This window comes from Loktanella sp. S4079, from assembly GCF_000967725.1.
GTDB lineage: Bacteria > Pseudomonadota > Alphaproteobacteria > Rhodobacterales > Rhodobacteraceae > Yoonia.
In genome coordinates this window covers 908,463-1,021,248 of sequence record NZ_JXYE01000002.1, presented here as the reverse complement: position 1 = coordinate 1,021,248, position 112,786 = coordinate 908,463, and the positions used below count along the sequence as shown (strand labels likewise).

The 112,786-nt window shown below is 54.2% G+C and carries 119 protein-coding genes and 1 tRNA gene (2 of these 120 only partly in view); 82 read left to right on the top strand and 38 right to left on the bottom strand.

The window, feature by feature from the left end; genetic code table 11:
- The 5 genes from nuoN to TW80_RS06230 all read left to right on the top strand — a co-directional run.
- A protein-coding gene (nuoN, locus tag TW80_RS06250; protein WP_045997057.1) for an NADH-quinone oxidoreductase subunit NuoN crosses the window boundary here: on the top strand, positions 1-127 show its final stretch. 1,310 nt of this gene lie to the left of the window's left edge; only the last 127 of its 1,437 coding nucleotides appear in the window; its start codon lies beyond the left edge, outside the window; it ends in the stop codon at positions 125-127.
- Positions 117-875 carry a biotin--[acetyl-CoA-carboxylase] ligase gene (locus tag TW80_RS06245; protein WP_084625722.1) on the top strand — a complete coding sequence of 253 codons (759 nt, stop codon included), beginning with the start codon at positions 117-119 and terminating at the stop codon, positions 873-875. The genes nuoN and TW80_RS06245 overlap by 11 nt, the downstream gene beginning before the upstream one ends.
- Positions 876-889: 14 nt before the next feature.
- Positions 890-1,663 (top strand): type III pantothenate kinase, encoded by a 774-nt coding sequence (locus TW80_RS06240; protein WP_045996414.1) that lies wholly within the window; start codon positions 890-892, stop codon positions 1,661-1,663.
- Positions 1,660-3,324: a ribonuclease J gene (locus TW80_RS06235; protein ID WP_045996413.1), complete on the top strand. Its 1,665-nt coding sequence runs from the start codon at positions 1,660-1,662 to the stop codon at positions 3,322-3,324. The genes TW80_RS06240 and TW80_RS06235 overlap by 4 nt, the downstream gene beginning before the upstream one ends.
- 105 nt (positions 3,325-3,429) lie before the next feature.
- Positions 3,430-4,443 (top strand): hypothetical protein, encoded by a 1,014-nt coding sequence (locus TW80_RS06230; RefSeq protein ID WP_045996412.1) that lies wholly within the window; start codon positions 3,430-3,432, stop codon positions 4,441-4,443.
- On the opposite strand, the gene TW80_RS06225 is transcribed toward TW80_RS06230, so the two are convergent.
- Both TW80_RS06225 and TW80_RS06220 read right to left on the bottom strand, forming a co-directional pair.
- Positions 4,440-5,840, bottom strand: coding sequence for a DEAD/DEAH box helicase (locus TW80_RS06225; protein ID WP_045997055.1), 1,401 nt, complete (start codon positions 5,838-5,840; stop codon positions 4,440-4,442). The two genes, TW80_RS06230 and TW80_RS06225, sit on opposite strands and share 4 nt — an antisense overlap.
- A 444-nt stretch (positions 5,841-6,284) precedes the next feature.
- Positions 6,285-7,880 carry a peptide chain release factor 3 gene (locus TW80_RS06220; protein ID WP_045996411.1) on the bottom strand — a complete coding sequence of 532 codons (1,596 nt, stop codon included), beginning with the start codon at positions 7,878-7,880 and terminating at the stop codon, positions 6,285-6,287.
- 12 nt (positions 7,881-7,892) lie between these two features.
- Here TW80_RS06220 and TW80_RS06215 point away from each other — a divergent pair, with 12 nt between their 5' ends.
- A complete protein-coding gene (locus TW80_RS06215) occupies positions 7,893-8,579 on the top strand; it encodes a hypothetical protein (protein WP_045996410.1) in 687 nt (228 codons plus the stop codon).
- A gap of 2 nt (positions 8,580-8,581) precedes the next feature.
- Here the strand turns inward: TW80_RS06215 and TW80_RS06210 are convergent, their stop codons facing one another.
- Positions 8,582-9,544 carry a Hint domain-containing protein gene (locus TW80_RS06210; protein WP_045996409.1) on the bottom strand — a complete coding sequence of 321 codons (963 nt, stop codon included), beginning with the start codon at positions 9,542-9,544 and terminating at the stop codon, positions 8,582-8,584.
- A 92-nt stretch (positions 9,545-9,636) separates the two neighbouring features.
- Between TW80_RS06210 and TW80_RS06205 the strand changes: the two genes are divergently transcribed.
- From TW80_RS06205 to TW80_RS06195, 3 genes are all read left to right on the top strand, one after another.
- Positions 9,637-10,416 (top strand): SDR family oxidoreductase, encoded by a 780-nt coding sequence (locus tag TW80_RS06205; RefSeq protein ID WP_045996408.1) that lies wholly within the window; start codon positions 9,637-9,639, stop codon positions 10,414-10,416.
- 17 nt (positions 10,417-10,433) lie between these two features.
- Positions 10,434-11,534, top strand: coding sequence for a hypothetical protein (locus TW80_RS06200; protein ID WP_342585889.1), 1,101 nt, complete (start codon positions 10,434-10,436; stop codon positions 11,532-11,534).
- A gap of 71 nt (positions 11,535-11,605) precedes the next feature.
- Positions 11,606-12,691, top strand: coding sequence for an ABC transporter ATP-binding protein (locus TW80_RS06195; protein WP_045996406.1), 1,086 nt, complete (start codon positions 11,606-11,608; stop codon positions 12,689-12,691).
- Here TW80_RS06195 and TW80_RS06190 read toward each other — a convergent pair.
- Genes TW80_RS06190 through ccmI form a run of 3 tightly spaced genes read right to left on the bottom strand, consistent with a single transcriptional unit; the run spans position 12,688 to position 14,602 of the window.
- Positions 12,688-12,936 carry a DUF1289 domain-containing protein gene (locus tag TW80_RS06190; RefSeq protein ID WP_045996405.1) on the bottom strand — a complete coding sequence of 83 codons (249 nt, stop codon included), beginning with the start codon at positions 12,934-12,936 and terminating at the stop codon, positions 12,688-12,690. The genes TW80_RS06195 and TW80_RS06190 overlap by 4 nt on opposite strands.
- Positions 12,933-13,409 (bottom strand): Holliday junction resolvase RuvX, encoded by a 477-nt coding sequence (gene ruvX, locus TW80_RS06185; protein WP_045996404.1) that lies wholly within the window; start codon positions 13,407-13,409, stop codon positions 12,933-12,935. Before ruvX ends, TW80_RS06190 begins: the two co-directional genes overlap by 4 nt.
- Positions 13,406-14,602: a c-type cytochrome biogenesis protein CcmI gene (gene ccmI, locus TW80_RS06180; RefSeq protein ID WP_045996403.1), complete on the bottom strand. Its 1,197-nt coding sequence runs from the start codon at positions 14,600-14,602 to the stop codon at positions 13,406-13,408. The genes ruvX and ccmI overlap by 4 nt, the downstream gene beginning before the upstream one ends.
- 203 nt (positions 14,603-14,805) lie before the next feature.
- Between ccmI and TW80_RS06175 the strand changes: the two genes are divergently transcribed.
- The 9 genes from TW80_RS06175 (at position 14,806) to rarD (ending at position 24,335) form a co-directional block, all read left to right on the top strand.
- Positions 14,806-16,050, top strand: a complete 1,245-nt coding sequence (locus TW80_RS06175; protein ID WP_045996402.1) for a sarcosine oxidase subunit beta family protein — start codon at positions 14,806-14,808, stop codon at positions 16,048-16,050.
- Positions 16,051-16,252: 202 nt separating this feature from the next.
- Positions 16,253-16,465 (top strand): hypothetical protein, encoded by a 213-nt coding sequence (locus TW80_RS06170; RefSeq protein WP_045996401.1) that lies wholly within the window; start codon positions 16,253-16,255, stop codon positions 16,463-16,465.
- 96 nt (positions 16,466-16,561) lie between these two features.
- A complete protein-coding gene (locus tag TW80_RS06165; protein WP_045997054.1) occupies positions 16,562-16,891 on the top strand; it encodes a sarcosine oxidase subunit delta in 330 nt (109 codons plus the stop codon).
- Complete coding sequence (locus tag TW80_RS06160) at positions 16,888-19,902, top strand: sarcosine oxidase subunit alpha family protein (protein WP_045996400.1); 3,015 nt, start codon at positions 16,888-16,890, stop codon at positions 19,900-19,902. The genes TW80_RS06165 and TW80_RS06160 overlap by 4 nt, the downstream gene beginning before the upstream one ends.
- Positions 19,895-20,458 carry a sarcosine oxidase subunit gamma gene (locus TW80_RS06155; RefSeq protein ID WP_045996399.1) on the top strand — a complete coding sequence of 188 codons (564 nt, stop codon included), beginning with the start codon at positions 19,895-19,897 and terminating at the stop codon, positions 20,456-20,458. The genes TW80_RS06160 and TW80_RS06155 overlap by 8 nt, the downstream gene beginning before the upstream one ends.
- Positions 20,459-20,610: 152 nt before the next feature.
- Complete coding sequence (locus TW80_RS06150) at positions 20,611-21,210, top strand: superoxide dismutase (RefSeq protein WP_045996398.1); 600 nt, start codon at positions 20,611-20,613, stop codon at positions 21,208-21,210.
- Positions 21,211-21,381: 171 nt separating this feature from the next.
- Complete coding sequence (locus tag TW80_RS06145) at positions 21,382-22,335, top strand: hypothetical protein (protein ID WP_045996397.1); 954 nt, start codon at positions 21,382-21,384, stop codon at positions 22,333-22,335.
- 111 nt (positions 22,336-22,446) lie between these two features.
- On the top strand, positions 22,447-23,424 hold the full coding sequence (locus TW80_RS06140; protein WP_045996396.1) for a threonine ammonia-lyase: 978 nt from the start codon (positions 22,447-22,449) through the stop codon (positions 23,422-23,424).
- Positions 23,421-24,335 carry an EamA family transporter RarD gene (rarD, locus tag TW80_RS06135; protein WP_045996395.1) on the top strand — a complete coding sequence of 305 codons (915 nt, stop codon included), beginning with the start codon at positions 23,421-23,423 and terminating at the stop codon, positions 24,333-24,335. The genes TW80_RS06140 and rarD overlap by 4 nt, the downstream gene beginning before the upstream one ends.
- 2 nt (positions 24,336-24,337) lie before the next feature.
- On the opposite strand, the gene TW80_RS06130 is transcribed toward rarD, so the two are convergent.
- Positions 24,338-25,054 (bottom strand): imm11 family protein, encoded by a 717-nt coding sequence (locus TW80_RS06130; protein ID WP_045996394.1) that lies wholly within the window; start codon positions 25,052-25,054, stop codon positions 24,338-24,340.
- Positions 25,055-25,070: 16 nt separating this feature from the next.
- On the bottom strand, positions 25,071-25,625 hold the full coding sequence (locus TW80_RS06125) for an LOG family protein (protein ID WP_084625721.1): 555 nt from the start codon (positions 25,623-25,625) through the stop codon (positions 25,071-25,073).
- A gap of 109 nt (positions 25,626-25,734) precedes the next feature.
- Between TW80_RS06125 and TW80_RS06120 the strand changes: the two genes are divergently transcribed.
- The 7 genes from TW80_RS06120 to TW80_RS06090 all read left to right on the top strand — a co-directional run bounded on the left by TW80_RS06120 (position 25,735) and on the right by TW80_RS06090 (position 34,989).
- Positions 25,735-26,895, top strand: coding sequence for a LysM peptidoglycan-binding domain-containing protein (locus tag TW80_RS06120; RefSeq protein WP_045996393.1), 1,161 nt, complete (start codon positions 25,735-25,737; stop codon positions 26,893-26,895).
- A 65-nt stretch (positions 26,896-26,960) separates the two neighbouring features.
- On the top strand, positions 26,961-28,787 hold the full coding sequence (locus TW80_RS06115) for an ABCB family ABC transporter ATP-binding protein/permease (RefSeq protein ID WP_045996392.1): 1,827 nt from the start codon (positions 26,961-26,963) through the stop codon (positions 28,785-28,787).
- A 121-nt stretch (positions 28,788-28,908) separates the two neighbouring features.
- Positions 28,909-30,108, top strand: a complete 1,200-nt coding sequence (locus TW80_RS06110; RefSeq protein WP_045996391.1) for a multidrug effflux MFS transporter — start codon at positions 28,909-28,911, stop codon at positions 30,106-30,108.
- Positions 30,109-30,231: 123 nt separating this feature from the next.
- On the top strand, positions 30,232-30,888 hold the full coding sequence (locus TW80_RS06105; RefSeq protein ID WP_045996390.1) for a tetratricopeptide repeat protein: 657 nt from the start codon (positions 30,232-30,234) through the stop codon (positions 30,886-30,888).
- Positions 30,889-30,908: 20 nt separating this feature from the next.
- Entirely contained in the window at positions 30,909-32,204 is a 1,296-nt protein-coding gene (locus tag TW80_RS06100) for a PQQ-like beta-propeller repeat protein (protein ID WP_045997052.1), read from the top strand.
- A 50-nt stretch (positions 32,205-32,254) separates the two neighbouring features.
- Entirely contained in the window at positions 32,255-33,712 is a 1,458-nt protein-coding gene (der, locus tag TW80_RS06095; RefSeq protein WP_045996389.1) for a ribosome biogenesis GTPase Der, read from the top strand.
- Positions 33,713-33,792: 80 nt separating this feature from the next.
- Positions 33,793-34,989: a DUF2235 domain-containing protein gene (locus tag TW80_RS06090; RefSeq protein ID WP_052700899.1), complete on the top strand. Its 1,197-nt coding sequence runs from the start codon at positions 33,793-33,795 to the stop codon at positions 34,987-34,989.
- Here the strand turns inward: TW80_RS06090 and serS are convergent.
- Complete coding sequence (gene serS / locus TW80_RS06085) at positions 34,986-36,278, bottom strand: serine--tRNA ligase (RefSeq protein ID WP_045996388.1); 1,293 nt, start codon at positions 36,276-36,278, stop codon at positions 34,986-34,988. The genes TW80_RS06090 and serS overlap by 4 nt on opposite strands.
- 210 nt (positions 36,279-36,488) lie before the next feature.
- On the opposite strand from serS, the gene TW80_RS06080 reads away from it, so the two are divergent.
- The 12 genes from TW80_RS06080 to TW80_RS06025 all read left to right on the top strand — a co-directional run bounded on the left by TW80_RS06080 (position 36,489) and on the right by TW80_RS06025 (position 44,586).
- Entirely contained in the window at positions 36,489-36,827 is a 339-nt protein-coding gene (locus TW80_RS06080; protein WP_045996387.1) for a hypothetical protein, read from the top strand.
- Between the two features lie 10 nt (positions 36,828-36,837).
- Positions 36,838-37,593, top strand: coding sequence for a Hint domain-containing protein (locus TW80_RS06075; protein ID WP_052700898.1), 756 nt, complete (start codon positions 36,838-36,840; stop codon positions 37,591-37,593).
- A 127-nt stretch (positions 37,594-37,720) separates the two neighbouring features.
- On the top strand, positions 37,721-37,999 hold the full coding sequence (gene yajC, locus TW80_RS06070; protein ID WP_045996386.1) for a preprotein translocase subunit YajC: 279 nt from the start codon (positions 37,721-37,723) through the stop codon (positions 37,997-37,999).
- Positions 38,000-38,017: 18 nt separating this feature from the next.
- Positions 38,018-39,679, top strand: a complete 1,662-nt coding sequence (gene secD, locus TW80_RS06065; protein ID WP_045996385.1) for a protein translocase subunit SecD — start codon at positions 38,018-38,020, stop codon at positions 39,677-39,679.
- Position 39,680: 1 nt separating this feature from the next.
- Entirely contained in the window at positions 39,681-40,649 is a 969-nt protein-coding gene (gene secF, locus TW80_RS06060; RefSeq protein ID WP_045996384.1) for a protein translocase subunit SecF, read from the top strand.
- 9 nt (positions 40,650-40,658) lie between these two features.
- The gene (locus tag TW80_RS06055; protein ID WP_045996383.1) at positions 40,659-41,012 is read left to right on the top strand and encodes an Mth938-like domain-containing protein; all 354 of its coding nucleotides are present in this window, start codon (positions 40,659-40,661) and stop codon (positions 41,010-41,012) included.
- Positions 41,012-41,626 (top strand): heme ABC exporter ATP-binding protein CcmA, encoded by a 615-nt coding sequence (gene ccmA / locus TW80_RS06050; protein WP_045996382.1) that lies wholly within the window; start codon positions 41,012-41,014, stop codon positions 41,624-41,626. Before TW80_RS06055 ends, ccmA begins: the two co-directional genes overlap by 1 nt.
- Positions 41,623-42,279 (top strand): heme exporter protein CcmB, encoded by a 657-nt coding sequence (gene ccmB, locus TW80_RS06045; protein ID WP_045996381.1) that lies wholly within the window; start codon positions 41,623-41,625, stop codon positions 42,277-42,279. Before ccmA ends, ccmB begins: the two co-directional genes overlap by 4 nt.
- Positions 42,280-42,310: 31 nt before the next feature.
- Complete coding sequence (locus tag TW80_RS06040) at positions 42,311-43,039, top strand: heme ABC transporter permease (RefSeq protein WP_045996380.1); 729 nt, start codon at positions 42,311-42,313, stop codon at positions 43,037-43,039.
- Positions 43,032-43,175, top strand: coding sequence for a heme exporter protein CcmD (gene ccmD / locus TW80_RS06035; protein WP_045996379.1), 144 nt, complete (start codon positions 43,032-43,034; stop codon positions 43,173-43,175). The genes TW80_RS06040 and ccmD overlap by 8 nt, the downstream gene beginning before the upstream one ends.
- A complete protein-coding gene (locus TW80_RS06030) occupies positions 43,168-43,704 on the top strand; it encodes a DsbE family thiol:disulfide interchange protein (protein ID WP_084625720.1) in 537 nt (178 codons plus the stop codon). Before ccmD ends, TW80_RS06030 begins: the two co-directional genes overlap by 8 nt.
- A 171-nt stretch (positions 43,705-43,875) precedes the next feature.
- Positions 43,876-44,586: an imm11 family protein gene (locus TW80_RS06025; RefSeq protein WP_045996378.1), complete on the top strand. Its 711-nt coding sequence runs from the start codon at positions 43,876-43,878 to the stop codon at positions 44,584-44,586.
- Positions 44,587-44,742: 156 nt separating this feature from the next.
- Here the strand turns inward: TW80_RS06025 and acnA are convergent, their stop codons facing one another.
- Positions 44,743-47,433: an aconitate hydratase AcnA gene (gene acnA / locus TW80_RS06020; protein WP_045996377.1), complete on the bottom strand. Its 2,691-nt coding sequence runs from the start codon at positions 47,431-47,433 to the stop codon at positions 44,743-44,745.
- Positions 47,434-47,640: 207 nt separating this feature from the next.
- On the opposite strand from acnA, the gene TW80_RS06015 reads away from it, so the two are divergent.
- Positions 47,641-48,333 (top strand): DUF1223 domain-containing protein, encoded by a 693-nt coding sequence (locus TW80_RS06015; protein ID WP_045996376.1) that lies wholly within the window; start codon positions 47,641-47,643, stop codon positions 48,331-48,333.
- Here the strand turns inward: TW80_RS06015 and TW80_RS06010 are convergent.
- From TW80_RS06010 to TW80_RS06000, 3 genes are all read right to left on the bottom strand, one after another.
- The gene (locus TW80_RS06010) at positions 48,321-49,217 is read right to left on the bottom strand and encodes a lysophospholipid acyltransferase family protein (RefSeq protein ID WP_342585888.1); all 897 of its coding nucleotides are present in this window, start codon (positions 49,215-49,217) and stop codon (positions 48,321-48,323) included. The genes TW80_RS06015 and TW80_RS06010 overlap by 13 nt on opposite strands.
- A gap of 93 nt (positions 49,218-49,310) precedes the next feature.
- On the bottom strand, positions 49,311-50,354 hold the full coding sequence (locus TW80_RS06005) for a FliG C-terminal domain-containing protein (RefSeq protein WP_045996374.1): 1,044 nt from the start codon (positions 50,352-50,354) through the stop codon (positions 49,311-49,313).
- A gap of 48 nt (positions 50,355-50,402) precedes the next feature.
- Positions 50,403-50,891: an autoinducer binding domain-containing protein gene (locus TW80_RS06000; protein WP_045996373.1), complete on the bottom strand. Its 489-nt coding sequence runs from the start codon at positions 50,889-50,891 to the stop codon at positions 50,403-50,405.
- Positions 50,892-51,029: 138 nt separating this feature from the next.
- Between TW80_RS06000 and TW80_RS05995 the strand changes: the two genes are divergently transcribed.
- The gene (locus TW80_RS05995; protein ID WP_045996372.1) at positions 51,030-51,638 is read left to right on the top strand and encodes a helix-turn-helix transcriptional regulator; all 609 of its coding nucleotides are present in this window, start codon (positions 51,030-51,032) and stop codon (positions 51,636-51,638) included.
- Positions 51,639-51,762: 124 nt separating this feature from the next.
- Positions 51,763-52,431, top strand: a complete 669-nt coding sequence (locus TW80_RS05990) for an acyl-homoserine-lactone synthase (protein WP_045996371.1) — start codon at positions 51,763-51,765, stop codon at positions 52,429-52,431.
- A 46-nt stretch (positions 52,432-52,477) separates the two neighbouring features.
- Here the strand turns inward: TW80_RS05990 and purB are convergent, their stop codons facing one another.
- The gene (gene purB, locus TW80_RS05985) at positions 52,478-53,779 is read right to left on the bottom strand and encodes an adenylosuccinate lyase (RefSeq protein WP_045996370.1); all 1,302 of its coding nucleotides are present in this window, start codon (positions 53,777-53,779) and stop codon (positions 52,478-52,480) included.
- A gap of 78 nt (positions 53,780-53,857) precedes the next feature.
- Here purB and TW80_RS05980 point away from each other — a divergent pair, with 78 nt between their 5' ends.
- Positions 53,858-54,280 (top strand): DUF6314 family protein, encoded by a 423-nt coding sequence (locus TW80_RS05980; RefSeq protein ID WP_045996369.1) that lies wholly within the window; start codon positions 53,858-53,860, stop codon positions 54,278-54,280.
- 86 nt (positions 54,281-54,366) lie between these two features.
- Positions 54,367-55,233, top strand: a complete 867-nt coding sequence (locus TW80_RS05975) for an endonuclease/exonuclease/phosphatase family protein (protein ID WP_045996368.1) — start codon at positions 54,367-54,369, stop codon at positions 55,231-55,233.
- Positions 55,234-55,295: 62 nt separating this feature from the next.
- On the opposite strand, the gene glnA is transcribed toward TW80_RS05975, so the two are convergent.
- Positions 55,296-56,702 (bottom strand): type I glutamate--ammonia ligase, encoded by a 1,407-nt coding sequence (gene glnA, locus TW80_RS05970; RefSeq protein ID WP_045996367.1) that lies wholly within the window; start codon positions 56,700-56,702, stop codon positions 55,296-55,298.
- A 66-nt stretch (positions 56,703-56,768) separates the two neighbouring features.
- Entirely contained in the window at positions 56,769-57,107 is a 339-nt protein-coding gene (locus TW80_RS05965; protein WP_045996366.1) for a P-II family nitrogen regulator, read from the bottom strand.
- A 173-nt stretch (positions 57,108-57,280) separates the two neighbouring features.
- Here TW80_RS05965 and TW80_RS05960 point away from each other — a divergent pair, with 173 nt between their 5' ends.
- From TW80_RS05960 to TW80_RS05945, 4 genes are all read left to right on the top strand, one after another.
- Entirely contained in the window at positions 57,281-59,014 is a 1,734-nt protein-coding gene (locus TW80_RS05960) for a bifunctional ADP-dependent NAD(P)H-hydrate dehydratase/NAD(P)H-hydrate epimerase (protein ID WP_045996365.1), read from the top strand.
- Positions 59,015-59,136: 122 nt separating this feature from the next.
- Positions 59,137-59,221, top strand: a tRNA-Leu gene (locus TW80_RS05955).
- Positions 59,222-59,242: 21 nt separating this feature from the next.
- Complete coding sequence (gene tig / locus TW80_RS05950; protein WP_045996364.1) at positions 59,243-60,574, top strand: trigger factor; 1,332 nt, start codon at positions 59,243-59,245, stop codon at positions 60,572-60,574.
- A 149-nt stretch (positions 60,575-60,723) separates the two neighbouring features.
- The gene (locus tag TW80_RS05945; protein WP_045996363.1) at positions 60,724-61,200 is read left to right on the top strand and encodes a hypothetical protein; all 477 of its coding nucleotides are present in this window, start codon (positions 60,724-60,726) and stop codon (positions 61,198-61,200) included.
- A gap of 44 nt (positions 61,201-61,244) precedes the next feature.
- On the opposite strand, the gene TW80_RS05940 is transcribed toward TW80_RS05945, so the two are convergent.
- The 5 genes from TW80_RS05940 to rpsF form a co-directional block, all read right to left on the bottom strand.
- On the bottom strand, positions 61,245-63,203 hold the full coding sequence (locus TW80_RS05940; protein WP_045996362.1) for a bifunctional 2',3'-cyclic-nucleotide 2'-phosphodiesterase/3'-nucleotidase: 1,959 nt from the start codon (positions 63,201-63,203) through the stop codon (positions 61,245-61,247).
- A 162-nt stretch (positions 63,204-63,365) separates the two neighbouring features.
- Positions 63,366-63,914 carry a hypothetical protein gene (locus tag TW80_RS05935; protein ID WP_157033217.1) on the bottom strand — a complete coding sequence of 183 codons (549 nt, stop codon included), beginning with the start codon at positions 63,912-63,914 and terminating at the stop codon, positions 63,366-63,368.
- Between the two features lie 104 nt (positions 63,915-64,018).
- On the bottom strand, positions 64,019-64,630 hold the full coding sequence (rplI, locus tag TW80_RS05930; protein ID WP_045996360.1) for a 50S ribosomal protein L9: 612 nt from the start codon (positions 64,628-64,630) through the stop codon (positions 64,019-64,021).
- A 13-nt stretch (positions 64,631-64,643) separates the two neighbouring features.
- Positions 64,644-64,871 carry a 30S ribosomal protein S18 gene (gene rpsR, locus TW80_RS05925; protein WP_045996359.1) on the bottom strand — a complete coding sequence of 76 codons (228 nt, stop codon included), beginning with the start codon at positions 64,869-64,871 and terminating at the stop codon, positions 64,644-64,646.
- A gap of 26 nt (positions 64,872-64,897) precedes the next feature.
- Positions 64,898-65,251 (bottom strand): 30S ribosomal protein S6, encoded by a 354-nt coding sequence (gene rpsF / locus TW80_RS05920; RefSeq protein WP_045996358.1) that lies wholly within the window; start codon positions 65,249-65,251, stop codon positions 64,898-64,900.
- Between the two features lie 264 nt (positions 65,252-65,515).
- On the opposite strand from rpsF, the gene TW80_RS05915 reads away from it, so the two are divergent.
- Positions 65,516-66,097, top strand: a complete 582-nt coding sequence (locus tag TW80_RS05915; protein WP_239450494.1) for a hypothetical protein — start codon at positions 65,516-65,518, stop codon at positions 66,095-66,097.
- Positions 66,098-66,211: 114 nt separating this feature from the next.
- Complete coding sequence (locus TW80_RS05910; RefSeq protein WP_045996356.1) at positions 66,212-66,790, top strand: YceI family protein; 579 nt, start codon at positions 66,212-66,214, stop codon at positions 66,788-66,790.
- Between the two features lie 57 nt (positions 66,791-66,847).
- On the opposite strand, the gene TW80_RS05905 is transcribed toward TW80_RS05910, so the two are convergent.
- Positions 66,848-68,023, bottom strand: coding sequence for a cytochrome b/b6 domain-containing protein (locus TW80_RS05905; RefSeq protein WP_045996355.1), 1,176 nt, complete (start codon positions 68,021-68,023; stop codon positions 66,848-66,850).
- A gap of 179 nt (positions 68,024-68,202) precedes the next feature.
- On the opposite strand from TW80_RS05905, the gene fabD reads away from it, so the two are divergent.
- The 23 genes from fabD to cysE all read left to right on the top strand — a co-directional run bounded on the left by fabD (position 68,203) and on the right by cysE (position 88,098).
- Positions 68,203-69,141 carry an ACP S-malonyltransferase gene (fabD, locus tag TW80_RS05900; RefSeq protein ID WP_045996354.1) on the top strand — a complete coding sequence of 313 codons (939 nt, stop codon included), beginning with the start codon at positions 68,203-68,205 and terminating at the stop codon, positions 69,139-69,141.
- Positions 69,142-69,154: 13 nt separating this feature from the next.
- Positions 69,155-69,892 carry a 3-oxoacyl-[acyl-carrier-protein] reductase gene (gene fabG, locus TW80_RS05895; protein ID WP_045996353.1) on the top strand — a complete coding sequence of 246 codons (738 nt, stop codon included), beginning with the start codon at positions 69,155-69,157 and terminating at the stop codon, positions 69,890-69,892.
- Between the two features lie 193 nt (positions 69,893-70,085).
- Positions 70,086-70,319 carry an acyl carrier protein gene (locus TW80_RS05890; protein WP_045996352.1) on the top strand — a complete coding sequence of 78 codons (234 nt, stop codon included), beginning with the start codon at positions 70,086-70,088 and terminating at the stop codon, positions 70,317-70,319.
- A gap of 221 nt (positions 70,320-70,540) precedes the next feature.
- The gene (gene fabF, locus TW80_RS05885) at positions 70,541-71,803 is read left to right on the top strand and encodes a beta-ketoacyl-ACP synthase II (protein WP_045996351.1); all 1,263 of its coding nucleotides are present in this window, start codon (positions 70,541-70,543) and stop codon (positions 71,801-71,803) included.
- Entirely contained in the window at positions 71,803-72,960 is a 1,158-nt protein-coding gene (mltG, locus tag TW80_RS05880) for an endolytic transglycosylase MltG (protein WP_045996350.1), read from the top strand. Before fabF ends, mltG begins: the two co-directional genes overlap by 1 nt.
- Before the next feature lie 157 nt (positions 72,961-73,117).
- Positions 73,118-73,444 (top strand): hypothetical protein, encoded by a 327-nt coding sequence (locus TW80_RS05875; protein WP_045996349.1) that lies wholly within the window; start codon positions 73,118-73,120, stop codon positions 73,442-73,444.
- Positions 73,377-74,735 (top strand): DNA-packaging protein, encoded by a 1,359-nt coding sequence (locus TW80_RS05870; protein WP_239450513.1) that lies wholly within the window; start codon positions 73,377-73,379, stop codon positions 74,733-74,735. Before TW80_RS05875 ends, TW80_RS05870 begins: the two co-directional genes overlap by 68 nt.
- A gap of 117 nt (positions 74,736-74,852) precedes the next feature.
- Positions 74,853-76,034, top strand: coding sequence for a phage portal protein (locus TW80_RS05865; protein ID WP_045996347.1), 1,182 nt, complete (start codon positions 74,853-74,855; stop codon positions 76,032-76,034).
- 198 nt (positions 76,035-76,232) lie between these two features.
- Entirely contained in the window at positions 76,233-76,763 is a 531-nt protein-coding gene (locus TW80_RS05855) for an HK97 family phage prohead protease (protein ID WP_045996346.1), read from the top strand.
- Positions 76,764-76,792: 29 nt separating this feature from the next.
- Positions 76,793-77,974, top strand: a complete 1,182-nt coding sequence (locus TW80_RS05850; RefSeq protein ID WP_045996345.1) for a phage major capsid protein — start codon at positions 76,793-76,795, stop codon at positions 77,972-77,974.
- 154 nt (positions 77,975-78,128) lie between these two features.
- Positions 78,129-78,728, top strand: coding sequence for a head-tail connector protein (locus tag TW80_RS05845; RefSeq protein ID WP_045996344.1), 600 nt, complete (start codon positions 78,129-78,131; stop codon positions 78,726-78,728).
- Complete coding sequence (locus TW80_RS05840; protein WP_045996343.1) at positions 78,725-79,063, top strand: phage head closure protein; 339 nt, start codon at positions 78,725-78,727, stop codon at positions 79,061-79,063. The genes TW80_RS05845 and TW80_RS05840 overlap by 4 nt, the downstream gene beginning before the upstream one ends.
- Positions 79,060-79,473, top strand: a complete 414-nt coding sequence (locus TW80_RS05835) for a DUF3168 domain-containing protein (protein ID WP_045996342.1) — start codon at positions 79,060-79,062, stop codon at positions 79,471-79,473. The genes TW80_RS05840 and TW80_RS05835 overlap by 4 nt, the downstream gene beginning before the upstream one ends.
- Positions 79,474-79,495: 22 nt before the next feature.
- Positions 79,496-79,912 carry a phage major tail protein, TP901-1 family gene (locus TW80_RS05830; protein WP_045996341.1) on the top strand — a complete coding sequence of 139 codons (417 nt, stop codon included), beginning with the start codon at positions 79,496-79,498 and terminating at the stop codon, positions 79,910-79,912.
- Positions 79,912-80,226 (top strand): gene transfer agent family protein, encoded by a 315-nt coding sequence (locus TW80_RS05825; RefSeq protein WP_045996340.1) that lies wholly within the window; start codon positions 79,912-79,914, stop codon positions 80,224-80,226. The genes TW80_RS05830 and TW80_RS05825 overlap by 1 nt, the downstream gene beginning before the upstream one ends.
- Positions 80,223-80,426: a rcc01693 family protein gene (locus tag TW80_RS05820; RefSeq protein ID WP_045996339.1), complete on the top strand. Its 204-nt coding sequence runs from the start codon at positions 80,223-80,225 to the stop codon at positions 80,424-80,426. The genes TW80_RS05825 and TW80_RS05820 overlap by 4 nt, the downstream gene beginning before the upstream one ends.
- Positions 80,419-81,078, top strand: a complete 660-nt coding sequence (locus TW80_RS05815) for a phage tail tape measure protein (protein WP_045996338.1) — start codon at positions 80,419-80,421, stop codon at positions 81,076-81,078. Before TW80_RS05820 ends, TW80_RS05815 begins: the two co-directional genes overlap by 8 nt.
- Before the next feature lie 9 nt (positions 81,079-81,087).
- Positions 81,088-81,720: a DUF2460 domain-containing protein gene (locus tag TW80_RS05810; protein ID WP_045996337.1), complete on the top strand. Its 633-nt coding sequence runs from the start codon at positions 81,088-81,090 to the stop codon at positions 81,718-81,720.
- Positions 81,717-82,601 carry a DUF2163 domain-containing protein gene (locus tag TW80_RS05805; RefSeq protein WP_045996336.1) on the top strand — a complete coding sequence of 295 codons (885 nt, stop codon included), beginning with the start codon at positions 81,717-81,719 and terminating at the stop codon, positions 82,599-82,601. The genes TW80_RS05810 and TW80_RS05805 overlap by 4 nt, the downstream gene beginning before the upstream one ends.
- Positions 82,598-83,029 (top strand): NlpC/P60 family protein, encoded by a 432-nt coding sequence (locus TW80_RS05800; protein WP_045996335.1) that lies wholly within the window; start codon positions 82,598-82,600, stop codon positions 83,027-83,029. Before TW80_RS05805 ends, TW80_RS05800 begins: the two co-directional genes overlap by 4 nt.
- Before the next feature lie 6 nt (positions 83,030-83,035).
- Complete coding sequence (locus tag TW80_RS05795; protein WP_045996334.1) at positions 83,036-86,923, top strand: baseplate multidomain protein megatron; 3,888 nt, start codon at positions 83,036-83,038, stop codon at positions 86,921-86,923.
- Between the two features lie 2 nt (positions 86,924-86,925).
- Entirely contained in the window at positions 86,926-87,210 is a 285-nt protein-coding gene (locus TW80_RS05790) for a DUF7742 family protein (protein ID WP_052700896.1), read from the top strand.
- A gap of 81 nt (positions 87,211-87,291) precedes the next feature.
- Positions 87,292-88,098 carry a serine O-acetyltransferase gene (gene cysE, locus TW80_RS05785; RefSeq protein ID WP_045996333.1) on the top strand — a complete coding sequence of 269 codons (807 nt, stop codon included), beginning with the start codon at positions 87,292-87,294 and terminating at the stop codon, positions 88,096-88,098.
- A gap of 51 nt (positions 88,099-88,149) precedes the next feature.
- On the opposite strand, the gene TW80_RS05780 is transcribed toward cysE, so the two are convergent.
- Complete coding sequence (locus TW80_RS05780; protein ID WP_045997046.1) at positions 88,150-88,581, bottom strand: organic hydroperoxide resistance protein; 432 nt, start codon at positions 88,579-88,581, stop codon at positions 88,150-88,152.
- A gap of 108 nt (positions 88,582-88,689) precedes the next feature.
- Here TW80_RS05780 and TW80_RS05775 point away from each other — a divergent pair, with 108 nt between their 5' ends.
- From TW80_RS05775 to TW80_RS05765, 3 genes are all read left to right on the top strand, one after another.
- Positions 88,690-89,127, top strand: coding sequence for a MarR family winged helix-turn-helix transcriptional regulator (locus TW80_RS05775; protein WP_045996332.1), 438 nt, complete (start codon positions 88,690-88,692; stop codon positions 89,125-89,127).
- Between the two features lie 68 nt (positions 89,128-89,195).
- Positions 89,196-89,639: an RrF2 family transcriptional regulator gene (locus TW80_RS05770; protein WP_045996331.1), complete on the top strand. Its 444-nt coding sequence runs from the start codon at positions 89,196-89,198 to the stop codon at positions 89,637-89,639.
- A 4-nt stretch (positions 89,640-89,643) separates the two neighbouring features.
- Positions 89,644-90,528 (top strand): NAD(P)/FAD-dependent oxidoreductase, encoded by an 885-nt coding sequence (locus tag TW80_RS05765; RefSeq protein ID WP_045996330.1) that lies wholly within the window; start codon positions 89,644-89,646, stop codon positions 90,526-90,528.
- Between the two features lie 59 nt (positions 90,529-90,587).
- On the opposite strand, the gene TW80_RS05760 is transcribed toward TW80_RS05765, so the two are convergent.
- From TW80_RS05760 to TW80_RS05730, 7 genes are all read right to left on the bottom strand, one after another.
- A complete protein-coding gene (locus tag TW80_RS05760) occupies positions 90,588-91,868 on the bottom strand; it encodes a pyruvate dehydrogenase complex dihydrolipoamide acetyltransferase (RefSeq protein WP_045996329.1) in 1,281 nt (426 codons plus the stop codon).
- Between the two features lie 12 nt (positions 91,869-91,880).
- Positions 91,881-93,245, bottom strand: a complete 1,365-nt coding sequence (locus TW80_RS05755; protein ID WP_045996328.1) for a pyruvate dehydrogenase complex E1 component subunit beta — start codon at positions 93,243-93,245, stop codon at positions 91,881-91,883.
- Between the two features lie 3 nt (positions 93,246-93,248).
- Entirely contained in the window at positions 93,249-94,250 is a 1,002-nt protein-coding gene (gene pdhA, locus TW80_RS05750) for a pyruvate dehydrogenase (acetyl-transferring) E1 component subunit alpha (protein WP_045996327.1), read from the bottom strand.
- A 188-nt stretch (positions 94,251-94,438) separates the two neighbouring features.
- The gene (locus tag TW80_RS05745) at positions 94,439-94,852 is read right to left on the bottom strand and encodes a RidA family protein (RefSeq protein ID WP_045996326.1); all 414 of its coding nucleotides are present in this window, start codon (positions 94,850-94,852) and stop codon (positions 94,439-94,441) included.
- A gap of 98 nt (positions 94,853-94,950) precedes the next feature.
- Positions 94,951-95,250 (bottom strand): FtsB family cell division protein, encoded by a 300-nt coding sequence (locus TW80_RS05740; protein WP_084625718.1) that lies wholly within the window; start codon positions 95,248-95,250, stop codon positions 94,951-94,953.
- A 118-nt stretch (positions 95,251-95,368) separates the two neighbouring features.
- On the bottom strand, positions 95,369-96,298 hold the full coding sequence (locus tag TW80_RS05735) for a class I fructose-bisphosphate aldolase (protein WP_045996324.1): 930 nt from the start codon (positions 96,296-96,298) through the stop codon (positions 95,369-95,371).
- 121 nt (positions 96,299-96,419) lie between these two features.
- Entirely contained in the window at positions 96,420-97,304 is an 885-nt protein-coding gene (locus tag TW80_RS05730; RefSeq protein WP_045996323.1) for a LysR family transcriptional regulator, read from the bottom strand.
- A 111-nt stretch (positions 97,305-97,415) separates the two neighbouring features.
- Here TW80_RS05730 and TW80_RS05725 point away from each other — a divergent pair, with 111 nt between their 5' ends.
- Positions 97,416-98,156: a glucose 1-dehydrogenase gene (locus tag TW80_RS05725; RefSeq protein ID WP_045996322.1), complete on the top strand. Its 741-nt coding sequence runs from the start codon at positions 97,416-97,418 to the stop codon at positions 98,154-98,156.
- Positions 98,157-98,199: 43 nt separating this feature from the next.
- Here the strand turns inward: TW80_RS05725 and TW80_RS05720 are convergent, their stop codons facing one another.
- On the bottom strand, positions 98,200-99,375 hold the full coding sequence (locus TW80_RS05720) for a phosphoglycerate kinase (RefSeq protein WP_045997045.1): 1,176 nt from the start codon (positions 99,373-99,375) through the stop codon (positions 98,200-98,202).
- Between the two features lie 129 nt (positions 99,376-99,504).
- On the opposite strand from TW80_RS05720, the gene TW80_RS05715 reads away from it, so the two are divergent.
- The 4 genes from TW80_RS05715 to TW80_RS05700 all read left to right on the top strand — a co-directional run bounded on the left by TW80_RS05715 (position 99,505) and on the right by TW80_RS05700 (position 102,543).
- Complete coding sequence (locus tag TW80_RS05715) at positions 99,505-100,011, top strand: peptidylprolyl isomerase (protein WP_045997044.1); 507 nt, start codon at positions 99,505-99,507, stop codon at positions 100,009-100,011.
- Entirely contained in the window at positions 100,004-100,549 is a 546-nt protein-coding gene (locus tag TW80_RS05710) for a peptidylprolyl isomerase (protein WP_045996321.1), read from the top strand. Before TW80_RS05715 ends, TW80_RS05710 begins: the two co-directional genes overlap by 8 nt.
- 83 nt (positions 100,550-100,632) lie before the next feature.
- Complete coding sequence (locus TW80_RS05705; RefSeq protein WP_045996320.1) at positions 100,633-101,601, top strand: DUF3179 domain-containing protein; 969 nt, start codon at positions 100,633-100,635, stop codon at positions 101,599-101,601.
- Between the two features lie 39 nt (positions 101,602-101,640).
- Positions 101,641-102,543, top strand: a complete 903-nt coding sequence (locus tag TW80_RS05700; protein WP_045996319.1) for a DMT family transporter — start codon at positions 101,641-101,643, stop codon at positions 102,541-102,543.
- Here the strand turns inward: TW80_RS05700 and TW80_RS05695 are convergent.
- Both TW80_RS05695 and TW80_RS05690 read right to left on the bottom strand, forming a co-directional pair.
- A complete protein-coding gene (locus tag TW80_RS05695; protein WP_045996318.1) occupies positions 102,518-103,915 on the bottom strand; it encodes a protein adenylyltransferase SelO in 1,398 nt (465 codons plus the stop codon). The two genes, TW80_RS05700 and TW80_RS05695, sit on opposite strands and share 26 nt — an antisense overlap.
- Positions 103,912-104,853 carry a nucleoside hydrolase gene (locus TW80_RS05690; protein WP_045997043.1) on the bottom strand — a complete coding sequence of 314 codons (942 nt, stop codon included), beginning with the start codon at positions 104,851-104,853 and terminating at the stop codon, positions 103,912-103,914. Before TW80_RS05690 ends, TW80_RS05695 begins: the two co-directional genes overlap by 4 nt.
- A gap of 341 nt (positions 104,854-105,194) precedes the next feature.
- Between TW80_RS05690 and TW80_RS05685 the strand changes: the two genes are divergently transcribed.
- Positions 105,195-105,437, top strand: a complete 243-nt coding sequence (locus TW80_RS05685; protein WP_052700895.1) for a hypothetical protein — start codon at positions 105,195-105,197, stop codon at positions 105,435-105,437.
- Positions 105,438-105,480: 43 nt separating this feature from the next.
- Here TW80_RS05685 and ilvN read toward each other — a convergent pair whose 3' ends face one another.
- Positions 105,481-106,044: an acetolactate synthase small subunit gene (ilvN, locus tag TW80_RS05680; protein WP_045996317.1), complete on the bottom strand. Its 564-nt coding sequence runs from the start codon at positions 106,042-106,044 to the stop codon at positions 105,481-105,483.
- 95 nt (positions 106,045-106,139) lie between these two features.
- Positions 106,140-107,891: an acetolactate synthase 3 large subunit gene (locus TW80_RS05675; protein ID WP_045996316.1), complete on the bottom strand. Its 1,752-nt coding sequence runs from the start codon at positions 107,889-107,891 to the stop codon at positions 106,140-106,142.
- Between the two features lie 302 nt (positions 107,892-108,193).
- Between TW80_RS05675 and TW80_RS05670 the strand changes: the two genes are divergently transcribed.
- Complete coding sequence (locus TW80_RS05670; RefSeq protein ID WP_052700894.1) at positions 108,194-108,964, top strand: GGDEF domain-containing protein; 771 nt, start codon at positions 108,194-108,196, stop codon at positions 108,962-108,964.
- 18 nt (positions 108,965-108,982) lie between these two features.
- Here the strand turns inward: TW80_RS05670 and yghU are convergent, their stop codons facing one another.
- A complete protein-coding gene (gene yghU / locus TW80_RS05665) occupies positions 108,983-109,837 on the bottom strand; it encodes a glutathione-dependent disulfide-bond oxidoreductase (protein WP_045996315.1) in 855 nt (284 codons plus the stop codon).
- Between the two features lie 213 nt (positions 109,838-110,050).
- On the opposite strand from yghU, the gene TW80_RS05660 reads away from it, so the two are divergent.
- Positions 110,051-111,172, top strand: coding sequence for a LysM peptidoglycan-binding domain-containing protein (locus TW80_RS05660; protein WP_045996314.1), 1,122 nt, complete (start codon positions 110,051-110,053; stop codon positions 111,170-111,172).
- A gap of 45 nt (positions 111,173-111,217) precedes the next feature.
- On the opposite strand, the gene TW80_RS05655 is transcribed toward TW80_RS05660, so the two are convergent.
- Both TW80_RS05655 and TW80_RS05650 read right to left on the bottom strand, forming a co-directional pair.
- Positions 111,218-111,850: a response regulator transcription factor gene (locus TW80_RS05655; protein ID WP_045996313.1), complete on the bottom strand. Its 633-nt coding sequence runs from the start codon at positions 111,848-111,850 to the stop codon at positions 111,218-111,220.
- A protein-coding gene (locus tag TW80_RS05650; RefSeq protein ID WP_045997040.1) for a cache domain-containing protein crosses the window boundary here: on the bottom strand, positions 111,847-112,786 show its 3' portion. It continues 488 nt past the right edge of the window; only the last 940 of its 1,428 coding nucleotides appear in the window; the start codon falls outside the window, past its right edge; it ends in the stop codon at positions 111,847-111,849. Before TW80_RS05650 ends, TW80_RS05655 begins: the two co-directional genes overlap by 4 nt.

Here is a 112,786-nt window from a genome sequence, read left to right as displayed (position 1 = left end):
CGGCAAAACCAACCCGGTGCTTTGGACATTCCTGATGGGATCAGCCTTGGTCATGCTGATTGGTGTGGTCAATATGTTCGGAATCGAACCGATTGCTGCAACTGCGGCGGCTGCGCTTGTCCACTGAGGGCGCGCATGCCCATTGGCCTGAAGGCTATGATCGTGTCGTCCACGAAACCGTGGATAGCACCATGCTTGAGGCGGCACGTATCGCCCCAAGCCTGACCTTTCCAACATGGATCATGGCGCATCAGCAAACGGCTGCGCGTGGGCGGCGTGGGCGGCCGTGGATCGTGCCAAAGGGTAACCTGAACGCGACGCTTGTGTTCAAACCGCATTGTTCACCTGCTGATGCGGCACGGCGGTCGTTCTTGGCTGCGAATGCTTTGTTTGATGCGCTGGCGATTTATGTGCAGCCTGAAAAGCTCTCGCTGAAATGGCCCAATGATGTCTTGCTGTCTGGCGGTAAGGTTGCGGGTATTCTGCTTGAGAGCAGTGGGCAGGGCGGCGCTGTTGACTGGTTGTCGATAGGGATCGGGGTCAACCTGGCCGATGTTCCCTCCGGCGTGACAGAGGCGGCCTTTGCCCCAACCAGCTTGCGTGCGGCAGGCGGTTGGGACGTAGAGCCAGAGGATTTCTTGGCCGTGTTAGCGAATGCCTATGCCGAGCAAGAGGAGCTTTTGCAAACCCAAGGCTTCGCCCATATCCGCGATATCTGGTTATCGCGGGCTGCGCGGCTGGGTGAGGTGATCACGGCACGTACGGGACGCGAGGAGATCACCGGACTGTTCCAAACCGTTGATCTGGACGGCAGTTTGGTCTTGCAAACATCCCAAGGACCGCGTGTCATCCCCGCGGCTGATGTCTATTTCTAAAGAGGGAACGCTTCATGCTTTTGGCAATTGACTGTGGTAACACCAATACCGTTTTCTCAATTTGGGATGGGGAAAGCTTTATTGCAACTTGGCGTACCAGCACCGAATGGCAGCGCACAGCGGACCAATACTATGTTTGGCTGTCGACCCTGATGAAGTTTCAAGGCATCGATGTCGCCATTAATGAGGTCATCATCAGTTCAACTGTACCGCGCGTGGTGTTTAACCTGCGGGTTCTTGCAGACCGCTATTTTGGCTGTCGCCCTTTGGTCGTTGGCAAACCCGATTGTGCCCTGCCACAGCCGCCGCGTGTCGATCAGGGCACCCAAGTGGGTCCTGACCGGGTGGTCAATGCGGCAGGGGCCTATGATCGGCATGGTGGTAATCTCATCGTTGTGGATTTTGGCACAGCGACGACCTTTGATGTTGTGGATGTGGATGGGGCCTATGTGGGTGGGGTGATTGCTCCGGGCGTCAATCTAAGCCTCGAGGCGCTGCATAATGCAGCAGCTGCCCTGCCACATGTCGATATTTCGAAACCGCAGCGCGTTGTCGGGACAAATACTGTGGCATGCATGCAATCCGGGGTGTTTTGGGGTTACATCGGCTTGGTTCGTGAGATATGCGCGCGGATCAAAGCAGAACGTGGCGTTCCAATGTCGGTGATTTCGACCGGGGGCCTTGCGCCCTTGTTTCAACAGGCCGAAAACCTGTTCGACGCCTTCGAAGACGACCTGACGATGCACGGCCTGACCGTCATCCATAAACACAATAAGGAAAACACATGACCGACCGCCTGATCTATCTGCCTCTTGGTGGCGCCGGTGAAATCGGCATGAACGCCTATGTTTATGGCTATGGCGCTCCGGGCAAAGAAAGGCTGATTGTCGTCGATCTGGGCGTGACCTTTCCAGACATGGATGGGACACCGGGTGTTGATTTGATCCTGCCCGATATTGCGTGGCTCAAAGAGCGCAAAGCGCAGATCGATGGGATATTCATTACCCATGCACACGAGGACCACATCGGCGCGATTGGTCACTACTGGGAACAGCTTGGTGCGCCAGTGTTCGCCCGTCCATTCACAGCGAATATCGCGCGGCGCAAATTGGCGGAGCACGGGCTACCTGAAAGCGTCGTGAAGGTCGTTGATATTTATCCCCATGTGATCGACTGCGGTCCGTTTCAGGTGTCTTATCTTCCCATTAGCCACTCAATTCCCGAAAGCGCCGGACTGATGATCGATACGCCTCAGGGGCGGGTCTTGCACACTGGTGACTTTAAGATTGATGAAACACCTGTGGTTGGCGACCCTTGGAATGCCGCTCTCTGGGAAGAGGTGTCAAAGGATGGGGTCAAGGCGTTGGTTTGCGACAGCACCAATATCTTTTCCCATGCGCCCGGCCGTTCCGAGGCGACGATTGGCGACGCTATCGCAGAAATGATGTCCGAAGCGTCAGGCATGGTGGTTGCGACGACCTTTGCCTCGAACATCGCGCGTTTGAAAACGCTCGCCATCGCAGCAGAAAAGAGCGGGCGATCCGTTGTCTTGTTGGGCCGTGCTATGCGTCGTATGGTCGAAGCCGCGACAGAAGTGGGCATTTTGACTGGCTTTCCGAGCGTTGTATCGCCTGAGGATGCGTTGAACATGCCACGTGAGAACGTGATGCTGCTGGTCACTGGTTCCCAAGGGGAACGCCGCGCAGCATCTGCCCAATTGGCGCAGGGGTCCTATTTGGGGCTCAAGCTTAAGGAAGGGGATACATTCCTGTTCTCGTCCAAAACCATCCCCGGAAACGAGCGGGGCGTCATTCGCATCATGAACCAACTCTCTGAACTTGGGGTAGATGTGGTTGATGATGCAGGCGGCAAGTATCACGTGTCAGGGCATGCCAACCGCCCCGATTTGGAAATCATGCATCAGATTGTAAAGCCTGAGATGCTGATCCCAATGCACGGCGAACACCGTCACCTGCGCGAACATGTCAAAGTCGGCAATAACGCGGGCCTAACCGGGATCGTGGCAGTGAATGGGATGATGATTGATCTGACCAGTACCGCGCCTAAGGTCGCCGATTACATTGAAACTGGGCGAACCTATCTGGACGGGAGCGTGCAAATCGGCGCGTTGGACGGGGTGGTGCGCAATCGTATCCGCATGGCCCTGAACGGCCATCTAATTGTGACGCTTATCATCGATGAAAATGATGAGCCTCTGGGCGATCCTTGGGTGGAAATCAACGGGCTACCTGAAACAGGGCGCTCTAATGCTGCACTGGTTGAAGTCGTCGAAGAAGACCTAACACAATTCGTCAATCGCGCCGAGGCAAAGACACTACGCGATGATGACAAATTGGAAAAAGAACTCCGCACGATCGCCCGCCGCTCCGCCCAAGGTGAGATCGGCAAGAAGCCAGAAGTCACAGTGATCGTCAGCCGATTAGGTTAATGAAATCAAATCGAAATGAATGTTCGAAAGGATCAAACTGTCAAAGTTTGGTCCTTTTTCATTGGTAGCTGTGATCGGAACATTAACGAGAAGTGAATTGTAACGATGCAACCAGTCCGCCCAAACCGGATCGATGTAGCCCTCTTGTATCAAAACTATGCCCCGTTCGCGTATCAGCGACTTGTTGAGCGGTTGAAAGCGGTGCTTGGGAATAAGGCGAATGTTCTTTTAGGGATGCATCAGGATGGGAGTTTTGGAGTAATTGACGTCGGTGGAGTTGTCGTCAAAGTATCACAAAACAATGCGCCCTTATCCCAAGATGGTTTCCAGAGCGGGCTTTCGTCTCCCTTTACGGCATTAGCTCAGCCAGATGCTAAGAAGCTGGTCGCAGGGCACAAGAAAAATATCTTTGTGACGGTGGGCGATGACAATATCTTAGCGCCGAACATTGATCGTGAAGGAATGCCTTCTGAGTTGCAAGAGATCACTGCCGACGTATTGGGGCATCATAAGGTGCCAACCATATCGGAATTCGTGGTTTGGCTTGCTGTGGCTGCCATAGTCGTAAATGAGCTAACTCGCATGGAGCGCCCTGACCTAATCCATTGGTGCCAATCTGATCAGTTCTTTTTGCCTGACCAAATCGACTTAAGTGACAAACAGAAAGCCATGAGCCTGCAAGTACATCCGAATTTGTTCACAAACGGAGTCGATGAGGAGGGGCGCCAATGGATTGGTTTTCATGCCTACGGCTCCGAGCACATTGTAGGCCATCACGTTTTAGTAAAGGAGACGCCGTTCGCGTTGCCCAAGGTCATTAGAATCGTAAATGACTTTATTCACTCACTTTCATCAGGCGAAGAATTACCTCTCGACGGTCAGGTCGTTCTCGGTAGTAGCGGTGCCTCTCTTCGGGTAACCACCAAAGAACCAGATGAATTGCATCCGCGCATATACCTGTCCGTGGAAATTTTAGATTTAGGAAACGAAGCTAGCAACAAAAAAGGCTCAGAAACAGACAGAACTGGGATGTCAAAGCGCAAGCCATTCTACAAGACGAACACCGGTATCGTTGTGTTGTTGGTCGCAATTTACTTTCTTGCTGGGTTTCTTAATTAGCCCTTCACTCGCTCTGCAAAGCTTAAAGCAATGAATGCTGGCGTGTCGTCACCCATTCCGATGACTTCCGGATCATTGCGGCGATTGCGGTTGCGTGTGTTACGCGGTTTATCGGATTTGGGTTTCTCTTCCGATTTGCTCTCAGGCGCGTCTTGCGGCTTGTCTTCCGGCTTTTTACGCGAACGGCTGCGACTACGTTTTGGTTTGTCGTCTTCGTCTGTTTTTGGCGTCGGCTGATCGACCCGCGCCTTTTCAGGGATTTCAACGCGTGGAATGTCTTCTTTGACCAGTGCCTCAACATCGGCAAGGTTCTTTTCATCGCGCGGAATGCAGATCATGATCGCGGTGCCGGTGCGGCCGGCGCGACCTGTCCGGCCAATGCGGTGGACATAGTCCTCGGCGTTGCTGGGGACATCAAAGTTAAAGACGTGGCTGACCGATGGGATATCCAACCCCCGCGCCGCGACATCAGATGCCACGAGGAATTTCAGATCTCCATCGCGGTATTTGTCGAGGGTCCGCATCCGGTGCGCTTGATCCAGATCACCATGGATAGGTGCCGCGTTGTAGCCGTATTTGTTCAATGATTTCGATACGATGTCGACGTCAGACTTGCGATTGCAAAAGATAATCGCGTTAGAGCAGCTGTCGCCTTCTTGATCAATCAAAGCACGCAAGAGAGCCCGTTTTTGCGAGGGTTCTTTGCGCTTTTCGGAGCCTGCGAACATCACCACACCTTGTTTGATGTTGGTGTTGGTCGTGGCCGCACGGGCAATTTCGACCTTGGCAGGGTTTGATAGGAATGTATTTGTGATCCGCTCAATCTCGGGTGCCATTGTGGCCGAGAAGAACAGCGTCTGACGCGTAAAGGGCGTGCGTTTAAAGATTTCTTCGATATCGGGAATGAACCCCATATCAAGCATGCGGTCTGCTTCATCGACGACCATGACCTTAACGTCCGTCAAGATGAGTTTTCCGCGCTCGAGGTGATCCAAGAGCCGCCCCGGCGTTGCAATCAGAACATCGACACCTTTGTCGATCAGTTTGTCTTGGTCCTTGAATGACGTCCCGCCGATCAACAATGCTTTGGTCAGCTTGGTGTACTTTGCGTAGTCATCAAAGTTCTCTGCAACCTGAGCCGCCAATTCGCGGGTTGGCGCCAGCACCAGTGACCGCGGCATCCGCGCCCGTGCACGACCGCGCCCCAAAAGGGTGATCATTGGCAGGGTAAAGCTGGCAGTCTTACCTGTGCCTGTCTGCGCAATTCCCAACACATCGCGCCCTTCAAGAGCGGGAGGAATAGCACCTGCTTGGATCGGGGTGGGCGTTTCATAGCCGGTTTCGGCAACTGCTTTGAGAACCTTGGCATCAAGGTTCAAATCGCTAAACTTGGTCATTCGCATCCTTATTGCGGAATCGGTCCGCATGTTTTTAGGACGCTTTCTAACCTGTGCGCCCAACCGCAATTGATCGTCATGATCACCGAGGCGATAGCGAAAATAGCTCTTAGCGTCAAGCAATCCACCTATATGGTAGGGTTTATGGGCGCTGTTGCCGCCGCTGCGTCCAAATAATTTTGCAAAACCTGCTGACATTGCTCATGAAGTGTCCGCAAGCAGGGGGATTTCGTGTGCAAACGTCGGATCTAGATGTTGGATCCATCCGTGACATCATTCGCACCGATGATCACCCAATCAAATTCAGTTGCCCAATGGTGGGCGATCCGCTCAATCAAGAATGGACCTTCGTTGTATTGGTAAGAAACGTGTGTGGTTCTGGTTCACACCTAAGAATAGTGACCAAGACCGTGTGTGTTTAAGCCTGCGGGTATCAGTACAAGCTTAGACCATCATTTCCTTCGTTGCCGTTAGCTCGACGTCTGGGTAGTCGCGACCGACCCGATCGATGTCCCACTGCAAACGTGTGAGAAAGACTGTATCACCGTCGTTGTCCGTCGCGATGTGCTGTTTGTTTGCCGCGGCAAATTTCTCAACGGCATCCTTGTTGCCTTTGACCCATCGGGCAGAGGTAAACTGCGATCCTTCGAACCGAACGGGCAACCCGTATTCGAGTTCAATCCGGCTCGCGAGAACCTCAAACTGAAGCGCCCCAACAACCCCAACGATAAAACCGGAACCAAATGTCGGCTTGAACACTTTGGCGGCGCCTTCTTCGGCAAATTGCATCAATGCCTTTTCGAGGTGCTTGGCCTTCATCGGGTCGCCTGCGCGGCACGATTGCAGCAATTCAGGCGCAAAGGACGGAATACCCGAGACGCGGATTTGTTCACCTTCGGTCAGCGTATCGCCGATCCGTAATTGGCCGTGGTTAGGGATACCGATGATATCGCCAGCCCATGCCTCTTCGGCGAGTTCACGGTCGGACGCCAAAAACAGCACTGGGTTGCTGATCGCCATCGGCTTTTTGGTTCGCACGTGGGTCAGCTTCATGCCACGTTTAAAGTGCCCCGACGCCATGCGCACAAACGCAACGCGGTCGCGGTGCTTTGGGTCCATATTCGCCTGCACCTTAAAGACAAAGCCAGTGACCTTGGTTTCTTCGGGGGCAATGCTGCGGGGCTCGGCTGTTTGGACTTGGGGTTCGGGGCCATAATTGGCGAGCCCGTTCATCAGTTCCTTAACCCCGAATGAGTTCATCGCGGATCCGAACCAGATCGGTGTCATTGATCCATTCAGCACGCTTTCTGGATCAAGCGTCGGCAACAATTCGGTGGCCATCTCGATTTCCTCGAGGAATTTCTCAAGCAAATGCGCGGGGACATGTTCCGCCAATTTCGGGTCATCCAGACCGTTGATTGAAATGCTCTCGGCGACCTTGTTACGGTCGGCGCGATCCATCAATTCAAGCCGATCCCGCAAGATATCATAGCAGCCGATAAATTCGCGTCCCACGCCGATCGGCCAAGAGGCCGGCGTGACGTCAATCGCTAGGTTTTCTTGAATTTCGTCAATAATCTCAAATGTATCGCGGCTTTCGCGGTCCATTTTGTTACAAAATGTCAAGATCGGCAGGTCGCGCAGGCGGCAGACTTCGAATAGTTTTTGGGTTTGACTTTCAACGCCCTTCGCGCCGTCAATCACCATGACAGCCGCATCAACCGCAGTCAGCGTGCGATAGGTGTCCTCTGAAAAGTCAGAGTGACCGGGCGTATCGACCAGATTAAAGCGATACTTGTCATAGTCGAACGACATCGCCGAGGCTGAAACCGAGATACCCCGGTCCTTTTCCATCTGCATAAAGTCAGACCGTGTCCGGCGCGCTTCGCCCTTTGCGCGGACCTGTCCCGCCATCTGAATGGCGCCACCATACAAAAGGAATTTTTCGGTCAGTGTCGTCTTACCTGCATCCGGGTGCGAAATAATCGCAAAGGTGCGGCGACGTGCAATTTCAGCGGGCAGTTCAGGGCGATTTGTCATGCTCGATCCTTTATGCGTTTGCTGAACAAAGGGCAATCCATTGCGCGCTTAACGGTTGGTTTGGATTTTGCCGTTAATCCTCAGGATATGCTGAGAACTGTTTTGATTGTGCTCGTGACACTGATCTTCGCTGCCTGCGGTGGCGGCGGAGGTGGTGGTGATGAAACTGAACCGGAACCACAGCCTGCCGACCCTAGGATTGCAAGGCTGGCCGCATATGGCACACTGCAATCGCATATTCTGGGCGATGACGGGGAAGCGGGGATGGATGTCTCACCCGCCAGCGCGGTGCCCGACAGCGGCACGATGAATTTTAGCGGGTTCGCAACATTGCGTGCTGAAACCTCTGGTGCGCATTTGGTGCTCTATGGCGATGCTGTTCTATCGGTCGATTTCGCGACAGGCACAGCGGACGGTTCCATGGATCAGTTTTTCGGCACATCCCCAGAGGGGGCCATCGTCGACTATGATGGGGTGCTGTCGATGACCGGGCGTTCCGATGAGGGCAGCTTGACGCTCGACTACGATGGGGCGCTTAGCCATTCGTCGCATGCCTTGGAGTTGGAGGGGACAATGACAGGGGATTTTGTCGGTGACCCTGTGGGCGGGATTGTCGCTGCTGACTATGATGCTGGGCTTAATTATGACGGACAAACCACGGGCGGTACATTGATCGTGATCGCTGAAGCCGCTGACTGATCCTATCCAGATGTGGCACGGCGCAGCAGCTTTGCTGCGTTATCACTCTGGATCAGATCGCCCTGAATTTCATAGCTCTGATGTTGGCGCGGTTTGTGGTTTTTCGTTTTGCCTAAACCATCGAAGACGGATCGGCTGCGTGGATCGACAAGGTGCGATTCAGCCGCGATACCTTCGGCAAAGATGAGGTAATGTTCGTCAAAGATCAGTTGGAAATAATCGATAAAACCGCCTTTTCGGCGAAGGACGGTTGTGTTGTCGATTAAATGCCGCGCCTTGATCAAGACTTCTGCGCGACCTGCACCGATAAAATCTTGGCGTTGGTAAACCAGTAGGCGGTGATCGGGGCGAACGATAAGGTCGTTTTCATTGTGCAGCGTGCCTTTGGTAATCACGACCGGGGCAAAACGGCCTGTGGCGCGCAAAGTGCATTGACCAATCATTTTGATGGGTTGTTTGCCGCTGTCACGGGTTAGCACCAGATCACCCGCTTCGAGATCTTCAATCGGGCGCATTCGGCCATCGCCCATGGTGATATGGGTGCCGCGCGCGAATGAACCGACTGCGGCTTGGGCAAATTGCGTCGTGGCGGTATGCCGTTCAACGCCAATGAGGCGGTAATCTTTGGCAGGGGCAAAATCGCCCAACGGCAGTAGGTATATCCCAACGATAAGATCGCCTTCGACCTCGACTAAGATTAGCGCGTCTTGTGTGGTGCCGTCTGGGGCAGTCAGCGAAATGCTGCAATCAAGATGGACCAGATGATCAGGCGAATCCGCGCGAAACAACCGATTGCCATCATCCTTAAGCGCAATTTCTGAGGTCTGCGCGTTGCTGGCCAACTGGTAGAGGTCATCCATTGCCAGTTCATCCGCAAAAGAGAGCGGCTCACCGACACGTACCCCATCGGTGGCAACAAAATCTTCTGCTTTGTAGACTTCGACGCTTAGTAAGTGCTCATTCATAAAATCATTGCTACACCCGTCCTTAGTGGAAGGGAATAGACCCCAGTCTGGCGCAATGATAAGAGCAAACAAGTCATTAGCGGAGGATACCCATGGATCTAGGCATCAAGGGAAAGCGCGCATTGGTTTGCGCATCGTCAAAAGGTTTGGGGCGTGGTTGCGCAGAGGCATTGGCCGAGGCGGGCGTTGATCTCGTGCTGAATGCGCGCGGCGCAGAGGCTCTCGAGGCAACAGCAGCCGAGATTCGCAGCAAATACGGTGTTTCTGTCACCACAGTCGCCGCAGATGTCGCAACTGCCGAAGGGCGCGCTGCATTGCTCAAGGCGGCGGGCGAGGTCGATATTTTGGTCAACAACGCTGGCGGTCCGCCTCCGGGCGTTTGGTCAGATTGGGATCGGGATGATTTTATCGCCGCACTTGATGCGAATATGCTGGCGCCGATCGCACTGATGAAGGCGCTCATGCCAGGCATGATTGACCGAGGTTGGGGTCGCGTCGTCAACATCACTTCGGGTTCTGTCAAAGCACCGATTCCGCAGTTGGGATTGTCGAATTCGGCACGCGCGGGCCTAACGGGCTATGTGGCTGGCACATCGCGCCAAGTGGCACAGCACGGCGTGAACATTAACAACCTGTTGCCCGGTATTCACGATACTGATCGCGCAGCGAGCCTTGATGCGGGCGTATCAAAAGCGCAGGGCATTGATATCGCCTCTGCCAAAGCCCAGCGCGAGGCAACCATCCCGGCGCGGCGCTATGGCACGGCGGCTGAATTTGGCGCGGCTTGTGCGTTCCTATGTTCGCAGCACGCTGGCTTTATCGTCGGTCAGAACCTTGTCGTTGATGGGGGCGCAATTAACGCGACAATCTAATGGCGCAAGGGTTCAGCTTGAAAGATCATCTTTTTAATGCCGAAACAGTTACCGTGCTGGGGCGGCATTTTGACGATGCGGGTGTATTTGACGCCCAGCCTTTTGTTGATGATGTGATGGCTGGGCTTGCCCCGCTCGAACTCAAGGCGCGGATCAATTGGATCGCCGAGGTTCTGGCGGGCTATTTGCCTCATGAATTTGACGCGGCAGCGCAAGCGATAAGCTCAGCGCTACCGCCACCGCTTGACCCAACGAAATCTGACGATGATTTTGGGCATTTCATCTATGCCCCGCTGGGTGTCTATGTCGAAACCCACGGGCTTCATGCACATGTCGATCAAAGCCTTTCGCTGCTTGAGCAGTTAACACAGCGGTTTTCGATGGAGTTCTCAATTCGCGCGTTTTTAAACAGCTTTGAGGATCAGACGCTTGAACGGATGCAGGATTGGGTGCTGCATGAGAACTATCATGTGCGGCGTCTCGTTTCCGAAGGTACACGACCGAAACTGCCGTGGGGCACCAAAGTGGGGCTCACCCCTGATCAAACCCTGCCTTTACTCGATCAATTGCACGCAGATCCGACCCGATTTGTCACGCGCTCCGTCGCGAACCATTTGAATGATATCACGAAATCCGATGGCACAGCTGTTATCGGCAGATTGGAAGCATGGCAAAGCCAGAGGGCACAAGTCCCCAAAGAACTGGATTGGATGCGCAAGCACGCATTGCGGGGATTGATCAAGGCGGGCGATCCCAATGCAATGCTGCATCTTGGATATCGGCCCGATGTGGCAATCCATCTGACACATTTCGCGATCACGCCTAACGAGGTCGAAATTGGCGGGGATGCAGAAATTTCTATGGAAATTAAATGCGATCATGATGCCCCGGTAATCGTGGATTACCGCATTGATTTTGCAAAACCTTCCGGGGGCACATCGACAAAAGTTTTTAAGTGCAAACAATTAGAACTAAAGGCGGGAAAGCCGGTCACAATCACCAAACGGCACAAGTTCAAAGGTGACGCAACGACCTTTACCCTGCATCCGGGTGTTCATTGCTTGCATTGTCAGATCAATGGCCGTGTAATTCACAGTGTCGAATTTCATTTGCGCTAAGCTTGCTCTGCATGGCTTTGCTTGCTAGGTGCTGGAAAACCAATCGTTTCAGTCAGGGATAAAACCCACGCATGTCAGCCCCCCGTCTTGAGATCAAAAACATCGTCAAAAAGTTTGACGGCCGTCAAGTCGTGGATGATGTGAGCCTGACAGTGATGCCGGGGCAGGTGACCTGCCTATTGGGTCCGTCGGGTTGTGGAAAGTCGACGACACTGCGCATTATTGCTGGCGTCGAAATGCAAGACAGCGGCACCATTCATGTCGATGGGCAGCTCATTTGCGACACCGTACATCGGGTGCCCCCAGAGGGGCGGTCAATTGGTCTGATGTTCCAAGACTTTGCCTTGTTTCCGCACCTGAGCGTCGGGGAAAATGTCGCCTTTGGTTTGCCCAAAGGGCGCGATGCCCGAACACGTGTGGAGGAACTGCTGAAAAAGGTCGGTATGCTACGCTTTATTGACGAGTATCCGCACCAGTTATCCGGAGGAGAGCAACAGCGCGTTGCCCTCGCGCGTGCCCTGGCTCCTCGACCACGGATTATGCTGATGGATGAACCTTTTTCTGGGCTGGATGATCGGCTTCGTGATGACATTCGCGACGAAACGCTTGAGGTGCTCAAAGACGAAGGAACGGCGGTATTGCTTGTCACGCATGAGCCTGGTGAGGCGATGCGCATGGCGGATGAGATTGCGCTGTTGCGCGACGGTAAGATTGTTCAGCAGGGCGCACCCTACAATATCTACAATGCGCCTGTTGATCGGAAGGCAGCAGCATTTTTCAGCGATATCAACGTGATATCAGGCACTGTTGAAGGCGCGCTAACACAAACCCCTTTTGGTGATTTTCTTGCGCCGGGTGTGCCAGATGGAACTGATGTGGATATTGTGATCCGCCCACAGCATCTAAAAATCGACTTTGACCGCGGCGGCGTCGGGCCGCATCCAACCGCAGAAGATGGAACACCTGCAAAGGCAACAGTGATCCGGGCGCGTTTTGTTGGAGCCTCTAGTTTGATCGAATTCAAGATGGAGCACGACGGGTCCGTCTTAAAAGCCACGGTCCCATCGGTATTTCTGCCCAAATCCGGCACCGCGCTGTGGCTTATGTTCCGGCGTGACCGATGCTTTGTCTTTCCGCGTCAGCAGCTGGGTGACTAGTCACGCTGCAACCGGGCAGCGCGTCCGCCGCGGCGTTTGCTGATTTGGCTTTGACGACCGGGGAGTTGCGCGATGATGTCGCGACGTGCCTCAGCAGACAGCGATGACCATGCTCCGATTTCGTCGATCGTGCGCAGGCAACCCGTGCACAGCCTGCTTTGCGGATGAATGACACAGATTTTGACACAGGGGCTTTCGATTTCGTTCCGCGCCCAGATGTCGTCTGTGTTGTCAGAATTGCTCACGTTGCGGTCCTAAGATGGCCAAGCCGGTCTAGCAGCCCCTGCAAGATATAGCCCGCCGCCACATGGTCAATCACCTCGCTTCGGCGTTTGCGCGATGTATCTGCCTCCAGCAGGGCGCGCTCGGCGGCGACGGTAGACAGGCGCTCGTCCCAGAACGTGATAGGCAGCGGGGTCAATTTTTCTAGGTTGCGTGCAAAGGCGCGGGTCGCCTGACAGCGCGGTCCTTCGGTGCCGTCCATATTCATGGGTAGCCCCAGCACAATTCCTTTGACGTCACGCGCTGTTGTGATCTCAAGTAGCTTCGCAGCATCCACGCCAAATTTCTTGCGTTTGATGGTTTCAAGCGGCGTGGCAACACCGCGCATAACATCGGAAATTGCAACGCCAATCGTGGCTGTACCCAGATCAAGCCCGGCGAGCGCACCGAAATTCGGGATCGCAGCGACGAATTCTTCGGGGGTTTCAAGTATCATTGGTCAAATCCTAACGCGTTCGCGGTATCGTCCAGCAGTTCAACGGCACTTGCGTTTGCCCCAAACAGATCCCGCGCCTCGGCCAAAATACCGCGGGCAGATTGGGTGTCGCCTAGCACGGCATAGGCCCGGATCAAACGGACCCAATCGGTGACGGGGCCGCCTTCGCTTGCGAGCCGGTCCGATAGGCGGGTAACCATCCCTTGGATCATCTCCTGTCGCTCATCTTCCGTCAGCTCTTGGGCGTTTTCGATATCCGCAAGGGACGGGCCGCGAATTTCAGACAGCACATAATCGATGCCAGCGCGATATGCCGCGTCTTCGATTTGTCCACGGGCCGAGGCAACATGGAAATTCTGAGGATCACCATTCTCGGCGATGTCACGCCAAAGCCGATAGGCCAAATCCGGGCGATCCGTTTGGTTGTACAGGGCACCTAAATAATAGCGGCCCGCCACATTGTTCTCGTCTTGGCCCAAAATTCGACGGATTACCTCTTCGGCTTGGGGTGAAATAAATCCATTGGCAGCAGCGACTTGCAGATCAACGAGCCGTTCTTGGTCGGCGAGGGTTGCGGATTGTCCTAAGATTTCGATGAGCTGTTCTTGGGCGCGTGCGGCGGCTGCATATTGGCGCAGTTCAGCCTCGTGAAACGCGAGGCGCGACCATGCTTCTGGGTCATCGGGGCGTGTCGGGGCAATGATGCGGAGCTGCGCAATCGCATCTAAATATTCTTGTGGTGCCTCAACTGGGGCGGGCGCAGGCGCTGCTGCCTCGAGTTCGGATTGTGAGGGGCGGTTTTCGCGCATCGCATCGCTCGCGCTAAGCCGAGCATTCAGTGGCAGGTCGCCGTAGCCAGGGGCGCCGATACTCCAATATAGCCCAAATGCAGCAATGCCCATAATCGCCACAATGCCGTAGGCGAAAGCTGGTTTAATCCCGTTTGAGGTCCGGCTTTCAGAAACGCTTTTGTTCGCGGCGATCAGGCGACGCGCGATTTCTGCGCGTGCGCGTTCCGCCTCTTGTTCAGGCAGAACACCCCGTTCGAGGTCGCGCGCGATCTCGTCTAGCTGTGCCTTGTAGACCGCAATATCCGGATTGTCGCCGCTATCTTGATGCGAACGCATCATGGGGGCGGCCAGAATTCCCGCAACGCCAAGCGTCAAAACAGCGCATATCAGCCAAAAGAGCATAAGGTCCCACCTATCAGAGTGCAGATGACATACCTGCCAGAACCTCGACTGGAAAGGGGGATGCGACGACGTGGCATTGCGGTCAAAATGCCCTATGTCGTAAATTGTCGGCCAGACGCCGCAGACAGTATCCACTTGGCACGGCGAAGCGTCCAGATAGGATGCAGCAGACCTGCCAAGAACTATAGGGAATCGATGATCGCATGAAACGTTATTCCGCCTTTGCCATCGCCCGCGAAGCTATGCGCCAGCACACCGGTTGGGACCGGGCCTGGGCCAAGCGCGAACCCAAAATGAAATACGATGTGATTATCGTCGGTGCAGGTGGGCACGGTCTGGCGACGGCCTATTACCTTGGTAAGAATTTTGGGATCACCAATGTCGCGATCTTGGAAAAAGGTTGGTTAGGCGGCGGGAACACCGGGCGTAACACAACGATTATTCGTTCCAATTATCTGCAAGATCCTTCGGCCGCGATCTATGAAAAGGCGCGTAGTCTCTACGAAACGATGTCGCAGGACTTGAACTACAACGTCATGTTCAGCCCACGTGGTGTGATTATGCTTGCCCAAACGCAGCATGAGATACGTGGATATCAGCGCACTGCACAGGCGAATGCCTTGCAGGGGGTGAAAACAGAATGGATCGGTCCACAGCGCGTCAAAGAGCTGTGCCCCATTATGAATATCGACGGTCCGCGCTATCCCGTTCTGGGTGGGCTGTACCAAGAACGCGGCGGCACGGCGCGGCATGACGCCGTTGCATGGGGCTACGCGCGTGCCTGTTCCGATATGGGTATGGATGTGATCCAAAAATGCGAGGTCACAGGTGTCCGCCAAGAAAACGGCAAAGTTGTCGGCGTTGACACCAGTAAGGGGCCGATTGATTGCGATAAGCTCGGGATGGTCGTGGCGGGTCACGCAAGCGTGCTGGCGCAAAAGGCAGGTTTCCGGTTGCCGATTGAATCGGTTGCACTTCAGGCCTTGGTTTCTGAGCCGATTAAACCTTGTATGGATGTGGTTGTCATGGCCAACACCGTGCATGGCTACATGTCACAATCTGATAAGGGCGAGATGGTCATCGGTGGCGGCACCGACGGATTTAATAACTATACGCAGCGCGGGTCGTTCCACCACATTGAGGAAACCGTGCGTGCCCTGGTTGAGACATTCCCGATGATTTCGCGGCTCAAGATGCTCCGCCAATGGGGCGGTATTGTCGATGTGACGGGGGACCGTTCGCCGATTCTGTCCAAGACACCTGTTGAGGGCGTCTTTGTGAACTGCGGTTGGGGGACTGGCGGGTTCAAAGCGATCCCCGGTTCTGGTTGGGCGATGGCAGAGCTGATGGCCAAGGGCCAGTCTCCATTGACCGATGAATTCAGCATGTACCGTTTCCGTGAGGGGAAATTCATCGACGAAAGCGTCGCCGCAGGGGTGGCGCACTGATGAAACACAAGGGTGATATCTGTTCTGTTGGACAGCATCATAGCGAAATCGTGACCGCCGGGCCGAGCGCGGTGGCGGCTTTCGGCCTACCTGAGGTTGCGGATTCGGCTGTGAATAGCCAAATCCCTGCGGGGAATTTCGCTTATCTTCCATTGGCTTGTGGGATCAGCAAAGTAGACGCATCACAGCAAGGAGATGCGACATGCTTGATTTCACGAAAAAGCCTCAACGGAACCGAAGCGGGGTCTCCTTCTTCTTCGGGGTTGGTGTTGCATTTGCTGCGATCCTTGCCGTCATATTTGCGATGGGACAAGCCTCTGCGCAGGCCGCTCCCCACGGTCCTGCACCATTGGTGCCTATCTCAGTGTCTACGCTTGACGGCGCGCCTGTCTCTTCTGAGGCAGGCACTTTCTAACTACTCCTCTCATACTTCTTCCCAAGTCGTGAAAGGCGGGCACATGCGTGTGTTCGCCTTTTGCGCGTTGTCACAGACGAACCCAAAGGTGACCCCATGCTGATCTTGCATTGCCCATATTGCGGCGTTGACGCCGATGAAACAGACTTGCACGCAGGCGGCCAAGCGCACCTAAAGCGCGAAGGGCCGGGGTCATCGGACGAAGATTTTGAAGATTACCTGTTTTTGCGCGCAAACCCAAAAGGTGTGCACTTTGAACGTTGGCGCCACGTCTATGGCTGCGGGAAATGGTTCCACGCTGCGCGGTGTACCGCCACGCTTCAGGTGTTCGGCACATATCCAGCCCAGACGCTGGAACCACCACAAGATATCAAAGACAAAATCGCGGACGCGCGTCCCGGTTGGTCGTGGGGAGATAAAGAATGAGCACCCGTCTCGCCGGTAAGGGCCGTTTAATCAACAAAAGCAGAGCCGTATCATTTCGCTTTAATGGCAAGAACCTGAGCGGCTTTGAGGGCGATACGCTTGCCTCTGCGCTTTTGGCAAATGACCAGATGCTTATGGGGCGGTCTTTCAAATATCACCGTCCGCGTGGGGTTGTAGGGGCTGGCGCAGAAGAACCCAATGCGCTTGTCAACCTTGGCGAAGGGGGGCAGTTTGAGCCGAACCAACGTGCCACAACGACCGAGATTTTCGACGGGCTAACTGCGACTTCGCAAAATCACTGGCCCAGCCTTGAGTTCGATGTGGGCGCGATCAACACCGCGTTCTCGCGCTTTTTGCCTGCTGGCTTTTACTACAAGATGTTCATGTATCCTCGTGCGTTTTGGAAACATGTTTACGAGCCATTTATCCGCCAGTCCGCTGGATTGGGCAAAGCACCGAAAGATCGCGACACCAGTACCTACGAACACTACCACGCCCATGTCGATGTGCTGGTCGTTGGCGGCGGCATTGCGGGTCTTGCTGCCGCGCAGGCAGCAGGTGAACGCGGTGCCCGCGTTTTGCTGATCGAGCAAGGCAATTCTTGGGGTGGACGTGCGATGGTCGATACGCCCACAATTGATGGCATAGCTGCCGAAGAATGGGTGAATAACACCATTCAAGCACTTGAAAATATGCAGAATGTCGACCTTCGACTGCGCTGCATGGGGGCGGGTGTCTATGACCATGGCTATGTCTTGGCCTATGAACGGCTTACTGATCACGCGCCAAAGGATGAAGGCCCGCGTCATCGCCTGTGGCGCGTCCGTGCCAAACAAGTTGTCACCGCGACAGGCGCGATTGAACGCCCGCTTTCCTTTGCTGGTAACGATATTCCCGGTGTCGTTCTAAGCGCGGCGGTCCGTGATTATGCGGTAAACTACGGGGTATCGTTGGGGGATCGCACAGTTGTTGTGACCAACAATGACGATGCCTACCGCACAGCGATTACGTTAAAGCAGGCGGGACTTGATATTCCTGCAATCATTGATGCACGCCCGACAGCCCAAGGCCCATTGATTGATGCCGCGCGCGCGCTTGATATTCGCATTGAATTTGGCAAGGGCATTGCCAAGGTCAAGGGCGGCAAGCGCGTGAAATCGGTCGGGATCTGCGCCCAAGCAGGAGAGGGTGCCGTTCTCGAAGAGATCGAATGCGATTGCGTTGCGATGTCTGGCGGTTGGTCCCCAGTTGTGCATCTGTGGTCACACTGTGGTGGCAAGCTGGTTTGGGATGCTGAGCAGGTCATGTTCCGACCCGATCACGAAAACCCGCCGCTTGGCGCCGATGGCGCGGCATTTGTCGCGACGGCGGGTGTGGCGAATGGCCATTTGTTCACGGCAGAGGTCGTGGCCGATGGTTGGGCCGCTGGCCGTTCCGCTGCCAAAGCTGCTGGTCATGTCAAACGTGGCGGTCAGGCACCGATTGGCGAAGATGCCGAAGAGGGACCGATTTCTTCGGTCTGGTTGATGCCGCAGGGGGCGAAACATGCGCTGCGCTCCAAAGCGTGGTTGGATTTCCAGAATGACGTCAAAGTTTCGGATGTACAGCTCGCTGCGCGCGAAGGTTTTGAAAGCGTCGAACACGCCAAACGTTACACCACTTTGGGTATGGCGACTGATCAAGGAAAGTTAAGCAATATCAACGGTCTTGCGATCTTGTCTCAGTCTTTGAATGATGAAATTCCGAACGTTGGAACGACAACATTCCGCCCGCCTTATACGCCGATTTCGATGGGCGCGATTACCGGTGTCGCACGCGATGCATTATTCCAGCCAATTCGCAAAACGCCCGTCTCGGATTGGGCCAACGCGAACGGGGCCGATAATGAACCTGTCGGACAATGGCGTAGGCCCTACGCCTATGTCCGTGGCGGTGAAACGGTCCATGATGCTGTAAACCGCGAGGTCAGAAACGCCCGCGAGAATGTCGGCCTGCTTGACGCATCCACTTTGGGTAAACTGGTCGTCAAAGGTCCAGATGCGGGCAAATTCTTGGACCTGATGTATACAAACATGATGTCCACGCTACCCGTCGGGAAATGTCGCTATGGGCTGATGTGCTCGGAAAATGGGTTCTTAATGGATGACGGTGTGGTCGTGCGGATGGACGACAACACGTGGCTCTGCCACACGACGACTGGCGGCGCAGAACGCATACACGCCCATATGGAAGACTGGCTTCAGTGCGAATGGTGGGACATGCAGGTCTATGTGGCCAATGTGACCGAGCAATATGCGCAGATCGCTGTTGTGGGTCCCAAGGCACGCAAACTACTGCGCAAGCTGGGTGGCGATATGGACCTGTCAGCAGAGGCGCTACCATTCATGCAATGGAAGGCCGGCAAGATCGGCGCATTTGACGCACGGGTTTTCCGGATCAGTTTCTCGGGCGAATTATCTTACGAGGTTGCAGTGCCTGCCGGTCAAGGTGCGGCGTTCTGGGACGCATTGCTAGAGGCTGGTGAGGAATATGGCGTGATGCCCTATGGCACTGAGGCGTTGCACATAATGCGGGCCGAAAAGGGCTTTATCATGATTGGGGATGAAACTGATGGGACGGTGATCCCACAGGATTTGAACCTGCAATGGGCGCTATCCAAAAAGAAAGAAGACTACATTGGCAAGCGCGCGCATACGCGCAGCCATATGGCGGACCCAAATCGGTGGAAACTGGTTGGCCTTGAAACGCTCGATGGGTCGGTCTTGCCCGACGGGGCCTATGCGATTGCCGATGGCACGAATGACAATGGTCAGGGCAATACCCAAGGGCGCGTGACCTCGACCTATTATTCACCCACGCTTGATAAAGGCATTGCAATGGGATTGGTCCATAAGGGCCCTGATCGCATGGGCGAGGTAATCGAATTCAACAAGGTCGATGGCACAACAATCGCCGCAAAAATCGTTGATCCGGTGTTCTACGACAAAGAAGGGGAAAAGCAGGATGTCTAATGCAGTGAGCGCATTGAACGGCAAAGTGGCCCCGGGCGAAGTCACTATTCGCGAAGACGGTCTGCGCGGGATGATCACCCTGCGCGCGGATCTTGCTGATAGTAAGGTCAAATCGGTATGCACAGGTTTGTCTGGTGTTGATTTTCCGATGCCGGGGCATGCGAATTGCGTTGGCGACAAGGGGCTTTGCTGGATGTCCCCTGACGAAATGCTCATCCTTGTGCCCTATGCCGAGGTGGAAGCAGCGCTTGAGCTGATCAATAAGAACCTCAAGAAAAAGCACTTCCTGGCCGAGAATGTCTCGGACGCGCGGGCGCTCATTTTGGTCGAAGGTAGCTATGCACGTGACGTGATCGCGAAGCTCGCACCGGTTGATTTGCATCCTGATGTATTTGGTCCCGGAGATTTTCGCCGTAGCCATCTAGGGCAGGTCGCCGCAGCGTTTTGGATGCGTGACGCAGATACATTTGAGGTTATCTGCTTTCGCTCTGTGGCGGAGTACACCTTTGGATTGCTTGAGGCATCGGCCCAAGCAGGCCCCGTCGGTCATTTTTAACCCATTTGAGGGCAGGGCGACGCATGCCCATTGGTTGTGCAAATATGAACAGCAGCATGTGAACCATCGGTTCATTCACTGCTAGGTCTTGACCTTGCGCTGCCATGTGAGATGTATCGTGCATCCTGTCCTCAACACAGAAAGTTAAGACAATGGCTTTTACACTCCCTGATCTTCCATATGCACATGACGCACTTGCTGCAAAAGGCATGTCCGCCGAAACGCTGGAATACCACCACGATCTGCACCACAACGCTTATGTGACGAACGGCAACGCCGCCATCGCCGGGACAGAGTGGGAAGGCAAGACGCTTGAGGAAATCATCGTCGGTACCTACGATAAAACTGCGGTTGCGCAAAACGGCATCTTTAACAACATCTCTCAGCTATGGAATCACAACCAGTTCTGGGAAATGATGGGTCCAAACGACACAGGCATCCCGGGCGAACTGGAAAAAGCACTGGTTGAAAGCTTTGGTTCTGTCGAAGAATTCAAAACACAATTCAGCGCAGCGGGCGCAGGTCAGTTCGGTTCTGGCTGGGCTTGGCTTGTCAAAGACACTGACGGCGCTCTGAAAGTGACTAAGACAGAAAACGGTGTGAACCCGCTCTGCTTTGGTCAAACTGCACTGCTTGGTTGCGACGTATGGGAGCACTCCTACTACATCGACTTCCGTAACAAACGCCCTGCATATTTGACCAACTTCCTTGATAACCTGGTCAACTGGGAAAACGTCGCTGGCCGCCTGTAATCTGGCCCCAGCCTAAGACAAAGCCCATCGCGTTTTGCGCGGTGGGTTTTTTTTATTTGTTGTGAAAAGGAAGGGGGAAGTTGAGATTAATTTTCCCGGTTTGGTTGTGCTTCAATGCGGTCGAGTGGTTCCTATATTTTATAACAGTTATAACAAAAATAAGAGGTTAATTTGATCGTCATTCAATCATTGGGTCTGTCTTTTCGTATTTTTATTCGCTTACTTTTTATTTTGCCGCTATTGGCTGTCTTATACATAACACTTCAATTTTTGCTGTTTGGGGTGACCATCGCTTTGCTTGGTCCGTCTTTGTTCGTTTCCCTTTTGGCGATGCTATGTTCTACTGTCATCGGTGTACTTGTTTCGTGGTTTATCACCATGCATCCGTTTTTTGTTGGGGTGAAAATCGGTCTGCGCTGTTTGGACGTTCCTGTCAAAAAGGAACGCGCCATTAAAACTGTTATTGGATATGGATTTGTAGATTGGCTGGCCATCTCGGGTGTTGCCTTTATCGTCATAACTGGCACCCTGGCTTTGGCGGGTGATCTGGCGCATCTTGGGTTACCACAGGACAAAGATCGTGTTCTTGACCCGACGGCTGCTTTTGCTGATCTTATCTATCGACGGGACATTGCAATACCGACAATTTTGATCGGCTTGAGTGTTTTGCTAATTCGTTCTGCGTTACTTCCTGCGATTGCTTCTTTTTTGACAGCAGATCAGGTGGGCAAAGTGCGCCTGTCTAATTTTGATGGGTTCGGGGCAAAGCTGCCGACCATGATTGCCCTATCTGTGCTGAGTTGCGTGATCCCGCTAGGGGTGATGCCCATCGTTGGCGAGGCGCAAGAGTATCTGGGATTCATAAATGTGTTTACCGAAACTTTTGAGGCGACACATAATCTGGTTCTTGGTCGCGATATTGAGGCATCGGTTAATACGTTCATCTATATTGCCATAGCAGTGTTGATATCGGTTTGGGCGTTCAGCCTGCAATGCGCAGGAGCTGCTGTCATTCAAAAGGCACGTATCGCCGAAAGTGGAAACAACTTGATGCAGGGGCAAGGTGCAGATGTTGACGTAGGTGAATTGATGCGGTCGCGTATGCCTGGACGTGGCGGATCATAATCTGGCGGGTCGGTTTGACAAACTAGTGAAAAGACATGTGTTTTGGACTGCAAGTCTGGACAATACTGGCACTGCGTGAAACACCTCACTGGTCTACATTCAAGGCTAGAAATGTCCGTTCCAAATTTATCCGCAATAAACGCGGCCGCCGAGCAATTGCACGGGGCCGCTATCGAAACTCCCGTTCTGCCGCTGACATCTCAGCGTTGGGACGGCATATTGCCAGACTGCGCTAGTGCGACGGTCAAGCTTGAATTGTTCCAACAATCTGGGTCCTTTAAGGCGCGTGGTGCCTATCTGGGGATACAGCAGTTAAACGCGGACCAGCGCGCTGCGGGTGTTGTCGCCGCAAGCGGTGGCAATCATGCCTTGGCTGTATCATGGGCGGCGCAGGCTGCCGGGGTCGATGCACTGATTTGTATGCCACGCGCGGTCGATCCCGCACGTATCGCTGGTTGCGAGGCTCTTGGCGCAAAGGTCGCCCTGTTCGACGATATGGCCGCTGCGTTTGCCGCAATGAATTCAGAGGCCGAAGCAGGACGTACCCTTATGCACCCGTTTGAGGGCGCGCATATGACGTTGGGCGCTGCGACTTGTGGCGCTGAATATCTCCGTCAGGCGCCTTATCTGGATACATTTATCGTGCCGGTCGGGGGTGGTGGTCTCATCAGCGGGATGGCCTGCGCGATCAAACAGCTAAAGCCAGAGGCGACCGTAATTGGTGTCGAACCAACAGGTGCGGACAGCATGTATCGCAGCTTTGCGGCGGATAGGCCCGTGACGCTTGATGGGGTGAATACCATCGCCGATAGCCTTAGCGCGCCCTATGCATTGCCTTATTCGTTTGGCATCGCCAAGCAATACGTTGAAAAAATCGTTCACGTTGACGATGACCAAATGCGCAAAGCGATGGAGCACTATTTGCGGAAACTCCGCATCATGGCAGAGCCTGCTTGCGCGTCCTCTTTGGCGGCAATGATTGGTCCTTTACGCCAAGAACTTGCTGGGAAACACGTGGGTATCATCGCCTGTGGGTCGAACATCAGCCTAGCGCGGTTTAACCAACTGATGCCCGAGCTAGCCGCGTGACCGACCCTGCCAAAGGGATCGTCGCGATCATCGCGACCTGTGTCGTTTGGGGGCTATCCCCAATCTATTACAAGGCGCTGGCGCATGTGCCGCCGCTCGAGGTGTTATCGCATCGCGCGCTTTGGTCATTTGTGATGTTTGCGGCGATCCTGTTGGTGCAGCGCCGTTTGGCTGCCATGTGGCAGGTGGTCAAGTCTCAGCCGATGCTCATGATTGCAGCGTCAGTGATGATTTCGGCGAATTGGTTCATCTTTATTCTCTCGACCCAGATTGACCGCTCGACCGAAGCAAGCATCGGCTATTACATCTACCCGCTACTGGCGATCCTGCTTGGGCGAGTCGTATTCGGTGAAAAACTAAGCCGAATCAAATGGATCGCGATTCTGCTGGTTTTGGCTGCTGTTGTGGTGTTGACCGTCGGCTTGCAGATCGTGCCGCTGGTTGCCCTGGCGCTTGCGATTACCTTTGCGATTTATGGTGTCATCAAAAAGGGGATCGACGCCGGGCCAATCTTGACCGTCGCGGGCGAGGTAGCATTGGTGACCCCTTTGGCCGTGGTTTGGTTGGTTGGCGTCCATTTTGCAGGTTTCCAAGGGTTCCAGCCCGCATCGGGTGGTATATTTGGAGCCAATTTGCGCGATACGCTCTTGCTGATTTGTGCAGGTCCGATCACTTCGATCCCGCTGATCATGTTTGCCTACGGTGCGCGCCGCGTTGCGATGGCGACGACGGGGATCGTGTTCTACCTGAATCCCACACTCCAGTTTCTGGTCGCCGTGCTGATCTTTGCAGAGCCATTCGGCACCGTGCACATGATCGCATTTCCGATGATATGGGCAGCGGTGATATTGTACTCGGTGACAGCACTCCGGCAGGATAGGGCGGCGCGTAAGTTGGCTGCGCTTGGTTAACTCTACTTTCCAAACCAATACTTTGCAGAAAGCCATGGAAAACGTGGTTCTGTGGGCTTGCTCTGGATATCAGATGCCTCTTCAATCTTAGACAACTCGACGCCAGTCAAATTAAGCTTTTTCAACCGATCACCAAACTCATCAGAAAACAGTCGATCCCCATACATCTTATCGACCCAGGCATGACGGTCACCGATGGAGTCACGTGAAAAAACAACGCGGTCGTTTTCTGTGTGTCCAAATTTGCTGGCTTCCCAATATCCATACTTGTCTAGCTTTGGGGAGCAGTGCTCTTTGCTCAGCGCAGCAATCCGGTGGCATGCAATGAACCAATAACGCAGGCCAACCATCTCGCCTTTGATATAGATTTCCATTGGCCAAAATTGGTGTACGTCAGGTTCCAACTCTTCAAGAAGGTCTTTGAATGCCTGCGACACGAGGAGGTTGGCACCATCAAATGTTTCAACGTCCAGAAGTGGCAGTTCTTCCAGGCTACATGGCTTACGTTCGAGCTTTGTCGGGATATGATCTGGCTTCAATGGGCGACCAGCATTAACGCTCCCGGCCGTTATCCGCCGTCCCTCATCTTGTGTTCTATCAACCAGCTCGACAAAATTAGTATCGCCATCGAGTTCTTCGAAATACACCAAATCAAGCTGATCCGCGTATTTGCCTCTCTCTTCATCAGTCCACTGACCACCCAAGATAAAATATGCCATGCGGTTCCCTAGTTGCTTAAAGTGCGTCTTTCAGCGTCGCCTCTAGCGATGCCACGTCGGGTACAATCGACACATAAGATAGGATGTCGTCGCCGGCAAAGCCTTGCTTTACGACATGTTCTAGCAATGTCCAAAGAGGGTCCCAAAACCCGTCTATATTTAACAGCACGATTGGTTTCGCGTGGAGTTTGAGTTGTCGCCAAGTAAGCGCCTCAAAGAATTCGTCCAGTGATCCGGCCCCGCCGGGTAGAACGACCACAGCGTCAGCGTTCATGAACATCACCTTTTTGCGTTCGTGCATGGTTTCGGTGATGACAAAACTATCAAGGTCGCGCTTGCCGACTTCCCAATCCATGAGGTGCGTTGGGATAACCCCGAATGTGTTACCGCCTGCGTCTTGGACCGCATTGGCGACGCGCCCCATCAGTCCGACATCTCCTGCGCCGTAGACCAGTCGCCAGCCATTTTTGACCAGCATTTCGCCGGTCTCCTTTGCGGCCTCAGCGTATGCGGGTGTAACGCCATCGCGAGACCCGCAATAGACGCAAACGGATTTAGGAAATGTCGTCATAGGTAACCTTTTTCGCAGCTAAACTTTGACGCCTTATTGTGGCGTTGTTACGGTGGCTTAACCATGTGCGGTGGGGGCGCCGATTACAATGGGTGTGAGGGGAAAACACGTGACCGAGGAAACGAAATCAAACGCTGGACGACTCGCATTGGGTGCAGTTGTCGCTTTGGCAATCGGTGTTGTCATTGTGATGTTTGCCCCGCAGCCTGAAACGGCAATCGTCGCGCAGGCGCCCGTCACACCCCAAGCGGTGGCTGTGGCAGAGCCTGTCGTCGAGTCCCCCGTTGTTCCCAAAGGTCCGGTTGCGCCGCGCTTTGATACTTTCCGTGTTGAGGCAGACGGCAGTATGGTCATTGCAGGCCGTGCAGAGCCGGGGCAGGTCGTTGCGATTATGCTTGCCGGCGCAGAGTTGGTGCGGACGACCGCGGATGCCTCTGGGAATTTCGTGGTACTGCCGATGGCGGATGCTTCGCCTGATCCGCGTAGTTTGTATTTGCTTGCTGACCCCGATGCAAAAGCTGTGAGATCCGAAACCAGCTATATTGTTGCACCGATTGCTGCGCCGCCTCCGGTGATTGCGCAGGTGGAGCCGCCAGCGACCGAGGCGCAGCCAGAGGTGGAAGAAACGGCGCAGGCTGTCATTGCAACGCCGGACGTTGCGCCAACGGCACCAGTCGCCCCTGTTGCACCCGCAATTGATGAAGTCGCAACGCAACCGCAGTCTCCGACTATTTTGCAGGCGGATGCAGAGGGCGTGCGTGTTGTGCAATCGACCCCAAACCGCGACGCTGCGAACGTGGGATTGGACGCGATCACCTATGACCCGCAGGGCGAGGTGCAGATTTCCGGCCGTGCGACAGGCGATGGATCGGTGCAAATCTATCTTGATAACGAACCTGTCACCAACGCCCCTGTGACCGAAGGGGGGGATTGGCGCGTTGATCTGCCCGAAGTCGAAACTGGGGTCTACACATTGCGTGTAGATGAGGTCGATACCGCAGGCGCCGTGGTCTCGCGTCTTGAGACCCCTTTCAAACGTGAAGAAGCGGCAGATGTCGCTGCGGTTCTGGCCGCGGAAACATCAGAGGACGGGTTTGATATCGCCGTGCGCACCGTTCAGCCGGGATCGACGCTATGGGCAATTGCCGAGGAAAACCTCGGGAACGGTATCTTTTATGTGCAGGTATACGAGGCCAACAGCGACCTTATTCGTGATCCCGACTTGATCTATCCGGGGCAAATTTTCCGTATTCCTGAAATGAACCAATAGCCAAGGGGCTGGCATTCCTGAACGCGGCACCCTAACTAAGGGGGCTGCTAGCCGGAGAGCCAAGAATGCGACGCCTATCAAAAACCGCTGCCAATCTTGATAACATCGAAGTGCGCGGTTGGGATGTCATTCGCCGCGTTGTACCATATCTGTGGCCCGACGGGCAGGCATGGGTGAAGCGTCGCGTCGTTCTTGCGCTAGCTGTGCTGTTTTCTGCAAAGATGATCGCTGTGCTCACGCCGCTCTTTTACAAACAAGCGGTGGATGCGCTCGCCCCGGACGGGGCAAGTGCTGCGGCGTTCCTCGGCATGGGCGCTGTCGGGTTGACCTTGGCCTATGGTGTTGCTCGGCTGATGAACGTCGGGTTTCAGCAATTGCGTGATGTGGTTTTTACCCCGGTGGGGCAGCGGGCATTGCGGCAGCTCGCGCTTGAGACATTCACGCATATTCACCGTCTGTCCATGCGCTATCACATCATGCGCAAAACCGGCGGGCTGAGTCGCATTATCGAGCGTGGGGTAAAGGGCGTCGAATTCCTGCTTCGCTTTTTGTTATTCAGCATCGGCCCGCTTGTGCTTGAGCTGCTGATGATTGCGGCTGTTTTGTTCTTTCTGTTCGATGTCTGGTATCTTGCGGCCGTTTTTGTAACGATCGCGCTTTATATCACCTTTACGTTCAAGGTCACCGAATGGCGGGTCAAGATCCGACGGGTGATGAACGAACAGGACACTGACGCCAATCAAAAGGCGATTGATAGTCTGCTGAATTTTGAGACGGTCAAGTATTTTGGCGCCGAGGCCTGGGAGGCTGCGCGATACGACCGGGCGATGGCGCAATACCAAAAGGCAGCTATTCGGACAAACTATTCGCTCGCGTTTCTGAACTTTGGTCAGTCACTATTGATTACCAGCGGTTTGGTGGCGGTCATGGTCATGGCCGTGATGGGTGTTGAGCGTGGTGATCTGACAGTTGGCGATTTTGTGATGGTAAACGCCTATATGATCCAGATCACGATGCCATTGAACTTTCTTGGTACTGTCTATCGCGAAATTCGGCAGGCACTGATCGATATGGGCGATATGTTCGATCTGCTTGAACAGCCAGCCGAGGTACAAGACAAGCCAAATGCGCCAGAGCTGATCATCGCAGGCGGTGCGATCAAAATGGACAATATTAGCTTTGGCTATGACGCAGAGCGCCCCATTCTCAAAGGTGTAAGCCTAGATGTCCAGCCCGGACAAACGGTGGCTATTGTCGGCCCGTCAGGATCGGGCAAATCCACGATTGGTCGCTTGCTGTTTCGGTTCTATGACGTGAACGATGGCGCGTTATGTATTGATGGCCAAGACGTCCGGGATGTGACCCAAGACAGCCTGCACGCGCAGATCGGTGTCGTTCCTCAAGACACGGTGCTATTCAACGATACCATTCACTACAACATCGCCTATGGTCGGCCCGACGCCAGCGAACAAGAGATCATTGCAGCCGCCAAAGCCGCGAAAATTCACGATTTCATCACAAGCCTGCCTGACGGTTATCAGACTGCGGTGGGCGAACGTGGGCTAAAGCTCTCTGGCGGTGAAAAACAGCGCGTGGGTATCGCGCGTACATTGCTTAAGAACCCTCCGATCCTGCTGCTTGATGAGGCGACTTCGGCGCTTGATACCCAGACCGAGATGGAAATTCAGGCCGAGCTAAAGGCGATGGGGCAGGGACGCACGGTTGTGACAATTGCCCACCGCTTGTCCACCATCGCCGATGCCGATGTCATTGTTGTGCTGGAAGACGGCCAAATTACCGAGCAGGGCACGCATCAGGTTCTGCTTGCACGTGGTGGCCGTTACGCGAACTTGTGGAATCGCCAATCCGAAGAAGCGCAAGAAGGCGTATAGCCCGCGGATGGGGGACGGTTCGTTTTTGCACAAAGCTCTGCGCAATCGGTTCGATTGTCAGACCGGCATAAGACGGATAGCGTGACACTGATTGACTAAAATATCAGGTCCACTTATGTCCATGTTTCGCGCAGCCCTTATTCTAGGGCTTCTTTCTGCCGTTGGTCCATTTGCCATCGACATGTATCTTCCGGCGATGCCCGCAATTGCGGAGTCGCTCAATGCCGATGTTGCCTCGGTGCAATTGACGCTTACCTCCTATTTTGTCGCCTTTGGTTTGGCGCAGCTTTTCTACGGTCCTTGGGCCGATCAGGTGGGGCGTAAGAAACCGCTCTACTTTGGTATGGGCATATTTGTGATTGGCACCATTGGTTGTGCGGTTGCGCCGACGATTGGCTGGCTGATTGGTGCACGGGCGGTTCAGGGCCTCGGTGGCGCTGTGTTGATGGTCGTGCCTCGTGCGATTGTGCGTGATATGCATACGGGAACGCAGGCGACCAAACTGATGGCAATGATCATGCTTGTGATATCTGTGTCGCCTATGCTTGCACCTCTTGCAGGAAGCGGCCTGATTGCCTTGGGCGATTGGCACATCGTGTTCTGGGTGCTGGCTTTTGTTGCTTTGCTTAGCCTCGGTCTGGTTGGGTCGGTCCTGCCAGAAACGCTCGCGGTTGAGCATCGGGTGAAGGTAAATTTTGCGAACCTTTGGGCGGGCACAAAACATTTGGTCCGCGATCCGGTGTTTATGGGGCTAACGCTGATTGGCGGCTTTGGATTTTCAAGCTTTATGGTGTTCATCGCCAGTGCCGCATTTGTCTACACCGAGGAATTCGGCCTTAGTCCAACCGGGTTTAGTGTCGCTTTTGCGATCAACGCATTGGGATTTTTCGGCGCTTCGCAGCTCGCCGGTCCAATGGGCGAGAAATACGGCATTTTGCCGGTCATGCGCTGGGCAATCATTGGGTTCGCCGGATTTACCGTTGCATTGTTGATGATCGGGTTCATGGGGCTTGCGAGCCTCTATGTCATCATCGCGGGATTGTTTCTGGCGAATGCTTGTCTGGGGCTCATTTTGCCAACGACCATGGTTGTCGCGCTTGATCCGCACGGGGAAATTGCCGGTCTTGCCTCTAGCCTAGGTGGGACCCTGCAAATGGTGACGGGCGGCGTGATGGTTGTGGTCACTGGGCTGTTCTTTGATGGGACAGCGGTTCCGATGATCGGTGCGATTGCACTTTGTGCTGTTTTGGCGCTGATTTTGGCGCTGCGCACCTTTGGGATCATGTCCCGAGAAGAGGCCGCAACAGCCGCCGCGGGCTGATAAAATCTTTGTGTCCGCAGTATTAGCCTCCCCTTGGGGCGCCTTCTGACTTGTCCATCCGGTCAGCTTCACGATATGAACACCCAAACAAGGTTTCGCAAAACGCGTGAATTGGGGGCAAGAGTGAGCAACTCTGACAGTTTTATCGAGGAAGTCACCGAAGAGGTGAAACGCGACAAGCTCTTTGCGCAAATGCGCAAATATGGGCCAATTGCCGTGGCACTTGTGCTGGCACTGGTCGGTGGGGCCGCATGGAATGAATATCGTTCCGCCCAAGATCGCGCCACAGCCGAGGCCGCAGGTGATGCGATCTACGATGCGCTTGCGCAAACTGAACCGGACGCGCGGGCGCAGGCCTTTGCCGAAATGCAGCTCGAAGGTGACGCAAGCGCAATTGCCGCACTTATGTCGGCTGCGACCCAAGTAGAGGCAGGCAATAACGCGGCCGCCCAAAACATACTATCCGCCTTGGCCAATGACGCAGAGCGCCCTGCGATGTACCGTGATCTTGCAGAGTTTAAGGCTGCAATGTTGATCGAGGACGATCCGGCAGCGCAGATTGCCGCGCTCGAACCATTGGCGGCGCCCGGTCAACCCTATTACCTGCTTGCGATGGAACAAATCGCATATGCGCGTCTTGCCTTGGGTGAAACCGACACAGCGTTGACAGTTTTGCGCCAAATCGAAGAAGATGCGGCAAGCTCGCGCGGGCTACGTGAACGCGTACAGAACCTGTTGATCGCTCTGGGAGAACCACTGCCAGAGCCAGTGACTCAGTAAACTCCGGATTGGAACGCACGGTGACGGCAAAAACAATTCTTGGTGCGGGGCTCGCGCTTGCGCTTGTGGCGGCATGTGGCGAAGAGGATGTGATCCTACCAGGCGAGCGTTTTGCGCTGCGCGATGCGCCTGTATTTGAAAATTCGGTGCAGCCCATCAGCCTGCCAGCGGCCCGTGCAAACGCTGACTGGACAGACCGTAACGGTGGACCGTCGCATCAGATTACCCATCCCGCGTTGGGCGCATCCTTGGCCCCTGTTTTTGCGGTTTCCATTGGCGAAGGTGACAGCCGTCGCGCACGGATCACGGCAGAGCCTGTCGTTGCAGGTGGCGTGATTTACACCATCGACGCGCGTGCAACGGTCACGGCGACCACGGTGAATGGCACTAACCTGTGGACACGGAACCTGACACCGGGGCGTGATCTTTGGTCTGATGCCTCTGGTGGTGCGGTGATGGTGGGGGGCGGTCGCGTCTATGTGACCACCGGCTTTGGTGAGATTAGCGCGCTTGACGCGGCGACAGGGCACACACTGTGGGTGCAGGATTTGGATGCGCCTGTGAATGCCTCTGCGACATTGCTGGGCGGTCTGGTGTATGTTGTTGGGCGCGACAGCACGGCTTGGGCGCTTGATGTTGAAAATGGTCGAATCCGTTGGCAGCAGGCGGGCACTCCATCGGTTGCGAACTTTGACAGCGGGGCGTCGCCCGCGGTGTCTGGTGACACCGTCATTCTGCCTTTCCCGTCAGGCGAGATCATCGCAACCTATCCCGAAGGCGGTATCCGCCGGTGGTCAACAGTGGTTTCTGGCGACCGTTTGGGGCGCGCGGCCTCACTTGTGAGTGATATCGCTGGCGATCCGGTGATCGCGAATGGCCGCGTCTATGTTGGTAACTTTGGCGGGCGAATCGTTGCGCTTGATATCAAGGACGGCAGCCGCATTTGGATAGCCTCCGAAGGCGCGATCAGTCCGGTCTGGCCGGTTGGCGATGCGGTCTTTGTGATCAATGATGTAAACGAATTGGTCCGTTTGAACGCGGAAACAGGTGATCCGGTTTGGCGCGTCGATTTGCCGAACTTTACTGATGGTAAAACGTCGCGCCAGCGTCGGGTCTATGCGCATTATGGCCCTGTATTGGCGGGCGGTCGCCTGATTGTGACGTCTTCTGATGGGCAGATTCGCCAGTTCGATCCGACTTCTGGTGCACTGATCGCTAGCGTCGAATTGCCCGGCGGGGCAGCGTCCGCGCCTGTTGTTGCTGGGCAAACTCTGTATGTTGTCAGCAAAGATGGCAAATTGCATGCTTTCCGTTAAGCGCTGATTGGTGTATCGGCGGGCCTCAACATCCGTCAGGAGCCGAAAAAATGAGTTTTACCCTTGCTATCGTGGGCCGCCCGAATGTGGGCAAGTCTACGCTGTTCAACCGTCTGGTTGGCAAAAAGCTGGCTTTGGTCGACGACCAGCCAGGGGTAACGCGTGACCTGCGCGAAGGCGAAGGCCGCATTGCCGATCTTCGCTTTACAGTGATTGATAGCGCCGGCCTCGAAGAAGCCACCGACGAAAGCCTTCAGGGCCGTATGCGCCGTCTGACGGAACGCGCCGTGGAAATGGCGGATGTCTGTCTGTTTATGATCGACGCGCGCGCCGGTGTTTTGCCTGCTGATATGGTTTTTGCCGAAATCCTGCGCAAGAAAAACGCCAATGTGATCCTTGCCGCGAACAAGGGCGAAGGCAAAGCGGCTGACGCGACAATCCTCGAGGCGTATTCGCTCGGACTTGGTGAGCCGATCCGCATGTCTGCCGAACACGGCGAGGGCATGGGCGAGCTGTTGGACATGCTGCGCCCGATCCATGATAGCCACGCAGAGCGTGCCGCAGCGATGGCACCTGAGGTTGATGTCGATGTTGACGATAGCGACGAAGATGCGCCACGTATCCCAACCCAGGCAAAGCCGCTGCAAATTGCGGTCGTTGGCCGCCCGAACGCGGGTAAATCTACGCTGATCAACAAAATCATCGGCGAAGAGCGGCTTTTGACGGGACCAGAGGCGGGCATCACACGCGATGCGATTTCCGTGCAAAAGGACTGGGGCGGGGTGCCCATGCGGATCTTTGATACTGCTGGGATGCGCAAAAAAGCAAAGGTCCAAGAAAAGATCGAAAAGCTTTCTGTTTCGGACGGATTGCGCGCGGTTAAATTCGCCGAAGTTGTTGTTGTTCTATTGGATGTTGAAATTCCATTTGAGCAACAAGACTTGCGGATTGCCGATTTGGCTGAACGTGAAGGTCGTGCCGTTGTCGTTGCCGTCAATAAATGGGATGTCGAAGACGACAAGCAGGCAAAGCTGAAGGATTTGCGCGAAAGCTTTGAACGTTTGTTACCGCAGTTGCGCGGGGCTCCATTAGTCACGGTGTCTGCCAAGACGGGCAAGGGGCTCGATCGTTTGCAACAGGCCATTATGCGCGCGCATGATGTTTGGAACCGTCGTATTACGACCTCAAACCTGAACCGTTGGCTGGTTGGCATGCTGGAACAACACCCGCCACCCGCACCGGGTGGGCGCCGCATCAAGATGCGTTACATGACGCAGGTCAAAACACGTCCACCTGCGTTTGTTGTGATGACATCGCACCCTGACATGATGCCAGAAAGCTATAAGCGTTATCTTATCAATGGGTTGCGGCTTGATTTTGATATGCCGGGTACGCCAATTCGGTTGTATCTGCGCGATCAAGGCGACAAGAACCCCTACAAAGACAAGAAATCGTCGCAACCATCACGTCTGTCTAAGCACCTGAAAAAGAACCCAACCGACCGCTGATCTTGTTAGGGTCGGGAAACTCCGACTTGTCACAATGACGGGCGATGCCGAAGATATCCTCATTTAGATTGAGGATTGATATGAAACGTATTGCTATTTTTTGTGACGGCACTTGGAACCGACATGATGTGGCGCACCCAACCAATGTGGTGCGTCTCGCCCAAGCGGTGAAACACACAGCGACTGACGGGCGTAAACAAGAGGTCTTTTATGTCCTAGGCGTTGGAACGGGGCGTGGCTCCAATAAGGCCGCGCGCTGGTTGGATCGCACCTTAGGTGGCGCCATTGGTATGGGGTTGGTCGAGAATATCAACGACGCCTACCGCAACCTTGTGTTTGCCTATGAACCGGGCGACGAGATCTACATATTTGGATTTTCGCGTGGTGCATATACCGCGCGCTCACTGGCAGGGCTGATCCGGTCCTGCGGTATTCCCCCGCGTGAACATGTCCACCGTTTGGGCGAGGCGATGGAGCGCTATCGTTCGCGCAGCCAAGATACGCACCCGGATGACGATCAAAGCTTTGCCTTTCGGTCCGATTTTGCGCCGTTTACCGCAACGAGCCAAAAAGAATGGGATTGGCGTCTAAGAGAACGGCCCGGAATGTGTGTGCACCTTGCGATCAATTATCTTGGCGTTTGGGATACAGTTGGCGCACTTGGGGTGCCTGCCCATTGGGCGACAGCGTCGCTGTTCAACCGCAAGCACCAGTTCCACGATGCGCACCTGAGCAGTATGGTTAAATCTGCGCGGCACGCTGTCGCGTTGGATGAACGCCGCCGAACTTTTGCACCTGCGATGTGGTCGGACAAGTTAGACGCCATGAATCGCACAGCATTGGGGTTGCAGCCTGATGTGACGCTTGACCCCAAGAGTCGCGATAATTGGGCCTATCGGCAGGAATGGTTCCCCGGCGATCACGGCTCTGTTGGTGGGGGTGGTGATCGGCATGGGCTGTCGTCCTACGCCTGTGATTGGATTGCACAGGGCGCGCAGCGGGTTGGCCTTGAGATGGATGAACGGGTCCTGAGCAGCATTCGTGAACGCAAGAACATTCGCGAGGCACTGACCAATCATTCTGAACAGTCACTCATGAAAAAGGCAATGATGCTTGGGGCGCGTGATCGTGCCGGGCCAACGCGCGTCCAAGACGTGAGCCAAGTCACCCAAGATCGCATCGCCTGTGACAAGGCGTATGCGCCCGCGTCGCTGGCGCATGTAATGTCAAAAATAGAAGAGCAGATCACCAAAGATGATCTGCTCCCGCCGGATTAAGCGAGCTGGCCGTCAGCTGTAATCTGGGTTTTGCCGCCCAGATAGGGGTGCAGGACTTCAGGCAATTGCACGGAGCCGTCTTCTTGCTGGCCATTCTCGACCACGGCAATCAGTGTCCGTCCCACAGCCAAGCCAGAGCCGTTGAGCGTATGCACATATTCTGGCTTGCCGCCTTCGGCTGGTTTGTAACGCGCGTTCATACGGCGCGCCTGATAGTCGCCCGCAACCGAGATCGAGGCGATTTCGCGATAGGTGTTCTGACCGGGCAGCCAGACTTCGATATCGTGGGTTTTGCGCATGCCTGCACCCAGATCACCTGTGCAAAGAACAACGGTGCGGTAAGGAAGGCCAAGCTTATCAAGAATGGTTTCCGCGCGCTTCGTCATCGCAAGGTGTTCGGCTGCACTATCTTCTGGCTTTGTGACGCTGACCATTTCGACTTTTTCGAATTGGTGCTGACGCAACATGCCAGAGGTATCGCGACCCGCAGACCCTGCCTCGGACCTAAAGCACTGCGTATGCGCAACATAGCGGCGGGGCAGGTAGCTTTCTTCGATTGTGACGTTGTTAACGATGTTGGTCAGCGTGACCTCAGCCGTTGGGATCAGCCACCAACCATTCGTCGTTTGGTAGCTGTCATCGCCAAACTTGGGCAACTGACCCGTCCCGTACATCATTTCTTCGCGAACAAGCACAGGGGTGATGGTTTCGGTCAAACCATGTTCATCGACATGTGTATCCAGCATAAACTGGGCCAGCGCGCGGTGCAGCCGCGCCACAGCGCCGGACAACAGCACAAAGCGGCTTCCAGATAGTTTAGCGGCGGTTTCAAAGTCCATTCCGGGACGAATGCCGGGGATGTCGTAGTGCTCAACTGGTGTAAAGCTGAAGTTGCGCGGCGCACCCGCACGGTTGATTTCAACGTTGTCGTCTTCGTCTTCGCCATCTGGAATTGCTTCATCTGGCAGGTTCGGAATCCCCATCAACATTGTCGTCAAAGCAGCGTCTTGGGCTTTGGCCTCGTCATTGAGCGCAGCGATTTGCGATTTCTTTTCGGCAACCAGCGCGCGCAGGCGTTCAAATTCGGCTTCATCGCCGCGGCCTTTGGCTGCACCCACTTCTTTGGCGGCTTTGTTCGCATCGGCTTGCGCCGTTTCGGCAGCAAGGATCTTAGCCCGGCGCGCCTCGTCTAGTGCGAGGATCTCGGACGATACCGGCGAGATCCCACGACGAGACAGCGCCGCGTCAAAAGCGGCTGGGTTGTCACGGATGGCGCGAATATCGTGCATAGCATCGGTCCTTATGAATATGTCAGTGGCGGTGATATGCCCTATCCCTTGCGGCAAGTGAACCAAAATCTTCTGGATCGGTGTTCTGGGTATCGGCGCTTAAGAAGGATTATCTTTGGGTTGTGTTCCCCTTGATTTGATCCGCTTTTGAGTTAAGCTCTTGAGCGGTTGAGTATATGTGCTTTTAGTTAGAAACAGGGCAGTTGCGGTATGCCGACGGTCACACTTTCGCTACGCGGTGATCAAATTGGGACGTATTCCAGTCTGCGCGGTATCGGGAACAATACCGGTCGCAAGGTCGATCTCTCAGATGTGCAGGCTGTGGGGACCAGTAGTGACGTCTATACTGTTGTCGTGGAACAGGTAAACGCTGGCGTAACAGAGTTTCAAAACGGGCAGTTTGTCACAATTCTCGACAGTAACGGCAATATTGTGATGCCGCGCACGAGCATTAATCCCGACGCGGAACAAGGCAAAGCCGCAGGCGATGAACATCTAATTATCATCCAATCGAATTTTCTCATTGATTTAATCGAATTTTCTCATTGATTTAGGTGGCGTGCCCGTCGGTCCGGCGGATGTGCGCTATGAGGAAATTGACGAAAATGCTGACCTCGCGTCCGGTGACAACGATGGTCAGCTTGATTTCAATTCATTTCCCTGTTTCGGCCCGGGCACGAAAATCATGACCCCGACCGGCTTGGTTAAAGTCGAAGACCTCGAACCCGGGATGTCGGTCACGATCGCGGGTGGCGCGTCGTTGCCTGTGCTATGGGTTGGGCGACGCGAGTTGGAGTTGCAAGATGGCGATGCAGCTAACCGTCCGGTGCTATGTCGCAAGGGGAGCTTGGGGTTATGTCTACCAGAACATGACCTCGTGCTGTCACCGCAGCATCGTTTGTGTTTTGACGGGCCTGTTGTCGAAGAAGTGTTTTCAGCGCCCCGCGTTCTGGCACCAGTCAAGGGGATGCTGGGTCTACCGGGTGTACGCTGGATGAATGGTAAGCGCCGCATCACTTATGTCTCTATATTGCTAGAGAAACACGCGATTATGTTTGCAGAAGGGACACCTGTAGAGAGCCTTTATCCCGGCGGCGAAGCTTTGAAGGCATTGGGCCCGCAATTGTGCCGCGAACTTTTTACGCTCATTCCTAACCTAGAGCAGGACGGTGTTGACGCTTACGGTGCACCCGCAATGCCTCTTTTGACGGTGGGGCAGGCAAAGACGTTGACTGCTGGAATACTTGCCTCGCAAACCGTGGCGGGGCAGGCGAACTGTCATCAATCTGGCATGTTCACTGCCCTCAGGTCATAGTCACCGCGATATTCGTCCGTCTAAGCTGGCTTAAAGCCTTGCATCTGGTTGCCAATTGCTTATCTCGCCAGTAACTTGCCGCGACTTTGGGGGCGTTTGGCCTCCTACGGACTTAGAGGATTGCGATATGAGACCTGCTGACCTGATGATGCTTCTACTGATCTTCGGGATCATGTATTTTTTGCTTATTCGTCCACAGCAAAAAAAGCTGAAAGAGCATCAGGCGATGCTTGAGGCGCTACGCCGTGGCGACCAGATTGTGACCCAAGGTGGCGTGAAGGGCAAAGTTGTGAAGGTAAAAGACGACAACGAAGTTGAAGTCGAAATTGCCGCAGGCGTTAACGTGCGTGTTGTGAAATCGACCATCGCGACCGTTCTGAACAAAACCGAACCGGCGAAATCCTAACCGCCGAAGGGCCGCGTCATGCTGAATATCTCGATGCCAAAGCAGATCCTGATTTGGGGGACTGTTGTTCTTGGCCTTTTGTTTGCAATGCCCAATGCGTTCTACACGCGGGTTGAAACACATAGTGACGCGGTCGCTGTCATCGAAAGCGGGCAAACTGATGCCACGCTTGAGGCTGACGCAGCGCTATGGCCAGGCGCATTGCCCTCTGGATTGGTTAATCTGGGGCTTGATTTGCGCGGTGGCGCGCATTTGTTGGTCGAGGTTGAGCTGTCAGAGGTACATGCATCATTCCTCGAAGGGCTCTGGCCCGAGGTCCGCGACACGCTGGCGGCAGAGCGTGACACCGTTGGGTTTGTCACCCGCGATGATGGTCCCGCAGATGAACTCCGTGTTCGCATCTCTCAAGTCGATGGTGCGGCGCGGGCATTGGAATTGGTGCGCGGTCTTGGCCGTCCGGTGACCTCCCTGACTGGCGCCTCGGGCAGCACGCTGGATGTATCGATTAACGGTCCTGTATTGACGGTAAAGCTGAGCGAAGCGGAGCAGGTTGCGATGGACAACCGCACGATGGCACAAACGCTCGAGATTGTACGCCGACGTATTGACGAGGCGGGGACACGTGAGCCCACAATTCAGCGCCAAGGCAATGACCGCGTATTGATCCAAGTGCCCGGCTTGGGCTCCGCGCAAGAAGTCATTGATTTGATTGGCGCAACGGCTCAGCTAAACTTTAACCCTGTTTTGGGAACAACGAGCGATCCATCCCAGTCGCCGGGTACAGGAAATATCCTTGCTCCTGATGCCGAAAATGAGGGTCTCTATTACATCCTTGAAAAGAACGCAGTCGTAACCGGCGAAGATCTGGAAAACGCGCAGCTTGATTTCGACCAGAATGGATCACCTGCGGTTGCCTTCCGCTTCAATACTTCGGCGGCTCGTAAATTTGGTGATTACACGCTGGAAAACATCGGTTCACCTTTTGCGATTGTTCTGGATGATGAAGTGATCTCTGCGCCACGCATCCAAAGCCACATTCCGGGCGGTTCAGGTATCATCACTGGTAACTTTACCGTCGAAGAAGCAACCAATCTTGCAATCCTACTGCGTGCTGGTGCCTTGCCCGCTGAACTCACCGTTCTCGAAGAACGCACTGTTGGTCCTGAACTTGGTCAAGATAGCATTGATGCCGGTAAGGTCGCTTGCATAGTCGCAGGGATCGCGATCCTTGTGTTTATGGTGCTGAGCTACGGTCTGTTTGGTATCTTTGCGAATATCGCGTTGATCATCAACGTCGGACTGATCTTTGGTTTGCTGTCGATGATTGGGGCCACGCTCACGTTGCCCGGTATCGCGGGGATCGTGTTGACGATTGGTATGGCCGTCGATGCAAATGTCATCATCTTTGAACGCATCCGCGAAGAGTTGAAGACCGCAAAGGGGGCTGCGCGAGCCATTGAACTTGGCTACGAAAAAGCGCTGTCTTCAATCGTGGACGCCAATATCACCACCTTCATTACAGCGGTGATCTTGTTTGTCTTTGGCTCTGGTCCTGTCAGCGGCTTCGCTGTGACACTGGGCTTTGGGATCATCACATCGGTCTTTACGGCCATATTCGTAACCCGTTCGCTCATTGTGATCTGGTTCTCTCGTGCGCGTCCTAAGACTATTGAGGTGTAACATGCGTTTAAAACTAGTACGTGAAAACACTTCGGTTGATTTCTTCAGTAAGGCACGGATCTGGCTGGGTATTTCGTTGGTGATGATGGTTGTCGCACTGGGGTCGTTCCTGATCCAAGGGTTGGCATTTGGCATCGACTTCCAAGGTGGGACGAGCATTCGGACCCAATCTGAAACCGCGCTTGATATCGGTGAATATCGCAACGCGCTGGTGCCGCTGGAACTGGGTGACGTGTCCATCACTGAGGTAAACGACCCAAGCTTTGCCGAAAATCAGCATGTCGCAATGATCCGCATCCAAGCCCAAGAGGGGGATGAGCGGATTGCCTCGGATACGATCGAAGCGATCCAAGCTGCGCTTGTCGATGTTGATCCGACAATCACTTTCCAACAAATTGAATCGGTTGGTCCGAAAGTATCTGGCGAACTGATCAACACTGCGATCCTTGCGGTTACTTTGGCGGTGGCTGCGATTTTGCTCTATATCTGGATGCGGTTTGAATGGCAGTTCGCTGTTGGGGCTGTCTTGGCATTGGTCCACGACGTGCTGTTGACCATCGGTATCTTTTCGGAGCTGCAAATCAAATTCGATTTGGCAATCATTGCGGCGCTTTTGACGATTGTCGGCTATTCCATCAACGATACCGTGATTGTCTTTGACCGCGTTCGCGAGAACCTGCGCAAGTACAAAAAGAAGGACCTGAAAGAGGTCTTGAACTTGTCCATCAATGAAACGCTTAGCCGGACGTTGATGACCTCGTTGACCACGCTCATCGCGCTGATCTCTCTGTTTGTGCTGGGTGGTGATGTGATCCGGGGTTTTGTATTTGCCATGATCTGGGGTGTCGTGATCGGGACATATTCGTCTATCTTTGTTGCGTCCGCGATCCTATTGGTTTTGGGTGTAAAGCGCGATTGGTCCAAAAAGGACCCCGCCGCTGGCACGCGCTACGCGCATATCGACAACTAAGAGGACCTGATGCGACTGAACGAGATCAGCTATAACGATGCGACACCCGTCGACGGCTATGGCGCTGGTTTCTTTCGTATTGGTGGCCAGAAATACCAAGGGCCCGTTGCAGCTTTTGCGACAGGCGTTGTGACTTGGGGCGGATATGACGATACCGCGACGCTGCTGGAACAGGCTGAAACGCTGGATGTCTTGTTTGTCGGTACGGGCGCTGAAATCACGCATCTGCCTGCCGATTTTCGCACCACGCTTGAGGACGCCGGGATCGGTGTCGAGGCGATGGCATCACCGGCTGCCTGTCGGACTTATAATATTCTTCTTTCCGAAGGGCGCCGCGTCGCGATTGCGCTGATCCCGGTCTGATGCTGACAGTTCAGGACGTAACCTGTGCACGCGGGGGAATACCGGTTCTCAGTGGTATCAATTTCGAAGTGGCTGCGGTGCAGGCGCTGATCCTGCGTGGGCCCAACGGTATTGGCAAAACAACCCTATTGCGCACCTTGGCTGGGCTTCAGCCTGCGTTGGCGGGCAAGATTACGCATCCAGAGGATGAAGCAGCCTACGCCAGCCATGCGGATGGTATCAAAACTGCGCTGACGGTCGAAGAGAACCTCAAGTTCTGGGCCGAAGTATACGGTAACCCAATTCCTGAAAGCATTTGGCAGGCGTTTGATCTTGCGGACCTCCAACACCGTATCGCTGGAACGCTTTCTGCCGGACAAAAGCGTCGGTTGGGGCTCGCGCGTTTGGGCGTTGTTGGACGCAAAGTGCTTTTCCTTGATGAGCCAACGGTTTCGCTCGATGGGTTTTCGGTAAGGCTATTTGCCGATTGGTTGCAGAATACGCATCTTGCCGCTGGTGGTGTCGCTGTGATCGCGACGCACATTGATTTAGGGATTGATGCGCCTGAACTGGAACTTACGCCGTTTCGTGTAGCGTCTGACAAAGATGGTGCCGCTGATGAGGCCTTCTTGTGATCGCTTTGCTGTGGCGCGACCTGCGCTTAGCCATGCGGGCAGGTGGCGGATTTGGACTCGGCCTTGCGTTCTTTTTGATTGTTGTCGTGCTGGTGCCGCTGGGGGTCGGCCCTCAAACTGAGCTGTTATCGCGGATCGCACCGGGCATATTCTGGATTGCCTCGCTACTCGCAGCCCTTCTTTCACTTGATCGCATCTTTGCATTGGATTTCGATGATGGGTCGCTTGCATTGCTTGCGACTTCTCCACTGCCGCTTGAGGGTGCCGCATTGGCCAAAGCCATTGCACATTGGATCACAACTGGATTGCCACTGACGATTGTTGCACCTGCGCTTGGGTTTCTGCTGGCCTTGGCGCCAGAGGCTTATAAATACCTACTTATGTCGCTGTTGCTGGGAACACCCGCGCTGTCGATGATCGGGACGTTTGGCGCGGCATTGACGGTCGGCCTCAGACGCGGAGGGTTGCTTTTGTCTTTGCTTGTACTGCCACTTTATGTGCCGACACTCATCTACGGGGCAGAGGCAGTGCGCAGAGGCGCTCAAGGATTGGACGCGAGCGGGGCACTGATTTTGCTAGGAGTGATCACAGCCGGGTGTTTTGCAGTGCTACCCTTTGCAACTGCGGCTACTTTACGCATCAATCTGCGTTGAACGGGCGTCAGCGGAACGATAGGTAAGCGAAATGTCGATTTGGGAATATGCTAATCCAAAAAAGTTCATGGCCTGGACAGCGCCGGTTTTGCCAGTGGTGTTCGGAGGGGCCGCGCTGTGCCTGATTGTGGGGCTGGTCTGGGGGTTTTTCTTTACGCCAGATGACTACCGTCAGGGATCGACGGTCAAGATCATCTATCTGCATGTTCCGGCTGCATTCTTTGCGATTAATGCATGGATTATGATGTTGGTGGCCTCGTTGATTTGGGTCATCCGGCGGCACCATGTCTCGGCGCTTGCGGCGCGGGCAGCGGCCCCTGTCGGGCTGACAATGACCCTCATCGCGCTGTTTACGGGTGCCATCTGGGGGCAACCCATGTGGGGCACCTATTGGGCTTGGGATCCACGGCTTACGTCATTCCTGATCCTGTTTTTGTTCTACTTGGGCTACATCGCCCTGTGGGAAGCCATCGAAGACCCGGATACGGCTGCCGATCTCACGTCAGTCTTATGTATGGTTGGTTCAATCTTTGCGATCTTGTCACGCTACGCCGTGAATTTCTGGAACCAAGGGTTACACCAAGGGGCGTCGCTGTCCTTGGACAAAGAGGAAAACGTCTCGAACGTGTTTTGGCAGCCGCTTGTGATTTGCATCGTCGGATTTGGGCTGTTGTTTATCGGGTTGGTGCTATTGCGCACACGCACTGAAATCCGTGTTCGCCGGATGCGCGCACTAGAAGCGAGGGCGCGCCGTGCCTGATTTGGGGAAATACGCAATCGAAGTCCTGTCCGCTTACGGCGTAAGTCTTACACTGCTTGCCGCGATCATATTCGCGAGTTGGCGGCGCGCCAAACGCACAAAGGCCGATTTGGAACGGATTGAAAATAATGGCTAAAATGTCGCCCCTGATGATCCTGCCACCTGCGATTTTCGCGGCCTTGGCTGGCGTTTTCGCATACAGCATGTGGCAAGGTAAAAACGACGACCTGCCATCAACTTTCATTGGACAGCAAGCCCCGGCCGTACCTGTCGAGGCCGTGAACGGGACGGAACAGCTCACTGATGCGGATTTGCGCAGCGGTGAAATTACATTGGTTAACTTCTGGGCAAGCTGGTGCCCGCCGTGTCGTGCGGAACATCCCGAACTGCTTGAATTGGCGGATCAGGGATACCGGATCGCGGGCGTCAATTTCCGCGATGCGCAGGATCAGGCCTCTGCCTATCTCACCGACTACGAAGACCCGTTCTTTGCCACTGGTTTCGATCTCCGGGGCAGGGTGGCCATCGACTGGGGCGTCACCGCACCGCCCGAGACATTCATCGTGGATGGGGATGGAACGGTACTGTACCGCTTTGTTGGCCCACTGGTTGGATCAGACTATGAGCAACGGTTCCTGCCAGAGTTGATGAAGGCGGTGGAATAGTGCCGACAGGCAGATAAGCGGACAGGGCAGACCTTTATTACAATTTCATCAATGCGACCGAAATGTTTTTAGAAACTTAGGCGTATTTGAAAGTAGAGTTTTATCAAGTATTGTTAAGAAAATTGCGCGTATCAGCCCACTTGGTCGCGTCTAGAAGTTTGGAGAGAGCGGATGACCTGGGGTATTTATGAAACAACGAGTTTTGGTAGCTATCTGCCTGACGGTGAATATGTGGGCTATGACGAAGGGCTAAAACATTACTACTACGAAGTAATGAGCGATGCGGACAAAGAGCCCTTTGAGAAAAGCGGCGGACGGCATATTACCTATTCCAGATATGTAACAAAAAAGTTTGTGGAAGATACGGGTTACATGCAGGATGGTTTGCCTCTAGCTGGCCCTGTGTTGGATCATGAAGCACCTAAAGAATTTCGCTTGGTGAAGAAGCCATCCAAAGGGCTGAGCGCGATGATGCAGCTTGGGTATCGCGCCGTGAGCGAAGAACTAAAAACTGCCATCGAAGCGCTGGATCCTGGGGTCCATGATTTTTGGCCTGTTCGGATCACGTTACCCAAAGGGGAAGAATGGCCAGAACTATATTACACCATCCGCATAGGATGCTATCTAGAAAGTTTTCGGCCGGAGGAAAGTGATGACGGGTCTTGGCGGACGCGTAATCAAAAAAGCTATTACGTTGATATGCCAAATAAAAAGTGCTTTTCTGGCCTTGCTATGTCCCAATCTGTGATTGGATCATCCCACTTGTGGAAAGAGCGTTCTCTCCGCCGGCCCGAATTTTGTATGTCTGACGAAATGGCCGCTGCATTTAAAAAGGCAGGGTTTACAGGCTCTAAGCTTTATAAGCTGAAAGACGTATCCTGATTGCGCATTAGGAGTCTTCAGCTTTGCAACCTCTTTGGCCGCTTGATGACACCCTATCTGCCGCTACGAAAGCTGTTTTTCTCCGTAGATCTGGGCTTAAACGCGAAAATATGGCATTGAATGGGCCCCGGCATTTATGCCGAGGCCCTTTTGTTTTTAAGACGCTTTTGCCAAGTTCCGTAGAACGTAGTGCAGCACGCCGCCGTTTTCGACGTATTCGATCTCGACTGCTGTATCGATCCGGCATTTGACTGTGATTTCTTTGGTGCTGCCGTCTGCCATTGTGATCTGTGCGGTCATTTCCTGCAGCGGTTTCACAGCATCCAGACCTTTGATGCTGACGGTTTCATCTCCAGTCAGGCCAAGTGTTTTGCGCGTATCGCCACCGGTAAATTCGAATGGAACAACGCCCATACCAACAAGGTTAGAACGGTGGATACGCTCAAAGCTTTCTGCAATGACCGCTTTGACACCTAGCAGGGCCGTGCCTTTGGCCGCCCAGTCACGTGAAGACCCCGCACCGTATTGTTCGCCAGCAAAGATCACCAGCGGTGTACCAGTATCCTGATATTCCATCGCGGCATCAAAGATCGAAGTCTGCGCGCCATCTGGGCCTTTGGTGTAGCCACCTTCGACGCCGTCCAGCATTTCGTTCTTGATGCGGATGTTGGCGAATGTGCCGCGCATCATGACTTCGTGGTTACCACGACGAGACCCGTAGGAGTTAAATTCGCGCACAGGCACCTGTCGTTCGATCAGGTACTGACCAGCAGGGGTGGTGTCTTTGAAAGACCCAGCAGGGCTGATGTGATCGGTTGTGACCATGTCGCCCAGAACGGCCAACACCTTGGCATTCTCGACGTTGTCGATTGTGCCCGCATCCTTGGACATGCCGCGGAAATAGGGTGGGTTTTGCACATAGGTCGAGCTTGGCGGCCAATCATATGTTTCGCCGTCAGATGTTTCGACCGACTGCCATTTTTCGTCACCCTTAAAGACATCGGCATATTTGCTGATGAAGGCCTCGCGGGTCACTGTTTTCTCGACCAATTCGTTGATCTCGGCTGACGTTGGCCAGATATCCTTGAGGTAAACATCATTGCCATCGGTGTCTTGGCCGATAGGTTCAGATGTTAGGTCGATATCCATCGTGCCAGCCAGCGCGTAGGCGACGACCAATGGCGGCGATGCAAGATAGTTGGCTCGGACGTCAGGCGAAATGCGCCCTTCAAAGTTGCGGTTCCCAGACAGTACAGATGTGGCGACCAGATCGCCCTCGGCGATGGCTTCGGAGAGCTCTTTTTGGATCGGGCCAGAGTTGCCGATACAAGTCGTGCAGCCATAACCAACGAGGTTGAAGCCGATCTTGTCCAGATCGTCCTGCAATCCTGCCGCTTCGAGGTATTCCGAGACCACCTGCGATCCGGGGGCGAGCGAAGTCTTGACCCAAGGTTTGCGATCAAGCCCAAGTGCGGCGGCCTTGCGTGCGACCAGGCCCGCACCAATCATGACGTATGGGTTAGACGTGTTCGTGCAGGATGTGATCGAGGCGATGACAACCTTGCCGGATTCCATGGTGTAATCTTCACCCGCGACCGCAACCTCTTTGCCCATTGGGCGTTTGAATGTTTCGGCCATTTCTTTGGCGAATTCAGATTTCGCATCTGTCAGTGCAACATAGTCTTGCGGGCGTTTGGGCCCAGAAATGGCGGGGACAATAGTGCCCATATCAAGGTGCAATTGGTCGGTGTAGATTGGTGCGTAGTTTTCATCGCGCCAGAAGCCGTTTTCTTTGGCGTATGCTTCGACCAAGGCGATCCGGTCTTCGTCGCGTCCCGTGTTGCGCAAGTAGCGCAGCGTTTCATTATCGATTGGAAAGAAACCGCAGGTCGCACCGTATTCTGGCGCCATATTTGCGATTGTCGCACGGTCGGCAAGTGGAAGGCGATCGAGACCCTCGCCGAAGAATTCGACAAATTTGCCGACCACGCCGAGTTCGCGCAGCATTTCGACGACTTTAAGAACAAGGTCCGTACCTGTGGTGCCTTCGAGCATTTCTCCGGTCAGCTCAAAACCGACAACCTCGGGGATGAGCATTGAAACCGGTTGGCCAAGCATGGCGGCTTCGGCTTCGATCCCGCCAACACCCCAGCCAAGTACGGCAAGGCCGTTGACCATAGTTGTGTGCGAATCTGTCCCAACGAGCGTGTCAGGATAGGCGACTTCGATGCCATTTTGATCTGTGTCAGTCCAAACGGTTTGTGCGAGGTATTCAAGGTTCACCTGATGGCAAATCCCTGTGCCCGGCGGAACAACACGGAAATTGTTGAATGCGCCTTGGCCCCATTTCAGGAATTGGTACCGCTCCATATTGCGTTCGTATTCGCGGTCGACATTCATTTGAAACGCACGCGGATTACCAAATTCATCGATCATAACCGAGTGGTCGATGACCAGATCAACAGGATTCAGGGGGTTAATCTGCTGGGCATCGCCGCCAAGCGCCACAATGCCATCGCGCATCGCGGCCAAATCAACGACTGCGGGCACACCGGTGAAATCTTGCATCAGTACGCGGGCAGGGCGGTAGGCGATTTCGCGCGGGTTTTTCCCGCCTTTTTCGGCCCATTCGGCAAAAGCCTTAATATCGTCGACCGAGACCGAAAAGCCGCCATCCTCGAAACGCAGCAAATTTTCGAGCACGACTTTTAACGCGGCAGGCAGCTTGCTGAAATCGCCGAGCCCGGCGGCCTGCGCGGCTGGGATCGAATAATATGCGACCGATTGGCTGCCTACGGTCAAGGTTTTACGGGTGTTTGCAGTATCTGCGCCGACGGTAATGGTCATGGCTATCCCTTTCAAAGGCATTTGCTGTGTAAGGCTAATTATTAAGTGGCATTTCACTGAGTGGCATTCAAGAATTTAATTGTATACCGTAGTACACAATTTTGTATGTTGCCCTGAAACATATGTAACAAACTGTTCTCAATTCATTGATTGGTCATTACAGCCTCTCCGGGCTACACCAATTTCTAGCTAGTAACAGGACGAACGATGCGTACGATTTTATCTACTCTGGCGGTGCTGAGCATGTTGCAGACCGCGCCAAATTTGGCAGAGGCTGACCCAGTTGTTGTTGAACTATACACGTCGCAAGGTTGTTCGTCTTGTCCGCCCGCTGATGCAATGCTGCATGATTTGGCGCAGCGTGATGATGTGATCGCGCTCGCGCTGCATGTCGACTATTGGGACTATATCGGGTGGAAAGATGTTTTCGGCCGCGCCGAGAATACTGCGCGCCAGCACGCCTATGCCCGCGCGGCCAGTGCCACCACTGTTTATACACCGCAGATGATTGTGGGTGGGGTTGATCATGTGATCGGTTCACGGCCCATGCAGATCATGGATCTGATCCAATCCCATCGGCAGCGTAGCTACCCGGTCACCGTGAGCCTTACGCGCTCTGATGATATGATCCAGATCGCAGCAACGTCGACTGAAGCGAACAGTTATGTGGTTGAGCTAATCCGCTATTTGCCCGAAGCCACGGTGGATATTCGGCGCGGTGAAAATGCCGGCCGGACGATCAGCTATACAAATATTGTACGTTCGCTTGATCGCGTGGCCGAGTGGGACGGAAACGGTGTGCTTAAGATTACAGCGCAGGCACCCGGCGACGACGCGGTGGCCGTTTTGGTTCAGCAAGTAGACTATGGTCCGATCGCAGGGGCAGCTCAGCTGCGTTGACGGTGGTTGCGCTTTTTCCAGCGGCGATGCACCCAAAACCATTGTGCCGGATCGCGGGCAATTTGTGCTTCTAACCGCTTGGTCATATCTGTCATCATGGTTTCTGTATCGGTGAGGGCGATTGGTTCTTCGACTTCGACGGAAAATGACAGGCCATCGGATTGTCTGATCCCGAAATAAGGGATCACAAGCGCATCAAGTTTGAGCGCAATATCTGCGGCCGAGGTGGCAGTATGTGCCGTCTGCCCCAAGAATGAGATGGGAATGCCCGAAGCGGACACGTCGAACAAAAGGGTGCCCATGCCACCACGTTTCAAATGGCGCGCAAACCCCATCGTTCCTCGACGCCCTTGCGCGAAAACCGGTCCCCCCCAAGATGTCATCGTTTTCTCGTAGTGGGCGTTAAAATAGGGGTTCAGCATCGGTCGATAGAGCCCGCCGATTTCATAGCCCCTCGCAGTCAAAACCTGACGTGGCGCTTCGTGGTTGCCGTAGTGGCCCGTCACAAAGATAACGGGGCGACCTTCATCCTTTGCTTGGACCAACGCGGACAAGCCTGCACCGATCGGGCGGGTCGTCGCTAATCGCCTTCCGAATTCTTGCCACGCGTAATTCTCGATCAGTGTTCGGCCAAAATTATCGCAACATGCGCGCGCAATACGATCACGCTCCTCGTCTGACATATTGGGATAGATCATCGCGATATTCTGTTTTGCGCGCTTTAGGTAGCCAGCGATGGGTGCCACGCCGCGGCTGACCGCCTTGCCCATGGCGGGCACGCGTTTCTCGTACGGTAGACGCAACATTCCGCCGATGAGGCCACGCAGAATTCGATCAGCCATCCAGTCACTGAACTGCCCATCGTCTTTTGTGTTCTTGGTCAAACCTATACCCGCGTGCTGGATCGGGCAGTGCCATGACACTTGCAGCCCATTGCGCGGGACAAGTTAGTTCAAATTCGTGGGCGGGTCCACGCGCTATCCGTCGGTTTCGCCCTCTGGTTCACGCAACGTGATCGCGCCAGCTTCCACCAATTCGCGGATTGCGGCTGTCACAGCAGACATAGCCTTCTCTGCGTCGCTCTTCTTGACCGTTCCCAGTTCTTGGGCGTCTTCGCGTATCTGCCCAGCCATGCGCTGGGATACATTGCTGAGGATGAATTCAGCTGCTGCTGACATGTCAGCGTCATCAGCGAGGGCCGCCGCAATGGCACGGCTGAGCGTTTCACCGTCCACAGAGCGAATGCAATTGGGCACATCCGTTGGTGCAATGCGGTGGGGAATGTCCTTGAAGGTAAAGATCGCTTTGCGCAGATCACTTGCAAAGACGGGATCTTGGCTGGTGAGATCATCGAGAACTTCTTCGCGTGTTTCTGTCACGGCCGCATTCAAAATTGCGCCCAGACGCTGTGCCGCCCCTTTGTCAAAGGCCACTTGGGTTGGTTGACCGTAATCTTTCGCGAGGGCTTGCCCAATCCGGTGCACCGCATCAGGTTTGACGTCAGAGGTGAGCGACATGGCGTAGGTGATCCGCCGGGCCCGCTCACCCGGTGTCTGGGCCAGCACTTCTGCCGCCTTCGCAGTCGGAAGTTTTGACAGTGCGACCGCACATACTTCGACGCTCTCGGCGTTCATGATCTTGACGATTTGGGTATTTGGCAGAGCGGCGACCACATGCCAGTGATCGCCGTCCTTAACGCTGGTCATCTGTGCACGTAAGCGTCCCGCGACCGTAGGGCTAAGGTGATCTGACAGCGCAGCAATTGCACCATCGCGCGTACCGGGGGCGGAAAGTCCGACCGCCTCGAGCCTTGAAAGGAATTCTTCCGCAACGTCAGTGACGGTCTGCCGATCCACCAAACGAATGGACCCAAGTTCATCGGTCAAGAGCTCTTGCAGTGATTCGGGTAATTCTGACAACGACAGGTTGCTTCCCTCGTGTATCATCAGATGAACGATCATCGCCGCCTTGCGGCGGCGTGAAAGGGATGATCCGAGAGGAATTGTATTTTGGACATTCATACCCAAGCATTAATTAGAATGGGTAAATGAATCATTTAAAACAGCGGTTTAAGAACCAGGGTGCGTCACGAAAATTGACATATTTTTGAGCTGTTGAACCGTTTTCGCGTCGAGCTGCGCCTGATCAGCGGTGCCGACATGAAGGCGTTCAACAATTGCGCACATTTTCTCTATTTCTTCGTCTGTGAACTCCCGGTCATTGCGGGAAAAACCTGCCATACTACGGGTTTCTCCGGTCTCTGTGGCGAAGACCACACCGTATTTCATGCCGTGTTCAGCTGCTTTTTCCATCACACCGGCCGGGTCGTCCAGCTCTGACCAACGGCTTGTCCCGGTGTTTTCAAAACACCACGCAACAATTGGGTCAGACATTACAAGACCATTTTTCGAATAATAGTCGAGCCATTTCTTTTCGTAAGTTTGAAATAGGAATTTGGTCGAAGTATATTGGATATGTAGGCCAACAGCGTATCCCGCAGGTGCCATTTCGCGCAGTTCGCCCAAAGTTTCACTAAATTCTAACTGCGTTTGTGACATATTATTACTCGCTTTCCGGTTGCCAACGGCGGTTATATCGCAATATTCTCAACCAAGTATTGCTTATCTGCATTGTACAGATAACAGTGCACAAGCAACAAGTCCTTTGTCGCAAAGCAAGGGGCCCGAGGTACACGGATGTCGACTTTGATGGGGCCGGAAGAGATCGAGCAGCTTGCTCCGTCCGGATATTATATCGCACTGCGGATCGGATTTGCCTTTCCTATGGAAGAGGTGAATGCGTTCCCTCCTGAATGGGTGCAGCATTACACATCGCAACGGTTTATGTTGTTCGATCCAATAGTTAGGTGGGCCTATGCGAATGTGGGAAGTTGCCGTTGGAGCGACCTTCCGCTGGAAGACCCAAAACGTGTTATTGCGCAGGCCAAAACCTTTGGGATGCGCTATGGCGTCACTGTTTCCGTATTTGACGGTAATGTTGATTCTCAGAGGTCATTTGCGTCGTTTACGCGACCAGATCGGGAATATACCGATCTAGAGGTGAAGTTATTGAAGGCTTTGCTGACGCGGCGTCACAATGAAACTGCGCCTCCAACGAACCTGACACGGGCCGAATTAGAGGCTTTGGGGATGGTTAAGGATGGAAAACGACTCAAGGAAATCGCCTTTGAGTTGAGTGTTAGCGAAGGTGCGGTAAAACAGCGTTTAAAGAACGCAAAGCTGAAACTTGGTGCAAAAACGGGAACACAAGCAGCAGCACTCGCTAATCAGTACGGTTTAATTTAAATTTTTCTATATTTTTTTATCAATTATTGAAAATTTGCGGTTAATTTGTTTTTGGCACGAAATTCGTGACAATCAATAGATGTAACCTGGCGCTAGTGTCGCTTATCGGTAGAGAGAAATCACAATGGAAAATATTACGTTCAACTTTGCGCAGCTTCACCAGTATGGCACAGCTTTTTACGAGTTTCTGGCGCTTCGTAAGCGCTTCTTTGTTGATCAGTTGGGCTGGGATATCCCGCATGATGCCGAAGTTGAAATGGATCAATATGATAACCCCAACGCTTACTATTCGCTGGTCCTAATTGACGGCAAGGTGGTCGCTGGTGCGCGCGCGATGTCGACAACTGCCCAATGGGGATCGCACACTTACATGCTGCGCGATGCTGTCGCGGGTAAATTGATTGGTATCCCATCGGACATCATTCCGGATGCTGCTGTAACGCCAAATCTATGGGAATGTACGCGTGTCGTTATCTCGGACGACATTGACACGCACGCCGGTCGTTCAGAGGCACTGGGCCTGCTTACTGATGGTCTAGTTGATGAAGCCAAGGCGAAGGGTGCAACGGATATGATGGCACTATGCCCGCCGTCGTTTGCGCGTGCCCTGCGCAAGCTGGGATACGGTTGCCAGTTGATCGGATCACCATATGTCAATTCTGATGACAATCGTCGTTATGTCGCGATGAGCATGCCCGCAGAACGTCGGCCAGCACCTTCCGCTGCGGCATCTGTTTCAGGAAAGCCGACCGTCGGTTTACAGCAACCGGTGCATGCTCCGAAAAAGCTATAAGCGATCTCAAAAAGAGGGCCGGGCGATTGCCCGGCCGCTCTGAACGTTAGCCAAACACGCGCTTGAAGATCGTTTCAACGTGCTTGGTGTGGTAGCCAAGGTCGAATTTTTCCTCGATTTCTTCGGGTGAAAGTGCGGCCAAAACATCGGCATCAGCGAGCAGTTCAGTTTTAAAGTCTTTGCCTTCTTCCCAAACTTTCATCGCATTGCGCTGTACGAGTTTATATGCGTCTTCACGGCTGACGCCTGCTTGGGTCAAGGCAAGAAGAACACGCTGTGACATGACCAGCCCACGGAATTTGTTCATGTTTGCCAGCATGTTGTCGGGGTAGATCACCAGTTTTTCGATCACGCCAGCCAGACGGTGCAGGGCAAAGTCCAGTGTCACAGTTGTGTCTGGACCAATCGCGCGCTCGACAGAGGAATGGCTGATGTCACGTTCATGCCAAAGCGCGACGTTTTCCATGGCTGGAACAACAGACATACGCACCAAACGGGCAAGGCCAGTCAAGTTTTCTGTCAAAACTGGGTTCCGTTTGTGTGGCATCGCGGAGGAACCTTTTTGGCCCTTTGAGAAAAACTCTTCGGCTTCAAGAACCTCTGTCCGCTGCATGTGGCGAATCTCGACCGCGATGTTTTCGATGCTGCTTGCGATGACGCCCAGCGTGGCAAAGAACATGGCGTGGCGGTCGCGTGGGATAACTTGGGTGCTGATCGGCTCGGGCGAGAGACCCAGTTTTTCGCACACATGCTCTTCGACGGATGGGTCGATGTTTGCGAATGTGCCAACCGCGCCAGAAATGGCACCCGTTGCGATTTCTTCGCGTGCAGCAACAAGACGTTTACGGCCGCGATCCATCTCAGCGTAAAAACGTGCAAAGGTCAGACCCATTGTTGTGGGTTCCGCGTGGATCCCGTGGCTGCGGCCGATGCGAACGGTGTCTTTATGTTCTTCCGCACGGGCTTTCAGTGCAGTCAAAACGCGATCCATCCCCGCGAGCAGCAGGTCAGCAGCACGGACGAGCTGCACGTTCAGCGTTGTGTCCAAAACATCAGATGATGTCATGCCTTGGTGAACAAAACGGGCTTCGGTGGAACCAATGTGTTCGGCAAGGTGGGTAAGGAATGCGATAACGTCGTGTTTGGTGACAGCTTCGATTTCATCAATGCGCGCGACGTCGAATTCGACGTCTTTGGCTTTCCAAACGGCTGCGGCGCTCTCGGCGGGGATTACACCAATCGCGGCCTGAGCATCACAGGCATGCGCCTCGATCTCGTACCAGATTTTGAATTTGGTTGCAGGTTCCCAGATTGCAGTCATTTCCGGGCGAGAGTAGCGAGGGATCATGAGATAGCACCTTTCTTGGGGTGGGCAGCGATGTTCCCCCGCGTCATAAGGGGCGCGGGCAAAAGGCTCAAGGGACAGATGACCAGAATGCTAGAATCCGAAGATTTTAAAGGGCATTGGCGTCTCTCGCGGGTGATTACTGATCGGCTGAGCAACCAAACCGGGCGGCTGTCCGGAACGGCCGAGTTCCAAGACGTCGGGGCAGGGCGGTTGCTGTATATCGAAGAGGGGGAATTGCGTTTCGGTAACGCCCCCCCGATGGCGGCAAAGCGGCAATACCTCTGGCTGTTTCATGCGGGCGGTGTGGATGTCCAGTTCGAGGATGAAACCGCGTTTCATAGTTTTACGCCTGCGGGGCGGCCGCGCGGAACGGATCACCCCTGCGGAGCGGATATTTATCAGGTGCAGTACGATTTCTCTGTCTGGCCAGAGTGGCAGGCAAGCTGGCAAGTGTCTGGACCACGAAAAGACTACACATCGGTTTCGCAGTACCGTCGCTGATCTGCACAAAAGCTGCACAGCCTCTCGGCACCGACTGCATGTTCAGCCCGTTTAATGGTCGCAAACATTAAAGTCTGGATATCAAAATGCGTGTACTCTTTCGCTGGCTTGCAGCGTTCTCTCTTTGTTTGGTGTGCTTTGTGATTCTGGTTGGATTTGCAGGGCGGCTGCATCCAATCGCCGATAGCATCGCCTTGTTACGGATGCCTTTAGGTATTGTTTGCTTGTTGGCCCTAGTGTTTCCAATGGCACGGGTGATGCGCCGCATTGTAGGGGTGGCGGCATTGGTTGCGCTTGGGACAACATTGCCTTTGTTGTTGAATTGGCAGCAGCCCGGAACACTAAGCCTATATTCCAAGAACATGCTCTATCGGAACGGTGATCTGTCGTCGCTTGCTGCGGACATTCGCGAGAGCGGCGCTCAGGTGGTGACCTTGCAGGAGGTCGGAACCAGAAATGATGCGCTTTTGGCGATTCTCAAAGACGACTACCCTCATCAGCATTTGTGCCGTTTCTCGGGCTGGAGCGGGGTGGCCGTGCTCTCAAAGACTGAATTTGTTGCTCCGGCGCAGTGTTCAGGGCGTCGCGGGGCTGCGGCCGCGAGAATCGCGGTTGATGGTGAAGCAGTTTGGGTGACTTCGGTCCATCTGCCTTGGCCGTATCCCTATAATCATGCCGAATCCGCTGATTCTGTGGTGGCAATGTTAACGGCGCTAGATGGTCCTGTGGTGATTGGTGGCGATTTCAACACATTTCCTTGGGCATCATCCGTCCGCGAGATCAGGCAGGCATCTGATACCAGAATCGCTGGGCCAACCCGGCCGACATTCAATCTTTATGGTGCACCGCTCTTTTTGGATCACGTCTATGCCCCCGGTGGTGGAACGGTGAGCTATCGCGATTTTCTAGGTTCGGACCATTTGGGTGTTTTGGCGCGCGTGTCGCTGTCGTGACCATCAACAACGAAAAAGGCATCGCCGAAGCGATGCCTTTTCCAATTCTATGAACCGCGAAATTAGCAGCTGTAGTACAGCTTGTATTCCATTGGGTGTGGTGTGTGCTCGTATGCATACACTTCTTCCCATTTCAGTTCCATGTAGCCTTCCAGCTGGTCTTTGGTGAATACGTCACCGGCCAGCAGGAATTCGTGGTCAGCTTCCAGTGCTTCGAGCGCTTCACGCAGTGAGCCACAAACAGTTGGAATTGCTGCCAGTTCTTCTGGTGGCAGATCGTAAAGATCTTTGTCAGAAGAGGGACCTGGGTCGATTTTGTTTTTGATGCCGTCAAGGCCAGCCATCAGCAGTGCAGAGAAGCACAGGTATGGGTTGGCTGCTGGATCAGGGAAACGTGCTTCGACGCGTTTTGCCTTTGGCGATTCTGCCCAAGGAATACGTACACAACCCGAACGGTTACGTGCAGAGTATGCGCGCAGAACAGGTGCTTCGAAGCCTGGGATCAGACGCTTGTAGCTGTTTGTGGATGGGTTGGTGATCGCGTTCAGCGCTTTGGCGTGCTTGAGGATACCACCGATGAAGTACAGAGCTTCTTGTGACAGGTCAGCATATTTGTCGCCAGCGAACAGAGGCTTGCCGTCTTTCCAGATCGACATGTTCACGTGCATACCTGTGCCGTTGTCGCCTGCGATTGGCTTTGGCATGAATGTTGCGGATTTGCCGTAAGCCTGAGCAACGTTGTGGATCACGTATTTGTATTTCTGGATCTCGTCAGCTTGCTTTGTCAGCGAACCAAAGATCAGGCCCAGTTCGTGCTGACAAGACGCAACCTCGTGGTGGTGCTTGTCAACTTTCATGCCCATGCGTTTCATGGTGGACAGCATTTCGGAACGCATTTCTTGTGCGTCGTCCACTGGGTTTACTGGGAAGTAACCACCTTTAACGCCAGGACGGTGGCCTGTGTTGCCCATTTCGTACTCGGTGTCTGTGTTCCAAGCGCCGTCGATTGCGTCAACTTGGTAGGACACTTTGTTCATGGAAACGCTGAAGCGCACATCGTCAAAGACGAAGAATTCGGCTTCTGGGCCAAAGTAAGCTGCGTCACCGATGCCGGATGATTTCAGATACTCTTCTGCTTTTACGGCTGTGCCACGTGGGTCACGGTCGTAAGCTTCCATTGTGTCTGGCTCAACAACGTTACAGTGAATGCAGATTGTTTTTTCGGCATAAAACGGGTCAACATAAGCACTGTCGGCTTGTGGCATCAGTTTCATGTCTGACTGATCAATGGATTTCCAACCAGCGATGGAGGAACCGTCGAACATAAAGCCTTCTTCAAGGAAGTCTTCGTCAACCAGATCAGCAACAACAGTCACGTGCTGCAGTTTGCCGCGTGGATCAGTAAAGCGGATATCGACGTATTCGACTTCCTCTTCTTTGATCAGATTAAGAACAGCTTTGTTGTCCATGTATTTGGTACCTTTCTTAGCGTCTTGGTATTCTTGAAGGCGCAGAGCGAATCTGCGGGTTGATTCTTAGAGGGCGTCGTCGCCGGATTCGCCGGTCCGGATACGGATGGCTTGCTCAACGGGAGAGACAAAGATTTTGCCGTCGCCGATCTTGTCTGTTTTGGCCGCGCCAATGATGGCTTCTACGGCTGCGTCGACCTGATCGTCCGCGAGTACCACCTCGATTTTTACCTTTGGCAGGAAATCGACCACGTATTCAGCGCCACGGTAGAGTTCTGTGTGGCCTTTTTGGCGTCCGAAGCCTTTGACTTCGACGACGGAAAGACCCTGAACGCCCACTTCTTGGAGCGCTTCTTTGACTTCATCGAGTTTGAATGGTTTGATGATCGCTTCGATCTTTTTCATATGCCGCGACTCCCCTAGCGGTTATTTAATGGTGGTCAGAACATTTCTGTTGCATCGGGACAATTCGTGGCGAACCTTGACGGCAGATGCAACGGGGTAAAGAACCTCAACTGATTAAATATTATGCAGAAGTGTCGAAAAATATGCAAAATGAAAACTTATTTGCCTAAGCGATGACCGAACTTTTAACCGCTGCCCAAATGCGCGCCATTGAACAGGCCGCGATTGCAACCGGTGAAGTCACTGGCCTGGAACTGATGGAAAGCGCGGGACGGGGCGTTGTCCAAGCCATCTTTGAGGAGTGGCCAGAGCTAGCGCCGTCTTGGGGGCCAACCCCCAAACCCCCGGAGTATTTGTTGCAAGATGATGAGAAGGGCAAGCATAGGGCGGTCGTGCTCTGCGGGCCCGGGAACAATGGTGGTGACGGTTTTGTTGTGGCCCGGCTGTTGCATCAAGCCGGGTGGGGCGTTGAGGTGTTTCTGTATGGTGATGCAGAAAAGCTGCCGCCGGATGCGCGGGCGAATTATGAACGCTGGTGTGAAGTTGGTGATACTAAAGAGCTAAGCCAAGGTTGGGTGGCAGCTTGCGATCAACCTAATGTAATCGTGGACGCACTGTTCGGTACAGGTTTGTCGCGCCCTATTTCATGTGAGCTAGCTGACAGTCTGTGGGAATTGTTGGAGTTCGCGCCCAAATGGCTACATAGTCTGGAAACCGGATTGCCAACCAAGCTTGTTGCGATCGATATACCCAGTGGCATATGTGCCGACAGTGGGAGGGGGTTCTTACCAGCGGCAATTGAGCGGTCTGTAGAGCACTCCACACGTTGGCCCAAGGAAATGGCGTATGCAGTGCGCGCCGACCTGACTGTAACTTTTCATCAAGGAAAGCTTGGACACTATTTGGCGGAAGGTTCATGGCATGTGGGTAAGTTAGCTCTCGCTCCGTTGCCGCACATGGACGATAGCAAGCTTTCTAGCCACCTCAATAACGGCGGTGTTGACGCGGTTTCATTGATTGAACCAAACAGATTCGGTCGCGCAATTGCGCCTACATCATATTTTCAGATGTTGCCAAAGGATCAGGGGCACAAATACTCGCACGGACACGCGCTGATCCTTTCTGGTGGTTCCGGTAAGGGCGGCGCGGCGCGTTTGGCTGCGCGAGGTGCTTTGCGAATTGGGGCGGGGGCAGTGACGGTTGGTTGTCCGCAGGCGGCGCTGATCGAGAATGCCGCGCAGTTGAATGCGGTCATGCTGACTGTGATCGATGATGCTGGTGGACTTGTTGAAGTCTTGGAAGATGAGCGCATCAATGCGCTTTGTATTGGGCCGGGATTCGGGGTGGGTAATCGCGAGCGAGGCTTGATCGCAAGTGTTCTTGGACGCGGAGGTGTAAACCCGCGGCCCACGGTTTTGGATGCGGATGCATTGACGTTGTTGGCTTCTGATCCGCAATTGTTTGATCGCTTGCATGACCGTTGTGTACTTACGCCACATGCAGGCGAATTCGCACGTCTATTCCCGGACATCGCGGAAAAGCTGAACGCGCCTGCCGATAGGGGGCCAGCGTATTCCAAGGTTGACGCGACACGAGAGGCGGCCAAGCGGGCAAGGTGTGTGGTACTGTTCAAGGGGCCAGATACAGTGATCGCGGACCCATCAGGGCAATGCAGTATTAACGCATCAATATATGAACGTGCAGCGCCTTGGCTGGCGACTGCTGGTTCTGGTGACGTCTTGGCGGGCTTTATAACGGGTTTGCTGGCGCGTGGGTTTGCGCCGATGGAGGCGGCTGAAATGGGTGCCTGGCTGCACACAGAATGCGCGCTAAGCTTTGGCCCCGGGCTGATTGCCGAGGATCTGCCAGAGGAGTTACCAAAGGTCATGCGCGCCCTTGCCATCTAATCTGGCAAACTTTCTGCAAAAAGGGATGAAGAAAGCGCATTTTTCCTCTCGCATCCCGTGAAAGGCTTTGCTAGACAGCGGCCAACCTCGGGGCGGGCACACTTCCTGCCCCTTTTGATAATGCGGGTGTGGCGGAATTGGTAGACGCACCAGATTTAGGTTCTGGCGCCGCAAGGCGTGGGGGTTCAAGTCCCTTCACCCGCACCATTAATTAAAGAAGGACAGCACATGCAGGTCACTGAGACCCTCAACGAAGGCCTCAAGCGCGGCTACGCTATCACCGTCACCGCAGCGGAACTTGACGCGAAAGTCGAAGAAAAGCTGAAAGAAGCTCAGCCAACCGTGGAAATGAAGGGCTTTCGTAAGGGTAAGGTGCCTATGGCACTGCTGCGCAAGCAATTCGGCCAGCGTCTTATGGGCGAAAGCATGCAAGAGTCGATCGACGGTGCGCTGACCAAGCATCTTGAAGAATCAGGTGACCGTCCTGCGGCACAGCCTGAGATGAAGATGACCAACGAAGACTGGAAAGAAGGCGACGACGTGAATGTTGAAGTTTCTTACGAGAAACTTCCTGAGATCGCTGAAACAGACTTTAGCGCGATCAAGCTCGAGCGTCTGGTCGTCAAAGCAGACGACGAATCAGTTCAAGAAGCTTTGGACAACCTCGCGTCTTCTCCGCAGGCAGTCTCTTACGAAGCGAAAAAGACCCAAGCCAAGAAAGACGACCAAGTTATTCTTGATTTCGTTGGTAAAGTTGACGGCGAAGCCTTTGACGGTGGTTCAGCCGAAGATTACCCGCTTGTTCTGGGCTCCAACTCTTTCATTCCAGGTTTCGAAGATGGCCTGCTGAAGGTGAAAGCGGGCGAAGAAAAAGACGTCGAGGTGACCTTCCCTGAAGATTACCAAGCTGAGCACCTTGCTGGCAAAAAAGCTGTCTTCACCTGCACAATCAAAGAAGTGAAAGCGCCAAAAACACCTGAGCTGGACGATGAACTGGCCAAGAAATTTGGTGCAGAAGATCTGGAAGCGTTGAAAGCGCAAATCACAGAGCGTCTGGAGGCAGAGTACACCGGTGCATCACGTGCCGTTGCAAAACGCGCGCTGTTGGACGAGCTGGACACACTTGTTTCTTTTGATCTGCCAGAGTCGCTGGTCACCGCAGAAGCAAACCAAATTGCGCACCAGCTGTGGCACGAAGAAAACCCAGAAGTTGAAGGCCACGATCACCCAGAGATCGAGCCAACCGACGAGCACCAGAAACTGGCGCAACGTCGCGTGAAGCTGGGTCTGCTGTTGGCTGATATTGGTCAAAAAGCTGACGTCAAAGTCACTGACCAAGAGATGACACAAGCGATCATGAACCAGGCGCGTCAGTACCCAGGTCAAGAGCGTCAGTTCTTTGAGTTCGTTCAGCAAAACGCGCAGTTCCGTCAGCAACTGCAAGCACCGATGTTCGAAGACAAGGTCGTAGACCACATCTTGGACAAAGCTGCTGTGACAGACAAAGAAGTGAGCAAGGAAGACCTGCAAGCTGCTGTTGAGAAGCTCGAAGAAGAGTAATATTTGCAACAGATGTTATTTTGAAGGGCGTCCCATTTGGGGCGCCCTTTACTTTTGACCGATAGTTCAAAAATATTTCCCTACTGTTTTGATGGCCCTTATTCATGGGTTGTTCAGTTGATGTAGTGACTATTTCGTAGGAGATATGAATGAAGACCTTTTTGCTCGCTGCCGCATGCGCATTTGGATTTGGCTCTGCCGCGGCTGCCTGTCCCAACTTTAATGCATCGCCGTCGGAGTCTTATCAGGCGACTGGTAAACAGCTCTACCAAGAGCGGTCGTTCAGCGTTGTTGCTGGCGGCGAAAACTACGTTTGGGATTGTTCGAATGTGACACCAGGCACGGATACTGGGGCAGGGTACTTTACGACCAATCCAGATTTTTCATTCCAATTGTCCGGGATGGGTGGCTATCAACTTGTGATTAGTATGGTCAGCGAGTGTGACTCTGCGCTTTTGATCAATACGTCTTCTGCACATTGGTACTATGACGATGATGACAACGGAAACTTAGACCCGCGCATTGTGTTGACGCGTCCTGCGGATGGTCGCATCGATGTATGGGCCGGAACCTACGACGGCGAATATTGTAATGCGCGTTTGTCTTTGGAGACATTTGATCGCTAATTGATGGACGGCCGGTGTTACAGAAAACGCCGGCCGTTACTCTGTCAGAGTGTGATGCGGAACTGTGCAAAGCCAGTCTCGCTACTGCCAGCGGGGGCGATGTTCATGCCATCCACAGTGTCAGCGTATTGCGCCCCGGCGGGACCCGTTTCAAAAATGACTGTTGTGTCGGGCATTGGGGCAAAGCGCCAATTTGCGTCTGCACGCGGGCTGACAGTGCCTTGTTCAACGATGTAGCGCACGATGACGTCACGGTTTGTGTCTGGACCTTCAAAGATGATCGTAGACCCATCTGCACCCGGAAAACTACCGCCGCCAGTTGCGCGGTAGTTATTGGTCGCGACAACAAATTCCTGCGTGGGCTCAATCGGAGCCCCGTTGAATTGCAGATTGATGATCCGATTCGTATCGGCGTGAATGACTTCACCTTCGCGGTTGAACATCGCAGGTTGCGATAGGTCAATTTCATAGCTGACGCCGTCGATGACGTCGAAGTTATAGCTTGGGAAGTCAGGGTTGAGCAGGATCGCATCTGTTGAACCCGGAGCAATTTGATTGAACATACCTGCGCTGCGTTCGAGCCAGAGTTTGACGTCTGCACCCGTTATTTTCACTGCGCGCACTGTATTTGGGTAAAGATAGAGGTCAGCAACGTTTTTGATCGCGACATCGCCGACAGGTACATCCGTGTAGTATTCCGGGCCACCACGACCGCCAGCCTTGAAGGGCGCTGCGGCAGAGAGGATGGGGAGGCCCTCGAACGGCGTGCCAACCATTTGTTCGGCGATGTACCAAGTCTGCGCGTTGGAAACGATTTGCACCGATGGATCGTCAGCGACCAAGGCAAAATAGCTGTGCAGCGGTGCGTCGGTCTTACCCACGGCTGTGCGGACATAGGTCAGTGTTTGATCATGGATATCTTGGACAGAGGCAAGAACAGGTGCGTAGTCTTCGACCAGTGGGGTGATGCTGCGGTCTTCTTCGCGGCGCGAAATGGGGCGCGCCTCGGATGTATGGGACAAGATCCGCCAGCCATTGCCATCGAGCTCGAGCAGCAGATCAACGAGCCCCATATGGCTGCCCCAGAAACCGCCCATCACGCCGGGTTTTCCGTTGATCGTACCGGCAGTTGTATCGACACCAGCCCAATCGTCATAATTCGATGACGGAAAGACGAGGTGGCTGTGCCCGGTGAGAATCGCGTCAATGCCGTCGATACCTGCCAAAGGAATCGCTGCATTCTCCATCCCGTCGGATTCATTTGTCTCGCCAATCCCAGAGTGGCAAAGCGCAACGATAATATCCGCGCCTTGTTCCTTCATTTGCGGCACATAGGCACGGGCGGATGCAACAATATCGCGGGCCTGCACGTTCCCTTCGAGGTGCTTGCGGTCCCAGTTCATGATCTGAGGCGGTACAAATCCGATGAGGCCGATCTTGATCGGGTGGGCGACGCCTGATCCGTCTGTGAGTGTGCGTTCCAGAATGACATAGGGTGGCAAGAGCGTGGTATCCGCTGTAGGTGTTGCGCCCATTTCCTTGACGACGTTGGCTGAAACGATGGGAAAGGTGGCCCCAGCGACGGATTTCATCAGGAACGGGACACCGTAGTTGAATTCGTGGTTACCCAATGTCGATGCATCGAAGCCAAGCGTATTCATTGCGGTGATGACAGGATGCATATCGCCTTCCTTCATGCCCCGTTCATAGGCGATATAATCGCCCATCGGGTTCCCTTGAAGAAAGTCACCATTGTCGAGCAAGAGCGCATTGGTCGATTCGGCGCGGATGCTTTCGATGATCGACGCTGTACGGGCCAAGCCGACGGTATCGACCGGACGGTCTGCATAGTAGTCATATGGAAACACGTGAACATGCAGGTCAGTGGTTTCCATCAGCCGCAAATGTGCCTGATTGGTTGCAGCGTTGACCGAAAACGGATGCATCGCGATCAGCCCGGCTGAACCCGCGATAAAGTGACGACGATTAAGACGAACTGTCATATGTCTATCCCCCAGTTATCTAGAATGTATAGAGCAGACATCTGGCGGGGAAATGTAACAAGGGTGTGAGCGAATGGAATGCAATCACGATAACGTGCGACTTCGCTTACGTGTATAAGTTATGCATATCGCTGGAAAAATAGCCCTCGTGATGATGAGAGGCTATTCGTAGCTGCGGTTTACAACCGTGAAATTCTGACCGCCAAAATAGCCGTTGACGGTACCATCGCCTGCGACCCCACGCGCGTCGAGCGCGATTTCGCCGGTGACCTTGCGCCCGCCGTTGCGGTCAGTTTCAACGTATTTGAAGCCAACTTCGGTTGCCGTTGTCACGCGTGTCCAACGTACCCTGAGGTTATTTGGGCGGATTTCAGTGTAGCGACAAGTCCCAAGCGTCCGCGTGCAATCATGCGGTTCATAGCGCACTTGGTAACCATCCTGATCTTCCCAGAGCAGATAATTGCCGTCACGGTCGAGGACCGTTGTAAAGGCTGGTTCACCTTCTGGGGATGCGCCGCGGTAGCTTTGGACCACGTAATTTCCGCGATCTGACCCGACAAACATGTGATGAATAAGGCCGTCACGGCTTTGGGACACACTGACGTAGTCGCCTGCGTTCAAGAGTTCAGGCTTCCAGCGAATATCGCCGGTTGGCTGCGCTGCACAGGCAGTAAGTGCTGCCAAACATGTGACGAGAAGGGGGAGCTTCATTTCACGGATCATCGTTACGAAACTTGGTCTTGGCCTATTTTACGTTAGGCAAAAAAGGCCGCCCCCAAAAAAGGGACGGCCTCAATCTTGTTAGCAACAAAGAATTACTCTTCGTCAGACGCTTCAGCAGCGGGTGCTTCGTCGTCAGCAAATTCGTCAGCAGCGGAACCGATGTCGTCGAACAGCTCTTGAATTTCGAATTCAGCAGCTGCTTCTTCTTCGGCGGCCAGCTCTGCAATGGACTTACCAGCAGCTTGCAGTTCAGCTTCTTCTTCGGAACGTGCAACGTTCAGCGAGATTGTTGCTGCGACTTCTGGGTGCAGGTTCACGGAAACTTCGTGCAGGCCGAGTTCTTTGATCGCGCCAAGCAGAACAACCTGCTTTTTGTCGATCGAGAAACCAGCTTCTGTTGCTGCTTCGGCGGCGTCACGTGTTGTAACAGAACCGTACAGGGAACCAGCGTCAGATGCAGAGCGGATGATGATGAATGTTTCACCGTCCAGCTTTTCAGCCAGCGCTTCTGCTTCTTTCTTGGTTTCCAGGTTGCGTGCTTCAAGCTGAGCTTTTTCTGCTTCGAAACGTGCAAGGTTTGCAGCGTTTACGCGCAGTGCTTTGCCTTGTGGCAGCAGGAAGTTACGTGCGTAGCCTTCTTTAACAGAAACGACTTCGCCCATCTGGCCCAGTTTGGCCACGCGCTCAAGGAGAATGATATCCATGTGATCGGTGTCCTTACTTTACTGCGTATGGCAGCAGGGCAAGGAAACGCGCGCGTTTGATCGCCTGAGCGAGCTTACGCTGGTTTTTTGCGCCAACAGCTGTGATACGGGCTGGAACGATTTTGCCGCGCTCAGAGATATAGCGCTGCAAAAGGCGAGTGTCTTTGTAGTCGATCTTAGGGGCGTTTTCACCTTCAAACGGATCGGACTTACGACGACGGAAAAATGGTTTAGTAGCCATGATTGTTGTCCTTATCTAAGATCTGATTAGCGGCGCTCGCGGCGTTCGCCACGGTCTTCGCGTTTTTGCATCTGGACGGAAGGGCCTTCTTCATGTGCGTCGACTTTGATTGTCAGTACGCGCATGACGTCGTCGTGCAGACGCATCAGGCGTTCCATTTCCTGAACCGCAGGTGCTGGCGCATCTGTGCGCAGCAGGGCGTAGTGGCCCTTGCGGTTTTTGTTGATCTTATAGGCCATCGTTTTGACGCCCCAGTATTCGTTTTCGATCAACTTGCCGCCATTGTCAGCAAGAACCGATCCGAAGTGTTCAATAAGGGCTTCAGCTTGCGAGTTGGACAGATCCTGACGCGCAATCATGACATGCTCGTATAGCGGCATGCTTACTCCAGTTCATTATCAGCGCATTTCAAAGCGTGGGGCAGCGATCCTTTCTGCACCCCACCCACGAGAGACTACGCAGTTCAACATTACGCAGAAAGGTTGCGGCCTTATACAGTGATGAACCCATGATGCAAGCGTCGTGTGCCTGTTTTTCTTAGCATGCCAAGATGATTTTGGCATTTTTTATCTCTGCCACGGCAGTGCCAATTTATCGCCCTGATTTACTGTTAATTCATTTCAAAAGGACATAGAGGGTGCGTCGTGACAGATACTATGGTTACTCAGAGCTTAGGCGGCCAAATGCAAATCGCAAAATCATCCAGCTTTTCAGTGGAAGACACCTTTTGGGGGTATCAAATCAAATCGGGCCGTAGCCCGGCTCTTGGTGTCGTGTTGGCGCAGATATTGTCCTATCTCTTTGGGGCAAGCTTTATGATCGCGGCGGTCAGTATCCTCGCGATGCCCGTTTTGTTTTTCGACGGTAATATTGGTGTTATCCGCATCATGGCGTCTGTTTTGTTCGGGGCAGTGGGGTTTTATCTGCTGTGGTTCGCAAGCCGCGGTTCCCAAGCAGAAGTTCACATCGACACCAGCGTTGGCGAAATTCGCGAGGTGATCACCAATCGCGCCGGGCGCCCCACAACGATCGGCGCCTATGGGTTTGATGCGATTAGCAGCGTTGGGATCGAGCCGCAGTCAGAGAGTGCTGTTGCGGCGCTGGTCCTAGAGTATCGTGATTCTGGTCAGCGGGTCAGTGTCGCCGAAGGGATCGAAGCGCAGCTGGTGCCGTTGCGTGACCGTTTGGCCCAGGATTTGATGGTCGAAACGCGCAGCGCGACCTAAATCATCGGCGTCAGTCGTTAGTTGTCGAACACAATTTGTTCAGAATTGCTGAATTGCTTTGTGCGGTAATGCACCTTCATTAGAGGGTGTAACTATTCGCAACTGGAGATTCCAATGAAGAACGTTCTTTTTGCAACCGCACTGGTTGCCTCTACCGCCGCCGTACCTGCTTTTGCTGCACCCGAAGCCTACGTGCTTGATGCGAGCCACAGCCAGATCATGTTCACCTACAACCACCTTGGTTTTTCCACAGGTATGGGCATGTTCTCTGGCTTTGAAGGCGAAATCAGCTTTGACCAAGAAGACCCAGCAGCATCCAGCGTAAGCGTATCATTCCCTGTGCGCAGCATGTTGACGGGCTGGGAAGGCCGTTTTGAGCACTTTATGTCAGACGATTTCTTTGGCGCGTCCGAAGATGAAATGGTCAGCTTTACCTCGACTTCGATTGAAGTCACAGGCGATGATACAGCACTGATCACAGGTGATCTGACACTGAACGGCGTCACAAAATCAGTCGTTTTGGATGCTAAGCTGAACCAAACTGGCATGCACCCAATGGCAGAAAAAGAATGGGCTGGTTTTGATGCGACAACAACGCTCATCCGTTCAGACTTTGAAGTTGGCGCATTCGCACCCTACGTCAGCGATGAAGTCGAAGTCACAATTTCTGTTGAAGCGATGAAAGCTGAATAATCTTTAAGATTTCTCGTTTTAAGGGCTGCACCTGTGTTCAGGTGCAGCCCTTTTTTATTAACGCGTGGCGGTGAGGTTAATGTCGACAGAGACATCAAATCCGAGGTTTTTGTCGTCCGCCATGCTCTGACCAATTTGGAAATCGCGGCGATCAAGCTTGAGCCCGCCAGACATCACCGCGGTATTGTCCGTTATATCAAGTGTGAATGGCATGCTCACGGGAACAGATATATCTTTGATGGTGAGCGTCCCATCCGCGACATAGCCTGCGTCTTGGGCCGTTATGTCGGCGGTAAACTGGGCAGTGGGGAAATTAGCGGTATCGAAGAAATCGCCGCCCATTGCTTGCCCGCTGACGGAACCAAGTTGCAGGGACCCGATTGCGATCGTGACTGCAGCTTGGCCCATTGTGCCGGTCGCGTTGGGATCAAAGGATATTACAGAAGTCCAATCTTCAAATTGGCCGGTCACTGGATTGCCAAGTTGGGTGATCGTGATCCCAATCGTGCCTTCGGTTACCATCCAATCGGATGCGGCTTGCTCTAATGCTGGGGCAGGGGTGTTATCGCTATGAGATAGCATGCCGCTCGCACTCGCACCTGCTGCCGCAAAGGCGTAGATGCCAAGCGCAATCAGCGGTGCTGCAAATGAATGATCTCGCGTTCCGGTTTCTGGTAGCGGCCTTTTGCCAAACCACATCCGTGATAGCGTCGCGTCTTTGTCGATGATCTGGTGTTTTAGCGCGCCGGCGACATGCAGCAATATCGAAACGATCAGGATTTTGCTCCAAATCCAATGCAGTCCAGAGAAGATTTCCGCCAAATGCTCGTCCTGGGGGATGAACGGAAGGCTCTGTCCGATGGGTAGCCAGATTGGTGCGAATCCAGATGTGGCTGCATGATGGAGCCACCCCGTCAGTGGAACAAATACGAGCGCTGTATATAGCGCCCAATGCACAACATGCGCGACAAGCGTTTCAGCCCGTCGTTCTGGGTGCAGGTCCCCCGGCGCTGTTTGCGTGATGGTCCATAGAATCCGGGCGAGCGCAACGGCGAATACGATGATCCCTAGCGTTTTGTGGGCTGAGAACAGCGGAACCTTGAGCGTAGAATCAAAAGGAAGTTCCTGAGCGATGAGCCCAAGGGGAATCAACGTCAGAATGAGCAGGGCGGTAAGCCAGTGAAAAACTTTGGTGACAGAACCATAGGTGCTGGCTGTGTTTGTGGCGGACATCTTTGTTCTCCAAGTTGTTCCGTTCAGGCTATCATTGTGGATGATTTGCGCAAACCGTCTGCTCTGTGTGTGTCATTACAGCTTGTGTGCGTTGCCGATCAGTTGACGCGTTGCTTGTGCGCTATGGCGCAGCAGGGTAAGCCTACGGCAAAATAACCGACCAACAAAGGAGAGGTCTGATGCGAGCATTCGTATTTCCGGGCCAAGGGGCACAGACAATTGGGATGGGACGCGCGCTGGCGGATGCCTATCCCGAGGCGAAAGCGATTTTCCAAGAAGTTGATGACGCGCTGGACGAAAATCTGTCTGGAATGATTTGGGAAGGCGACATTGCTGATCTCACGCTGACCGCAAATGCACAGCCCGCGTTGATGGCAACCTCTTTGGCCGCGATGCGCGCGCTTGAGGCTGAGGGGGTTCCAGTCACCGCGGCCGATTACGTCGCGGGGCATTCATTGGGTGAATATTCTGCGCTCGCCGCTGCTGGCGCGCTGAGCGTCGCTGATACGGCGCGTTTGTTACGTCTGCGTGGGACCGCTATGCAAGAGGCTGTACCCGTTGGCGTCGGCGCAATGGCGGCGATTCTTGGGTTGGATTTTGCGGCAGTTGACGCCATTGCAAAAGAAGCAGCCCAAGGCGAGGTTTGCCAAGCGGCAAACGACAATGATCCAGGTCAGGTGGTTGTGTCAGGTCACAAGGCGGCGGTTGAACGCGCGGCCGAGCTGGCGAAGGAAAAAGGCGCTCGCCGTGCGATGCTGCTGCCCGTGAGCGCACCTTTCCACTGCAGTTTGATGGAACCTGCAGCCACCGCCATGGCCGAGGCATTGGACGATGTCGTGATCAATACGCCTGCTGTGCCTCTGGTTGCGAATGTCGAGGCGAGTAGCGTGAGTGATCCAGCCGTCATTCGGTCGTTGTTGGTTGAACAGGTGACGGGTTCTGTGCGCTGGCGCGAGAGCGTGGCCTATATGGCGGCAAAGGGCGTTACGGAAATCTATGAAATCGGCGCAGGCAAGGCGCTTTGTGGCATGGTCAAACGGATTGATCGCAATGTGAGCGCGACGCCAGTTGGTACGCCGGAAGATATTGCTTCAGTGGCTGCGGCCCTGAAAGTTTAAGAAGGACTTAAGAATGTTTGATTTGAATGGGAAAAATGTACTGATTACGGGTGCCTCTGGCGGCATCGGTGGTGCAATTGCCAAGGCGCTTCACGGTGCGGGCGCAACTGTTGCGCTGTCTGGTACGCGCGTTGAGCCACTAGAGGCATTGGCGGCAGAACTGGGTGAGCGGGCGCATGTGTTGCCCTGTAACCTAAGCGATGCGGATGCGGTGAATGCGCTACCCAAGCAAGCGGCTGACGCGATGGGGGCGGTTGATGTTTTGGTGAATAACGCTGGAATCACACGCGACAATATCTTTATGCGGATGTCAGAAGAGGAATGGTCATCCGTTTTGGAGGTTAACCTGACCTCTACCATGCGCCTGTGCAAAGGTGTGATCCGTGGCATGATGAAATCCCGGTGGGGTCGTATTGTGAATATTTCCTCGATCGTGGGCGCCACAGGCAACCCAGGTCAGGCGAACTATGCGGCATCCAAGGCCGGTATGGTCGGTATGTCCAAATCTATCGCATACGAAGTGGCAAGCCGCGGAATCACGGTTAACTGCATCGCACCGGGTTTCATCACTACTGCGATGACCGATAAGCTAAATGATGAGCAAAAGGCAGGGATTTTGTCGCAAGTTCCCGCTGGTCGCATGGGCGAAGCAGATGAGATTGCTGCGGCAGTTTTGTATCTATCCAGCCCAGAAGCAGCTTATGTGACAGGGACAACCTTGCATGTGAATGGCGGTATGGCCATGCTCTGAAAACGGGTCATGAAATCGTTTGCCTAAGCGGAATTCTCTGCTATAGGCCACCCAGATTTGCCGAAAAATGCGCATGTGACGTCACGTCAGATGTTTGCGGCGCAGATCGGTAAAACCCTATATGGGGAAAACTAGGACGGGCAGTTGCCCAAATCAGAACGGGCATTGGCCCAGAAAGACATGAGGAATTGATATGAGCGACGTTGCAGATCGCGTACGCAAGATCGTAGTTGAGCATCTTGGTGTTGAAGAAGACAAAGTGACGGAAACTGCTTCCTTCATTGATGATCTGGGCGCAGACAGCCTTGACACTGTTGAGCTGGTTATGGCGTTCGAAGAAGAGTTCGGTATCGAAATCCCTGACGACGCTGCAGAAACCATCCAAACATTTGGTGATGCAGTGAAATTCATCAACGGCGCACAATAAGCCGTTCTGAAATTCAATGAAGCGGCGTCTTTTGGGGCGCCGTTTTTTTATGCAGGTCGGTTGCTTTGTAGAGGTTTCGTTCCTTAATTGAGAGCCAGACAGATTATGTGTGATGCGCCGAATGTGCGCATATGATGCCGCAGCACGTGGGGCGGTCTTGCCCCGTTGCTGTTGGCTAGGTTATCAGTGCATTCAAATACGCCAAGAGGTGAGGGCAGAATATGCGTCGAGTAGTTGTAACAGGCTTGGGTTTGGTAACCCCGCTTGCTGATGGGGTCGAAGAATCCTGGGAACGGATTTTGGATGGCCAATCCGGTGCCGGTAAGATCACTGGGTTTGATCCAAGCAAGCTGACGACACAATATGCGTGCGAAGTCCCGCTGGGCGATGGTACTGACGGTACGTTTAACGCAGACAAATACATGGACCCCAAGGAACAGCGTAAGGTTGATACCTTTATTATGTTCGGGATGGCCGCTGCGCAGCAGGCGATTGAAGATGCAAACTGGGCACCTGAAGATCGCGAGAGCCTTGAGCGCACGGGCGTTTTGATGGGGTCTGGCATCGGGGGATTGAACTCGATCGCGAATACGGCGGTGATGATGGCTGAAAAAGGTCCGCGCCGTGTTTCGCCATTCTTTGTTCCCGGTGCGTTGATCAACCTGATCTCGGGTCAGGTATCGATCAAATATGGATTCCGTGGTCCAAACCACGCGGTTGTAACGGCCTGTTCGACAGGCGCCCACGCAATTGGCGATGCATCACGTTTGATCCAACACGGTGATGCAGATGTGATGATCGCTGGTGGCGCTGAGGCTGCGATCTGCGAAATTGGGATCGCGGGCTTTAACGCCTGTAAGGCCCTGAGCACGAAATACAATGACGATCCAACGAAGGCGAGCCGCCCTTGGGATGCTGACCGCGACGGTTTTGTCATGGGCGAGGGTGCAGGCATTGTCGTGCTTGAAGAATATGAACACGCAAAGGCCCGTGGCGCAAAGATTTACGCCGAGGTTCTGGGCTACGGTCTGAGCGGTGACGCGCATCACATCACAGCGCCGCCACCTGATCACGAAGGTGCAGAGCGTGCGATGCGCGCAGCATGCCGTAACGCGGGAATTGAGCCGACACAGATCGACTACGTCAACGCACACGGCACATCTACGATGGCAGATACCATCGAATTGGGCGCAGTTGAGCGTCTGGTCGGGCCAGAGGCCGCCGCGAAGCTGACGATGTCATCGACAAAATCTGCGACTGGCCACTTGTTGGGGGCTGCTGGTGCAATTGAGGCGATTTTCTCGATCCTTGCGATCCGTGATCAGGTAGCCCCGCCGACGATCAACCTAGATAATCCAGCGGCCGAGACCGTGGTTGATCTATGTGCCAATGAAAAACGCGAGCGCAAGATTGATGTCGCACTGTCGAATTCGTTCGGCTTTGGCGGTACGAATGCCAGCGTTATCTTTGGGAAGGTCAGCTAATGTGGCGCCACATTGCGTCTAACTTTCTGACATTCTTTATTGTTGCTTTATTCCTTCTGGTGGGCGCTGTCGGCTGGGGAATAAAGCAATACTCTGCGCCGGGTCCCTTGGCGCAGGCAATTTGTTTTCAGGTGGACCGCGGCACGAACATGTCGCGGGTCGCCGATAAGCTGTTGGATCAGGGCGTTATTTCGTCTGAATTCATCTTTGAGACTGGTGCGGATTACTCTGAGAAATCTGGCTTGCTCAAAGCTGGCAGCTTTTTGGTGCCTGCTGCGGCCTCGATGGAAGAAGTTGTCGATATTGTCACGCGTGGCGGTCAGAATACCTGTGGTACAGAGGTTGTTTACCGTGTCGGTATCAATCGTATGCAGGTGCAGGTCCGCGAATTGGATCCCGCAACCAATCGGTTTGTTGAAATTGTGAATTACGATCCGGCAGAAGAAGAAACACCCGCTGAATACACCGAAGTGCGTGGGGCATCCGATACCCGTTATCGCGTATCGTTGGCCGAGGGTGTGACGAGCTGGCAAATCATCAACGAATTGAGCGCGATTGATATCTTGGTCGCTGATGTTCAGGAAACACCCGCAGAGGGGTCGCTGGCACCGGATAGCTATGACATCACACCTGACATGCGTGTTTCTGCGATTGTGGAACAGATGACTTCGCGCCAAGCAAATATTCTAGCGGAAGCATGGGCCAATCGTGCAGATGATCTGCCGTTGGCATCGCCAGAAGAAGCAATGATCTTGGCAAGTATCGTCGAGAAAGAAACGGGAGTTCCTGAAGAGCGCCGTCAGGTTGCGAGTGTTTTCGTTAACCGCCTGAACCAAGGTATGCGACTGCAAACAGACCCGACGGTTATCTATGGTATCACGCAAGGGCAGGGCATTTTGGGGCGCGGATTGCGTCAAAGTGAACTGCGCGGTGAGACGCCTTGGAACACCTATGTCATTGAAGGGCTTCCTCCGACACCGATTGCAAATCCGGGGCGGGCGAGCATTGAGGCAGCATTGAACCCAGACAGCACGGATTACATTTTCTTTGTTGCTGATGGGACCGGTGGCCATGCTTTTGCGCAGACACTGGACGAGCACAACCGAAATGTGGCCCGCTGGCGCGAGATCGAAGCAGAGCGTGCCGCAGATAATTGACCTGCTGTAAAGGTTAACTAAATAACAGCCGGGGGTGCGGAGTGACACCTTCGGCTGTTTGACTTTTTAGCCATTTTGTGACTATAGTTTCTTTGCTGGAAGACGCAGGAATGCGCCGCTCATGTAACGGAAGATTATCCTTACAGGCGAAAACATCATGACAAAAACCAATGATCAGGGGCGAGGTGCCCTTGATGCTGCCTCGGAGCGCGTGGCCGAGATTGCAGCGCTATATGTCCGTGTGCGGGACTATTTGCAGCTTATGCTGGATGATATCGGCCCGCCGACGGCCGCGACGCCAAAACCTCTTTTGAACAAAATCAGTGAATTGCAATCAGTGCACCTGAAGGTGCTTGCAGCGGAGGAGGCGTTTTATGCCCAACAACAAGCCAATCAGCCAGATGTCGAAATCGACTATGATGCCTTGCGGGCTGACATCGGGCGCCAAATTGATCGCATCCGCACCACGCTTGAACCAAGTTGAGTTTCTGAAGTCCTTGAGCGCGGCCCAGGTGGCGGCATTGCCTTATTTGTTCGAATTTTGGGCTTTGCCGCATCAGCTGCCGCCGATTGGTGATTGGCGCACTTGGGTCATTATGGGGGGGCGCGGCGCGGGCAAAACCCGCGCGGGCGCAGAGTGGGTCCGGTCAATGGTTGAGGGACCCCGCCCAAACGTTCCCGGAACCGCCCGGCGAGTTGCTATTGTGGCTGAGACCATGGATCAGGCGCGCGAGGTTATGGTTTTTGGCGAAAGCGGGATCATGGCAGTGAGCCCACCGGATCGTCGCCCAGATTGGATATCGACCCGGCGCATGCTGGTCTGGCCAAATGGTGCGCAGGCGCAGTTGTTTTCTGCGCATGAGCCCGAAAGCCTGCGTGGCCCGCAATTTGACGCGCTATGGGCGGATGAGCTGGCAAAGTGGCGCAAGGGCGGCGAGACGTGGGACATGCTGCAATTTGGTTTGCGGTTGGGGGATCATCCGCGGGCTTGTGTTACCACGACCCCGAGGCGGGTTTCTGTCCTGCGCGATTTGCTGTGCTTGGACACCACGGTGATGACGCACGCGCCGACACAAGCCAATCGGGCGAACCTTGCGCAAAGTTTCATTACTGAGATCGAGGCACGCTATGCGGGTACTTCGCTTGGGCGACAGGAAATTGATGGCACCTTGCTGGATGATGTTGATGGTGCGTTTTGGAGTATGGAGCAACTGGCCGCGTCGCAGGTGCGCAATGTGCCAGAGTGCACGCGTGTCGTTGTGGCGATTGATCCGGTTGCGACCTCGCACAAGGGGTCTGATGAATGCGGTATTGTCGTCGCCGGTGTCGTGATGGAGGGGCCGCCGCAAGAATGGCGTTCCTATGTGATTGCAGATTTGACGGTCGCTGCTGCGCGACCGAGCGATTGGGCAAAGGCTGCCATCTCGGCGATGCATCGCTTTGGTGCTGATCGGTTGGTCGCTGAGGTCAATCAGGGCGGCGATATGGTCGAGGCTGTTTTACGGCAATTGGACCCTTTGGTTCCTTATCGTTCTGTTCATGCGTCGCGTGGCAAGGTCGCACGAGCAGAGCCAATCGCCGCCCTTTATGAGCAGGGGCGCGTGAAACATGCGCGTGGTCTGGCTAAGTTGGAAGATCAAATGTGCCAGATGACTGCGACAGGTTTTGCGGGTCGCGGTTCGCCTGACCGGGTGGATGCGTTGGTATGGGCGCTGCATGATCTGATGATTGATCCTGCTCAGAAATGGCAAGAGCCCACTATTCGTGGGCTTTGATGCCGTTGCGTAGGGGTGCGTACGCATCCCTACCAACTTTGTAATCATTTAAATGCAAATTGTTTTTCATGGAACGCGGGACGTCACCTCGACGGATCGCCCCCAAAGGAGTTTTGAATGTTTGAATTCTTGAACCGCGCGACGCCTGAGCGGCCTGTGCCAGAGGCAAAGGCCTCGGCTACGGGGCGTGTTCGGGCGATGTCTGGCGCGGGTCGTGTCGCGTGGAGTCCGCGCGATACAGTGTCGCTGACCCGCACCGGGTTTACGCATAACCCAATCGGTTTTCGTGCGGTCAAGATGATTGCCGAAGCCGCAGCCGCTGTGCCGGTAGTGTTGCAAGATAGCGCCCGACGCTATGATGTGCACCCGGTGCTGTCGCTGCTCAAGCGGCCGAATGCTGGACAAGGCCGCGCTGAGCTATTCGAGGCGGTTGTTGGTCAACTCTTGTTGACGGGCAATGGGTATCTTGAGGCCGTTGGTGACGAAGGTTTACCGCTTGAGCTACATGTGTTGCGCTCGGACCGCATGGCGATTGTACCTGGTGCCGATGGCTGGCCTGCGGCGTATGAATATAGTGTTAACGGGCGCAAGCATCGTTTCACTGTCACAGACGGGCAGGGGCCGATCTGTCATATCAAGAACTTCCATCCGCAGGATGACCATTATGGGCTGTCCGCGCTTCAGGCGGCGGCAAATGCCGTGGATGTTCATAATGCGGCTTCGCGTTGGTCCAAGGCGTTGCTGGATAATGCCGCCCGTCCATCTGGTGCCATCGTGTATAAAGGTTCTGACGGTCAAGGATCATTGTCGGCGGATCAATATGATCGGTTGCTCAGTGAAATGGAAACCCAACATCAAGGCGCGCGCAATGCCGGGCGTCCGATGCTCTTAGAGGGTGGGTTGGACTGGAAGCCGATGGGTTTCTCGCCGTCAGATATGGAGTTCCAGAAGACCAAAGAGGCCGCGGCGCGCGAGATTGCTATCGCCTTTGGTGTTCCGCCGATGCTGTTGGGCATTCCGGGTGATGCGACCTATGCCAATTACCAAGAGGCCAATCGTGCGTTTTATCGACTGACTGTCTTACCTCTTGTGAGCCGTGTGACCAGCACGATTGCAGATTGGTTGTCGGATTTCTGCGGTGAAGACTTTGAGTTGAAACCAGATTTGGATCAGATCCCAGCGCTTTCGGTCGAGCGTGACGCGCAGTGGCGCCGCGTGAGTGACGCGGTTTTTCTGACCGATCCTGAAAAACGTGCATTGCTTGGTCTGCCAGCGATTGAGGTTGGCGATGCCGGGTAAGGTCGTTGATCTCGAGGGAAAACCACATCGTAGCACCAGACCGGTCGTCTCGGACTTTTGGTTTGCGCAGGTTGATGTGCGCCTAGGGCGGATCGAGTTCATGGTGACACGTCTAGAGCGCCAAATTTGGGCGGTCGTCTGTGGGTGTTTTGGTCTTTTGGTTTTCGAAATTGTGAAAGCACTAAGCGGGAGAGCGCTATGAGTTTGGAACATAAATTCTGCCATGTCGGTGCGGATGTGACGGTGACCGATGGTTCGGTGATCAGCGGTTATGCGTCGCTGTTTGGTTTGCCCGATCAGGGTGGTGATACAGTGATGCCCGGAGCCTATCGCGCGTCTTTGGCAAAGGGGCGTCAGATCAAGATGCTTTGGCAACATGACCCGGCACAACCGATTGGCGTTTGGGATGAGGTTCGCGAGGATGATCGCGGTCTGTGGGTCAAGGGGCGCTTGCTCACTGATGTGGCAAAGGGGCGCGAGGCAGCGTCGCTGGTCAGTGCTGGTGCCATCGACGGTTTGTCGATAGGATACCGCACCGTTAAGGCCCAAAAGGACGACAAGGGTGGACGCCTTTTGTCTCAGTTGGAGCTGTGGGAGGTGTCACTCGTGACCTTTCCTATGCTTCCTGATGCACGTGTTGCTGCGAAGGGCGATGACCCGACGTATGCGCCACTGCGTGAACTGGCCGCTGCATTTGAAGATGCACGCCGCCTGATGGCGATGGGTTAGCCCAGCCACAACAATCTAAGGACTGATTGATGATCAAAACTGAGAGCAATTCTCGGGTCGGAGAAGATGTGTCTCCTGCCCGGGAACTGAATGCGGCGATTGCCGGATTTGTAAGTGAATTCAAAGAGTTTTCTAACGGCATTAGTGCCAAAATTCAAAAACAGGATGACCGGATGAACAAGCTGGACCGTAAGACAATGATGAACGCGCGCACAGCATTGGCCAATTGTGCCACCGAAGATGCACCACATCAGAAAGCCTTTGCTGCCTATCTGCGTTCGGGCGATGATGACGCGCTGCGTGGTCTAGAGCTGGACGGTAAGTCGATGAACACTGCTGTGGCAGCAGATGGCGGTTATCTGGTTGATCCACAGACGTCTGATACAATCAAGGGCACGCTGTCTTCGACTGCCTCGATCCGGGCGATTGCCAATGTCGTGAGCGTTGATGCGACATCATATGATGTGCTGGTTGACCACACTGAAATGGGTGCTGGTTGGGCAACCGAGACAACCGCAACTGCTGAAACGGATACGCCGCAGATCGATCGTATCACCATTCCATTGCACGAACTGTCTGCGCTGCCCAAAGCGTCACAGCGATTGTTGGATGATAGCGCGTTCGACATCGAAGGCTGGCTGGCCGGTCGTATCGCAGATAAATTTGCGCGCTCTGAAGCGGGCGCATTTATTAACGGCGACGGTATCGATAAACCCACAGGTCTGCTGAACTATCCAACAGTTGATAATGACGTTTGGGCATGGGGCAACCTGGGCTATGTCCCGACTGGCACAACGGGTGGCATTGATGGCGGTGACGCAATTGTCGATCTGGTTTATGCGCTGGGTGCTGAATACCGTGCGAATGGTACATTCGTAATGAATTCGAAAACTGCTGGCACCATCCGCAAGCTCAAAGACAATGATGGTCGTTTCTTGTGGTCTGATGGTCTGGCTGCGGGCGAGCCAGCGCGCCTGATGGGTTACCCGGTGCTGATTGCCGAGGATATGCCTGACATTGCCGCTGATGCGACAGCGATTGCCTTTGGCGACTTTGGTGCGGGTTACACCGTTGCTGAACGTCCAGATTTGCGCGTGCTGCGCGATCCGTTCTCGGCCAAGCCACATGTGCTGTTTTATGCGACCAAACGCGTGGGTGGTGCCGTCAGCGACTTTGCCGCGATCAAACTGCTGAAATTCGCAACGAGCTAAGCCCGTTGTGAGCAGGGGGTAAGCCCCCGTTCCCCGGACATATATGCGGGCCAGTGTTGTCCAGCATTTTCCTTCCGTCCGAGTGGCGCTGGTCCGTCATGTCCGGGGTTTTGACCTGATCAATCAAAATATCAGAGATTTTCGGAGATAATCCATGATGTTAGTCGAAGAGACCACCGTGCCACAATCGGCGCTACCGGTCGCACAATTCAAAGACCATTTGCGCCTTGGTTCGGGTTTCTCCGATGATGGGTTACAAGACGGTGTTTTGGAAAGCTATTTGCGCGCGGCCACCGCTGCCATCGAAGCGCGGACAGGTAAGATCCTTATTGAACGCGAATTTAGCTGGACATTGACCGCGTGGCGCGATGCACGTCGTCAGCCGCTACCTGTTGCCCCAGTAAGCGCAATTTCTAACCTGAGTGTTACTGCGCAAAATGGCGATGAAACTGTTGCAGATGCTGACAGTTGGTATCTTGAGCCAGACAATCAGCGCCCAAGTCTCAAGGCCGCTGGAACGGCGCTACCACATATCCCAATGAACGGATCAGTTCGTATTGGATTTATGGCTGGCTTTGGTCCCGAGTGGTCAGATTTGCCTGCTGATCTGGGGCATGCCGCTTTGATGTTGGCGGCGCATTACTATGAATTTCGTCACGATGTTAATCATGGCACCGCAGCGATGCCATTTGGTGTGTCGGCCTTGATCGAACAGTACCGCACGGTCCGCCTGTTTATGGGGAACCCGGTATGAAGGCGCAAAGGTTAAACCGTGCGCTGGTTCTTGAAGCGCCGCAGCAAGTCAGCGATGGCGCCGGAGGCTATATCCGTGAATGGCAGCCATTGGGAATTCTATGGGCCGCGATTAAGGCCGGCACTGGGCGCGAGGCCGCTGCATTTGCGGCCAGCGTGTCGCGTGTTCCGTACCGTATCACAGTGCGCGCCGCCCAAGAAGGGGCTGCCTCACGCCCGGTTGCAGGGCAACGTTTTCGTGAAGGCAACCGCGTTTTCAACATTACAGCCGTGGCAGAGCAGGATGCGGATGCAAGGTTCCTGACCTGTCATGCCGTAGAGGAGACTGCATCATGAGCTATGGTGTTGCATCGGCCTTGCAGGCCGCAGTTTATGAATGTCTTTCCCAAGACCCGGCGTTGAGCAATCTGGTCGGGAGCGCGATTTACGATGCTTTGCCCGCCGGGAGCCTACCACCACTTTATGTGGTGCTGGGGGCCGAGGATGTGCGCGATGCCTCTGACAAGACGGGCGGCGGAGCAGTTCACGAGTTTACAATATCGGTCGTGACCGAAAGTGCCGGGTTTTCGACAGCAAAATCGGCCGCGGCTGCTGTGTCAGATGCGCTGGTTGATGCGGAGCTGCCTTTGAGCCGCGGAGCTCTGGTGTCGTTGAGTTTTTACAAGGCTAAGGCCGCGCGCGTCGGCACCGGCGATATGCGTCAGATTAACCTGATTTTCCGCGCCCGTGTCGCGGATGATGTTTAACCCCCATAAGGAGTAGAAGGCTATGGTAGCCCAAAACGGCAAAGACCTTTTGGTCAAAATTGACATGACCGGCGACGGCCTATTCGAGACAGTCGCGGGTCTGCGCGCCACACGCATCAGCTTTAATGCGGAAAGCGTTGATGTCACCAGCCTCGAGAGCACAGGCGGTTGGCGCGAATTGCTTGGTGGTGCAGGCGTTAAGACGGCTTCGATCTCTGGGTCAGGTGTCTTTAAGGATGACGCCACTGACGAGCGCGCGCGCCAGATTTTCTTTGACGGTGAAACACCCAATTTTCAGGTGATTATTCCTGACTTTGGCACAGTAGAAGGCCCGTTCCAAATCAGTGCTATTGAATATGCGGGGTCGCACAATGGCGAGGCGACATACGAGTTATCGTTGTCATCGGCTGGTGCGCTTAGCTTTACGGCGTTGATCTAATGGCAAACCCTTGGACCGGCGAGGCCGAAGTACGCATTGATGGCGTAGCCTATACCTGCAAACTGACTTTGGGGGCTCTCGCTGAACTCGAAGCCAATCTTGGCGAAGGATCATTGATTGATCTTATTCGTCGGTTCGAGGGCGGTGCCTTTTCCAGCCGCGACGTGATGGCGGTCATTGTTGCCGGATTACGCGGCGCGGGCTGGGAGGGGACGTCAGAGGATCTGATGACGGCAGAGATTGCTGGTGGTCCCGTGGGGGCTGCACAGTTGGCGGCGACCTTGCTTGCGCGGGCGTTTGCGATGCCGACATGATTGGTTTGGATTGGCCGGGACTGATGCATGCGGGCCTTCATGGGCTGCGTCTGACGCCCGCGCAGTTTTGGGCGTTAACACCTTTAGAGCTGCAAACGATGTTGGGCCTTCAGCAGGTGACTGCACCTATGGGCCGCGAGCGGTTGGCCGCATTGCAGGCCGCATTTCCTGATGCACGAAAGGAGAGTGTGAATGGATAGTTTAGATAAAATTGACCAGCTCGACAGCGATGTCTCGGCGCTGGAACAAACGATTGGCGACGCCGCGCAGGTCACCGCTGCGTTCGATAGCCAGTTGCGTGGGGTGCAAACCGCATTGGCGGACACAACACGAGATTTGGGCAATCTGGAACGCGGATTTTCGGGCGGGTTGCGGCGCGCATTTGATGGGTTGGTGCTGGATGGCACGAAATTGTCTGATGCGCTGAGCGGGTTGGCACAATCGATGATCAACACGGCCTATTCTGCGGCTGTAAATCCGGTGATGAACCATCTGGGTGGTGCTGTAGCTGATGGGCTGAACTCGGCAGTCGCTAGTATGATGCCCTTTGCCGATGGCGGTGCGTTTAGTCAGGGGCGCGTGATGCCCTTTGCAAAAGGTGGCGTTGTCAGCAGCCCGGTGACCTTTCCCATGCGCGGTGGCACTGGCCTGATGGGCGAAGCTGGCCCCGAAGCCATCATGCCGCTGACACGCGGTGCTGATGGGCGACTTGGTGTGCGGAGTCAGGGCGGCGGAGCAGTGACCGTCAACATGAATATCTCAAGCCCCGATGCACAAAGCTTTCAACGATCACAAGGTCAGATTGCATCGCAGATGGCGCGCGCCTTGGGGCGTGGTCAACGTAACAGATAAGAGGTCATCATGACATTTCATGACATTCGGTTTCCTGCCTCATTGAGCTTTGGGTCCGTGGGCGGGCCAGAGCGGCGCACTGACATTGTTACGCTCGCGAATGGATTTGAGGAACGCAACACGCCCTGGGCCCATGCAAGGCGCCGCTATGACGCGGGCATGGGGCTGCGGTCGCTCGACGATGTTGAAACGTTGATTTCGTTTTTTGAGGCCCGACAGGGACAATTGATCGGTTTTCGTTGGAAGGACTGGAGTGACTTTAAGTCGTGTTCGCCGTCCAAAGAAGTCGAGGCAGGTGATCAGTTGATCGGGGTAGGTGACGAAACACGCGCGACTTTTCAGCTAAGCAAGACTTACCGCTCGGGTGAGACCAGCTATGTGCGCCCCATCGCGAAACCTGTGGTGGGCAGTGTGCACGTCGCCATTGGTGCGGTCGAGCAGCGCGAAGGCGTTGATTACGAAATTGACCATACCACAGGGGTGCTGACCTTTGGGCATCCTCCTGATGTCGGGGCAGATATTCGTGCGGGCTTTGAATTCGACGTACCAGTGCGGTTTGATACCGATTCAATTATGACCTCTGTGTCGAACTTCCAAGCGGGTGAAATCCCGAATGTGCCGATTGTTGAGGTGCGTGTATGACCAACGCATCCTTGCTTTCGCATCTCTCAGTCGGTGCGACACACACCTGTTATTGTTGGGCGCTTGAGCGGACCGATGGTTTCACGCTTGGCTTTACAGATCATGATCAAGTGATCGTATTCGATGGGATGACCTTTAAGCCCGAGAACGGTCTAAGCGCGCGTGCACTGGCGAGCACAAGCGGGCTATCGGTCAATAATACCGAGGCGGTTGGCGTATTGTCAGATAGTGCCATCACCGAAGCTGATATTGACGCAGGGCGTTATGATGGCGCGCAGGTTCGTATATGGTTGGTGCAATGGGACGACCCAGAGGCACGGCAATTGCGATTTCAGGGCAGCGTCGGGGAAATCACGCGTGCAAACGGTGGATTTCAGGCCGAACTACGGGGCTTGACCGAGGCGTTAAACCAACCGCAAGGGCGCTCGTATCTCAAGACATGCAGTGCTGTTTTGGGGGATGCCCGTTGCGGCGTGGACCTATTGGACCCTGCCTTTAGTACTACTGCGTCGGTCGCTGCGGCCACCGAAGGTCAAAGTTTTGTTTTTGAGGGGATATCGCCATTTAACGCGCGTTGGTTTGAGGGCGGACAGTTGATCGTTGAAACGGGCGCGGCAAACGGGCTGCGTGGCGTGATCAAGTCTGATGTGACCGAAGGTACGCGGCGCATTATCACCCTCTGGGAACCCATTCGTGCTGCGATAGGAACGGAAGATATTTTGCGACTTGTTGCAGGCTGTGATAAGCGCGGTATTACATGCCGTGAAAAGTTTAGCAATTTCATAAACTTCCAAGGCTTTCCTGATCTTCCTGGTGACGATTGGTTGGTCAACATTCCGCGTAGCTCTGGCGCGAATACGGGCGGGAGCCTGCGCAAATGAGCGAACGCATTGTAGAGATCGCACGCACATGGATTGGTACGCCTTATTTGCATCAAGCATCTGTACAAGGTGTCGGCTGTGACTGTTTAGGGTTGTTGCGTGGCGTCTGGCGCACATATTTCGGCACAGAGCCCGAAGAGGTACCAGCCTATACCGCTGATTGGTCAGAACCGCAGGGGCAGGAATTGCTGTATCAGGCTGGGCTGCGCCATATGAAAGAGGTGAGCGGTACACCGCTCTGTGCGGGGCAGGTTTTGCTGTTTCGGATGCGCGATGGCCTTGTGGCGAAACATATCGGCATTGTGTCACAATCTGCGCCGCAGCCGATGTTCATTCATTCTTATTCAGGTCACGGAGTGATCGAGAGCCCTTTGTCGGGCCCATGGCGCCGCCGTATTGCGGCGCAGTTTGAAATTTCTCAAGGATAAAAGCGCATGGCGACAATTGTTCTATCTGCTGCGGGTATGGCCATTGGTGGTTCTATCGGCGGAACGGTTATGGGGCTGTCTATGGCGGCAATCGGGCGCGCGGCGGGTGCAGCGATTGGGCGCCATATTGACCAAAAGCTCTTTGGATCTGGGAGTGATGCCATTGAAACTGGCCGCGTTGATCGGTTTCGCCTGACCAGTGCAGGCGAAGGCGGTGATCTGCAACAGGTCTACGGACGTATGCGGGTGCCGGGACAGGTTATCTGGGCCTCGGATTTCGAAGAGAGCAGTAAGACTTCTGGCGGCGGTAAGGGCGCGCCATCTGGCCCCGAGGTCACGTCGTATTCCTATAGCGTGAGTTTGGCTGTTGCTCTTTGCGAGGGGCAAATCAGCCGCATTGGACGTATATGGGCCGATGGGGTTGAGATCAGTCAAAGTGATCTGAATATGCGCTTATACACTGGCACATTAGATCAACAGCCGGACCCCAAGATCGCTGCCATTGAAGGGTTAGAGAACACACCTGCATATCGCGGGACTGCCTATGTGGTGTTTGAAGACCTTGGGTTGGCGAAGTTCGGTAATCGCGTTCCACAGCTCACCTTTGAGGTGATGCGACCCGGTGCGGATGAGTTGGGTGATTTGGTGACCGGCGTGGCCCTGATCCCTGGGACTGGAGAATACGGTCTGGCGACCTCTCAGGTGCATATGTCACCGTCATACGGAGAGCATGTCGCGGTGAATACGAATTCCCCTATGGGCGGAAGCGATTTCACCGTGTCAATGAATGCGCTGCAGGAAGAGGTGCCAGCCTGCGGCTCTGTGGTCATGGTGGTGTCTTGGTTCGGAGACGACCTGCGCTGTGGGTCGTGTTCAATTAAGCCGAAGGTCGAGCAAAAAGAAACTGACGCAGAAGCCATGCCGTGGGAAGTATCGGGCATCAGCCGGAGCGCATCCGAACGCGTTCCACAATTGCATGGTGCCCCTGTCTATGGCGGTACACCGACCGATGCATCTGTAATCGAAGCATTGCGGGACATGAAATCGCGCGGCCTGTCTGCCGTGTTCTATCCGTTTATCCTGATGGAGCAGTTGGACGGAAACCTATTGCCCGATCCGTGGTCCGGTGAGGTGGGGCAAGCAGCGCTGCCTTGGCGGGGTAGGATTACGACAGCACTTGCACCCTACATGGACGGTACTACCGACGGTACTGCGATGGCAGAGGCCGAGGTCGCTGCATTTATGGGGCAGGCTGAGGTCTCTGATTTTACTCTAACTGGGGGTACCGTGAACTATAGCGGAAACGACTGGGGCTATCGCCGCTTTATCTTGCATTACGCGCATCTATGTGCGGCGGCTGGCGGTGTCTCAGCGTTCTGTATCGGCTCTGAGATGCGCGCTTTGACGCAAATCCGGGGGGCGAATAACAGCTTTCCGGCAGTTGAGGCATTTCGTGCACTGGCTGCGGATGTACGTCAGATTCTTGGGCCTGATTGTAAAATCAGCTACGCGGCTGATTGGTCTGAATACCACGGCTATCAACCCGCAGGGACCGGCGATAAATTCTTTCACCTTGATGCGCTGTGGGCAGATCCCAATATCGACTTTATCGGGGTTGATAACTACATGCCGCTCGCCGATTGGCGGGATGGGGACAGTCATGCAGATATAGATGCAGGCGCGATCTATAATCTCGATTACCTCAAATCAAACGTCGCGGGTGGTGAGGGCTTTGACTGGTATTACACGACACCAGAGGCACGTGCAGCCCAACGGCGTACTCCGATCACGGACGCAGCCGGAGAGCCATGGGTATGGCGCTACAAGGATTTTGCCGGCTGGTGGTCGCATCCACACCATAACCGTGTCGATGGCGTGCGATCAGACACGCCAACAGCATGGGTTCCGGAAAGCAAACCAATTTGGTTTACCGAATTCGGTTGTGCCGCGATCGTCAAGGGGGCGAACCAGCCCAATAAGTTTATTGATCCAAAATCGTCTGAATCCCAATTGCCATATTACTCGAACGGCAACCGTGATGACTTTATGCAGATGCAATATATCCGGGCAGTCTATGGGCATTTTAGCGATGCGGCGCATAACCCGGTTTCGTCCGTGTATGGTGCGCCGATGGTCGACACCAATCGGATGCATGTCTGGGCATGGGATGCACGGCCATATCCATTTTTTCCGGGGAACCGGAGCCTGTGGTCAGACGGGGATAACTATGCGCGAGGTCATTGGTTGAATGGTCGGGTGACGAACCGCGCGCTTGCCAGTGTTGTCGCCGAGATTTGCGAACGATCCGGTGTCTCACGCTTTGATGTGTCGCGGCTACATGGGGTGGTGCGTGGCTTTGCCGTGGATCAGATCACGTCAGGCAGATCCGCCTTACAACCACTGATGACCACCTATGGTTTTGATGCAATGGAACGTGACGGTGTCCTTGTGTTCGAGAACCGCGCTGGGCGGGCTGATCATGTGCTCACGGATGACGATTTGGCCCTTGATACAGAAAAGGACCAAGTTGTGTCCTTGACGCGTTCGCCTGCCGCCGAGGTGGCGGCAAGGATTCAGGTGGTCCACTTGGATAGCGACGGCGACTACGAGGCCATAGCAGCAGAGGCAGTTCATCCTGATAAGCAGACCTACGCCGTGAACAAGACCGAGGTGCCGCTTGCGCTCACGCGTTCTGAAGGGCGCAATACGGTGACGCGGTGGCTGCAAGAAACGCGTATCGCGCGTGATCAGGCACGCTTTGCGCTGCCGCCGTCATTAATGGATGTGGGTGCGGGCGACGTTGTCTCCCTCGATACAGATCAGCATAAGGGTCTATACCGGGTCGACCGCGTGGAAGAAGCGGGACTGCGTCTGATTGAGGCCACGCGCATTGATGCAGAAGCCTATCGCGGGCAGACTTTTGACGGCGATGGACCGGTGTTGCATCCATATGTGGGCCCCGTTCCGGTCGAGGCATTGTTCCTTGATCTACCGCTCTTGCGAGGTGACGAGGTTCCAACCGCACCCTATGTCGCGGTCGCTGGCCGCCCATGGCCTGGGAACATCGCGCTTTATTCTGCGCCAGAGGATAGCGGTTACTCGCTGCAAACGGTGATCGAGGGGGCCTCAATCATAGGGATAACCCAGTCACCGCTGCCACGCGGGCCAGTCGGTATTTGGGATCGGCAAGAAGGTCTTGAACTGACACTGATTGCTGGTGAACTCAGCTCTGTCACAGTTTCGGCGTTGCTGTCAGGGGCCAACACGCTGGCGATTGGCGATGGAACGCCCGACAAATGGGAGATCATTCAATTCGCAAAGGCGATCCCTGTGGGTGAACGGCGCTATCGCTTGTCGGGATTGCTACGTGGCCAAGCGGGCAGCCGTGGGATCATGCCTGATGAATGGCCGACCGGCTCCAAGGTGGTGATTTTGGACGGGACGCCCGCGCAGATTGATCTGCCCGCGTCATCGCGTGGGGTGCCGCGACATCTGCGATATGGTCCCGCAGAGCGTCCAATGACAGACCCAAGCTATCGCTACGCTGTTCAAAGTTTCCACGGAAACGGTCTTCGACCTTATCCGGTGGCGCATCTACGTGTCGACACTGCGCTGGGCGACATCGGCCTGTCATGGATACGGTGCAGCCGGATTGATGGCGATCAGTGGGGCGACGCGGAAATCCCACTTGGTGAAGAAAACGAAAGCTATCAAATCCGTGTTGTCCAAGACGGCATCGTGCGGAGGCAAGAAACCACAGATACGCCGCATTGGTCCTATCCAGAGGTTGCACGCGCTGCAGAGGTCGGTGAAACCCCCTATCGGATCGAGGTGGCGCAACTTTCCGCACGTTTTGGCGCTGGGCCCTATGTGGGTGTGAATATGCAGTTCTAACGATGTTGCAAGTTCAATTGGCCGATATTGAGGCCGCCGCGCGGGTGCTGTACGCAGTGCCGGCACCCGCGCGCAAAGCCAAAGCCCAAGAGCTGTGCCGTAATGCACGGCTTGCCCACGCTCATCGTGCGCGCACTGGGTTTGCCCATCCGCGATTTGGAAATGGCACACTGATGTCAGCGGCCACCAAGCAAAAATCCGCACCGCGTGCAGCCTTTTGTGATCGGGCATTCGTTGAGTGCCTGGTTACAATTGCAATGGTTCTGATGAATGATCGCGATCTGTGATGTAGAAAATCACAGCTTTGTTCTTGGCGACAGCACCCTATATGATCTACACAAAGGGTCTGAAACGCAAAGGATACCCCTATGGCACATCTCAACCCAACACTGCGCGAACTTGATCCCGTTTGGCAGCGCATCTGTTCTGAGGCTGAAGACGCGATCAATTCTGAACCGCTGATTGGTGGGATGATCCATGCCTGTATTCTGCACCACAACAGCTTTGAGGGCGCATTGGCCTATCGCTTGGCGATGAAGCTTGCTTCGCCGGAAATGTCAGAGCAAATCATTCGCGAGATCGCAGATAGCGCCTATGTACAAGATACGCAGCTCACTGCTGCGGCCCGCGCTGATATTGTGGCGATTTTTGATCGGGACCCTGCATGCCATCGGTTTTTGCAACCCTTGATGTTCTTTAAGGGTTTCCAAGCTGTGCAAGCCTATCGTCTGGGGCATTGGCTATGGACGCAGGGACGCAAGGATCTAGCCTATTTCGTACAGATGCGGGTGAGCGAGCTATTTGGCGTCGATATCCATCCGGCGGCACGGATCGGGCAGGGGATCATGATTGATCACGCGCATTCGATCGTCGTCGGTGAAACTGCGGTCGTTGGTGATAACGTTTCAATGCTGCATTCTGTGACGCTTGGCGGGACCGGCAAAGAAGACGACGACCGGCACCCCAAAATTGGCAATGGCGTCCTGATCGGTGCAGGTGCCAAAGTGCTTGGCAATATCACCGTTGGGCAATGCAGCCGTGTGGCAGCAGGTTCTGTCGTGCTCGACGATGTCCCACCGATGAAGACCGTCGCAGGTGTTCCCGCCCGCATTGTCGGGGAAGCAGGGTGTTCGCAACCATCAATGTCGATGAACCAGTTCATCGAAACCAACTGATTTTCACGAGAATACGACGAAAAGCGGGGCAATTTTGCCCCGCTCTTTGCATTAGCTGATACGTGTCGGCGTGATTTCTAGCGAACCGCGTGTTGCATCCGAATAAGGGCAAACGTGGTGCGCCCCAGCAATGAGATCGTCGGCCTCATCATCGGCAACTCCGGGTAATTTAACGCCAATTTCAACGGCAATGCCAAAGCCATTATCATCGCGTGGGCCGATCCCCACCTTGGCGGTCACCTCGGCGCTATCAGGCACTGCGATTTTCTTACCGCGGGCATAGGCCTTGAGCGCACCGAGAAAACAGGCTGCATACCCCGCAGCAAAGAGCTGCTCAGGGTTCACACCGTCGCCTCCTGCGCCGCCTAATTCAGTGGGTGTTGTCAGCTTTAGATCAAGTGCACCATCGTGCGTTCTTGAGCGCCCATCGCGGCCGCCGGTTGCTGTTGCAGATGTAGAATACAGAACTTTGGAAGCAGGCATAACGACTCCTTTGATTGATTGTTTGATATTATTTATCGCGCGATATAAATATGTCAATGCGCGCAAGATAATCGCGTGATAAGCAGTAGGTATCCACAGGAGAACCACATGAAAACAACGACTTTGACACTTGATGACATGATTTGCTTTGATGTCTACAGCACCAATCTAGAGATTGGGCGGCTCTATAAACCGCTGCTGACAAGTCTTGGGGTCACTTATCCGCAGTACCTAGTGATGATGTCGCTATGGGAAGGCGACGAACGTTCCGTCGGCGAGATCGGGCAAATATTGGGGTTGGAAAGTTCCACTTTGACTCCGCTGATTAAGCGCTTGTCGTTCGCTGGGTTGGTGAAGCGTACGCGGGCAGTCGATGACGAACGGCGGGTTCTGGTGTCATTGACAGACAAAGGGCGCGAGATGGGTGCCAGCCGCAACAAAATGAGCGACTGTTTGCTGGCTGCTTCGGGTCTTTCATTGCAGGAATTTATTCAGCTGCGTGATCTTTTGCGTAAGCTGCGCAGTCAAATTAGCTGCCCGGAATAATTCGCCATCACGCATTGTGAATATTGCGGGGCTTGCATTCTTTCACGAATCGTAACTACAATAGTTACATGAAGAAAGACAGCCGCCTATCCTCCGTCCTCCACGCGCTCTTGCATATGGCAGAGCAGGGGAAACCGATAACCTCCGAGGTGCTTGCAAAATGCATGTGCACCAATCCTGTGGTTGTGCGCCGAACAATGGGATTGTTGCGCAACGCAGGATTAGTGACATCCGAAAGGGGACACGCGGGTGGATGGCGCATCAATGCAGAACTGAGCAAAGTGACACTTTTTGATTTGCACGACGCGTTGGGTGAACCGGCGTTTTTTGCCATCGGAAACCGGAATGAAAACCCAAATTGTCTGGTGGAACAATCTGTAAATGCCGCGCTTGATGATACCTTAGCTCAGGCAGAGGCGCTTTTGATCGCGCGTTTCAAATCCGTCACATTGGCTCAATTGGCTGCGGAGTTTGCGCGACGGCACGCGAAGTACCGACAACAAAAGGACTAAAAATATGACCCATGACGTGATTGTCATCGGGGGCAGCTACGCCGGAATGGCAGCAGCCCTGCAGCTCTTGCGCGCCCATCGAAAGGTCGTGATCATCGATACAGGTGAGCGCAGAAATCGCTTTGCGCCCCATGCACAAGGGTTTCTCAGCCAAGATGGCGTTGACCCCGCCCAAATTGCCGCGACAGCTAAGGCGCAGCTCGAACATTATCCGACGCTTACTTGGGTGAACGCAAAGGCAGTGGATGCATCTGGCACAATCGACAGCTTTACCGTGACAACGGATGCCGGAACTCAGTACAGCGCACGCCGCATTATCTTGGCCACGGGGGTATCCGATAAATTGCCCGAGATCGAAGGCTTAAAGGAACGCTGGGGACGACATGTATTTCACTGTCCGTATTGTCACGGCTATGAGCTTAACAAAGGAAAGATCGGCGTGATTGCAACGGGTGAGATGTCGATCCACCAAGCAAGGCTGATCCCCGAGTGGGGCGATGTGACGTTCTTCTTGAACGATGCGCTGGTCTTGGACAAGGAAACGCTGACACAGCTTAACGCGCGTGGGGTGCAGATCGAAACGACGCCGATCGCACGGTTGAGTGGCAACGCGGATGTTGTTTTGACGGACGGTCGGAGCCTGTCGTTTGCCGGGCTGTTCACGGCTTCGACGAATGCGCCAGCGTCACCGATTGTGGACAAACTGGGCTGCCAGATCGTTGAAACTGGATTTGGCACCATGATCCAAACGGATGAGGGTAAGGCCACGAACATCCCTGGCGTCTATGCCTGTGGAGACGTGGCACGCGTGCCGCATTCGGTCTCACTCGCGGTGGGTGATGGGGCATGGGCCGGGGCGCAGGTGCACGCTTCGCTTGTGTTTGGCTAAACAAAAAAGGCGGCCCCGCAGTTATGCCGGGCCGCCCAATTCAATCGAAACTGTCTGGCTTAGGCCAGCATCAGCATCGGATTCTCAAGGTTATCCTTGATCGCGTTCAGCAGGTTTGCACCCAACGCACCGTCAATGACCCGGTGATCAACGGACAGTGTCGTAGACATGACCGTTGCAACCGCCAGTTCACCATCTTCGCCAACGACAGGTTTCTTAACCCCTGCGCCCACAGCCAAAATGGCGGCATGAGGTGGGTTGATAATGGCGTCAAAGTTATCGATGCCAAACATGCCAAGGTTAGAGATCGCGAATGACCCGCCCTGATATTCGTGCGGCGCGAGCTTGCGGTCACGGGCACGGGTGGCGAGATCTTTCATCTCAACCGACAAAGCTGAAAGCGATTTGCTATCCGCGTCTTGCAGAACTGGCGTGAACAGCCCGCCTTCGATTGCAACCGCGACAGCGACATCCGATTTTTCGAACTGCAAAGTCCGATCACCTGCCCAAACAGCATTGGCTTCGGGAACTTGCTGCAAGGCAAGCGCGCATGCTTTGATGATAAAGTCGTTGACCGACAATTTCACGCCGCGTGGCTCAAGCTGTTTGTTCAATTGGCTGCGGAATTTCAACAGCGCGTCGAGCTGAATATCCCGGCGCAGATAGAAATGCGGCACCGATTGCTTGGCCTCTGTTAGGCGACCCGCAATGGTCTTGCGCATGCCGTCCAGCTTCACTTCCTCGTGCGGACGATCTGCATAGGTCTTGAGCACAGCATCTGTCGATGGGCCGGTCGCAAGTGCCGCTGCCGGTGCTTCAGCTTTTGCTGCTGGGGCCGCTTTGGGGGCTGCTGTTGCGTTTTCAACATCCGCCTTGACGATGCGACCATGTGGGCCAGAGCCAGCGATTTGGCTCAGGTCCAAGCCCTTATCTGCCGCAATACGGCGCGCCAGAGGCGTCGCAAAGATACGCTCGCCATCTTTCTTGGGGGCTGCAGGGGCAGGGGTTGCAGACGCAGCAGGTGCCGCTTCGGCGGGGGTATCTGCTGGTGCCGCAGCGGGGGCCGCCTTTGCTGGCATTTCTGCTGGAACCTCTTCGCCTTCTTCGACCAGAATTGCGATGACGTCGTTTACCTTCACGCCTTCTGTACCTTCGGCAATCAGGATCTTGCCGATGACGCCTTCGTCAACTGCTTCGAATTCCATCGTTGCTTTGTCGGTCTCGATCTCGGCCATGATGTCACCCGAGGCAACGGTGTCGCCCTCTTTGACATGCCATTTTGCTAATGTGCCTTCCTCCATCGTAGGGGACAGGGCGGGCATTAGGATTTCAGTTGCCATTGCTTTGTCTCCTTAGCGATAAGTCACTTGCTTGACTGCGGCGACCACTTCTTCGGTCGTGACAAGCGCGTGTTTTTCGAGGTTAGCGGCGTAAGGCATCGGAACGTCTTTGCCGGTGCAGTTGATGACAGGCGCATCAAGGTAGTCGAACGCCTCTTGCATGATTACCGTGCTGATGTAGCCACCTACGGAACCTTGTGGCCAGCCTTCTTCGACGGTGACACAGCGGTTGGTCTTGCGTACAGAATTCAGGATGGTTGCCGTATCCATAGGGCGCAAAGTCCGCAGGTTGATCACTTCCGCGTTGATGCCTTCTTCTGCCAGCTTTTCAGCGGCTTCCAATGCATAGGTCATCCCGATGCCAAACGACACGATGGTCACATCGTCGCCTGCGCGTTCGATCTTGGCCTTACCAAACGGAATAGTGAAATCATCCATGACTGGCACGTCGAAAGACTTACCATACAGGATTTCATTCTCGAGGAAGATCACAGGGTTCGGGTCACGAATTGCGCTCTTCATCAGGCCTTTTGCATCCGCCGCAGAATAGGGCATCACGACCTTAAGGCCAGGAATTTGCATGTACCACGCTGCGTAGTCTTGTGAGTGCTGCGCGCCAACACGCGCTGCCGCACCGTTCGGGCCGCGGAAAACCATAGGTGCACCCATCTGACCGCCGGACATATAAAGCGTCTTAGCCGCAGAGTTGATCAGGTGGTCGATCGCTTGCATCGCAAAGTTAAAGGTCATGAATTCGACGATTGGTTTCAATCCACCGAATGCCGCACCAGTTGCGATACCTGCAAAGCCATGTTCGGTGATCGGTGTGTCAATCACGCGCTTTGCGCCAAATTCGTCCAGCAGACCTTGGGAAATCTTATAGGCACCTTGGTACTCGGCGACTTCCTCCCCCATGAGGAATACATCCTCATCGCGGCGCATTTCTTCGGCCATTGCGTCGCGCAGAGCTTCGCGAACGGTTGTCGATTTGACCGCAACATCAGCGTCCCAATCAGGGGTGGCATCGGCCACTGGTGCTGCAGGGGCTGCAACGGCTGGCGCGGCAGCGGGTGCTGTTTCGGTCGGTGCTTGCGCAGCAGGGGCAGCAGTTGCGCCAGCTTCTGGAACGTCTTCGCCTTCTTCAACAAGGATCGCGATGGCGTCGTTCACCTTTACGCCTTCGGTGCCTTCAGCGACCAGAATTTTACCGACGATACCTTCATCGACGGCTTCAAATTCCATTGTAGCCTTGTCGGTTTCGATTTCTGCGATGATGTCACCGGATGAAACGGTGTCACCTTCTTTAACCAGCCATTTGGCGAGCGTGCCTTCTTCCATTGTGGGGGAAAGGGCGGGCATCAAAATTTCGGTTGCCATGGTTTACGCCTCCACTTCTGCGTAAATATCTGTCCAAAGCTCTTCTAACGCGGGCTCTGGGCTTTCTTTTGAGAAATCAGCAGCCTCGTTAACGATGGCTTTGATTTCTTTGTCGATGGCTTTCAGGTCATCCTCGGACGCGTGCTTGCCGGTCAATAGCATGTCGCGGACCTGTTCAATTGGGTCACGCTCATCACGCATTTTCTGGACTTCTTCACGGGTACGGTATTTTGCAGGGTCAGACATAGAGTGACCGCGATAGCGATATGTTTTAACCTCTAGGATATATGGGCCTTTGCCAGCACGGCAGTGCGCAACAGCGCGTTCGCCTGCTTCTTTGACAGCCAGGACGTTCATCCCATCGACTTCTTCGCCCTCGATACCATAGGCGGCACCACGTTCCCAAAGCGAAGGCGATTTTGTCGAGCGCTGAACAGAGGTACCCATCGCATATTGGTTGTTTTCAATGACGAAAACGACGGGCAGATCCCACAGTTCAGCCATGTTGTAGGTCTCGTAGACTTGACCTTGGTTGGCTGCGCCATCGCCGAAATAGGCAAAGGTCACACGATCATTACCCTTGTATTTATCCGCAAAGGCAAGACCTGCACCCAGAGGCACCTGTGCGCCCACGATGCCGTGACCGCCGTAGAAATGCTTCTCTTTCGAGAACATGTGCATCGAGCCGCCTTTCCCTTTGGAAAAACCACCTTCGCGGCCGGTCAGCTCTGCCATGATCCCTTTTGGGTCCATGCCGCAGGCCAGCATATGTCCGTGGTCGCGGTATGATGTGATGCGTTTGTCGCCTTCTTCTGCTGCGGCCTCAAGGCCAACAACAACGGCTTCTTGGCCGATGTAAAGGTGACAGAACCCGCCGATCAGGCCCATGCCATAAAGCTGGCCTGCCTTCTCTTCAAATCGCCGGATCAGCAGCATTTCACGGTAATGCCCCAGCAGCTCCTCAGCCGAGACGTTGGGTTTTGCGGCGGCCTTTTTGGGCGGCATGTGCAATCCTCCAGCACTATTTTCAATATAGTTTAACGTTAAACAATCTTATACAGGAAGATTGCAAGGATTGCGAGAGCTAAAGTGAATGCACCCTTTGGGGTGCGCTAGGGCTATATTTTTATGGTTCGATTGCGGGTGGTGTCCGCAGTGTTCACCATAATCTTGGCATCAGCCAACCATTTGATTTATTTGCACAGCGCTGCGGTCGCTTTGATTTCGATCTTCAGCTCAGGTCGGCTCAGTCCGGAAATGCCAATGATCGACCAAGCGGGGAAGGGGCTTTTGATAAAACGCTGCTTTACTGCCATGAATTCTTCGAGCGTGTTTTCGATATCGACATGATAGCTGGTCACATCGACAAGGTCGCTCAGATCTAGGCCTGCCAGACGCAACAGTTCTTGAATGCGCAGGATTGCCAATTCCGTTTGCGCACCGACATCTGTTGGTGCCGTGCCATCAGGACGCGCGCCCACTTGGCCAGATATGAAAAGAAAGTCACCAGACTTTACCGCTGGCGAAAACCCGTATTTCTCAAAGGCCGCGCGATAGCCATCAAACATCGCGTTACCTTCTGGAATGGTTAGAGCTTCTGTCGTCATAAGATGATCCCGAAATTATATTTGCCGCATTTGCGCAGGCAAATGGCCAGCATGCAATCTGGCATAAAATTTAAATATGACTGAGTGGGTGGTTGGTACTACCGAATAACGACCTCATCCGCCCGGATCAGGCCCAGCACATCACGGGCTTGCTGGTCGAGCAGATCAAGGTCGAGGTAATTGTCCGACAGGCGGGAGGTGAGGTTCTCCATGCGCCCCACCTCCGCCTGAAGGATTGCTAGTTCCTGCTGTAATGCGTCGCCTTCCGCGTGGATCTCAATACGTTTGAATAGGCCGTAATCCCCCTGCACAGCAGCAAAGGTGAAATACAGCCCAAGCATCAAAGCGCCTAGGAAATACAAAAGGGTGCCCATTTGGGGGCGACTACGTCGGAACATCTGCTTGCCTCTAGCGCCACCTCTTTGCGGGTGACTAACGTTAGAATCGCACAGATGATTCGCAATGTGAATCCCCTATTTTCAACAAATAGGGGATAATTACATGTTTTTGGCGGATTTATGCCTTGCCGCGATAGATCTCGACCAATTTCGCAAGCATCTCAAGCGCGTCAGCGCGATCACGCTGGAAAGAGTTCCGGCCAATGATCGAACCGTTGCCGCCGCCGTCACGAATTGCGCGGGCATCATCATAGACCGCATCAGCACCTTTGGCTGCACCGCCCGAGAACACCATCAAGCGACGCCCACCCAACGCACTATCGACGCAGTGCTTCACACGTGCTGCCTGTGTTGCGATGTCGATGCCTTCAGCTTCATAGACCTTTTTCGCTTCGGGCAGCGATAGGTGATCTGTGGACAGCTTGATCTTGATGATATGCGCGCCCAAGAGACCTGCGATTTGTGCGGCATAGGCTGCGATATCAATGGCTGTTTCACCGTCCTTATCAAGGGATTCACCGCGCGGATAAGACCAGATTACTGTGGCGATCCCCTTGGCGGCCGCCTCTTTGCGCATTTCAGCGATATCACTGAACATGTTCAGTGCAGCGGACGAACCCGGGTAGATTGTGAAACCAATAGCGGAACATCCCAAGCGCAGCGCATCATCAACAGAGGCGGTAATTGCCTGCGTTTTAGGTGCTGCTGATGGGATCAGGGAGTTCGCCGAATTCACCTTGAGAATTGTTGGAATTTGCCCGGCAAAGGTATCAGCGCCGGCTTCGATCATGCCTAGTGGGGCAGCATAGGCATTCAGCCCCGCGTCAATCGCGAGTTGATAGTGATAATGCGGGTCATAGGCTGTAGGGTTCGGCGCAAAGGAACGGGCAGGGCCATGTTCAAACCCCTGATCAACTGGAAGGATAATCATCTTTCCGGTGCCTCCCAGCTTACCTGCCATCATAATACGGGCAAGGTTTGCTTTTACGCCGGGGTTTTCACCTTCGTAATTGGCGAGAATTCGTTGGACAGCTTTTGTGGTTTTCATAACGTGGCATTCCTTTAATGCAATTCGCTATAAGCGCCTTTAACAGGCAGAAAACCCAATACAATAACGGTTGCGCTAACACTTTGAATGTTTGCGTTAACACTTTGGAAGCGGGCGATAATTAGCCGAATTTCAGACTGGAAAGCCAATCCAGGACAACGCGCACCCGTGCGGAAAGATGCCTGTCCCGCGGGTAAATGGCAGCCAGGGGCGAAGGCGTTGGTTGGCATTCGTTAAGTAGCTCTATCATGGTTCCGTTACGCAGATCGTCTTGCAGGCGATACCGTGGCAGTTGTGCGATCCCAAGCCCTGCGCGGGCGGCCTCGATCAATGTTTCGGTTCCTGACACGGTAAGTGTGCAAGGCAGTTGACGTGTCACCACCTTTCCATTCCAGACAAAATCAAGAGGGAGGACATTCTGCGTACGGGTTGAATAGAAGCCAATCATCTGGTGTCCGTTCAGGTCATTGGGATCGGTGGGCATCCCGTGCCGCGACACATATTCGCGCGAGGCGACAGTGACCTCAGACAGTTCGCCCAACGAACGACGAATAAGCCCGCTATCTTCTAGAGGGCCGGCGCGCAGCGCGATATCGACGCCTTCGCGGATCAGATCAACTAGCCGTTCGCCCTCGGTTAAGATTAATTCGATCTTGGGGTACTGCTGAAGAAACGCAGGTAAGGCGGGCAACAGGACCTGCCGAGCAAGCGAACCGACCGCATCAAGACGCACGCGCCCCTCGGGGGAACTATTGGTAAAGGTGCTCTCAGCGTCCTCAACTTCGTGAATGATCTCTTTGCAGCGGGCATACCAAACTAGCCCATCGGGGGTAGGTGAAACAACGCGGGTCGTCCGATCAAGCAGTCGCGTGCGTAGCCGTTCTTCGCCCCGTTTGACCGCATCTGTCACCGTTGATGGCGCCAGCCCCAACGCCGCGGCCGCACCTCGAAAGCTGCGTACATCAACGACATGGACAAAGATTTGCATTTCCTGAAAACGGTCCATGCTGATCCTATTGTTCGATGTAGACGAATTGTTAAACCAATAATGCCCATATTATTCGAATAATTGAAATGCGCTACCTGTCAATCATTCTCAAGAAACAGAAGGTGAGTCATGAAAAGCGCAACTCAAAAAACGGCCATCGTTACCGGCGCTTCGCGCGGTATCGGTGCTGCCATCGCAAAACAACTGGCCCATGACGGGTTTGCCGTGATCGTAAACTTTGCGCGTGATGTGGCGGCTGCAGACGCTGTTGTCGCACAGATTAAACAAGCAGGTGGTCAAGCTTGGGCGATACAGGCCGATATGAGCGACCCAGAGCAGGTGAAATCGTTGTTTTCAGAAACGGTTGCTGAATGTGGCAATGTTGATGTGGTCGTGAATAACGCTGGGATTATGCATTTGTCCCCGTTGCAAGATACGACTGATGCAGCGTTTGACGCGATGATCGCAATCAATCTCAAGGGCGTGTTCAACATGATGCGCGAGGCAGGTCATCATTTGGGCGAGGGCGGTCAAATCGTTAATCTTTCGACGACGGCGCTCGCGGTCAATTTCCCCGGCTACGCGGCATATTGTGCGTCAAAAGCAGGCGTCGAAGCGATGACACCGATCTTTGCCAAGGAATTGGCTGGTCGCAAAATTAGGGTAAACGCGATTGCACCGGGGCCAGTGGCGACAGAGCTGTATCTGAACGGCAAAACCCAAGAACAACTCGATCGGGTGGCCGCAATGGTGCCAATGGGGCGCATTGGCGAACCCGAAGATATCGCTTTAGCCGTTTCGACATTAGTCGGTGGTCAAATGGGGTGGATCAATGGGCAGGTCATTCGCGTCAACGGCGGAATGGCTTAGCCGACCTCAGCGCCCGCCGCATGCGACGGCGGGCGCATTTGGGTTATCCCAATGCTGCAACACCAGGCAGCGTTTTGCCTTCCATCCATTCAAGGAATGCACCACCGGCCGTAGAGATATAGGTGAAATCGTCGCCATGACCTGAGGCGTTGATCGCTGCAACGGTATCGCCGCCGCCACCCACTGATACCAATTTGCCAGCTTTGGTTTGTTCCGCGACTGCGTCAAGCAGAGCAAAGGTGCCTGCGTGGAACGGCTCTAGTTCAAACACGCCCAAAGGCCCGTTCATGATCAATGTTTTGGCGTTCTCAACGACACCTTTGATATATGCGACTGTTTCAGGGCCAGCATCAAAGATCATCGCGTCTTCGGGGCAGGCATCGACGCTAATGGTTTCGTTCGCAGCATTTGCCTTGAACTCACGCGCAACGACAATGTCTTTCGGCAGGATGATTTCGCATCCGGCGTCTTTGGCTTTGCCAAGGATTTCGCGCGCGGTGTCTGCAAGGTCATGTTCGCAGAGCGATTTGCCGACGTTAACCCCGTGGGCCGCAAGAAATGTATTCGCCATGCCGCCACCGATCACCAGATGATCAACTTTGCCCACGAGGTTGCCTAGCAAGTCAAGCTTAGTTGACACTTTGGCGCCACCCACGACGGCAACGACCGGGCGTTCAGGGGTGCCGAGCGCCTTTTCCAGCGCGCCTAATTCTTCGGCCATCAAGCGGCCCGCACATGCCGGCAATAGTTTTGCGATGGCCTCGGTGCTGGAATGTGCGCGGTGTGCGGCAGAAAATGCGTCATTCACGTAAATGTCAGCAAGGCTGGCCAGACGCTGTGCAAAGGCCACGTCATTTTTCTCTTCACCGGGGTGAAAACGCACATTCTCGAGCAGGAGAACGTCGTCATCGGCCATTTCAGAGACGGCCTCTGCATAGTCGCCGTTCACAAATGTGACCGGCAAACCCAAAATGTCTGAAACCGTTGGCGCGATGATTTCCAACGACATCTCTGGGACAACTTGTCCTTTGGGACGGCCAAAATGGGCCATCAGGATAACTTTGCCGCCTTTGGATTGGATGTCATCGACTGTGGCGGCGATGCGCTCGATCCGGCTCGTGTCCGTGACAACGCCATTTTCGACCGGCACATTGATATCAACGCGGACCAATGCCCGTTTGCCAGCAAAATCCATATCGTCCAGAGTTTTCCAAGTCATAGGCTGTTCCTTTAGCGCTGTGTTCATCGCTTTGTTGGGCGAAACGCGCCTTAAGGTCAACTAGACGTGCTTGGCATTTTGCGCGTGGGCACATATGTCATTGCCCAATACAGAGAAGAGGAGCCCAAAATGGCCGATATTAAAGATCCTGAAAATACAATCATCATGACGCTCAAGGGCGGTGACGTTGTTATCGAATTGCTGCCTGACGTGGCTCCTGCGCATACTGCGCGCATGAAAGAACTCGCGCGTGCTGGTGCATATGACAATGTTGCGTTTCACCGCGTAATCGACGGCTTTATGGCGCAGACAGGCGACGTGGCCAACGGTAACATGGAAAACAATTTCAACATCGGGCGCGCTGGCACAGGCGGTTCTGATCTGCCCGATCTTCCAGCCGAATTTTCCAAAGTGCCACATGCACGCGGATCTCTGGGCGCTGCACGTTCGCAAAACCCGAACTCTGCGAACAGCCAGTTCTTTATCAACTTCAAGGACAACGATTTCTTGAACGGTCAGTACACCGTCTACGGTCAGGTGATTTCCGGCATGGAACATGTTGACGACATCACGCGTGGCGAGCCACCTATGAACCCTGATCGCATGATCAGCGTGAAAGTCGCAGCTGATGTATAAGGTCGCCGCGCTGCTGGCCACATTGGCCACGCCTGCGCTGAGCGCGGGCCTCGAGATTGACGTCGAAGGAGAGGCGAACGGCACAATCGTGATCGACCTCTTTGAAGACATCGCACCGTTGCACGCAGAGCAGATCACAGCCATTGCCGCTGCGGGCAGCTACAATGGCGTTGTCTTTCACCGTGTGATTGACGGCTTTATGGCGCAGACAGGTGATGTGCAAAACGGTGTTTTGGGCGGTGATTTGTCAATGGCGGGTACAGGTGGTTCCGAATACGCTGACATTCCTGCCGAATTCTCGGACCGTCCATTTGAGCGTGGCATCGTTGGTATGGCGCGCGCACAGAATCCGAACTCTGCGAACAGCCAGTTCTTTATCATGTTTGAACCAGGTTATTTCCTCAACGGTCAATACACCGTCGTTGGCGAAGTCACCGAAGGCATGGATGTCGTTGACGCGATCAAGCGTGGCACGGGCCAGAACGGTTCTGTCGTGGGACGTCCTGACGTGATGACCGAAGTCCGCGTCACCGAGTAATTATATCTAGCCCCCTCACATCTGCGAGAGGGGGCTATTCTATCTCGTTTTCTTGGTTCACCCTCCACACGGGGAGGAGCCAGATGCGTATCATCCGAATATTTATCATATTGTTGTTCACCGCACGCTCTGTGGCGGCAAGTCCAGAGTTCTGGGCGCATGAATGGCCGGAAACCGACTTTGCCAACACAAGCGTTGAAAGCTGGATCGTGATCCTATCAGGCGGCCCATCCAAAGATGGCATCCCAGCGATTGATGACCCGGATTTTATTCCTGCGAACAGTGTAACCCAGATTGAAGGCAAAGAACCTGTTCTTACTGTTGAAATGGATGGCTTTGCCCCGCGCGCTTATCCCATTCGCTATCTCATCTGGCATGAGATTGTGAATGATCATATTGGCGGGCTGCCAATTGCGGTGACCTACTGTCCTTTATGCAACTCTGGCATTGTGTTTGATCGGCGCACAGACGTGGGCACACTTCGCTTTGGGGTGACTGGCAAGCTGCGCCATTCGGACATGATCATGTATGATCACGAAACTCAAAGCTGGTGGCAGCAGGCGATTGGCGAGGCCATTGTTGGCGAATTGACTGGCACGACACTGCGCAGTCTGCCTGCATGGATGGAAAGCTGGGAAAGCTTTCTTTCGCGTAACCCCGATGGCCGCGTGATGGCGCAGCCTGCCTTTGATCGTGCCTATGGACGAAACCCTTACGTCAGCTATGACAGTTCGTATCGTCCGTTTCTGTATTCAGGTGAATTTCCGCCACATGACATCCCTCCGCTCGAAAGGGTTGTGCGCGTCGGTGAACGGGCTTGGCCGCTTAGCCGGCTCGCCGATGAGCAAAGCGTGACAGAGCAAGGTATTACAATCACATGGGTGTCTGGTCAGGCTTCGGCGCTGGATCAGGCCAGCATCGGAGCAGGGCGCGATATCGGGAATATTCGGGTCAAAGATAGCGCAGGGCGTGACATAGCCCATGACGTGATGTTTGCATTCGCATTTCATGCGTTTTGGCCTGATGGGCACTGGATGCTTTCGGCGAATTAAGCTCTTGACCTTGGTCGGTTTGGGCATTGATCTGCGCCTATGGAAAGAAAAGATCAAATCGACACATTCGGGGCGATTGCCCTCTCTGGGTTCGCGCTTTTTCTGGCCTTTAATCAGGTCGTGATCAAAGTCACCAACGAGGGGCTGCAACCTGTGTTCTTTGCCGGGGTGCGCTCTGCGGGGGCGGCGCTTTGTCTGTGGGCATACTTGCGTTGGCGCAACGTGTCGCTGCGGATTGACCGGGATGTCGCCATCGCCGGTATCATCGCAGGATTTTTCTTTGGAGCGCAGTTTCTTTGTCTGTTCATCGCGCTTGATCTGACCACTGTCGGTCGGTCAGGGGTGATCTTTTACTCGATGCCTGTGTGGCTTGCATTGATCGCACATTGGGTCATGCCGAATGACCGGATTACTGTAATCAAGGCGGTTGGGCTGGCCTTTGCCGTTGGTGGGGTTGCATGGGCGATGTTGGATCGCAGTACCGCTGGCGACGCGAGCCTGTGGGGCGATCTAGCTGCGCTTGGTGGTGCAATGAGTTGGGCCATCGGCGCAATGGTGGCAAAGGCGTCGCCACTGTCGCGCGCGCGACCCGAGATACAGTTGTTGATACAGCTCGTGGTTTCTGCGCCGATCCTGCTGTGCGCGGCGGTGTTTTTTGGCCCGTTTATTCGCGAATTGGGTCCGTTACATGTGGCCGGGCTGCTGTTTCAGATCGTTGTTGTCGTCAGTGCAGGCTTTGTCGTTTGGCTTTGGCTCTTGTCGGTCTATCCGGCCTCTGGCGTGGCTTCCTTTAGCTTCTTATCGCCAGTACAAAGCGTTGGACTGGGGTGGGCGCTCTTAGGGGAAACGGTTGGCCTTGAATTGATCGGCGCGCTGGTCTTGGTCGCCATCGGGATCATTTTGATCAATCGACCCGTTAAGTCCCGCAAAACGTCCGCGTAACTCTTTGGGATTCGCTGGGCGGTTTGGCGTATTCTTCGGTGGCATCCGTCAACGCGGCATAGGGCCGAGTAACCGCCCCGAGCATTTGGTGAAATGGTGTAAAGTCACCTTCACGCCCTGCGGCGATCACCGCCTCAATTTTGTGATTGCGCGGGATAATTTGTGGGTTCGCACCGGCCATGATGGTTTGGGCGTTTTCTGCTTGGCGCGGTTTCAGCCGATTGTACCAACTGTCGAATGCGTCTCGATCGATGAACTGATCCCGTGCACCGCCACTGAGATTTGCAAACACGCTCGTGAAATCCGCACGTTCTGCCGCCATCAGGCTAAGTAAATCATTGATCAATTGAACGTCACTCTCGCCGACCTTAGCGATCCCTAGTTTCGCCGCAAAGACATCTTTCCATGCATTTTGGAATAGTATCGGAAAGCGGTTCACTGCGGCAGTGAAATCCTCAATCGCGGCATCTTGGTCGGGCATCATTGGGATCAGCGCGGTTGCGAATTGCGCCATATTCCATGCCCCAATGCTGGGCTGGTTCGCGTAGGCATAGCGCCCATGCTGATCAATCGCACTAAATACCATGTCTGGGTGATAGCCATCCATGAATGCGCATGGCCCATAGTCTATCGTTTCGCCTGCGATTGAGACATTATCCGTGTTCATCACCCCATGGATAAATCCCAACCCCATCCATTTCGCGATCAATCTCGCATAGCGTTCAATCACCTGAACTAAGAGTTCATCCGGGCCAGATGCGTCTGGATAATGGCGGGCAATCACATGTTCGGTGAGTGCACTCAGCGCCTCGATATCTTGGCGCGCGGCAAAATATTGAAATGTGCCGACGCGAATGTGGCTTTGGGCCACACGTGTGAGAATGGCGCCGGGCAGGGGTTCTTCGCGCAGGACCGTGTCACCGGTGGTGACGGCAGCCAAGGCACGTGTGGTCGGAACGCCCAAGGCATGCATGGCTTCTGAAACGAGATATTCGCGGAGTACCGGGCCCAGCCATGCGCGCCCATCGCCACGTCGCGAAAACGGGGTCTGACCTGATCCCTTGAGCTGGATATCACAGCGCGAGCCATAGGTATCAATTACCTCACCCAATAGCACCGCGCGGCCATCGCCCAGCTGAGGGTTCCAATGCCCAAACTGGTGGCCGGCATAGGCCTGTGCAATCGGTTCTGCCCCTGTAGAGATTGCATTCCCTGACAGCGCCGCAACATCAGGCGCGCCAGAAATGCGCAAACGTGTAGCCAATTCATCATTATAGCAGATCAGCGCCGGATCACTGACCGGAGCAGGCGATTGCCGGGCGAACATCTGGGTCGGCAGATGCACATAGCTATTTTCAAACGGTATCTTCACAGCTTTGCCAAGCGATCAGCCAAAAGCGCGTAGAACCCTTCGGCGTCGAGGTCACCGACGAAAAGCGCATTGGGTTCCCGATCTGTAACACGCCACCAATCAGCAACGGTCATTCCAAGCGTTAAGTCAGAGTCTGTTTCGATTTCAACATTGATGTGCCGCCCGCTAAAGAGCGTCGGATCGATCAAATATGCGATGGTGCAAGGATCATGCAGTGGTGCACCTTCGGAACCATATTTTTCCATGTCGAAACGCTCAAAGAAATCTGTCCAGGCTGCAACCATATCGCCAACCTTGGTATTCATTGCGCGAAAGGCGTCGACGCGTGCTTTGGTTGTCAGCGCCTTATGTGTCACGTCCAACGGCATCACGACCAGTGGAACACCTGAATCAAAAACGATCTTGGCGGCCTCTGGATCAACGTAAATATTGAACTCGGCAGCGGGAGTGATGTTCCCCACTTCAAAATACGCGCCGCCCATCAAGACAATCTCCTGAATGCGGGGAATAATATCAGGTGCTTTTTCAAAGGCCGTCGCGATATTGGTCAGCGGTCCAATCGGGCAGAGCGTCACCGTGCCTTCGGGTTCGTTGCGAATAGTGTCGATGATGAAATCCACAGCGTGTTGGGCTTGCAATGGCATTTTGGGGTCATCCATCGGTGGTCCATCCAGCCCGGTTTTTCCATGGACATGTTCCGCAGTGACGAGCTTGCGATGCATCGGGGCATCACAACCGGCAAAGACCTTTGTCTCGGGCTTTCCAGCCAATTCACAAACGATCCGTGCGTTCTTTTCTGTTAATGGAAGCGGCACGTTGCCAGCCACGGCGGTAACACCCAACACCTCAATCTCTTTGGGTGAAGCTAGCGCCAGCAAGATCGCAACAGCGTCATCTTGCCCGGGGTCTGTGTCGATAATGATTTTACGCGGAGCCATGTCGTATTTCCTGTGTTCGTTGCTCGCAGAGTGTCTATTGCCGACGCGATGGGCAAGGGGGGAAATCCAAACTTTCTCAACCGCTTCGTCGTTCACTTTTGTGGCATTCAGGTATGCATCTGCGTGAAAGCGGTTTAGGGTCGATAGCGCAGTCACATTTTGCTGAGAATTTGCAATATTGGAAACATAAGCACAAAATAGCGTTCTTTGTTTCCGTAAATGGCGATAGTCCGCCGTTTTTGATTTGTTTTCAATTCACTCATGGTAAGTAGCCTCAGGGGCAACCATGTCTTGTGGCGAAGGTAAGAACGCCTTCGTAATGTCCTTAATGGAGAACGAAAATGACAAATGTAAAAACACTGCTGGCACCAGCTGCTATCGCTATGACGCTTGCTGTTCCTGCTTTTGCTCAGGATGCTGCGATCGACATCAATGGCGACGGAATGTACAGCTACCCAGAGCTAACAGCTGTTTTGCCAGACCTGACCGAGGCTGATTTCGAAGCCATGGACGTCTCAGGTGATGGCCTGCTGGACGGCGAAGAAATCGCTGCAGGTCAAGAAGCAGGTCTTCTGCCAAGCTAATCGAAATTGCGCCGGGTCAGGGGGCTGGCCCGGCGCGTTCGCCTTAGGTTGATCCGCGTGCCAAAGCAGCAACGCCAGTGCGCGCAATTTCCTCAAGCCCCAAAGGCTGCATCAATTCTGCAAAAGCATCAATTTTTTCAGATGTGCCGGTAATCTCAAATACAAATGATTCCAGCGTGCTATCGACCACATTTGCACGGAAAATATCAGCAAGACGGATCGCCTCGATGCGGCTATCGCCTTTGCCAACAACTTTGAACAGGGCGAGTTCGCGTTCTACAGAAGCACCCTCAACAGTGAGGTCGTTGACCTTGTGGACATCCACGATCCGGCCAAGCTGCGCCTTGATTTGTTCGATGATTTGCGGTGTCCCACGGGTCACGATTGTGATGCGGGATCGGTGGCCTAGGTGGTCAACCTCGGCCACGGTAAGGCTATCGATGTTGTAACCCCGCCCCGAAAACAATCCGATCACGCGCGCTAGAACGCCGGGTTCGTTTTCAACAAGAACAGCCAGCGTATGCTGTTCAATTGTGTCTGAATAGTTGGGTCGTAGGTTGTAAGCAGAGTGGCTGGTAGCGCCTTTTTTGATTTTTAGTGCGGACATGTGGTGTGCCTTGTTTTGATCTGTGACTGTCAGGTGCCGCGCGTGCACCTGACCCGGTTTGAGGCTGCCCGAGAAGCTCGTCGGGCGGCAGGGGGTTAGACCAATGCCTCGCCAGCGCCCTGAATGGCGCCCTCAGTGGAATCGTCGCCCAAGAGCATTTCGTTATGTGCCTTGCCCGATGGGATCATTGGGAAGCAGTTTTCGTGCTTTTCGACCAAGCAATCGAACAGGACTGGCCCGTCGTAGGTGATCATTTCCATAATCGCATCATCCAGCGCATCAGGATCGTGGCATTGAATACCTTTTGCGCCAAAGGCTTCTGCCAGTTTCACGAAATCAGGCAGGGATTCTGACCAGCTGGATGAATAACGTTCGCCGTGCAGCAGTTGTTGCCACTGACGGACCATGCCCAGACGTTCGTTGTTCAAGATGAACTGTTTCACGGGCAGGTTATATTGCATGGCTGTGCCCAGCTCTTGCATGTTCATCAGCCAAGATGCCTCGCCAGCGACGTTGATGACCAGTGCATCAGGGTGTGCCATTTGCACGCCGATCGACGCCGGGAAACCATACCCCATGGTGCCCAAACCACCCGATGTCATCCAGCGATTAGGATCTTCGAACCCAAGGAATTGCGCCGCCCACATTTGGTGCTGGCCGACCTCTGTGGTGACATAGCGATCATGCTTTTTCGTCAGTTCTTCAAGACGTTGCAGGGCGTACTGCGGTTTGATGATCTTGCCTTCTTGCTTGTAGTTCAAGCAACCTACAGCTTTCCATTTGTTGATCTGATCCCACCAGTTCGACAGACCTTCTTTGTCAGTCTTACGGCCACGGGATTTCCAAACGTTCAGCAGGTCTTCCAAGACATGCGCAACATCACCCAGGATTGGAATATCAACATGGATCACTTTGTTGATGGACGAGGCGTCGATGTCGATATGCGCCTTGGTCGAGTTAGGGCTGAATGCATCCAGTCGGCCAGTAATCCGATCATCAAAACGTGCGCCGATGTTGATCATCAGGTCGCAGTCATGCATCGCCATGTTTGCCTCGTAGAGGCCGTGCATCCCCAGCATACCAATCCAGCTATCGCCCGATGCGGGGTAGGCGCCCAAACCCATCAAGGTCGAAGTGATCGGGAAACCAGTGGCCGCGACCAGTTCGCGCAGCAGTTGGGATGCCGCCGGGCCAGAGTTGATCACGCCGCCACCTGTATAGAACACGGGGCGTTTCGCCGTTTCCATCGCTTTGGCTAGTTCGGTGATGGCGTCCAAGTCGCCTTTTACCTGTGGGTTGTAGTGTGTCTCAACCTGTTGTGCCTGCGTGTATTTTCCCGTCGCGAACTGAACGTCCTTGGGGATGTCGATCAGAACCGGGCCGGGACGGCCTGATGTCGCGACATGGAATGCCTCGTGCAGCGTTGCGGCCAGCTTGTCGGTTTCCTTGACCAGCCAGTTGTGTTTCGTGCACGGGCGGGTAATGCCAACGGTGTCAGCCTCTTGGAAGGCGTCAGAGCCGATCATAAACGTCGGAACCTGACCCGTCAGAACGATCAGGGGAATGCTGTCCAACAAGGCGTCGGTCAGGCCAGTCACAGCATTTGTCGCACCCGGACCAGAGGTTACCAGCGCAACACCGGGTTTTCCGGTTGAGCGGGCATAGCCTTCGGCGGCGTGAACAGCGCCTTGTTCGTGGCGAACAAGTACGTGTTTGATGCTATTTTGCTGAAAAATCTCATCATAAATCGGTAGGACAGCGCCGCCGGGGTATCCAAATACGACTTCCACGCCCTGATCGATCAAGGCCTGTACTACCATTTTTGCGCCGGTCATGGCTTTTGTCATTGTTCTCGCGTCCTATCCGCAATTCGTTGATTTTAGTCACAAAAAAACCCCCGAGGATGTCGGAGGCGCATGGGATCATTATGGTCTTACCGTTACCGGCCCATGCGCGTGTGTCTCACTAGTAGTACGACGTTTTTCATCGGGATTCCTTTCGTGTGAGGTGACCATAATGATGGCAATTCAGGGGGTCAACCGCCAGTTTGGAGAAAATGTCGTTTGCGGGCGTAAATTTGGAACTTTCTTTCAAATTGCAGTCTGAGCGCTTAACTCAACATTAGTGAAATCAGATTATTCCACCGCCTATGATGGATTGGTTTGATGATATTCTCGACGCGGTATTGGGCTTTGTAATTCCACGAAAATGGTGGCATTGGCCGATTTCCGTTGGCATCTGGGGGATGGTAATTTCTATCATGGGTGTCCTGATGGAAATCGTCGCGCATGGTCATGTGCCACAGACTATGGGACAACATTTAAGTGTTACGGTCACGATGTCGTCACCGTTTGTTGTCTTTGCACTACTCTTGTTGGTGCGCTTGAATAGGCAACGTCATGAGGCAACCTTGATGGCGGCAAAAGACCCGCTCACCGGTCTTTTGAATCGGCGCGCGTTTCTCGATCATTTGTCGATACAGGCACCGGGTGTGCTGTTCTTGATTGATTTGGATCACTTCAAGTCGGTGAACGACAACTACGGACACCCAGCCGGGGATCAACTGCTCTGTGCGATGGCTGATGTCATGTTGGGGCTTGTCCGGTCGACCGATTTGGTGGGGCGCTTGGGGGGCGAAGAGTTCGCGGTGTTTGTCCCTGGTCTGAGCATGGTTGACGCGCAGGCACTGGGCGAGCGTTTGGCGCAGGGTGTCCAGAATGACGATACGTTCCCTCAGCAACCAGTCACAGTGACCGCATCCGTTGGCGCGATCAAGACCGGGCGGAGTTATGACGTAACAACGCTTCTTAAAATTGCGGATCGTGCTCTCTATCAAGCGAAAGAGGCAGGGCGCGCGCGATTGGTATGGCGGAGCTATCGCCCCGAGCTGGCGATGAATAAGGCCGGAACACCAGCTTAGTTCCGGCCATCTTAGTGATTAGAGTTTATCTTGCGTTTTCGTTTCGAAGTCACTGGCACTATGACGTTCGTGAAGCTGACCCGCCTCAGGTCCGAATGTGCGATTTACCATCGCACCGCGAACATAGGCAGGGCGCGACATGACTTCATCCGCCCAACGGATTACATTCTTGTAGATACCGACGTCTAGAAACGCGCCCGCATCATATGCGTCGCCTTGGACCATACGCCCGTACCAGGGGGCGGTGGCTATGTCAGCAATGGTATAATCATCACCCGATAGGAACTGGCGATCAGCAAGGTTCCGATCCAACACGTCTAACTGGCGCTTGGCTTCCATGGCGAAACGATTAATTGGATATTCAAATTTCTCCGGTGCGTATGCGTAAAAATGACCAAAGCCACCACCCAGATACGGGGCGGAACCTTGCAACCAGAACAGCCAATTCAGGGCCTCGGTACGTGCGGCTGGATCTTTGGGTAGGAATGCGCCAAATTTTTCCGCCAAATAGAGTAGGATCGCGCCGCTTTCAAAAACGCGACTGCCAGTGCTGTGATCCATGAGTGCAGGAATTTTAGAATTTGGGTTCACATCGACAAACCCGCTGCCAAACTGGTCACCGTCGCCAATTTTGATCAACCACGCATCATATTCTGCGTCGTAACCTGCTGCGAGCAGTTCTTCGAGCATCACAGTGACCTTCACACCATTTGGCGTGGCCAGAGAATAGAGCTGCAGCGGGTGCTTACCAATGGGAAGCTCTTTGTCATGGGTGGGGCCAGCGATCGGACGATTGATCTTGGCAAATTCGCCACCGTTCTTTGTGTCCCAAGTCCAGACTTTTGGCGGGACGTAATTGTTTTCGTTGCTCATTTGGGGCTCCGGTGTTTGAATCGGTTGTCGTTGTCAAACTGTGTCTGGGCGCAACCAAAGACACAAGAGGCTGCCATCGGGTAAATATTGAACGATGATCCGCTGAAAATACAATCATAGCGGGAAGTTAAAAAAATCTATTTTTTCTTAAGAGATTTCGCGTTTCTGTGGAATAGTAGTGCCACTACAAACGATAAGCGAAAGGGACGACGTATGCCGATTGATAGAACCCAAGCCTTTAGGCCAAACTTATCACGAGTAAAATTGTTTTCTTCGACTGGCTTTGCTGCTGTGTGTGCCGTGAGTGCTGGATTGACCTTTGGTGGTGCACAACAGGCCGAGGCACAAGAACAATGCTCAACCTATACGGTTGTTCGCGGGGATACGTTGAGCCAAGTTGCAAGCCGCGCTGACGTGAGAGGCGGCTATCAGGTTTTGTTTAACGCCAATACAGATGTTCTACGCAGCCCAAATATCCTAGAGGTTGGCCAAGTTCTGAAAATTCCTTGCGCCGATGGATCGCTGCCGGGGACTGCCCCTGCGCGGACCGAAGCAAGCACTGCGCCAACCGTCCAGCCCGAGAGCCTTGATCGTGCCCTGCGGTTTGTAACCTCGAGCGGTTACGCTCCATTCACAGATGAGGATCTGCCCGGCGGCGGTTTGTTTACGCAAATGGTGCGTCGCTCGATGGAGCTGGGAAATGCCGATCAAGATTTTAACATCATGTTCGTAAACGACTGGAATTCACATCTGGGCGTGCTGCTCCCGTCGGGAGCGATCGACATGGCCTTCCCGTGGTTCAAGCCTGATTGCACAAAGGTCGACAATCTATCGGCGCCGAACGCCTATCGTTGTACTGACTTTAATCATTCAGAACCATTCTATGATGCACTGGTGGGCTATTACACATTGGCAGGCAGCCAATACGCCAATGCGACCAGCTATGCTGATCTATTCGGCGCGCGCCTGTGCCGCCCCGATGCGTGGTTCACCTTTGACCTAGAGGGTGAGGCGCTCGTTTCGCCAAATATCGAACTGACCCAACCGCCGACCCAAGCAGCCTGCTGGGAACTGCTGCGCGATGGCGAAGTGGATGTCGTGACCTATGACGCGCTACCTGCTGAGGAAGATTCCACCAATGCGGGGATGAAGGATATGGTCGTAGACCTGCCGAACTTGACCTCAAAGCAAACGCTGCACGTGTTCGTGTCTAAAAATAACCCGAACGGTGACGCCTATATGGAGATCATCAACGCGGGTCTCGAAGAGTTGCGCCTATCAGGCGAATGGTTCGAGATCGTCCGCGAAGGTATCAAAACCACGGTCGAAAACTAAATGATATCGCCGCGCCCTGTGAAAATGGGGCGCGGAACGCTGCGGCTAGATTCCAGTGCCTTGCAACACTCCATGCTCCATCGCATAGCGCGTCAGCCCAGCGGTCGAGCTGATCCCAAGTTTACATTTGATATTGTTGCGGTGCGTTTCCACAGTGCGCACAGAGATATTTAGCGTGTTCGCGACTTCTTTGTTGGACTTGCCTTGGGCCAGCTCAAGCAAGATCGTTTGTTCGCGGCTGGTGAGTGTTTCACGTCCATCGCTGATCTTGGGTTGAAGCGATCCTTTGGCACCGGTGCAAAGGTACTGCTCTCCGGCCATCACCGTATCAATCGCGGTTCGGATGGCATCCGTGGGCACGTCCTTTAGGATATAGCCGCGCGCACCGTGGTTCAGCGCGGTCGAGATATATTCAGGGCTATCGTGCATCGACAGGATAACAATCCGTGTTTCAGGTCGCTTTTCCAGAATGATCTCGGTTGCGTTTAGACCAGACAGTCCCGGCATGTTCAGATCTAGCAATATTACATCAGGCGAAAGCGCGACGACCTGATCCACGGCGTCCTGGCCGTTATTTAATGCGCCGACAACTTCAATGTCATCGTAGCTTTCCAAAATGGCTTGGATGCCTTCGGTGACCATGGGGTGGTCATCTACGATCAAAATGCGGATCGTCATGCGGTTTCCTTTGACGTCTTTTTCGGGCTGAGCAAGTGCGTCAACGGCACCTGTGCTTCGATAATTGTTCCGCTTGGCGCTGTGCGCGATGAATCAATCCGCAGTGTTCCGCCAAGCTGTTCAATGCGTTCTTGCATATTGCGCAGGCCAAGGCCATGCGTCGCATGTCTTTCTTGGCGCGGCGAGGGGATGCCAACGCCATTATCTGAAACCCGCAGCATTGCACCAGATCGATGGCCTTTCAGGGTCATATGGACCTGCGTTGCGTTGGCGTGACGCTCAATATTCGTCAGTGCCTCTTGGGCAATTCGATAAAGCGCAATCCTTGCTTCTTGGTCGAGCCGATTGCGAAAGACGACGGTTTCAAATTCGGTTTTGATTCCGGTGCGCGTTTCAAAGTCATCGGTTAATGCTTGCAGGGCAGGGCCAAGACCAAGGTCATCCAACACGCCGGGGCGCAAGTCGCGGCTAATGCGGCGGACTTCTTGGATGGTTTGGCCGAGCCCGTCGATCCCCTTGTCGAGGCTTTCGCTGCTAGGCGCACCAATTTTCCGACGGGTCAGTTCAAGCGCATAGCGCACCCCAACCAGCATTTGGCTAATTCCATCGTGAAGTTCACGCGCCACGCGCCCGCGTTCTTCTTCTTGGGTGTCGATAATCCGCTGCGTGAGTTCCTTGAGTTTCGCATCAGCAAGTCTGCGTTCACGCAAGTTCAGCATCATGCCTGTCAGGAACACACCTATAAGCGCAACGATCGCAATCGCGACGATATAGTAAGAGGTGCGCGTGATCCGCGCCTGAACATCCGCGCGCGAAGAGGCCACGTTTTCAAGCACATCGTCGATAAAGATGCCGGTCCCGATCACCCAGCGCCAGTCTTGGAATCCGTTTACGTAGGCGATCATCCGGGCCTGTTCGCCTGTCGATGGCTTGGTC

What these genes read in the sequence shown, in the direction of transcription:
- TW80_RS05805 (WP_045996336.1), top strand. Translation starts at nt 81,717, where the DNA reads ATGACCAACGCATCCTTGCTTTCGCATCTCTCAGTCGGTGCGACACAC.
- fabF (WP_045996351.1), top strand. Translation starts at nt 70,541, where the DNA reads ATGCGTCGAGTAGTTGTAACAGGCTTGGGTTTGGTAACCCCGCTTGCT.
- TW80_RS05910 (WP_045996356.1), top strand. Translation starts at nt 66,212, where the DNA reads ATGAAGAACGTTCTTTTTGCAACCGCACTGGTTGCCTCTACCGCCGCC.
- glnA (WP_045996367.1), bottom strand. Translation starts at nt 56,702, where the DNA reads ATGGACAACAAAGCTGTTCTTAATCTGATCAAAGAAGAGGAAGTCGAA.
- TW80_RS05755 (WP_045996328.1), bottom strand. Translation starts at nt 93,245, where the DNA reads ATGGCAACCGAAATTTTGATGCCCGCCCTTTCCCCCACAATGGAAGAA.
- fabD (WP_045996354.1), top strand. Translation starts at nt 68,203, where the DNA reads ATGCGAGCATTCGTATTTCCGGGCCAAGGGGCACAGACAATTGGGATG.
- TW80_RS05890 (WP_045996352.1), top strand. Translation starts at nt 70,086, where the DNA reads ATGAGCGACGTTGCAGATCGCGTACGCAAGATCGTAGTTGAGCATCTT.
- TW80_RS06015 (WP_045996376.1), top strand. Translation starts at nt 47,641, where the DNA reads ATGCGTACGATTTTATCTACTCTGGCGGTGCTGAGCATGTTGCAGACC.
- rpsF (WP_045996358.1), bottom strand. Translation starts at nt 65,251, where the DNA reads ATGCCGCTATACGAGCATGTCATGATTGCGCGTCAGGATCTGTCCAAC.
- TW80_RS06110 (WP_045996391.1), top strand. Translation starts at nt 28,909, where the DNA reads ATGTTTCGCGCAGCCCTTATTCTAGGGCTTCTTTCTGCCGTTGGTCCA.
- rpsR (WP_045996359.1), bottom strand. Translation starts at nt 64,871, where the DNA reads ATGGCTACTAAACCATTTTTCCGTCGTCGTAAGTCCGATCCGTTTGAA.
- TW80_RS05870 (WP_239450513.1), top strand. Translation starts at nt 73,377, where the DNA reads ATGATGCCTTGCGGGCTGACATCGGGCGCCAAATTGATCGCATCCGCA.
- TW80_RS05710 (WP_045996321.1), top strand. Translation starts at nt 100,004, where the DNA reads ATGTATAAGGTCGCCGCGCTGCTGGCCACATTGGCCACGCCTGCGCTG.
- TW80_RS05845 (WP_045996344.1), top strand. Translation starts at nt 78,129, where the DNA reads ATGATGTTAGTCGAAGAGACCACCGTGCCACAATCGGCGCTACCGGTC.
- secF (WP_045996384.1), top strand. Translation starts at nt 39,681, where the DNA reads ATGCGTTTAAAACTAGTACGTGAAAACACTTCGGTTGATTTCTTCAGT.
- TW80_RS06030 (WP_084625720.1), top strand. Translation starts at nt 43,168, where the DNA reads ATGGCTAAAATGTCGCCCCTGATGATCCTGCCACCTGCGATTTTCGCG.
- TW80_RS05865 (WP_045996347.1), top strand. Translation starts at nt 74,853, where the DNA reads ATGTTTGAATTCTTGAACCGCGCGACGCCTGAGCGGCCTGTGCCAGAG.
- TW80_RS05780 (WP_045997046.1), bottom strand. Translation starts at nt 88,581, where the DNA reads ATGCCTGCTTCCAAAGTTCTGTATTCTACATCTGCAACAGCAACCGGC.
- TW80_RS05800 (WP_045996335.1), top strand. Translation starts at nt 82,598, where the DNA reads ATGAGCGAACGCATTGTAGAGATCGCACGCACATGGATTGGTACGCCT.
- ilvN (WP_045996317.1), bottom strand. Translation starts at nt 106,044, where the DNA reads ATGTCCGCACTAAAAATCAAAAAAGGCGCTACCAGCCACTCTGCTTAC.
- yajC (WP_045996386.1), top strand. Translation starts at nt 37,721, where the DNA reads ATGAGACCTGCTGACCTGATGATGCTTCTACTGATCTTCGGGATCATG.
- acnA (WP_045996377.1), bottom strand. Translation starts at nt 47,433, where the DNA reads ATGACCATTACCGTCGGCGCAGATACTGCAAACACCCGTAAAACCTTG.
- TW80_RS05760 (WP_045996329.1), bottom strand. Translation starts at nt 91,868, where the DNA reads ATGGCAACTGAAATCCTAATGCCCGCCCTGTCCCCTACGATGGAGGAA.
- TW80_RS05700 (WP_045996319.1), top strand. Translation starts at nt 101,641, where the DNA reads ATGGAAAGAAAAGATCAAATCGACACATTCGGGGCGATTGCCCTCTCT.
- TW80_RS05815 (WP_045996338.1), top strand. Translation starts at nt 80,419, where the DNA reads ATGGATAGTTTAGATAAAATTGACCAGCTCGACAGCGATGTCTCGGCG.
- cysE (WP_045996333.1), top strand. Translation starts at nt 87,292, where the DNA reads ATGGCACATCTCAACCCAACACTGCGCGAACTTGATCCCGTTTGGCAG.
- TW80_RS06140 (WP_045996396.1), top strand. Translation starts at nt 22,447, where the DNA reads ATGTCCGTTCCAAATTTATCCGCAATAAACGCGGCCGCCGAGCAATTG.
- serS (WP_045996388.1), bottom strand. Translation starts at nt 36,278, where the DNA reads ATGCACGATATTCGCGCCATCCGTGACAACCCAGCCGCTTTTGACGCG.
- TW80_RS06000 (WP_045996373.1), bottom strand. Translation starts at nt 50,891, where the DNA reads ATGTCACAAACGCAGTTAGAATTTAGTGAAACTTTGGGCGAACTGCGC.
- TW80_RS06005 (WP_045996374.1), bottom strand. Translation starts at nt 50,354, where the DNA reads ATGAATGTCCAAAATACAATTCCTCTCGGATCATCCCTTTCACGCCGC.
- TW80_RS05965 (WP_045996366.1), bottom strand. Translation starts at nt 57,107, where the DNA reads ATGAAAAAGATCGAAGCGATCATCAAACCATTCAAACTCGATGAAGTC.
- TW80_RS05820 (WP_045996339.1), top strand. Translation starts at nt 80,223, where the DNA reads ATGATTGGTTTGGATTGGCCGGGACTGATGCATGCGGGCCTTCATGGG.
- TW80_RS06040 (WP_045996380.1), top strand. Translation starts at nt 42,311, where the DNA reads ATGTCGATTTGGGAATATGCTAATCCAAAAAAGTTCATGGCCTGGACA.
- rplI (WP_045996360.1), bottom strand. Translation starts at nt 64,630, where the DNA reads ATGGATATCATTCTCCTTGAGCGCGTGGCCAAACTGGGCCAGATGGGC.
- TW80_RS05840 (WP_045996343.1), top strand. Translation starts at nt 78,725, where the DNA reads ATGAAGGCGCAAAGGTTAAACCGTGCGCTGGTTCTTGAAGCGCCGCAG.
- tig (WP_045996364.1), top strand. Translation starts at nt 59,243, where the DNA reads ATGCAGGTCACTGAGACCCTCAACGAAGGCCTCAAGCGCGGCTACGCT.
- TW80_RS06230 (WP_045996412.1), top strand. Translation starts at nt 3,430, where the DNA reads ATGCAACCAGTCCGCCCAAACCGGATCGATGTAGCCCTCTTGTATCAA.
- TW80_RS06205 (WP_045996408.1), top strand. Translation starts at nt 9,637, where the DNA reads ATGGATCTAGGCATCAAGGGAAAGCGCGCATTGGTTTGCGCATCGTCA.
- ccmA (WP_045996382.1), top strand. Translation starts at nt 41,012, where the DNA reads ATGCTGACAGTTCAGGACGTAACCTGTGCACGCGGGGGAATACCGGTT.
- TW80_RS05740 (WP_084625718.1), bottom strand. Translation starts at nt 95,250, where the DNA reads ATGTTCCGACGTAGTCGCCCCCAAATGGGCACCCTTTTGTATTTCCTA.
- TW80_RS06090 (WP_052700899.1), top strand. Translation starts at nt 33,793, where the DNA reads ATGAAACGTATTGCTATTTTTTGTGACGGCACTTGGAACCGACATGAT.
- TW80_RS06025 (WP_045996378.1), top strand. Translation starts at nt 43,876, where the DNA reads ATGACCTGGGGTATTTATGAAACAACGAGTTTTGGTAGCTATCTGCCT.
- TW80_RS05685 (WP_052700895.1), top strand. Translation starts at nt 105,195, where the DNA reads ATGACAAATGTAAAAACACTGCTGGCACCAGCTGCTATCGCTATGACG.
- TW80_RS06165 (WP_045997054.1), top strand. Translation starts at nt 16,562, where the DNA reads ATGCTGATCTTGCATTGCCCATATTGCGGCGTTGACGCCGATGAAACA.
- TW80_RS05830 (WP_045996341.1), top strand. Translation starts at nt 79,496, where the DNA reads ATGGTAGCCCAAAACGGCAAAGACCTTTTGGTCAAAATTGACATGACC.
- TW80_RS05735 (WP_045996324.1), bottom strand. Translation starts at nt 96,298, where the DNA reads ATGAAAACCACAAAAGCTGTCCAACGAATTCTCGCCAATTACGAAGGT.
- TW80_RS05855 (WP_045996346.1), top strand. Translation starts at nt 76,233, where the DNA reads ATGAGTTTGGAACATAAATTCTGCCATGTCGGTGCGGATGTGACGGTG.
- TW80_RS06215 (WP_045996410.1), top strand. Translation starts at nt 7,893, where the DNA reads ATGCGTTTGCTGAACAAAGGGCAATCCATTGCGCGCTTAACGGTTGGT.
- TW80_RS06220 (WP_045996411.1), bottom strand. Translation starts at nt 7,880, where the DNA reads ATGACAAATCGCCCTGAACTGCCCGCTGAAATTGCACGTCGCCGCACC.
- TW80_RS05675 (WP_045996316.1), bottom strand. Translation starts at nt 107,891, where the DNA reads ATGACAAAAGCCATGACCGGCGCAAAAATGGTAGTACAGGCCTTGATC.
- TW80_RS05715 (WP_045997044.1), top strand. Translation starts at nt 99,505, where the DNA reads ATGGCCGATATTAAAGATCCTGAAAATACAATCATCATGACGCTCAAG.
- TW80_RS06235 (WP_045996413.1), top strand. Translation starts at nt 1,660, where the DNA reads ATGACCGACCGCCTGATCTATCTGCCTCTTGGTGGCGCCGGTGAAATC.
- TW80_RS06155 (WP_045996399.1), top strand. Translation starts at nt 19,895, where the DNA reads ATGTCTAATGCAGTGAGCGCATTGAACGGCAAAGTGGCCCCGGGCGAA.
- ruvX (WP_045996404.1), bottom strand. Translation starts at nt 13,409, where the DNA reads ATGATACTTGAAACCCCCGAAGAATTCGTCGCTGCGATCCCGAATTTC.
- pdhA (WP_045996327.1), bottom strand. Translation starts at nt 94,250, where the DNA reads ATGCCGCCCAAAAAGGCCGCCGCAAAACCCAACGTCTCGGCTGAGGAG.
- yghU (WP_045996315.1), bottom strand. Translation starts at nt 109,837, where the DNA reads ATGAGCAACGAAAACAATTACGTCCCGCCAAAAGTCTGGACTTGGGAC.
- TW80_RS05770 (WP_045996331.1), top strand. Translation starts at nt 89,196, where the DNA reads ATGAAGAAAGACAGCCGCCTATCCTCCGTCCTCCACGCGCTCTTGCAT.
- TW80_RS06195 (WP_045996406.1), top strand. Translation starts at nt 11,606, where the DNA reads ATGTCAGCCCCCCGTCTTGAGATCAAAAACATCGTCAAAAAGTTTGAC.
- TW80_RS05850 (WP_045996345.1), top strand. Translation starts at nt 76,793, where the DNA reads ATGATCAAAACTGAGAGCAATTCTCGGGTCGGAGAAGATGTGTCTCCT.
- TW80_RS05725 (WP_045996322.1), top strand. Translation starts at nt 97,416, where the DNA reads ATGAAAAGCGCAACTCAAAAAACGGCCATCGTTACCGGCGCTTCGCGC.
- der (WP_045996389.1), top strand. Translation starts at nt 32,255, where the DNA reads ATGAGTTTTACCCTTGCTATCGTGGGCCGCCCGAATGTGGGCAAGTCT.
- TW80_RS05775 (WP_045996332.1), top strand. Translation starts at nt 88,690, where the DNA reads ATGAAAACAACGACTTTGACACTTGATGACATGATTTGCTTTGATGTC.
- TW80_RS05935 (WP_157033217.1), bottom strand. Translation starts at nt 63,914, where the DNA reads ATGAAGCTCCCCCTTCTCGTCACATGTTTGGCAGCACTTACTGCCTGT.
- TW80_RS06170 (WP_045996401.1), top strand. Translation starts at nt 16,253, where the DNA reads ATGCTTGATTTCACGAAAAAGCCTCAACGGAACCGAAGCGGGGTCTCC.
- TW80_RS06080 (WP_045996387.1), top strand. Translation starts at nt 36,489, where the DNA reads ATGCCGACGGTCACACTTTCGCTACGCGGTGATCAAATTGGGACGTAT.
- TW80_RS06160 (WP_045996400.1), top strand. Translation starts at nt 16,888, where the DNA reads ATGAGCACCCGTCTCGCCGGTAAGGGCCGTTTAATCAACAAAAGCAGA.
- TW80_RS05655 (WP_045996313.1), bottom strand. Translation starts at nt 111,850, where the DNA reads ATGACGATCCGCATTTTGATCGTAGATGACCACCCCATGGTCACCGAA.
- TW80_RS05995 (WP_045996372.1), top strand. Translation starts at nt 51,030, where the DNA reads ATGTCGACTTTGATGGGGCCGGAAGAGATCGAGCAGCTTGCTCCGTCC.
- TW80_RS05945 (WP_045996363.1), top strand. Translation starts at nt 60,724, where the DNA reads ATGAAGACCTTTTTGCTCGCTGCCGCATGCGCATTTGGATTTGGCTCT.
- ccmI (WP_045996403.1), bottom strand. Translation starts at nt 14,602, where the DNA reads ATGCTCTTTTGGCTGATATGCGCTGTTTTGACGCTTGGCGTTGCGGGA.
- TW80_RS05670 (WP_052700894.1), top strand. Translation starts at nt 108,194, where the DNA reads ATGATGGATTGGTTTGATGATATTCTCGACGCGGTATTGGGCTTTGTA.
- TW80_RS05835 (WP_045996342.1), top strand. Translation starts at nt 79,060, where the DNA reads ATGAGCTATGGTGTTGCATCGGCCTTGCAGGCCGCAGTTTATGAATGT.
- TW80_RS06175 (WP_045996402.1), top strand. Translation starts at nt 14,806, where the DNA reads ATGAAACGTTATTCCGCCTTTGCCATCGCCCGCGAAGCTATGCGCCAG.
- TW80_RS05790 (WP_052700896.1), top strand. Translation starts at nt 86,926, where the DNA reads ATGTTGCAAGTTCAATTGGCCGATATTGAGGCCGCCGCGCGGGTGCTG.
- TW80_RS05975 (WP_045996368.1), top strand. Translation starts at nt 54,367, where the DNA reads ATGCGTGTACTCTTTCGCTGGCTTGCAGCGTTCTCTCTTTGTTTGGTG.
- TW80_RS05990 (WP_045996371.1), top strand. Translation starts at nt 51,763, where the DNA reads ATGGAAAATATTACGTTCAACTTTGCGCAGCTTCACCAGTATGGCACA.
- TW80_RS06240 (WP_045996414.1), top strand. Translation starts at nt 890, where the DNA reads ATGCTTTTGGCAATTGACTGTGGTAACACCAATACCGTTTTCTCAATT.
- TW80_RS06115 (WP_045996392.1), top strand. Translation starts at nt 26,961, where the DNA reads ATGCGACGCCTATCAAAAACCGCTGCCAATCTTGATAACATCGAAGTG.
- TW80_RS06150 (WP_045996398.1), top strand. Translation starts at nt 20,611, where the DNA reads ATGGCTTTTACACTCCCTGATCTTCCATATGCACATGACGCACTTGCT.
- TW80_RS05940 (WP_045996362.1), bottom strand. Translation starts at nt 63,203, where the DNA reads ATGACAGTTCGTCTTAATCGTCGTCACTTTATCGCGGGTTCAGCCGGG.
- TW80_RS05690 (WP_045997043.1), bottom strand. Translation starts at nt 104,853, where the DNA reads ATGGCTCCGCGTAAAATCATTATCGACACAGACCCCGGGCAAGATGAC.
- TW80_RS05980 (WP_045996369.1), top strand. Translation starts at nt 53,858, where the DNA reads ATGACCAGAATGCTAGAATCCGAAGATTTTAAAGGGCATTGGCGTCTC.
- TW80_RS05960 (WP_045996365.1), top strand. Translation starts at nt 57,281, where the DNA reads ATGACCGAACTTTTAACCGCTGCCCAAATGCGCGCCATTGAACAGGCC.
- TW80_RS05825 (WP_045996340.1), top strand. Translation starts at nt 79,912, where the DNA reads ATGGCAAACCCTTGGACCGGCGAGGCCGAAGTACGCATTGATGGCGTA.
- TW80_RS05765 (WP_045996330.1), top strand. Translation starts at nt 89,644, where the DNA reads ATGACCCATGACGTGATTGTCATCGGGGGCAGCTACGCCGGAATGGCA.
- TW80_RS06055 (WP_045996383.1), top strand. Translation starts at nt 40,659, where the DNA reads ATGCGACTGAACGAGATCAGCTATAACGATGCGACACCCGTCGACGGC.
- TW80_RS05905 (WP_045996355.1), bottom strand. Translation starts at nt 68,023, where the DNA reads ATGTCCGCCACAAACACAGCCAGCACCTATGGTTCTGTCACCAAAGTT.
- TW80_RS05730 (WP_045996323.1), bottom strand. Translation starts at nt 97,304, where the DNA reads ATGGACCGTTTTCAGGAAATGCAAATCTTTGTCCATGTCGTTGATGTA.
- purB (WP_045996370.1), bottom strand. Translation starts at nt 53,779, where the DNA reads ATGATCCCTCGCTACTCTCGCCCGGAAATGACTGCAATCTGGGAACCT.
- secD (WP_045996385.1), top strand. Translation starts at nt 38,018, where the DNA reads ATGCTGAATATCTCGATGCCAAAGCAGATCCTGATTTGGGGGACTGTT.
- TW80_RS06130 (WP_045996394.1), bottom strand. Translation starts at nt 25,054, where the DNA reads ATGGCATATTTTATCTTGGGTGGTCAGTGGACTGATGAAGAGAGAGGC.
- TW80_RS05720 (WP_045997045.1), bottom strand. Translation starts at nt 99,375, where the DNA reads ATGACTTGGAAAACTCTGGACGATATGGATTTTGCTGGCAAACGGGCA.
- TW80_RS06210 (WP_045996409.1), bottom strand. Translation starts at nt 9,544, where the DNA reads ATGAATGAGCACTTACTAAGCGTCGAAGTCTACAAAGCAGAAGATTTT.
- TW80_RS06125 (WP_084625721.1), bottom strand. Translation starts at nt 25,625, where the DNA reads ATGACGACATTTCCTAAATCCGTTTGCGTCTATTGCGGGTCTCGCGAT.
- TW80_RS05795 (WP_045996334.1), top strand. Translation starts at nt 83,036, where the DNA reads ATGGCGACAATTGTTCTATCTGCTGCGGGTATGGCCATTGGTGGTTCT.
- TW80_RS05810 (WP_045996337.1), top strand. Translation starts at nt 81,088, where the DNA reads ATGACATTTCATGACATTCGGTTTCCTGCCTCATTGAGCTTTGGGTCC.
- mltG (WP_045996350.1), top strand. Translation starts at nt 71,803, where the DNA reads ATGTGGCGCCACATTGCGTCTAACTTTCTGACATTCTTTATTGTTGCT.
- TW80_RS05705 (WP_045996320.1), top strand. Translation starts at nt 100,633, where the DNA reads ATGCGTATCATCCGAATATTTATCATATTGTTGTTCACCGCACGCTCT.
- TW80_RS05660 (WP_045996314.1), top strand. Translation starts at nt 110,051, where the DNA reads ATGCCGATTGATAGAACCCAAGCCTTTAGGCCAAACTTATCACGAGTA.
- TW80_RS05745 (WP_045996326.1), bottom strand. Translation starts at nt 94,852, where the DNA reads ATGACGACAGAAGCTCTAACCATTCCAGAAGGTAACGCGATGTTTGAT.
- fabG (WP_045996353.1), top strand. Translation starts at nt 69,155, where the DNA reads ATGTTTGATTTGAATGGGAAAAATGTACTGATTACGGGTGCCTCTGGC.
- TW80_RS06225 (WP_045997055.1), bottom strand. Translation starts at nt 5,840, where the DNA reads ATGACCAAGTTTAGCGATTTGAACCTTGATGCCAAGGTTCTCAAAGCA.
- TW80_RS05875 (WP_045996349.1), top strand. Translation starts at nt 73,118, where the DNA reads ATGACAAAAACCAATGATCAGGGGCGAGGTGCCCTTGATGCTGCCTCG.